The organism is Chitinophaga sp. W2I13, assembly GCF_050434005.1.
GTDB lineage: Bacteria > Bacteroidota > Bacteroidia > Chitinophagales > Chitinophagaceae > Chitinophaga.
The window spans coordinates 5,749,361-5,864,703 of sequence record NZ_JBNPWD010000001.1; the positions used below are offsets into that span (position 1 = coordinate 5,749,361).

Below are 115,343 nucleotides of genomic sequence, written 5' to 3' on the forward strand. Positions count from 1 at the left end.
ACGGGGCCATTTGTATTGAACCCGGTGCTGTTGCCATAGTAAATGGTGTGATCATCGCTGAGATGTGCCGAGAGTTCACTGAAGCCTGGCAGGAGGCGGTCGTCGCTGCCCAGAAAATATAACCAGTTTCCGCCTGCCATCCGGATGCCCTTATTGAGTGCATCATAGATGCCCTTATCCGGTTCACTCACCCATTTCAACATTTCCAGGCCGGATTCTTTTACGATAGTCAGGGTATCATCTGTGCTGCCTCCGTCTACAATCACCACCTCGATTCCTTTCGCAGTCTGTTCCTTCACAGATTGCAGGCATTCTCTGAGGTGCTGACCGGCATTATATGTCGCTATAATTATGCTGATCAATACATCACCGGGTCGTTCATTCATTCGATATACTAGTTGATTACCGGGGCTAAAATTAGGGCTATTTGTTTGTTTTTTTATTTGGTTATTTGGATATTTTGTTGTGATAGCCCGGCATGATGTAACGCCATATCCAAATAACCAAATATTTAAAACAGGGGAATGTTTACTGGTTTACCCTGAACTTTTCAGTAGCCCCGATAGTAGTACGATTGCAGGTCATAGGCTGTGTGCCGCCTTCGCTGGAAACATACTTACCATTGCTGCCTTTCAGGGAAATGGTGCCATCGCTGTTGCTGATCCAATCGAACTGCTCCCAGGGACCAATAGCGGTACGGTTGCAGTTCATGGCCTGGGTTCCATTCTCTGAGCATACATAGAAGCCACTGTTTACCAGGGCCACTTTGCCGCTGCCGGCGCTTACCACGGAGAAATGTTCCCATCCCTGCGCCGTGGTGCGGTTGGCGTTCATGGGCTGGGCGCCGTTTTCACTGCACACGTACAGGTTATTGGCGCTTTTGAGGGTAATGGTTTGTCCGACCGGCGCGCCGCCGCCTCCGCCCACTACCGGCGCAGTAGGGCGGGTGGCAGTCAGGCCGATTTGGCCTTTCAGCATTTTACCCCCGTCGCCGGTCAAACGCAGGTAGTAATCGGCGGAGCAAACCACGCCATCTTCATCCAGGGTTACGAAGTTGGAACCTGCGGGAATGAAGGAGGTGTTTTCCGCTGTTTTGGCGATCTGGTTGCCTTCATTGTATTCGTCGAACATAGAAATGTAAATACCCTGGGCGCCTACCCGTACCATGTTGTAAAACTGGCGCCACATGAAGTCGCCATGTGCACGCTGGTGTTCCTGCAAATCGCCCGGCAGTACGCAGGGCTGATAGTCGATACCATTGTTGTTGCAATAAGCCTGGTCGGGCGTGTTTACATTGGTATAAAAATTATCTACATCAGCGATATTGCCGATCCTGCCTACCATCCATGGTGAAATCATATTCAGCGCGCTGTAGGTGGCGAGGAAGCCAGGTCTGGAATCGCTGGTTTCGGTACGCCAATGCGTAGGTACACCGCCGATTACATAGCAGCCCTGGTTTTTGAACCAGTTGATCACATCCAGGCATACTGCGGCAGACCAGGGGTGATTGGAATCGTTGAAGCCAAAGCCCCAGATACACACCACCGGTTTGCCGTTTTGCTTAGCGTAAGCGGAGGAGGAGGTGTAGGCCGACATTTTAGTAGTCCAGTCGGTTTTAATTTCCGACTGCATGTTAGTCCAGCCGCTCACATCATACATGATGTAGAACTTGCGGCCATAGTTTTCCGCGGCAGTTTTCACTTTTGCGGTAATGGCGTCGCGTACGGGTCCTTCGCTGCCATTAGGGTTAAAACGTTGCAGTGCGGCGGCGTCGATACCGTTTTGCTGCATCCACAGAAAGTGGGTGTTTACGGTTTGGTCGTTGAAAGAAGAGAACAGTTTCGCGGGTTGACCATTTCCCAGGTTGGCCCAGGCGGTTTGATAGGTGCTGCTGTAATCCCTTACATCGGGCCAGGACTTAATGCCATTATTCGTGGAAGAAGGCGATGCGCCCCAGTTCTGCGTCCAATGCCACCAGGCATTGATAGGGGAGCCATCGCCATTGGCGGCAAACCAGCCCTGGTAGCCTACCGTAATTTTGCCGACTACGTCGCCTACAGGAGAGCCCAGCGCGTTGACGCCTGATTTTTTGCCATTGAGCGACTGGAGTGAATTGACGGCCTCTTTTTTGGAGCAGCCAACAGACAATGCAACAAGGGTTGCGAAGAGAAGATGCAACTTGTTTTTCATGTGTGGAACAATTGATGATGATTAGGAATTACTATCGGATTTGCTACCGTGGTTTTCTTAGAATAATGCCGGGCTACAGATAATGAAACGTGGAAGTTTCCTGGTGCAATTAAGGGGAGAGGCACTAATCAGTGCATTAATAAAGGGCTAATAAATCAATTAGGGCTGATTTTTTTTACCCGGAGCCGTAATGCGGTCTCCGGGTAGCGGATATAAATCGAGATCTACTGGCGCTGATCAGGGAAACCCGGCGTGTAATTCGTTAACGGTGTTAAAAATGTAATCCGGTAATGCAGCTTGTAATTCCTGCGTACTGCCGTAACCGTAGCCCACTGCAATGGCAGGTAAACGGTTTTTCTGTGCGCCTATAATATCGTGTTTACGGTCGCCCACCATAATGGTGTTGCCGGCGCTCAGTTGTTGTTCGGACATTACATAGCGGATCAGTTCCGCCTTATCTGACCGGGTACCATCCAGTTCGCTGCCATACACTGCCGTAAAATAAGGCTCCAGGTTAAAGTGCCGGATCACGATATCCGCAAATACCTGTGGCTTGGAAGTGGCAACAAAGAGCCGCCGCCCCTGTGACCGCAGCGCAGTGAGTAATTCCGGGATACCTGCATATTGTTCATTTTCATAAATACCGGTTTCTTTGAAATATTCCCGGTAAGCGCCCACGGCCTCCCAGGCCTGTGATTCGCTAAAGCCATAATAATCGATGAACGATTGCTGCAGCGGGGGACCAATAAACGGCACGAGCTTTTGCAGGTCCGGTTCGAAGATGCCTGCCTTTGCCAACGCATACTGAACAGATTTCGTTATACCGGTTTTAGGATCTGTCAACGTACCATCGAGGTCAAATAAAATATTGCTATATTTCATACAACCGCAATATAATTAAAAAGAGGACGTTGAATAAGTTGGCGTTATTTCTTAGCTTACAACTGAATACAACTGTCACATGAATGATTTCTTCCGGAACTCCCTGTCCGCTATTACCGTTATTTTCTTACTGGCAGGATGCACCAAAAGTGAATCCCAAACCATTATTGCCACCGGTTACAGTGATGTGGACCAGGTGCTGAGCGATTCTGTGCCTGTGGCTTTCGCCGGTAAGTGTTATGCAGTGATTCATGAAAATGGGAAAACGGTATATGCCAAAGGATTTGGAGGTTATACCGGAAGTACCAGGCAGCTTATCGCCTCCTGTTCCAAATGGTTATCTGCGGCGGTGATCATGAGCCTGGTGGACGAAGGAAAAATAAAGCTCACTGACAGTGTGGGAAAATACCTGCCCGTTTTTACTACTTATCATAAGGGAGATATCACCATTGCGCAACTCTTCTCCCATACATCCGGTTTCCCCGGAAATTCTTCCCAGGGATATGAATCCAATGTATTGATTACGCTTACACAGGCGGCAGATGGGATAGCGCGGAATGTAGCGCTGTTGAATCCGCCGGGTACTACCTTTTATTATGGCGGCGTAAGTATGCAGGTAGCCGGCCGTATCTGTGAAGTGGCATCCGGTAAAAGCTGGAAGGACCTCGCTGCCGATAAAATATTTACGCCCTGCGGCATGACCAATACTGATTTTGGTCTTACTGCCAATCCGCAGATAGGCGGCGGCGCCCGGAGCACACCGGACGACTATATCCGCTTTCTCGACATGATCATGAACAAAGGCGTGGCTGCAAACGGCGCCCGTGTGCTCAGCGAAGCAGCGGTAACAGCGATGGAGGAAAGTCAGACTGCCCATGTTACCGTTACCTATTCCCCTTATCCTGCGGTACTGCTAAATACAAAAGATTTCTATGGCACCGGCAACTGGCGGGATGTAACCGGTCCGGGTGGTGCATTGATCGAAAACAGCAGCCCCGGCGCCTTTGGGAGCCATCCCTGGGTAAACCGCGATAAAAAGCGCACGGGTTTCATCTTCACTTTTATTGCCGCCAATGGCTACCTTTCCACCATGCCCACCTGTTTAAAGATCCGCGCGCTGGTGAGGAATAAATAACGCACTCATTTTACCCGTCTGAAAGTATGTAAATACTATATTAAGTCAATATAGTGTCTGTTTTAGTCAATTTTCAGGGAGCACGGTTACCCCGTTGCCGTTAATTTTGATGGCATACAAATTCCACGGAAGAATCATATACCTATGATCTGCCGCAGTCGGAGATTATTAATAGCAAGCGGGGACACAGCCTGCTACATCAAAAACGTTATCCGAAAAACATGAGTCAGCAACTTTTTTCTTTCAGGCGTATTGTAATTGCCGGCATCGTGTTGATGGCCGGTTTTCGGCCATCAACCGCTGAAGCGCAGCAGCGGCCTTTACGGCTCTGGTATAACAAGCCGGCAAAGGTTTGGGAGGAAACGGTACCACTTGGGAATGGACGCCTGGGTATGATGCCGGACGGCGGTATCGCCCGGGAGAAGATCGTTTTAAATGATATCACACTCTGGTCCGGCGCGCCCCAGGACGCCAACAATTACGAGGCGTACAAACAACTGCCTGCTATCCGGCAGCTGCTGGCTGAGGGTAAGAATAACGAGGCGCAGGCGCTGATGGATAAATCATTTGTGTGTACCGGCAAAGGCTCCGGGGATGTGCCTTTCGGATGTTTCCAGATGCTGGGCGAGTTATCGCTGCAGTTCAGTTATCCTACAGCGGATACCCCTGCCCGTTATGAAAGGGCTTTATCATTGAATGAGGCCATTGCCACTACAGCTTATACTATTAACGGGGTCGCCTATACGCGCGAATATTTTACAGACTTTAACGGCGATGTAGGCGTGATCCGCCTAACAGCTGGTAAAGGCGGACAGCTGAATATGCGGGTAGCTATCAGTCGCCCGGAAAGAGCCACCATCGGCACAGAAGGGCAGGAGCTGCAAATGTCCGGCGAATTAAAAAGCGGTACTGCCAACCCTGGTATGAAATACCTGACCAGGGTACGGGCAAAGCTAAAAGATGGCCGGCTGCTAACGGACAGGGATACACTGGTTATAAAAGATGCCACAGAAGTGATCCTGTATGTATCCACCGCGACCGATTTCAGAAATGCCGGTTACCGGGAACAAACCAAACAATTGCTCGCTGCGGCCATGCATAAAGGTTATGGGCAGCAGAAGCAACAGCATATCGCTGCTTTTCAGCGTTTATTCAACCGCGTTAGCATGGAATTGGGCGGCGCCAGTGCGGAGCAGGTGCCTACCGATCAGCGGCTCATCAATTTTCACAAAGCGCCGGCGGCGGACAACGGGTTGCCTGTATTGTTTTACCAATATGGCCGTTACCTGAGCATCAGCAGTACCCGCGTAGGTTTGCTGCCACCTAATTTACAGGGGCTGTGGGCCAACCAGATCCAGACGCCCTGGAATGGTGACTACCACCTCGATGTAAATGTGCAGATGAACCACTGGCCGGTGGAAGTGAGCAACCTGCCGGAGCTGAACCTGCCACTGGCGGAGCTGGTACACGGATTGGTGAAACCCGGCGAAAGAACTGCCAAAGCCTATTATAATGCAGAAGGATGGGTGGCGCATGTGATCACCAATATATGGGGCTTCACGGAACCGGGAGAAAGCGCTTCCTGGGGTGTTACCAAATCCGGGTCGGGGTGGTTGTGTAATAATCTTTGGGAGCATTATGCTTTTACCAATGATAAAAAATACCTGGAAGATATATACCCGGTGTTGAAGGGCTCTGCGGAATTTTACAGCAGCATGCTGATAAAAGATGATAAAACAGGATGGCTTGTTACTTCGCCCTCTTCTTCTCCTGAAAATTCTTTTTATCTGCCCAACGGCCAAACTGCCAGTATCTGCAACGGTCCTACTATTGATAACCAGATTATCCGCGAGCTGTTCATGAATGTGATCACCGCTGCCCGGAAACTCGGGAAAGATGCGGCCCTTGCCAACACGCTGACAGAGAAATTAAAACAGCTGCCGCCTGCGGGCAGGGTGGGGAAAGACGGACGATTAATGGAGTGGCTGGAAGAGTACAAGGAGACAGAACCCACGCACCGTCACATTTCACATTTGTATGGATTGTACCCGGCTTCGCTGATTACACCGGAAGCCACGCCGGAACTGGCCGAAGCCTGCAAAAAAACGCTGGAAGTGAGGGGCGACGACGGCCCCAGCTGGTCCATTGCCTATAAGTTATTATTTTGGGCAAGACTGCACGATGGCAACCGCGCGTTTAAATTGTTTGCAGGACTGATCAAACCCACTTATAATACAGACATTAACTATGGCGCGGGTGGCGGCATTTATGCCAACCTGTTTTCCGCAGGTCCTCCATTTCAGATTGATGGTAACTTCGGCGGTGCAGCAGGACTGGCTGAAATGCTGCTGCAAAGTCATGCCGGCTTTATAGACCTGTTGCCAGCTTTACCCGATGCGTGGAAGGCTTCCGGTACGGTAAAGGGACTGAAAGCACGCGGTAATTATACGGTAGATATGACCTGGAAAAACGGCCTGGTTACCAATTACAAGATCCGCGGCGCCGCCACGCATAAAGTAAAAGTAAAGATCAACGGGGTCATAAAAGAGATACAACCAACGAAAATATGATCAGGAAAATAGCAGGATTTATATTAAGTATAGTCGTTACCGTTAGTATACAGGCGCAGGATAAATTTATCACACGTTACGGTCGCCTTGACAACGTAAGGTATCACATCAAAACAGATAAAAGAGCTACCGTTACTTTCCTGGGCGGTTCTATCACCAATATGGAAGGCTGGCGTACGAAGGTGTGCGATTACCTTACGGCGGCGTATCCGGCAACTGATTTCCGTTTCATCAATGCAGGTATTCCATCGCTGGGCAGCTTGCCGCATGCATTCCGGTTTGAACAAGATGTGCTGGGCAAGGGGAAGACCGACCTGCTATTCCTGGAAGCGGCGGTAAACGACCGGGTGAATGGTACCAATGAAGTAACGCAGCGCCGTGCTATGGAAGGGATCATCCGTCATGCGCTGAAAGCGAATCCGCAGGTGAATATTGTACTGATGGCTTTTGTTGATGAGGATAAGATGGCCGACTATCACGCCGGTAAAGTGCCGGTAGAAGTGCAGGTGCATGAAGATCTTGCCAAAAAATACCACCTGCCGTTTATCAATCTTGCCAAAGAAATTACGACCCGCATTGATGCCCGTGAGTTTACCTGGAAAGATGATTTTAAAGACCTGCATCCTGCTCCTTTTGGTCAGCAGTTATATTTTAACGCTATAAAACGTTTGCTGGAAGAAGATTTCAGCGCACCGGCGCCGGAACGTTTATTATCCGTGAAACTGCCCCGCGCTGCGGATCCGCTCAATTATGAAAACAGCGCCTATGGCGATATTCATGACGCCGTTCATCAGAATGGTTTTCGCATTATTGCTTCCTGGGAGCCATCTGATAACGTAGGTACCCGCCCGGGATTTGTGAAAGTGCCAATGCTTGTGTCGGACACGGCGCGCGCCAGTGTTGACTATCCTTTCACCGGGAGGACTATTGGCATCAGCATTGTTTCCGGTCCGGATGCAGGTGTAATCAGCTATCGTATCGATGGCGGTGCTGTTCAGCAAAAGGATCTGCGCACGCAGTGGAGTAAAAGCCTGTACCTGCCGTGGTACCTTATATTGGGCGATGACCTGAAGCCGGGCAGGCATATACTTAGTTTGCAAAAAGAAGGGGATGCTACTGTTTGCCGGGTAGTGTATTTCCTGGTGAACAAATAAGTTAATCCAGCGAAGTAACTTCTCTCTTGTATTCTCTCGGGGTTTTTCCTTTAATTTTTTTGAAGAAGCGGTTAAAGTGCGTGGTATTCCTGTACCCGCACTTATTGGACAATTCCACCATCGACATTTCTTTTTCCTGCAGCAGTCTGCAGGCGTAGCCGATTCTTAGTTCATTTACAAAATGGGTAAATGATTTCTGTGTGCGGCTTTTAAAGAAGCGGCAGAAGGAGTGCACATTGATGCCAGCTACAGCCGCTATTTCCGATAGCGGGATATCTCTTTTGAAGTGACGGAAAATATATTTGAAGATATCATCCATCCTCGACTGGTCTTTATCGTTGTACAGGTTTACATAGTTGGTGCCGGCCAGGAGTTTATATTCTTTGGTGGCCATCATCTTTTGCATCAGGGTCATAAAGGAGATGGTTTGCAGCAAATCCTGCTGTTCCAACATCTGCCGCATTAATGCCAGTATTTCCGCTTTAGCTTTGCCATGAAACTGGATGCCCCGCTGCGCCTTTTTTAGCCAGGTTTTAACGGTGCTGGTATTGGCAAAGGGACTAAGATGCTCTACCAGCAGGTCCGGTGAAATATACAATGCCAGCGACCTTGCCTGTAGTTTATCTTTTCCTTCAAAATACTTCTGTTCATTATGCCATACGTGAGGGGTACCGGAGCCTACGAATATCAGTTCCCCGCTTTCAAAGTAGCTGATGTTGTCGCCAATGATACGGCGGCCGGCGCTTTCCACTACATATACCAGCTGGCATTCGTGATGGAAATGAAACTCCGTGGAAAAATACGGTTGCGTAATTTCCTTGATCAGGTATACCTTTTGTTCGAGGGCTTTATCGCCCGGTATGGCAAAAAGAGGCTTCATATTATCCATCTAAAATAGGTAAATTCAGTAAATAAGTCAAAATAGTGTTGATTTAAGTCAATTTCACCGGGATGACCTACCTTATCCCTGCTTACTTTTGAATTATCCACGGAAAATGAAAAATGATGATACTGCAAGATAAAATAGTGCTGATTACCGGCGGCGCATCGGGCATTGGTGAGGCTTGTGCGCAGGTTTATGCAAAACAGGGCGCGACTGTAGCGGTGATTGATAAAGACGCAGCAGCATTGCAGCGTTTGAAGGAGCTGATGGGGGCGCCGCATATTTTCATCCGGGCAGATCTTAACAGCGGTGCTGCTATAGAGCTGGCCATTCACAACCTATTACAAACGTTCGGCGTACTGCATGCCATTCACAATAATGCGGGTATTGCCAGTCCCTCGAAACCTTTGCATGATACCACCGACGAAGAATGGGAACAGGTAATGAATGTAAACGTGCGGGGTATCTACTACACCACGCGGTATGGCATTGCTGCGCTGAAAGCGTCCCGTGGCTGCATCCTTAACACCAGCAGTATGGTAGGGGACATCGGCCAGGAAAACCACGCAGCCTATGCGGGCAGTAAAGGAGCGGTGAATGCCCTTACCAAAGCAATGGCGCTCGACTATGCCGCAGATGGCATCCGGGTAAATGCAGTGGCCCCGGCAGGCGTATGGACGCCAATGTTGCGCCGGTGGCGCAGCGAACAGCCGGAGCCGGCGCGTATAGAGCAGTATCTTGATGGCATCCACGCGTTGGGATATTGCCCTGAAGCAGATGAGATCGCCGACGTGTGTGCGTTCCTGTTATCTGAGCAGGCGCGGTTTATTACCGGCTGCATAATGCCGGTAAGCGGCGGGGCAGAACTTGGATATAAGCATACCTTATAAAATAAAGTGAACAATGAAAAAATTAGCTACTTTCTGTTTGTTGTTGCTGGCATTCCAGGGCAAAGCCCAGACAAATGCACAGCTGGATCCCAAGATACTGACCAGCAAAAAAGTTATGGACCAGTTTATGGACCTGCGCTTTGGCCTGTTTATCCACTGGGGGCCTGTAACCCTGCGGGGTACGGAAATAGGCTGGTCGCGCCATAGCAAGGTACCGGCTGCAGACTATGACACCTTATACCGCCAGTTTAATCCCGTGAAATTTAATGCAGAGGAATGGGTAAAAACGGCCAGCGAGGCAGGTATGAAATACCTGACCATTACTGCCAAGCATCATGATGGCTTCTGTTTATGGCCATCTGCCTATACCGACTATAATATTACCGCTACCCCGTTTAAGAAAGATGTAGTAGGGCTGCTGGCAAAAACATGCAAGAAGTATAATATAAAGTTCTGTATTTATTACTCGGTGATCGACTGGCACCATCCGGAATACCCGATAGACAACCCCGATGATACAACGGGGAAGGGTATACGTAAAAACGCACGCATGGATCAGTATGTGGTGTATATGAAGCACCAGCTGAAAGAACTGGTAGAGGGCTACGATCCTTATATGCTGTGGTTTGATGGTCCCTGGGAAAGTGTGTGGACGCCGGAGATGGCGCTGGATGTATATGCTTATCTCAAAACGCTGAAGAAAGATCTTATCATTAATAATCGCCTTGGGAAAGCATTTTCCGGCACCGGTGCATCGGGTACTGCTACCTTCCTGGGTGATTTTGATACGCCGGAGCAGCGCATCGGCGACCTGGACATGAACACGCCCTGGGAAACCTGTATGACCATTTGTGAGCAATGGGCCTGGAAGCCGGATGATAAAATGAAGTCGCTGCAAACCTGTATTCAAACACTGGCGAAAGTAGCCGGTGGTAACGGTAACTTATTATTTAATGTGGGTCCCCGCTCCGATGGCGCCATAGAACCTGCACAGGTAGCACGTTTGAAGGAAATGGGCGATTGGCTCCGTAAGTATGGCGCTGCTATTTATAATACGCATGGCGGTCCTTACAATCCCAACAGTAAGTATGCGGCTACGCGGAGTGGCAATAAAGTATACCTGCATGTTTTTGATGCGGCACAGCAAACCATTGAAGTTCCGGCTATGCCGGGTGTGAAAATTACTAAAGCATACCTGCTGAAAGGCGTTGCAGTGAAGCTGACTACAGCTGCCGATCAGTTCACGATAACACTGCCCGCTGTATTACCCGATGCCAATGACAACGTGGTGGTATTGGAAACGGATAAGTCGGCGCTGAGTGTTGCACCCATAAAATGAAAAAAATAAAATGATCAGTAAGATAGTTGTAAAAGATGCCCGGTTCCCTTTAACAGGTGGCGCCGGCAGTGATGCCATACATCAGAATCCCGTATACTCGTACACGGTAGCTTGTTTATACGACGATAAAGGTAATTGTGGTACAGGCCTGGCTTTCACCCTGGGAGCGGGTAACGAGCTGGTATGCGCTGCTGCGCGGTTCTACGGCGAAAAACTCGTAGGAAAAGAACTGCCGGAAGTGATGGCTTCGTTCGGCGATTGGTTTAAACAACGTTCCGATGAGCAGCAATTCCGCTGGCTGGGCCCTCACAAAGGAGTGGTGCACCTGGCGCTCGCTGCGGTAACCAATGCGTGCTACGACCTGTGGGCCAAACAGCAGCAGGTACCGTTATGGAAATTGTTGCTGGATCTTACGCCGGAACAGCTGGTGAACACGCTGGACCTGTCCTACCTGGAAGATGTATTGTCCCGCGAAGAAGCGATCCGGATGTTAACGGAGATGCAGGCTTCCAGGGGCGCGCGGGAAGGCGTGCTGCGCACGGGTTATCCCGCCTACGATACCTCTGCCGGGTGGTTTAATTATCCGGATGATCAGCTGGAAGCGAATTGCAAACGTGCGTTGGACAATGGCTTCCGGGCATTGAAATTAAAGGTAGGGGCAAAAGACCCGGAAACGGATATACGAAGAGCGCATATTGTAAGAAATGCCGTTGGCGATGAGATCAAAGTGATGGTGGATGCCAATCAGCAATGGAATCTGCCGCAGGCAATTGCTATTGGTAAAAGACTAACCGCTATTAATCCTTACTGGATAGAGGAGCCCACGCACCCGGATGATATCCTTGCGCATAAAACGCTGGCGGATGCATTGAACCCCGTGAAACTGGCGTTAGGAGAACATGTACCCAATAAAGTGATCTTCAAAAATTATCTGCAAACAGGCAGTGCCGGGTTTATACAGGTAGATGCAGTAAGGGTAGGGGGTGTGAGTGAATTTATTACGGTAAGCCTGTTGTGTAAAAAGTTTGGGGTGCCGGTGGTGCCGCACGTGGGTGATATGGGACAGCTACATCAGCATCTTGTATTGTTCAATCATATCGGGATGGGACATGAGGCGTTATTCCTGGAGCATATACCGCACCTGCGTAAGCACTTTGTTCACCCGGCACTTATTACAGACGGCTTTTACCAGACGCCTGAAACACCGGGCAGCAGTTGTGATCTGCTTTCCCTTAATACATTTCCCGGATGATCGCTACTACCGATATTATCATCAGCATCTGCTATGTGGCCTTTATTGTAGGACTGGGCTTCTGGGCCGGGTTATCCGGCAAGAAGAATGATTCCGCGGCGGGAGAATATTTCCTGGCAGGAAAATCATTGCGCTGGCCTATGATAGGCATGGCCTTGTTTGCTACCAATATTTCCTGCCTGCACCTGGTAAGTCTTGCTCAAAGTGGCTTTGATACGGGGTTGCTGGCGGGTAACTTTGAATGGATGGCCGCCTTTACGTTGATATTGCTGGCTCTTTTCTTTATTCCGTTTTACATCCGTTCAGGGGTGGCTACATTGCCGGATTTCCTGGAGCGGCGTTACAACAGGGCGTGTCGCGACTGGCTGGCGATTGTTTCTGTAGTGTCGGCGATTGTGATTCATATTGCGTTTTCGTTCCTGGCCGGAGGTATTGTGCTGGAAACGTTGTTTGGCATAAACATGTTTACCAGCATTATTCTCATTGCGCTGGTAACAGGCGCGTACACGATCGTAGGCGGGCTCCGGGCCGTGGTGGTAACTGAGTCCGTGCAAACGGTGGTGTTACTGGCGGGCGCAGTGATCATCACGGTATTGTCGTGGTGGAAGGTAGGCGGCTGGCAGCCGGTGGTGCAGGTATTGCAGGAAGGCCACCAGATGGATAAATTGTCGATGTTGCACCCGGCGGGCGATCCGAATGGATTACCCTGGTATGCGGTATTCCTGGGTTACCCGGTTATTGGCATCTGGTACTGGTGTGCCGATCAAACGATTGTGCAGCGGGTACTGGGTGCGAAGGACGAGCATCATGCACGCACTGGCGCGTTGTTTTGTGGCTTTATAAAAGTGTTACCTGTTTTCATTTTCATTCTCCCCGGGTTGCTGGCGTATGTGCTGTTCAAACAGGGGCACCTGGACCTGGAAGTATTGCGGCAGGCGGATGGGCAGCTGCATACGAAAGGCATTTATTCCGTTATGATTACGCGGCTGGTGCCTACCGGGCTGGTAGGCGTGCTGGTAGCGGCATTGCTGTCCGGCCTGATGAGCCAGATTTCCGGTGCGCTGAATTCTATTGCCACGCTGGTGAGTTATGATCTGTACAAGCGGAACCGTCCGCAGGCAACCGACCGGCAGCTCGTGAAAACAGGCCGTATTGCGGCGGTTTTAGCCCTGTTTCTATCCATCGGGCTACTACCACTATTGAACAGGTATGAGAGCCTTTTTAACGGCATTAACGACGTTATATCGCATATTGCGCCGCCTATCACCTGCGTGTTCCTGTTGGGGGTGTTCTGGAAAAAAGCCTCTTCCCTTTCGGCGCAATATACTTTGTGGATAGGATCGGCATTGGGAGCGGGGGTATATCTTGCAGGTAAACTTTATCCTATTAACATACCGCCGCTGATGGTGGCTTTTTACCTGTTCGTGGTTTGTGTGGTACTGCAGGTGGTATTGTCATTTGTATTCCCTGTGCAGCATACCGCTGAAAGCAATCGCCTTTACTGGGAAAGCCCGTTGGCGCCCTTGCGGGTAAAAGGGTGGCCGGGTCTTGCCAATTACAAAGTATTATCCACGGTGTTGCTGCTGCTGATGGCAGTGCTGTACTGGTTTTTCAGGTAGTATTTAATGCCCGAATTGTTTTTGCAGATCCATTTGCAGGAACCATAGTTCCTCCGCCGGCACGGCTTTTTTACTCGCGTTGTCCATGTCTTTTCCTTCTTTTGTAAACAGGAATGGCACAAAGCTGAATGCCTGGTTGCCGTTCAGGGCTGCCAGGTCTTCACGCCAGCCTTTCCAGCGGAAGGCTTCATAGAAACCATTAATGTCGCCGGAGCAGCAGAAGGAAATAAAATCGCTGTAACTGATCTCCATATTTTCCCATTCCAATGTATCGGGGGCAAAGTAAAACACGCTGCCAATACCTTCCTGTGCGGCAATGCCACCGGCATTGATGGCGAAGAAGCCTCCTACCACATCATCTGCTATTAATAAAAAGCCCGGTTGCTCACCTGAATGCGTATACGATTTTCCATCATTCCAGGCAGGCAATGTACGATCCAGTTTATCATGACCGGAGCCGAGTACCCGTATCCATCCATGATCTACGAGTAGTCCGCCGGTTTCATAGATGATGGCGCCCATCGGGGAGCGGGTGGTTACCTGGGTTTGATATAAAGCCTGCTCTGCGCGGGCGTTATCTTTAGGGAGAATTTCTATATGGTTGTTGCCATCTTTGATCCATTCCTTTACCAGGTCCCAGCCTGGTTCTTTTGTATTTATCAGTTCATTAACAGGTTTCATTTGCGCAAATTAAATAAAAAAACCGGGTGCAATGCTGCACCCGGTTTTCAAAAAATATCAAACCTGTTTATATCTCTCCCTTCTTCAGTTGCTGCACGGCATAATCCACTGCTCTCGCGGTGAGCGCCATGTAGGTGAGCGACGGGTTCTGCGTGGAAGTGGAGGTCATGCATGCGCCATCGGTTACAAACACGTTGTTACATGCGTGCATCTGGTTCCATTTATTCAGCATGGATGTTTTCGGATCGTTGCCCATACGTACGCCGCCCATTTCGTGAATATCCAGTCCGGGCGCCTGTTTGGAGTCGCCGGTATGTATATTGGTAAAACCTGCTTTGGTAAACATTTCGGTCATCTGTTCAAAGAAGTCCTTCAGCATTTTTTCATCATTATCGTCGTAGCCTACGTTGATATTGATTTGCGGGATGCCCCATTCATCTTTCTTTTGGGTGTCCAGCGTAACGGTGCTGATTTCTTTGGGGATGGTTTCGCCCATCATGTGGGAGCCAACGTACCAGGGGCCTGTTTCGCTGTTAAAGAGCTGGTCTTTCAGTGTTTTACCAAAGCCGTTGGTATTGGTATGCGAGCCTCTGCCGGTGGAGAAGCCTGCTGCATATCCACGCAGGAAATCTGTTTCCTGTTTGTGTACATTACGGAAGCGGGGTAGGTACGCGCTGGTAGGGCTGCGGCCATCGGTGGTAGAGTCTTTGAATCCGTCATATTGTCCGCTGATATGACCGCGGTAATTATGAAAGGCGAAATATTTTCCCAGCACGCCGCTATCGTTGCCGAGGCCATTCGGGAAGCGGTGGGAGGTGGAGTTCAGCAGCACCGCGTTGGTATTTACGGCGGCGGCGTTTACGAAAATTACTTTTGCGTAATACTCCATCATTTCTTTGGTGTTGGTATCCACTACCCGTACGCCGGTGGCTTTTCCTTTTTGTTCGTCATATATGATGGAATGCACTACAGAAAAAGGGCGGAGTGTAAGGTTACCGGTTTTTTCTGCCCAGGGAATAGTGGAGGAGTTGCTGCTGAAATAGCCGCCAAACGGGCATCCACGCTGGCAAAGATCCCTTTTCTGGCATTGTCCCCTGCCCTGGTCCAGGTGGATCTGCTGTGGTTGCGTTAAATGGGCGCAACGGGCGTATATCACGTGCCTGTCTTTATAATTATCTTTTACAAAGTCCTTAAAATAATTCTCTACGCAGGAAAGCTCCAGTGGTGGAAGGAATTCTCCATCGGGGAGGTGGGGAAGGCCATCTTTGTTTCCGGAGATGCCTACAAATTTTTCCACGTAGCTATACCAGGGGGCAATGTCTTTGTAGCGGATAGGCCAATCGGTGGCGAAGCCGTCGCGGGCGGGGCCTTCAAAGTCAAAGTCGCTCCAGCGTTGTGTTTGCCGGGCCCACATCAGTGATTTACCGCCTACCTGGTATCCCCTGATCCAGTCGAACGGTTTGGGTTGACCATAAGGATGGTCGGTATCCTTCACAAAGAAGTGCATGGCATCTTCTTTATAGGCGTAGCAGCGGCTGATTACGGGGTTGGCAGCCTGAATGGCTTCCGGTACCTGGCCGCGGTGGGGAAATTCCCAGGGGAACTGGCTGGTAGTGGGATAGTCTTTTAAGTGTTTCACATCACGGCCTCTTTCCAGCACCAGTGTTTTTAAACCTTTTTCTGTGAATTCTTTTGCTGCCCATCCGCCGCTGATGCCGGAGCCAATAACAATGGCATCGAACGTACGGTTTTGCAGGCTGGTATTATCTTTACTCATACAGTTAATAGTTAGGCAAGCTTCCGGGTAATGGGTTTCAGCGGTACGCAACCGTGGTATCGTGCGGGTACCAGTTCGTAGATATCTACTTTGGTAAGGAAATATTTAGAGCTGGTGTATGCCTCAATGGTAAGACGTTTGGTAGCGCGGTAAAAAAAAGCGGCATCGTCCTTATCATCTTTAGCGGCCTCAAAGGCACTAAGGAGGGACTCGCGTTGTGTTGGCGTGCTTTCCAGGAAGGTATGCCCATTTAATTTCCTGGAGGCCTGTTCAAATGCTTTCATGCCGCTGAGCCATTTTTGCTGGTCTTCCTTTTTATAGCAGTCGTCCATCATAATGAGGGTAAAGAGATGGGCGGACAGTTCTTTGGCGCCTGGCGTGGTGGTGGCGGGAATGATTGTTTCCACGAGTTCGGCCAGCATTTTTTCCTGGTCGCCGTCTACCGAAATGTTCTTTAATGTTAATGATGTTCTGCTGGTATGTTGTAAACAGGCAGGCAATATGGCCATACCGGCTGAAACATACAGCAGCTGCTTGAGCGCAGCTCTTCTTGTCACTGCCATTGATTGGAATTTATTGTAATAAAACGGGAATTGGTCTGCATTATTTTAAATCTTACACGCTGCAAAATCCTTATTTCCGGCGGCTTGGGCTGGAAATAAGGACTCAATATAAAGGAATCCAGGAGTTTTTACAAGGTTTTGTGGCAACCGGTGCGGCTAGTTTCTTTTTTTTATGGCGTCGATGACGGCGCCCACGATCACAAAGGCAAAGCTGCTGAACGGAACGGTTACCAAAGCGGCCATCAGGTATTGCGCATCTTTGGAGTTCCATGCTTTCGCATAGGAAAAGATATAGAAGACAAGGGGATGTACAATCATGTACAGGAGCACCATCAGGAGGATGATTTTCCCGCTGACAATAGCCTCGTTGGGAGGGGTGGATGAACGGATGAGTATTAAAGCGGGTATTAATATTAAAAGAAAGATGACCGCCAGTACCAGGATGGTGAGCAATTGAACGTGATGATCTGATAGGCCGCCTGCGATACGGGCCACCATTTTTTCCACCGGGTAGCCGGGAAGCACTGCCAGGGCAGGCGCTATTACGGTGGCGACCAGCATCAGTGAGATGGCGGTAAACAAGGCCCCGATCACGAGGCCCTTTCTATTCGGATTTATCTTCATAAATACAGGTTACTGATTTTTATTTCACCCCTTTTTCAGGATTCCAGTTGCCACGCAATTTACGGATATAAATAATCTGGCCAATATGATAGGCGTTGTGTGTGTTGATATTGGCGATGGTAGCGTATTGTGATGCGAGTTTTTTTTCATCGGCCTGCTCAATAGCCGTTTCCCAGGCGGTGAGCACACTGTCGATCCGCTTCACGGAAGCTTCCCATTGCGCCGGTGTTGCGGGGGAAAAGGTTTCGTCGTTATTACCGTTGAAAGCTGACTTTTCTTTCCCTTTGAATTTCTCCAGCAGTTCCAGGTCCCAGAAAATGAGATGGTTTACCAGTTGTGCAATGGAGTGGTTGCCGGAGCTGTCTTTCCAATTGGCCTGTTCGGAGCTGAGTCCTTCTACTGCGGTGTTGGCTGTTACAAACCATTGCGTGTGCGCTTTGTCGTGGGTAGTACGCAGCTGGTCCAGCAGGATGGATTTAATGGTAGCCGTTTGACCGTAGCTGAAAAATGAAATTAACAGGAACGGGAGTACGAAAATAATTCTCATAGCGGGTATATTTGGGTGTTAGATATTTGGTGATGTATCAAATATAATGACTTTGTAATGGAAATGCGGAAACGGAAAAAATAACCGGATGAAGCAAAATATTATCTTTATTCATCCATCTAAAATGCAAACGCCTATGCAGCTAATTGCACTTGACCCTGGTCATTTCCACGCTTCGCTGGTACATCAGCAGATGTACCCGGAAATAGATGACGTGATCCGGGTATTTGCACCGGACGGACCGGAAGTAAAACAATACCTGCAGCGGGTAGCTGCCTTTAATGAGCAGAACAGCCCGGCGGTGCGCTGGAGCGCGGAGGTGTACGCCGGTAGCGACTATCTGCAGAAGATGCTGCTGTGTGATCCGGGGAGTATTGTGGTGCTGGCAGGTAATAACCGTTTGAAGCCTGCCTATATCAGCCATGCCGTGCACGCCGGTATGCATGTGCTGGCCGACAAACCTATGGCGATTGATGCGGAGGGTTTCGATTCCCTGCAATCATCTTTTGCGATGGCTGCTGCGAACAAGGTGCAGTTGTATGATATCATGACAGAGCGCTACGACATCCATAACCTGTTACAAAGGGAGCTGTTGCAATTACCGGAACTGTTTGGAACACTGCAGGAGGGCAGCTTCGGGGACCCTGCTGTGATCAAAAAAAGCGTACATCACTTTAAGAAGACGGTAGCCGGGAAAACACTGATCCGGCCATCCTGGTATATGGATGTAAAGCAGCAGGGAGAAGGAATTACAGATGTGACCACGCACCTGGTAGACCTGTTGCAGTGGACCTGTTTTCCCGGGCAGGTACTGGATTATAAAAAAGATATTCATATAGATACCGCTATTACGTGGTCCACCGGGATGAGCCTGCCACAGTACAGCGCCATTACAGGAGAGCAGCAGTTTACGCCTGACCTGGAGGAAATTGCCGATGCCGGCGGCCTGCTGGAGGTGTATGCTAACGGGGCCTTTGATTATACGATACGTGGGGTGCATGCGCGTATTTCCGTTCAGTGGGATTATGAAGCGCCTGCAGGTACCGGCGATACCCATTATTCACTGCTGCGTGGCAGCAAGGCCGAGCTGATGATACTGCAGGACAAGGAACAACAGTACAAACCGGTGTTATATATCCATCCGTTATCAGCAGATACCGTGCAAATGAAAACGGCATTCCGCACGCTGGAACAAAAGTATCCCGGCATCGGGTTAAAGGAAAGCGCGTATGGCTGGGAAGTGGTGATACCGGAGGAATTGGTAAAGGGGCATGAACGGTTATTTGCAAAAGTGATGCAGCAATTCCTGGTATACGTGAAATCCGGGCAGATGCCGGCCTGGGAAGTGGCGGGGATGCTGGCGAAATATTATACCACCACACAGGCGCTGTTGGTGGCCAGGCGTTTGCGCGCTTCGACCGGATAAAAAATTGTATACTTGAGGGTTATAAGGGGCGATACGGCGGCGTATCCGCACCTGACTGATGATTTTGTAAAAACGTTCCTGGCGCAGGAGCGCAATAAAAACTACTGTTACATGCTTAAAGAGAGAATCCGGCAATTAGCCAGCGGACTGCTGGAGGAGGCAACGGCCAACCGTCGCCACCTTCATACGAATCCAGAACTTTCCTACCGGGAATACCAGACGGCGCTTTTTATTGAGGAGAAGCTCCGTGCCCTGGATATTCCATTTGAAAGGATGGCCGATACCGGGATTGTTGCTTTACTGCAGGGAGGGGGAGGGCCGTCGGACAAGGTGGTGGCCTTGCGGGCGGATATAGACGCCCTGCCCATCATTGAGCTGAATAATGTGCCTTACCGTTCGCAGAACGAGGGGGTGATGCACGCCTGCGGGCATGATGTGCATACGTCTTCCCTGTTGGGCGTGGCGGGTATCCTGAGCCAGATGAAGGACGAGTTTTCCGGTACGGTGAAGTTTATATTCCAGCCGGCGGAAGAGGTAATCCCCGGTGGGGCCAGTTTGATGATCAAAGCAGGGGTGCTGGAAAACCCCCGGCCGCATCATATCCTGGGGCAGCATGTGATGCCGGAGCTGCCAGTGGGTAAGGTGGGCTTCCGTTCCGGGCGCTATATGGCCAGCAATGATGAAATTTCCATTACGGTGAAGGGGAAGGGCGGTCATGGTGCGATGCCGCACCTGGGTATTGACCCGGTGGTGATTGCCTGTCATATGGTGATAGCGCTGCAGCAGATTGTGAGCCGCCGTGCCAACCCGTTGCTGCCATCGGTATTATCTTTTGGTAAAATGCACGCCAACGGGGCCAGTAATGTGATCCCGGATGAAGTGAAGCTGGAGGGTACTTTCCGGTCGCTGGACGAAACCTGGCGTAGTGCGGCCCATGATAAGATTAAAAAGATGGCCATCTCCATAGCAGAAAGTATGGAAGGCTCCTGTGATATTAAAATAGAAAGAGGATATCCTGTGCTGATCAACGAAGATAAACTGACGGCTGCCAGCAAGGCATACGCCGTTGACTACCTGGGTGAAGCGCAGGTAGAGGACCTGGACATCTGGATGGCGGCAGAAGACTTTGCTTCCTATTCACAGGTGGCGGATGCCTGTTTTTACAGGTTGGGGGTACGCAATGAAAACAGGGGTATTATATCCGGTTTGCATACGGCCACCTTTGATGCCGATGAAAAAGCGCTGGAAACCGGTGCTGGTCTGATGTCTTACCTCGCGCTGAAAACTTTGGGCAACTAATGGAAGCGTTGGGAACACCTTTATTATTTTGTTAACTGCCGGTTAACAACGGCTGATTTGTTGCATTCACGGGCAATAATTATGCGTTCACGAAATAAGGTGGGCAACTAACGACCATGAATATATCTTTGCATCAGGTTTTTCATAGGATATGGTTAAAATATTAAAGGGGAGGTAGTCTTGCCACCCCTTTTTTTTATGCATACAGCGGATGTTGTCTTTCTCAGGATTAGTGTGATTAAGCTGATTGCCGGGATTTTATTTTTTTTGTTTGGGAGATAAATTGACTTCGTTTAGCCCTATACGTTATCAGCATAGTAACCTGCGTATTTATAATAACACCTTCAGCGTAAGAATAATGGGCTGCAAATATATATTTCATTTGCATTATGAAAGCAAATAAAATGTTATTTATCTTCGCGCCCTATGGCAGCGGTTCCTGATTCTATTGATATTATCATTCCAACTTTCCGGCTGGATGAGCAATATTTACTTCCCCTCATCCATTTGCCCAAACCAGGCGGATGGCAATTTAACTACTACATCATTGCGGATAACCCGGGGATACAGCCTGGTGCCGAATTGCAGCGGCTGGCAGAAGAAGGCGTAATACATCTTTTTATTAATTCCGAAAATAAAGGACCGGGTGAAACCCGTAACAGGGGCATTGAGGCGGGAAACGGCAGCTGGATCTTATTCCTGGATGATGATATTGTGGCGGATAACGACTTGTTGCTACAATATGTAAAAGCGGTTAAAGAAAATGCATCGGCGATTGGTTTTATTGGCTTAACAGATTTTCCTGCACCGGTAAATGCATTTACGCGCGCGCTGGATGCAGCGGGACTTACCAGTATTTTCACTATCGCGAAAAAGAAGGAGCAATTCATGTGGGGCGTAACAGCGAACATTATGTTTAAGCGGAGCGCGTTGCAGGATTTGCGGTTTTCCCCAGAGTTGTCGGCTATTGGCGGGGGAGAGGACATTGACCTCGGGGCGAGGATGAGTATGTTGCATGGTACACAGTTCATGTGTGTTAAAGCCGCGCGTGTTACGCATCCGTGGTGGAACCATGCGCAACCGCATTTTGACCGTTTTACGCGTTATGGCGCGGGAATGGCATTATTGCTGCCCAGATTCAGGGCTTTTAACTGGTATGCGTTTCCTAATCCCATAGAAGGACTGGTGCTGGCATTCCTTTGTGCGCCTTTGTTTTTTATATTTCTCAGCTGGCAGAAATGGCTGATCTTTTTGGCAGCTATTCCTTTAATTGATATGGCTGTTAATTATGTGCGGGCCGCCGGCATGGGATATCGTGAATTAAAAGTAGCTTATTATATGACGTTGCTGCGATGCAGTACGGAATGGGGGATGTTTAAAACCCTGATAGGGCAGGGCCGTCCGGATTATTTGATGAAGCGTATCAATGTTGATTTTACGCGTCCGCGGCATTTCCGTACCAACCGGTGGCGGATCGCCAAGCTGGTCATCTATCTTATATTACTATCGTTATTGATCTTTATAAAATAATTTGTTCCCATCAGCATTTACTTACGGGATTGTTCGTACCAACGAACCATTTTGCCGAGGATATCATTGATCACTTCCATCGGAAGATCTTCTGAGGGGTTGAGCGGAAGGATCTTCATGCGGGCGCGTTTATCCTGTTGCAGCTGGGGATGCGGGATATTTTTACCTTCCACGATGCCGAGGTAGGGGTGTTTGTTTTCTTTTTGGATCCAGAGATAACAGCACATTTTACCATTGTAACAAAAGAAGGGCATGCGGTACTTCCAGGCTTCTGTAATATGGGGGTTGTATTGCCGGATATAAGCGCGTAGCGCGAGCAGGCAGCCCTTGGCCGGTTCCGGTTGAGATTCAAACCAAATGTCGATATCGCGGATCATAATACCTTGAAAATAGGCAATTGCTAACAGCAGAATGCTTTTTTTGTTATCTTTCTTTTCAAGTTACTGCCTGCACAATAAACATTTTTGAATGAAGAAGGTACTGGTGCCACTACCCGATTATGGTTTCGATCCTACGGAAGCGGCAATACCCTGGTTGTTGCTGACGGCAAAGGGATACGACGTGCAATTTGCCACGCCGGGTGGTTACAGCGGGATGGCGGATCTCCGGGTACTGAGAGGAGAACAGCTGGGTATATGGAAATGGTTGCTGCAGGCGCGTGAGGATGCGGTGATGGCCTATCACCGCATGTCAAACAGTGAATCTTTTTGTACGCCCTTAAAGTATACGCAAATCCGTGCGGAACATTATGACGCCCTTTTGCTGCCCGGTGGGCATGACAAGAAGATGAAGGCGTATCTTGAATCTTCCCTGTTACAGGAAGTGGTAGCTCATTTTTTTACGGCGCAGAAGCCGGTAGGGGCTATTTGCCATGGTGTAGTGCTGGCTGCACGAAGCAAAGATCCGCGAACAGGGTTATCCGTTTTACAGTCCTATAAAACCACGGCCTTGCTGGCCAGCCAGGAGCGTATGGCGTATCATCTTACCCGGTGGTGGTTAAAAGACTATTATCTCACCTATCCCGTTACCGTACAGGCGGAAGTGACAGCGGCGCTGGGTGATCCGGCGCAGTTCCTTTCCGGTCCCCTGCCTTTGAGCCGGGATGATGCACGACATCCGGAACGGGGGTTTACGGTAAAGGACCGCCATTACCTGTCGGCCCGCTGGCCGGGTGATGCATACCGCTTTTCAGCCGAATTTATCCATATGCTGGAGCATGCTTAACGGTGAGAAGTGCTTACCTAAAGTATATCGCCCCGTTTCCGTGGGCCGCAATGCTGTAAATTTGTACCCATGAATAAGCATGGATTAAGACGGCCGTTGTCGGTTTTGGACCTGGCACCGGTAACAGAAGGAAGTACGCCTGCAGATGCATTCCGGAATAGCCTGCGGCTGGCACAACACGTAGAAAAGTTGGGATATAAGCGTTTCTGGATGGCTGAGCACCACAATATGGTGAGTGTGGCCAGTTCGGCTACGGCTGTATTGCTGGGATATATAGCCGGCGGCACTCATACGATCCGGGTGGGTTCAGGTGGTATTATGCTGCCTAATCATGCGCCGCTGGTAGTGGCCGAGCAGTTTGGCACCCTGGCCTCCCTGTATCCCGACCGGATAGACCTGGGGCTTGGAAGGGCGCCGGGCACCGACCAGGTAACGGCGCGGGCATTGCGCCGCGACAGGCTTGGGGCAGGTCACGATTTCCCTGAGCAGGTACAGGAATTACAACAATATTTATCGTTCGACAACCATACCAGTGCCGTGAGGGCGATACCTGGCGAGGGCCTTGATATCCCGATCTGGATACTGGGTTCCAGCACCGACAGCGCTTACCTGGCTGCTGCAATGGGTTTGCCCTATGCGTTTGCCAGTCATTTTGCACCTGCACAGCTGCATGCAGCATTAAAAATATACCGGCAGCAATTTAAGCCTTCTGAATTTTTATCGGCTCCTTATACGATGGCGTGTGTGAATGTGATAGCCGCGGATACGGATGCAGAAGCCAACCGGCTGGCCACTTCGTTTTACCAGTTGTTCCTGGGAATTATCCGTGGTAAGCTGCGGAGGCTTGGACCGCCAATAGACAGTATGGAAGGGGTGTGGACGGAATATGAGGCGGCGCATGCACAGCAGATGCTGAGTTGTTCTTTTATTGGCAGTGCTGCTACTGTGCAAACAGGCCTGCAGCGTTTTCTTGAAGAGACGGAGGTAGATGAGCTGATGGCTACCGCTCACATTTACGACCAGGACACACGGCTTCGGTCGTACGAATTATTGAAAGGAATAGCTGATAATTTATAAGTTAAGTAATGAACAAAAATAATAATGGCGCTGTTTTTGACAGCGCCATTTGTGTTTACAGGCTGGTGAAGGCCGGAAGGGTGTATGCAGGGCAGCTTTTTATTGTATCTTTATGTAATGGGTTGTCAGGTGGCAACTTAAAAAACGATCTATGGTTCAAACAATGCGAACAGTTATAACCGGTACTGGTAGCTTTATTCCTGCCAACAAAAAACTAAATAACGATTTTTTGCAACAGGAATTCTACAGTGACCGGCAGGAGAGAATCCCTTCTGAGGCGGCAGACATTATCCGCAAATTTGAGGAGGTTACGGGGATTTCTGAACGCAGGTATGCAGATGTAGATATGAACGCCACGGAGATGGCGGTAGCAGCGGCAACAGCGGCTATTAAAGATGCGGGAGTGGACCCGGAAACGCTGGATCAGATTATCCTGGCGCATAATTTCGGAAACGTTTTAACAGGCACTATTCAGTCGGATGCAGTGCCATCACTGGCTTCCAGGGTGAAGCAGGCATTGGGGATCCGTAATCCTTCCTGTATACCTTACGATATTTTGTTTGGTTGTCCGGGCTGGATCCAGGGTTTAATCCAGGCGGATGCATTCTTTAAAGCGGGGCTGGCGAAGAGGTGCCTGGTGATAGGTACTGAAACCCTGAGCAGGGTGATTGACCGCTACGACCGTGACAGCATGATTTTCAGCGATGGTGCGGGAGCGGTGATTGTAGAAGCTTTCAAAGATACGGAGGGCACGGCGGGGATTATTAGTGCGAGTGCACAGTCGTACGCGATGGACGAGCTCAATTATATTTATATGGGCAAGTCGTACGCACCGGAAGCGGATAACAGTGTCCGTTATATCAAGATGCTGGGCCGCAAAGTATATGAGTTTGCGCTGAAGCATGTACCGGAAGCGATGAAGGCCTGTTTGGATGCGGGTGGCGTAAACATTGCAGATGTAAAAAAGATCTTTATACACCAGGCCAATGAGAAGATGGATATTGCCATTATCAAAGCTTTCTACTTATTATATGGTATTAAAGACATACCGGTGGACATTATGCCTATGAATATCCACGAGTTGGGCAACAGTTCTGTGGCCACGGTTCCTACTTTATTTGACATGGTACGTAAGGGGCATATTGCCAACCAGGCGGTACATGCCGGCGAGGTGATCCTGTTTGCTTCTGTGGGAGCGGGCATGAACATCAATGCGATTTGTTACCGGGTGTAGTTATCGTATAAGCGTTACCGTACCTTTTCTGCTGAAACGGCGGCCGGTGTAATCCACGCCCTGCACCATCCATATATAAGTGGCTGCGGGGGCGGGGCGCCCCTGCCAGTTGCCGTCCCATCCGCCCGGCAGATCGGCGCTGCGGAATATCTCCTGGCCCCAGCGGTTCCATATACAGAAGAAATCCAGTTTGGGTATGCCCGCGGCGATGACGCGGAAAATATCGTTGCGCCCGTCGTTGTTGGGCGTAAATGCGTTAGGTACATAGAATTCCGGTCCTTCATAAACTTTTACATTCACTTCATCCTGATCCGTGCATCCTTCCGGGGAGGTGAGGGTGAGGCGGTAGGTCTGATCTTTTTGCAGTATGGCAACGGGATTGGGTATATAGGGGTCATTGAGGCCGGTGGTGGGCGACCAGGCGTAGCGGATACGCGGATTGAGCCATTCTGCCTGTAGTTGCAGGGGCTGGCCGCTGGCTACGATGGTATCTTTCCCCGCCTGTGCGAATACGGAAGTAACCCTGACAGGCACTTCCACTTCAGGAGAGACGCAGCCATCCCTGCTGATGGCGTATAGCCGTAAGGGATAGTAGCCCGTATCTGCAAAGCGGAAGGTGCCTTGTTGTTGTTGCAGGGTGTTACCATTGCCGAGATCCCAGTGCCACTGGCTGATAGGTGTAGCCGGCGTAAGGTTAACGCCTTCAAGACTGGTGGGAACACCGAGGCATACGTCTTCGCCTCTGCCGCTTACCTGCGGGGTGTTGCTGACGAGGATAGATTTGGTAGCGCTGCTGCCGCAGCCCAGCGCCGAGGTGACCGAGAGTTGTATCTGGCGGGTACCGGGCGTCGTGTAGGGAGCCGTTGGCTGCTGACCGGCGGAGGTAGTGCCATCGCCCCAGTTCCATTCCCATTTTTGGAGTGTTCCTACGGTAATGGTCGTACGATCTTCCATCTGCATTTTGGCATTGAGGCAAAGAGGATCGGGGCCGAAGTCCACTACCGGGTACGCACCTACGGTGAAGGGGGCTTTTAAAGTATCAGACCGGCAGCCGCTGTTATCTTCAATCACCAGTTTTACTTCATAGTGGCCTGCCGCAGGATAAACGTGAGCAGGTGGCAGAGGCGCGGTCGAAAGGGTTCCATCTCCCAAATCCCACCACCAACGGGTGACGGACCCGAAAGAACTGGAATTATCCCTGAACTGGATGGGAGTGCCATCGCAGAAGATCTGTTGGGGATTGAAATTAAATTCTGGGCGGAGGGCGGCGCAAAATTCCTGTTTATTGCTGCTGCCGCCGGTAGATCCGGCAAAGCCCCAGAACACGCTGGGATCTCCGCTGAAAATATCATTTACAATGTCTTTGTTGAGTGTAAGGCGCAGCTCATTATCCACGCTTATTTCCATGTGTTGTGCCACCGCGTCCCACCGGATGCGGAAAAGGTGCCAGTTACAATCTTCAATATTATCGCTGTTAGCCAGCACGGTTACCGGTGCGGTAAGATTGCCGGTGGGATCGTTGTGATCTGTGATGCCGTTCATTTGTATGGCAATATGATCGTAAGGAGGGTCATTTTCATCCGTGTTCTGCCAGGTATCAATGATGATCCCAAGTGAGGGTGAAATGCCTTTAAAACCAATGCCCTGGCCGGTAGCGCCGAGATTAGTGCCTTTGGTTTGCAGGATGAAGCCAATGCCATCTGCACCGGTTGCATCTTTACAACCCAGGTTTACATCAAATACATAATTAAACGACTGATTCAGGTTGATCTTATTTTTATTCCATACGGTGCCGCTGGTGGCTTGCTGGTCCGGTGTGAGCACATAGCAGTTGCAGGTGCGCTGGGTAGCTGCGCCATTGAGTATGTATGGCAATGGCGTTTGACCCGTGACCAGGGAACTTTTAAGAAGCAGGAAACCGGTGATCAGGCATAGTATTCTTTTCATGTCAGGAAGCCGGGCAGCGGGACAGATTGCCGGTAACAAGTTACATTCTTAGCGATTAACATCAAAGCAGAATTATTACTTTTACTGGCGGGGAATACCTGTATCCAGGACCCGACGATATTGTCGCAGTTAAGCATGAACGAGCCAGATGAATATCATTACAGATTATAAAAACAGACAGCTGTTCCTTTCCCGCGACGACGATGAAGGAACAGCTCCGCAGTGGTACGACACGATCAACGAAAGGATACAATTGTGGGAGCAGTATCCAGGTTATAGTGTAGTGGCGTGGCATCCCGGCAACAGGTTACTGGTATTGAATTCCCCGCTGATCATAGGATCGCGCAAGCTGGTAAGCCGGCTGGTGGTGATGAACATTGACACGCAAAAAGAACTCTACAGCACCAGCAGGCACCTGTATTATAACGCCTTTTTTAATGGCGCCGGCACGCATATCTTGCTGGAGGCCTATAGCCAAAAGCCTTCCTGGGTGGACATTGCCACAGGTGAAATCGTGGCGGTAGTACCTTTCGGACTACGATTGGCCGATGGCACCTACGATCCCTTTCAGGATGTCTTTTATTTCCCGATGGAGAAGCAAAAGGCGTATATCCGCGTGGATGGCGCTGATTTTACATGTACTAAAGTAAAGACGTTTTACCCGGACCTGGTGAGTAAGATCACCTGGTGGAACGGGCAATACCTGATACTCACGCAGGGCAATATCCTGTTTTGCTGCGATCAGCAGTTTCAGCCACTGTGGCAGCGCAGCTTTTCCGACCTGGGCGGCGACAGTGGGCAGGTGCATGGTACGGATATACTGGTAACGGAAGACGATGAGCTGATATGCCTGAGCGCCAGCGCGTCCGAAACCAACGGATGGGGCGTGGCATATGTACTGGACCGGAAAACCGGGGCTGTCCGTAACATCATCCAGGGTGAACGTGGTCGCGGACGTATTACCGGCGCGTATTTCCATCACCAGGTATTTTTATATACCATGAAACTGCTGGACCTGAACACCGGCGCCGTGCACGACTTTTTGCCCGGTTTTAAGTAATTTGCGCCTGATATGGATATAAGCGTTAACAAATACATCAGTGAAACGGGCTTTTGCAGTCGCCGCGAAGCTGATAAATATATTGAACAAGGGCGTGTGACGATCAATGACAACATCGCCTCCAAAGGCAATCGCGTTAAGGACGGCGACGTGGTAGAAGTAGACGGAGAGCCGCTCAAAAAGAAGAAGGCCACCGTGTACATTGCCCTCAACAAGCCCAAAGGGATTACCTGTACCACTGACCTCAAGGATAAAACCAATATCATCGACTACGTGAACTTCCCCTCCCGCATATTCCCGATCGGGCGGCTGGATAAACGTTCTGAAGGACTGATATTCCTCACCAACGACGGCGATATCGTAAATAAAATCCTGAGAGCCGGCAACCAGCATGAGAAAGAATATATCGTTACCGTTGACAAACCCATAGACATTGAGTTCCTCAAAAATATGCGTAACGGCGTGCGCATCCTTGGTGTGATGACGCAGAAATGCTTTGTGCAACAGGAAGGCGCCAACCGTTTCCGGATCATTTTAACGCAAGGGCTTAACCGGCAGATACGCCGCATGTGCGAAGCATTGGGATATGATGTAGTGGCGCTGAAGCGGACGCGGATTATGAATATGACGCTGAAAGACCTGGCACAGGGCAGCTGGCGGTATTTTACAAAGGAGGAAGTGAATAACCTGAATGCACTGGTAGCAAATAGTAAGAAGACCGCAGGGAATGATGCAGATGGGATGGATGAGTGATGCTATTGTTCTCACCTATTGTGTAACATCACAAAATCAGCATGCGAAGGCGTGCCATTTGACTATCAGGCTGACCTGTAAAAACAATTGAAGCATGGAGTTGACGTTATCAAACAGGGATTTTTGTATTTATCTGCTTACACAATTTCCATTTGCTGTTGATGAGGAAAAGGAAATGATGTTGTCTGATTATATAATGGAACATCCCGGAATGCCGTCAGAGGATTGGATAGAAGAGTTAAGCGGCAAGACAGGCAAAGACGGACAGGAAACCGAACCCTGGAATGGTTCTACGTACGTACATCAGATCAATCCCCAGGTGACCTTCTATGCAGAAGTTCATCTGTAGGCATGTGGTTTTTAAAGAAGAAGATAAGAATATATTGACGCACAGGGAGGGAATCGGATTGGTAACTAACCGGAACCATTCGGAAAGAAATCATCAGCATACAGATGAAGAACTGGTAAGTATAAACGAAATTATCAGATTGGCAACAGGTAAAAATTAATCGAAATAATACATGATTATTGTTTGTGTACTCCTCTTTTTTTTTGGACTAACCGGTATCACCATATTTACTTTGAAAAGGATCAAACCGGCCATTACTGTTCCGGAGGTCATCCTGGCGAACGTTTATGTCTTTTCCCTGATATCGCTGTTCATCGGTTTCCTGATCCACAGTAACGAATATTATACCGCCATAGACCCGGTTGATGATCAATGTTATATTCCGCTGGGCGGGAAGCACATCATCACTCTGACCTTTTACTTTATTGCCTTCAATATTTCTCTGTTGCTGTTGTGGTTGAAGGGCTATAAATTGCCACCACTGGCCAAAGTGCTGTCGCTGGGTTTCCTGGTAACAGGTATTGTGATCAATTTGCTGATTTTATGGCAGGTATCGGAACATAATACGGCCAGCATCGATATGTATGACAAATCCGGACATGTTTATCTTTTTGTATTTGCACCGGCAGTGGCGATATTGATTGCCGTCCTGCTTATACTCCATGTGGTGAGGACGCACATGGTTACGGCCAATGAACGTGTCTATTCCAATAAGTTCCTGAACAAATTGAATATTTTTCTTGGGAAAAGAAGCAATTTAACGTTGTGGTCTATTATCCTGATACTTCCGTTACTGCTGGTTATTACAGCGGTGCTTACTTTGTTTGGCCAGGACCCCGATTCATTGATCAAAGCTTTCACAGAAACCACCACCTGGCGGCTTTCTCAGCAGATGCATCCGCCGGTGTTGGACCATAAGGGGCACTATCTGTGTACAGTTGCAGTATCCGGAGATCCAAAAATCGTGAAGCCCCTCCGGTTGGGTAACAGGAATGGAAGAACGATTATCGTGAACCGGCAGTTGCTGATCGCAAATGCCTTTGAGGAAATGGTGCAGGATTTTTCTCCGGGGTTACATCGGGTGATACGGCGTAACTATGATAAGTACGGATATAATTTATCCAGGAAAATCAATAACGAGCAGATGGCCAATTTAACTTACCGGCTAATGAAACCTTTGGAATGGATCTTTCTGATTTGTTTATATCTTTTATGTCAGCAACCAGAACAACGGATTAACAGGCAGTACAATGGTTCAGTATCGCCAGGAAATTGAAAAACAAAAAACAGGAAGATGAAACCAGCGGAGAAATACCAGAAGAATAGGAATATCATTATAGCGATCATCCTCTTTTTAATGAACTTAAGTTGTCAATCTCAGAACAGCCCAACATACTGGAAAATGACTAAGATCTACCGGGAGGACAAAACTCCTTTTACAGGGATGACGGTTGAAGGTATGCAGGAAGTGCTTGATTATAATTTCCACTTCATCAGGAAAGGTGATAGCCTGTATTTTGAGCTGCCTTCCACATTTAAGATAGACATCCGGAGTTTTAAACAGCTTTCGCAACTCCATATCGCTGACAGGGAGTATTATGAAATGTATGATCATGCTTTCAGCGATGATGTTTTCCAGATTAAATTCAGGGATAATGCGACTACCTCCAACTCCAAAAACACCATCATGGAATTTTCCCGGATATCGAAAGAAGAATTTGAAGAGGATATCAATAAGGAGATTGCCCGACAAAAAGAAGTGAGGGCGAAAATCAATACGCTGAAAAATCAATTAAGCACAGCCCCACAGATTATATTGCATCAGGTTGAAAAATTACCGGTTAAAAACCAGGTTATACAGGACGACAAAGGAAATCCTATCACTTTAGAGATCCCGCGCGGGATTGAACTCAAAGTATCCGGACATGTTAAAACCCAGCAGTTCGGGCCTATCAAAATCGGCACATTTACGACAAACGCTAAAATATACGACCTGGTACATCCCCAAAAGAATTATGGACTAAATCAACTCACTATCTGGCTCTCTACAGACCCTGCAGATTTCGACCTGGCGGGCTATAAACTGGAAAGCCCCGACAGGGTTATATTCAAAGAAGATGCAAACAGTGTAACCGGGTATGAGCTTGACTATGATCCTAAAGACGGGAAAGCTATCATCCGCTCTGTTTTCTGTCTCAAATACAAAAAAGTGGGCCAGACCCATGTTTTTATTTATGCGGATGTATACCGGTCGCAATTCAGCGGTAATTTCGACCGTATGGCGGAGATGAACGAAATATTGAATTTTAATTACCAGCTTTCCGAGAACATCACCATTAAATAGCTTTATTCCCCCGAAAATCTTCCAAAAAATAGTCGTAACTTCTTTTCACGGACCCGGATCGCGAAGAGATACTGAGGGTCCAAAACCTATAAAAACTCATCGGGCTATTTATGAAAATCAAAGCATATGGAATTAAAGGGAAAGGTGGAAAACCGGAACCATTTTTTTATGAAAGAAATGTTGGTGACAATGAGGTAAGCGTCAAAATTATTTATTGTGCTATTGCAAGAGGAGATATCCAGTTCATAAGTGATGATTGGGGCGATACGAAATTCCCACTTGTTCCTGGGCACGAAATTGTGGGAATTGTAGCAGCAACCGGGGCAAATGTAGCCACATTGAAAGTTGGAGATCGCGTTGGGATCGGTTATCAGCAGGAAGCTTGTTTTGACTGTGAGTATTGCAAAGCAGGGAACGAACAATTTTGTGAGCGGCAAAAAGTAATTGGTGTGCATTGCTATGGTGGTTTGGCGGAGCATATTGTTGTTGATAACAGGTTCGCATATAAACTTCCGCCGGCACTTCACTCGGTGAATTCAGTTCCATTGCTATCATCTGGCCTTGCTGTATATACAGGAATTATAAGAGCGCAGTTGCCAGCCAATTCTACCGTTGGTGTATTGGGCGCTGGTGGTCTTGGTTACCTGGCTATCCAGTTTTTAAATAAAATGGGACACCAGGTGTATGTATTTTCTCATTCTCCTGAAAAAAAGGAGATGATTAATCAGTTGGGAGCGGAGTTTGTGCTAAGCTCAAACGCCAATAATCTTACAACGATCGGGAAGAAATTTGATTTTATTATCTCGACACTAAATGTACAATATGATCTGAATGATTTTTTGAAGATCCTTACGCCACAGGGGAAGTTTTGCGTGGTAGCCGCGCCGTTGGAAAAGCAACCCGTTAACCTTGGCTTGCTATACGATTATGCTCAGCGAACTATTTTTGGAAATTATGTAGGTAGTTGCAAGGACATGACAGACATGTTTGATTTCGCAATAAAGCATAACATTGAGAGCGCTGTGGAGGTTATGCCGTTCTCTGAAATGAACGAAGCGATAGAAAAGGTTAGAGCAGGAAAAGGCAACATTCAGTTAGTATTGAAAAACGACGAATAAGATGAATTCACAGGAAAAAGTACTGCACTGTTACGACCAGGTAGCCGGCGACTATGCGGCGCAGCGCTGGGACGAACTGACCCACAAGCATTTTGACCGGTTGTTATTGAAGGAATTTGCAGCTGTTAACAAAGATAAAGGACCCTGTGCCGACTTTGGCTGTGGACCTGGGCAAACAACAAAATTTTTGTACGACAATGGGATGCACGATATCACCGGCATTGACTTGTCGCCGGCGATGATTAGTACTGCCCGGGAGCTTTCTCCCCATATTAAATATGAAACAGGAGACTTATTGGATATCGCTTATCCCTCAGGATTTCTGGCAAGTGCCATTGCATTTTATGCGATAGTACATTTTAATAATGACCAGGTAAGGAAGTGTTTCGACGAAATAAACAGGGTATTGAAAACGGGAGGAGACTTTTTGTTTTCCTTTCACGCAGGAGAGGAGATTGTCCATTTTGACAAAGCGCATGATAAAGAAATTGATGTTGATTTGTTCTTCTTTAAATCAGATGATATCATTGCATTACTTCATGAGACGGGTTTTAATATCATTGATGCCATAGAGAGGCGCCCGTATGATGAGGTGGAATATGCAAGCAGGCGGGCTTATATCTGGGCGCAGAAAAAATAATGTTAGAAAGTATTTTGGAACAGTGGTCGTGCTTATTTCGAATAATTCCTGATCTAATTAAAGTATCAACATGTCTTCAAGACGAATTGAATTAGCTATTACTTCCTCTCATTCTGGCGGAAAGTCCGCCATTTGCTTTGAAAACTGACCCGATAGTTCCCCTCCCTGGCTAACAGCCCATTCTGCCATTGCATAGAGCACCGGTCTTAATGCCCTGCCCGACTCCGACAGTTCGTAGGTAACATAAGGCGGCACAACGGGTCTTGGCTCCCGCAAGATTAACCCGTCATTTTCCAATTGTTTAAGGTGCTGTATCAGCACCTTTTCTGTAACTGCCGGTATTGATCTTTTCAGCTCGCTGTAGCGCTTTTTTCCCGGCAGAAGACTGAACAGGATGATGGGCTTCCAATATCCGCCAATCTTTTCCATTACAAAGGTTACCGGGCAAGCGACAAACGCATTGCTCTTGTTTTCCTGGATGACCGATGTTTCTTTTATTGCTGTCATATTATTTGATACTTACCATTGGGTAAGTACTTGTATAAAGGTAAGTACAAGTTTAGTTTTGTACAAGAATTTTAAAACAAATAAAAAATGAAAGCAACAGTAACAGGTTCCCTGGGAAATATCAGTCGTGTTCTCATAGAAAGATTGGTGGCAAGTGGTCACGAAATAAAAGTGATAAGCTCAGATTCCGGGAAGGCAAAGGAAATAGAAAAGCTGGGCGCCGTATCATTGACCGGCTCTTTAACGGATGCGGAATTTGTTTCCCGGTCGTTCGAAGACGCGGATGCGGTATATACCATGGTGCCCCCTGATTTTTCCGTCCCGGACTATTATGAATTTGCGGACCAGATACACCAGAATTATGTCCGGGCTATTGAACAGCACAATATCCGGTATGCGGTTAACCTGAGCAGCATTGGTGTTGCGGTGGCGGGCATTGCTCCGTTATCAAGGTACTATAACCTGGAACAACGGCTTAATGGCATTCCCGGGCTGAATGTTGTTCATTTACGCCCCGCCATGTTCTATACCAATTTTTACGGTGGTTTAGGGCCCGCAAAACACCAGGGCATTATCGGGCACAATGTGGGCGGAATGGTTGATCTGCTCATGACACATCCGGCAGATATTGCAGATGCAGCCTTCACTTTCTTACATTCGCTTTCTTTTTCCGGTCAGCAGATCGAATATGTTATCAGCGATATAAGAAATGGCAACGGCATAGCTGAAATGTTAGGCAGCGCGATTGACAAGCCGTTAAATTGGGTGGAGTTTCCCGATGATGCCTTGTTGGCGGGCCTGCTTCAGAACGGGTTTTCACAGGATGCTGCTGAAAATCTTATCGTGAACGCGGGAAAGGCCATCAGGGAAGGGTTGTTCGACGAATTTAAGAAAGATCAGTACGGAGTATCGGGAAGCCGGAAATTTCCCGGTTTTGCTAAAGAGTTTGCAATGGCGTATCAGTTTGCCGGTTAAAGTTTACAAGTGGAAAGGTCTTGATAGACCTTTCCACTTTACCGGCCAGTTGAGTTTTGTTTATTGACATAACAAGTAATTGTCCTCCTGCAAAAATAACATTTGTAATGGTCAAATTAAGCGTTGTACATGGCAAGGGATAGTAAGATCTTTAGGTAGACTAGAGATGTCATCAACCGAACAATGAATTGCTATTCCACAAATTTGTCACCTGTACAATTTTTTTTATGAACCAAACCAAGTCGTTACTATGGGCGATTGCGTTGCTGTGCCTGATACTGCAATCCACGCATATTTATTCCCAAAGCAAGATTAGCGTTAAAGGCGTTGTCACTGACTCTACGGGCACGCCGCTCCCCGGCGCAACTATCAGCCAGGAAGGGAACCTGAGGAACGGAACAGTGTCCGGTCCGGAGGGTCGCTTTGAAATAAACACACCTCCCGGCAGCCGTCTGAAAGTTACGATGACGGGATTTCGTACTGTCTTTGCAGTTACCGGTACTTCCCAGTTGAACATCATACTACAGCCCGTTGCCACGGAACTGACAGATGTAGTGGTGGTAGGGTATGGCACACAGAAACGTGCTAAAATGACTTCTGCTGTTTCCTCCATAAGCGCGAAGGATATACAGCTCATTCCTGCAACCAATTTATCAAATGTATTGGCAGGACGTATGTCGGGTACCTTTATCAGTTCACCCACGGGTACACCTGGTATTGGCTCCAATGTTAAAGTGAGGGCCCGCTCTTCCTTTAGTAACAGTGCCGTTGAACCGTTATATGTAATTGATGGTGTGGTGCGGGATAAAACCAGTTTCGATGCGCTGGATCCCAATGAAGTGGCGGATATCACCATTTTGAAAGATGCTTCTTCTGCAGCTATTTACGGTTCCCGCTCTTCTAACGGCGCTATCCTGGTAACAACAAAAACAGGAAAGAGTGGTACGGCAGTTATAAATTTCAACGCCACCTATAACACGCAACGGGTAGGTAAATTGCCGGAATATATGCCGGTTAAAGATGGATTGAATTTAAGCAAAGCCGTGAACGGAGGTTTAAGCGATGAGGAAATTAACTGGGTGCTTCAAAATAACCCTAACGGCGATAACTATTACAAAGCCGCTTATACCAATCCTTCCAGCCAACGTTATGCATTAAGTGTTTCAGGCGGTAATGAAAAGCTGAGAGCCTACATTGGAGGTTCTTATATTAAAGAAGATGGATTCCTGCCACAGGTATCCTACAAGAAATACAATCTCCGTGGAAACGTGCAGGCCAACCTCGTAAAAAATCTTACACTCGGTTTAAACCTGGGAACAAGTTATGGTACCCGCAACCGTTTCAACTTTACCTATGATTATGGTTCCGATGACCTGAATAATCTTTGGGGCAAGCTGCTGTACTGGGATGTATTTGCAACGCCTTATATAGATGGTAAACCAAATAACCCCGGTTGGCTGGGAAATCCTATAGAGATGATGAGAAACGGGGGCTACTGGCGTAACAACAACCAGCAAATAGATGCGTTGGTGACTGCCGAGTACAAAATACCCACGGTAGAAGGACTGAGCATAAAAGGTACCTACAGCAAAAACTTCGACAACAGCTATATAAAAACCTTTGCCAAAAAACAAACACTGTACAATTTTAAGAAAACAGGTCCCAATGGTTTGATTTATACGAATGAATTGGTGGGTACTACTTTAAGTGGCGATCCCGGCACCCAGTATTTAGGCAATGAATATAATAAATCCAATACTTACCAGCTAAATGCACAGGTTAATTACGACGGTACATTTGGAAAACATACGATTGGCGCACTGGCTGTTTACGAGCAATACGAGGGCTACTCGAATTATTTCAGCATGTACCGGTATAATTTTCCGCTCGTTGCCACAGATCAGTTTTTATATACCAGCGCCAACAACGCCGATTGGTCAACAAGTGGTAACGAAGGTCAGATTGGAAGGCTATCCTATATCGGAAGGATTAATTACGACTATGATGCCAAATACCTTTTCAGCGCATCTGTACGGAGAGACGGTTCTACCAACTTTGCACCGGATAAGCGCTGGGGATGGTTTCCATCGGTGTCCGGAGGTTGGGTGATTTCAAAGGAAGGATTTTTCCAGTCATCAACACTTGGCCATGCAGTTGATTTCTTAAAGTTGAGAGCATCCTACGCTACCACCGGTAATGATATCCTGGATAAGGATGATCCAAACAGCAGATGGAGATGGATGGAGCAATATATTATACAAGGAGGCACCTATTTCCTTGGCGCTTCCGGTACCCCGGCATCACGCCTGGCATATGGCGGATTACCTAACAGCAACTTAACCTGGGAAAAATCAAATTCCGCAGGCTTCGGTGTAGATGCAACGGTATTCAGAAATGTACGCTTCAGCTTCGATTACTGGAAACGTCAATCCTATGATATATTAGGCAGCCGGATCCTGGCTATTCCTTACGAGTTTGGCGCATCATTGCCTCCTGAGAATTATGGAAAAGTTAGTTCCCATGGTATTGAAGTAGAGCTTGGCTACAGCAATAACATCGGCAAAAACTTCAGCTACAATGTAAAAGGGGTGTTCACCTATGCTACCAACAAGGCTATAAAAAGAGATGTGGCAGCCAATACGCAGGACTATGCTAACCCCATCGGGAAAACGCTGGCGTATAGCTATGGTTACAAGGCATTGGGTGTAATACGCACACAGGAGGATTTGAATAAGCTGCCAAGCGGTTATACCATTAATGGAGTAGCCCCAGCCTTGGGAGATATGCTGCTGGCCGATTTGAGTGGCCCGGATGGAAAACCGGATAATAAGGTAGATAGCTACGACCAAATGGTGCTGGGCAATTATTTTGGAGCCGACAATGCCCCCATGGCCTACGGATTGAATCTTTCACTGTCGTATAAAGGATTTACGGTAGAAGCATTATTTTCCGGCCTCACAGGATATAAAATAAGTTACAATGACGCCTGGGGCAGGAATTTCGGCGGTGGCGGAAAAGTGCCACAATACCACGCTGATTCCTGGAGCACCGAAAATCCTAATGGTTCTACTCCCAAAATGTACCCATGGGGAGATCCTCATTCTGCCGGTTATACATGGACCTCCACATTCAACGTATATAATGGCGGCTTTTTACGGATGAAATACCTGAACATCAACTATAAATTGCCTGATATCGTATTGAATAAATTAGCGATTAAAGATACCAGGATTTTCCTGGCAGGATCAAACCTGTTTAATGTCAGCAAATTTAAATTGTATGATCCTGAAGTGTCTCAATTCATGAGTTATCCAACTATGAGAACTTTTACCGCAGGAATTGATATAAGGTTATAGAAAAGCATGTTCAAATTAAAAAACAAGAAAATGAAGCATAAGTTAAATATAGCAGTACTCCTTTTTTTCGTTCCTTTTTTATTTGTGAGCTGCAATAAAGTACTTGACAAAACGAATCTCTCTGCAGTTGGTCCGGACCAGGTATGGTCGGATGTAAATATTGCCACCGCCTATTTAAATCAGATCTATTCAGCGCTGATGCCAGGCAATCCTTACGGCAGCGGCAACAACACCGACGAAGGCGTACCTTATCAGAAACAGACAAATGAATGGTTCAGGGGCACCGCTACCTTCGACTCACAAAACAGTTTTAGTACTTATAATAATATTCGAACTATCAATATTTTGTTGGGTAATATCGATAAAGCTACCTTCAGCCAGGCGGATAAGGATAAAATTAAAGGACAGGCGTTATTCTGGAGGGCCTGGGCTTATCAGAACCTCGTGAGCACATACGGCGGCGTACCGCTGATATTGGAAGCACAGCTGCCTACTTCTGATTTAACTACACTGCAGAAACCCCGTAATAAAACTTCAGAATGTGTAACACAGATTTTAAAAGATATAGATGACGCCCTCGCATTACTGCCCGACGCTTTTACTGATGATGATATGGGCCGGATAGATAAAGGAGTGGCCCTCGCCTTTAAAGGAAGAGTATTGTTGTTTTATGCCAGCCCGTTGTTTAATGGTTTGGCAGGCGTTGCCACCTGGCAAAAAGCATTCGATGCTAATAAAGCGGCCAAAGAATTCCTGGATGCACGTGGTAAAGGGTTATATAGTCCTTACAGTAAAATATGGGATGATGAGCTAAACAAAGAAGTGGTAATGGTCCACCGGTTCAACTACCCGCAGGCCACTTATTTCCAGGGCGGTTTAATTCCCCTGGATTGGTCTAAGGATGATGTAGGTTACGACAGGCCTTCCCTGGAACTGGTGAATGCCTTTCCCATGAAGGATGGCTCGGCCTGGGAATCACAATCGAGAAGCTACGATACACTGTTTTTTAACAGGGATGACCGGTTTTATGCCAATATTTATTACAACGGAGCTCCTAATCAATATTTAAAGGGAATGCGTGACAGTAAAACCTACCTGTGGACGTATTTTACCTCAATAACGAATTATAACGGTGGTACCGGGCTGGAAGGCGTTCATAATGCAATAACACTGGATCCTTTATGGTCTAACTCCAGTTTTTACCGTATAAAAGCGGTTGATAAAACCCTTGACAAAGGCACTGTTTACAATGCAGGCGTCGACTGGGTTGAAATCCGTTATGCTGAAGTATTAATGAATTACGGAGAATGCGCTAATGAAACAGGTAATACTGCTGCAGCACTCGACGTGTTAAAACAGATCAGGACCCGTGCAGGCGTGCTGCCAGGCATCGCCGGTAATTATGGTATTACAGCCGTGTTGCAGCCCGACATACGCAAGGCATATCAAAAAGAACGGTTTGTTGAGTTTTGTTTTGAAGGTAAACGTTTGAATGACCTGCGCCGCTGGAAGATGTTTGGTTACCTGAGAAGCCTTACTCAACGTCATGGAATCGCCGTATTGCTGAAAACAGGACAATCGGATGTAAGCCCGATGTCGGATATAAACACAGTGTGGAATAAATTTACTTCTACTGTTATTCCAACAGATGCTGTTGATATAGCTATTAAAGATCAGTACTATATTTATGGCATTCCTAAAGCAGTGTTGGATAGAAACCCATTGTTAAAACAAAACAATAACTGGGGTGGCGACTTTGATCCCCTGCAATAGCAATTGAATGAAAGAAAATAAGCGTAACAGGAAGTATTTAACGGCCGGGATAATAATTTGTACATTATTGGGTTTTAACAGGCATGCAGGCGCACAGCACATAGCGTTTACAACCAGGTATTCGTCTGTTAGCATCAATAAAAGCGGATTTATTACCAGTATCAGGGATAAACAAACAAGCAGGGAATACAATCCCCGGGGACTAAGCTCACCATTACTGGCGCTGGAGAAAGAAGGAAAGAATATTTATCCGGTCAGTGCAAAACTACAGGGGAAACAGTTAAAGCTGACTTATCCCAACGGTACAATTGCTACGTTAAAGATCGACCAGAAAAACGACTACCTGCGTTTTGAACTGTTGTCGTTGTTACCACGAAATGGCGTTGACAATGTGATATGGGGACCTTATAAAACCAATATCTCCAAAACCATCGGCGAAATACTGTCAGTAGTAAGAAGTGAAAATTTTGCCATTGGCATACTGGCGCTTAACGACAATACTACCAGCGGTCCGCCCTGTAATGGCGATATGTATCAGTCCTGTTATATCATTCATTCGCCTGACCCGGTGAAGTACCCGCTGCCGGCAAATCTACAGGAAGGTCAACGGTTCCGTATCGGTGGAGATGGCATTAATGATGTGGCATTTTATTCTCACCCGGAAGAGTATTACCGGTATATGAATGGTAATGGCGCCAGCCTGGAGCCGGACTTCGGATCGTCTATCGTATTACACTCGCGCGACCGGAAGAAGCCATACACCATTTTTTATCCGCATTTTAATGATTTCCCCGGGGTTAAATCGCCCCGGCATATGGAGCTGACGCCGGTTGATGTAGACTATATCGGTTCTGCCATCGCCTTTTATGCCTGCCCTGATTCACTTGGATTGCGGACAATTGAACAGATTGTAAAAAATGAAGGCTTGCCCTATATTACCCGGAATGGAAAGTGGGTAAAAGATCCGTCCAATTATCAAACGGATATCGCCTGGTGGGGGCCGCACGACAGCCTGGTTTCCTATGCCGGGCAGCTGGGGCTGAAAGCTGTTCAGGATGAGGGTTTGGGAGAATATTATACGAATCCGGCCAACCGGTGGGCCGATAAAAAAGTGACGCTCAACCAGCAAAAAAGGCCTATCAGTGACTTAACCGCCTTAACCAACAAAGAAGGTGTTGCCTATGGATTGCATACGCTCACGGAATTTATTCAGCCATTTAGCAGCGATGTGCATCCGGTGCCTAACGATGGCTTGTGTACCGTGTTAAAAACCCATATCACCAAAAGGATTAGTGCAAATGATACATTGATACAGGTGGCGGACACCAGTTATCTGAACGAATTTGGCGGTTGGGACGACAACAAGGTGAATGTGTTAAAGATCGGGAAAGAGCTGATCCGGTATAAAGGCGTTACCACCACCAAACCCTATACACTTACCGGTGTAGAACGCGGCGCCCTTAAAACCAATGCCGCCGCGCATAACGCCGGGGATCAACTGGCCAAACTCCAGGTAAACTGTTATGGTGGATTTATCCCCGATATTACGCTGCAGGATGATTATGCGGCCTATTACGCCCGCCTGCTGCACGACGGAGGGATGAACTATATCGACTTTGACGGCTTCGAAAGTTTTACTTACCAGGGACATGGACAATACTCTTTCAAACGTTTTATGAGAGGCATGTTTGACCACCTTAAAGAAATGAATGTGCCGTACGTGAGAGTGATGGGATCCTGCGTTTTTGAAGGAAACTGGCACTACATGAGCGTATGCAATGTAGGGGGTGGTAATAATATGTTTGATCCGGTAAATAATAAATGGGGAATTGAAGGGAAAGACATACGTTATTCTTTCAACGGCAGTTATTTTCCCGCTACTTTTGGGATACAGAATCTGCAGCGTGACTGGACGATACAGGTAGTAGAGAATCTCCAGTGTAAATCCATTGCCTGGGAGGCTACCTATATGCTGGGGTTAAGCCAGGATGCTGTAGAGAAAAGAACCGACAAGCAGGCGATATTCAAAGCTTTCCGGACCTGGGAAAACGCAAAGAATGCCGGTGCATTTGGAGACGCATTGAAAAAAGAAATGCAGGAAGAAAAAAATGTTTATCACCTGGAACAATTGGATGATAATACCTGGAAACTTTACAAGGTAGCGCCAGATGGTGTTTTGGGCAGCCCGGAAATATTGAAGCGCAGCAAAGCAGGTTGATAACAGTTTATTTTACTTATTTGTTTATGGTCAGCGAACGTTTGGTGCTTGGTACTGCCGGATTAGGCGGTGTTTGGGGAAAGGTTGATCCACATCAATCTGTATTAACAATTTTATCCGCACTCGAATCGGGTATAATCGCTATTGATACCGCTCCGGCTTATGGAGATGCGGAGTGCTATCTTGGTCAGGCATTACAGCAATGGGATGGGAAAATACCTGTGATCAGTTCCAAAGTGGGGCGACTCAAATCTTACGCCGCCGACGAAGCCTGTTACGATTATTCAGACAGGACAATGGCGGAAAGCCTGGAGAACAGTCTCCGTACTATCGGTATCTCTTCTCTCGATATCCTGTTTTTACATGATCCTCATGCGATTCCCGAAATGGACGCGAAGCGGATCATTAACAGGCTGATAGCGTTCAGGGAACAGGGATTGGCAAAACGGTTAGGCGTAGGAGGTAATTGGCCTTCCTGGCTGAAAGCATACCTGGATGCCGGCGTTTTTGATGTGGTGATGGAGTTTAACCGTCTTAATGCCTCAAATGTAACCTCACTTGGGGATTCACTGCCTTACTGCCTATCCCGTAACATACAATATTATGCTGCCAGTCCGCTGAACATGGGACTGCTGGGGCGATGTATAGGGTCGTTTAAACAAATGCGCCCCGAATGGCTGCCCGAAGAGGCACTGAAGATGGCCATAGAACTGGAACAAATAGCGGAAAAACACCGTCTTTCCCTATCAGCTATGGCGCATAGGTTCCTCCTGTCTTTACCCTATGATTTTAATATTGTATTGGGACCATCCAATACAGGAGAACTGGTGGCCAGTATTGAAAATTTTAACCAGGGTAAACTACCGGACGCCATCCGGACAGAAATTTTGAATTGCAGTAACGGTAAAAGAAGTTAAGATGTGTAATATCGATCACGAGATCTTTAATATCCGGAGTATACAAATAAGGGAATTAGCCCCGGTGCAGGTGGTTACTCCATTGCAGGACGCCACTATGGGACCGTTTCATGCTTTTGGAATGTCCATGATCACCATTGAAGATGAAAATCACAATATTGGTGAAGCACCGGTGTACAGCAGTTATACCAATATCCTGGAAGCATGCCTCGTGCCTCATTTGCTGTATTCCAATAACCTTTCCTACAGCCAGTTATATTCCAGGTTATACTGGTCTATCCGCAACGAGGGCTTCAGAGGCCCTGCATCTGCGCTGTTGGGACAGGTGGATATGGCATTGCACGACCTGGCTACCCGCCGGCTCGGCGTCCCATTGCATAAATATATGGGCGCCGGCCGGAATGAGGTAAAGGTATATGGCAGCGGAGGAGGCACCAACTATAGTTATGAGCAACTGGAAAAAGAGGTTACCTATTTTACCACAGCAGGGGTAGATTGTTATAAGATGAAGGTGGGTAAGGATTTTGGCATGAACATGAAGGAAGATGTAAAGCGTGTGAAGTTTGTACGTAATCTCCTGGGAAAAAATGTCAGGCTCGCCGTGGACGCCAACCAGATCTGGAGTTGTGATCAGGCGCTCCGGTTTATAGATCAGACAGCCGGGGAAAACCTGGCCTGGTTTGAAGAACCTACGCATTCAGCATCTTTTGACCAGATTGAAGCGCTGTGTAAACAAACGCCTTTGAAAATAGCTTTTGGAGAATCGGAACGGACGGCAAGAGTATTTCCTACGTTGGTAAACATCGGCGTAAGCCATTTGCAGCCGGTACCCGGTCATTTAGCCGGCGTGAAAGAATGGATGGCGGTGAGAGACCTGGCAGCCAAACATAAGATTGATTTTTCTTCCGGCGGATATTCATTGTTTACAGCTTCCCTGATGGCTACTGCGTCTGAACCATGTGAAGTGGAGTACATGTATTCAATTATGTCGGGACTGGAAACGTATTTCGATGTAAAACCGGCATGGAGCAACGGGAAGTTTTTCCTGCCGGAGATGCCTGGTTTGCCTGTCAGGATAAATTGGGGCCACTGTGAAAGCACCGGTCAACTGACCAGGACAAGGATATGGGATAAAAAGAACGTCGGTGAATACAAGCCGATCGTATCTTTGTGATCCTTAAGCATTTTCTGTGAAGATAATATTAACTGGAATTGATTATCTCGTCCTTGTCGTCTATGTAATCGCTTTATTCGCCTTTGGTTTTTACCTTAAATCTTCCCGGTCACAATCGGGTGGAGATATTTTTTTAGGCAGGCGTTCTTTGAAATGGTGGCAGATCGGCTTTTCCATGTTCAGTGCCAACGTAGGCCCGATGATGTTGATAGGCTTATCCAGCCTGGGTTTTTCGCAGGGGGTGGTGGGAGGCAATTTTGAGTGGCTGGCATGGATATTTCTGATGTTGTTGTCTGTATTTTTTATTCCACGTTATATTTCGTCAGGGATCAGCACTATTCCGCAATTCCTGCTTTTACGTTATGGCCGCAGGTCCTATAATTTCCTGGTAGTTTACAGCCTGGTGTCTATATTGTTTGTATGGCTTGGCAGTGCACTGTATGCGGGTGGCCTGGTTATCTCTGAAATTTTCCAATGTTCCCTGCTGGAAGCAGTAGTGTTGACAACCCTCATTTCCACCAGCTATACTGCTATCGGGGGGCTAAAGGCAGTGGTAAGGACCGGCGTTTTCCAGTCGGTGATCATTATTGTTTCTTCCCTGATACTAACGGTATTGGCTATAGGGAAAATTGGTCATGTGGAAGATGCGGCCAAAGCAATCCCTCCCGACTATTGGAAGTTGTTTCATGCCAGGTCCGATCCCGAATATTCCTGGCTCGCTATTGTGGCAGGGTATCCTGTAGTAGCCGTTTACTACTGGTGTGCAGATCAGACGATCGTGCAAAAGGTGTTGGCGGCTAAGACTGTCAAAGAGGGACAACGCGGCATTCTTTTCCTGGCGGCGCTCAAAGTGATTACGCCATTTATTTTTGTATTGCCTGGTATTATTTGTTTTTTATTATACAGAGATATTACCACGCCGGATAAATCTTACATTACGCTCGTCAAAAACCTGATGCCCGCCGGGCTTCGCGGACTCTGTATAGCGGCCCTTATTGCTTCCCTGATCGATACCGTTTCTTCAGGGCTGAATTCTTTCAGTACTGTTTTTACATTGGATGTGGTTACGCAGTTTGTAACATTGAAAGAAAAGGATAAAACAAGGGTGGGGAGATGGATGACCGCCGCTGGCGCTTTTTTGGGAGGAGGTATCGCTGTATTATTTTCTTACTCTGATAAAAGCCTGTTTGAATTAACACAGGGACTTGTGTCTATACTGGCGCCACCACTATCGGTTGTTTTTTTAGCCGGCATATTCTGGAAACGTACCCACCGGGTGGGAGCAGAAACAGTATTGTTTGGCGGCGGATTTCTTTGCCTGGTAATGGGCGTTTGTTACGTATTGAACTATCCGTATAAAGGATTCTGGCCGCATTTCCTGCTACTGTCTGTCTATATCTTTATTTTCCTGGTGATTTTAATGGGGGTGATAACGATGGTTTTTAAGTCGCCCGAAAAAAATCACGTATCATTTACCTTTCCGGATAACGCCGGCTCGGGCATGGATAAATGGCTATGGGCAGGCTGGGGAGCACTGGCTTTAATAATGATCACGATCTATATAGTATTAAACTAACGAATCATGAATAAAATATTACCCGCTGTTTTGTGCAGGATATTACTGTTGACTGCCGTAGTTATATTTACAGCCTGTAATGCATCCCCAAAAGAAGCGGAGCTGCAGGAGCATGTATTTGTGGTGAATATTGTACATGATCCGCAGAAGCTGAAAGCCTATCTCGACTATCATCAGCATATATGGCCGGAAGTGGAAGCAGGCTTTAAGAAAGCAGGCTACCGGAAAATAACGCTTTACCGGTACGACTATCTGTTGGTAATGACCATCAGTGTGCCTGCCGGAGCAGATCTCGGGCAAATGGGAAAAACGGCTGAATCTTATGATAAGCGTTGCGCGGAATGGAACCGGTTAATGGATGGTTATCAGACCGGCGTTGCCGGCGCCGGGCAGCATGAAAAATGGGTGGAGGTATTACCTTTTTACCGGTTCACAAAAGAGTGATTAAAGGTTTTGGGCGCTAATGCCATTTTTTCTCTTTGTCTTCGTATTGCCTGACGAAGTCCCTGGGTGACAATCCTTTGATTTCCTTAAAGTGTTTATTAAAATTTGAGATGTTATTATAGCCACTATTATAACAGGCTTCTGCTACGTTGTGATGTCCTTCCAGTAAAAGTTTGGCGGAATGCCCGATGCGTACTTCCTTTACAAAGTCGATCAGCGTACGGTTGGTGTTGCGTTTAAAAAAGCGGCAGAAAGCTGCCGACGACATGGGAATAAGATCAGCTACGTCCTGTAGTACGATGTCGTCTTTGAAATTTTGAAAGATGTAATCGAATACTTTGTTGATTTTTTTTGCTTCTCCGGAGCTTTCAACGGTGTTGTAGTAAGGAGATGATAATACTACTGATGATTCGGATTGTGCGAGCACGTCCAGCAGGCGGATCATCAGTGCCACCCTGCTTAAGCCCGACACATAGAGCATCTGGTGCATGATCATTTTGGCATCGCGGAGGGTGTTGCCTGTAAATAGTACGCCTTTTGCCGCCTTGGCGAAAAGCAGGTTCAATTGTTTTGCTTCCGGCTTTTCAAGCAGCTCCTTTCCGAGGAAATCAGGAAAGAAATGAATAACCACCGCCTGGGTGGGGATAAGCGGATCTGCCGCCTTGTAATATTGCCAGCAATGTGGCAGGTAACTGCCCAGCAATACCAGCTCCGGCCCGTCGAAATCCTGAATATGATCGCCGATAAACCGTTTGCCACTACAGTTTTCCAGCAGCGCAATCTCAAAATTAACATGCGATTTTAAGGCAGTATATTTTTTTATTTCAAGAATCTCTGACCTTACCGTAAATGACTGGTCCGGCGGAAATGTAAAATTCTCGTATATGTATTGCATCGGATTGTAGGTCTGGTTGTGTGTTACAGGCAATCCAAAGATAATAAAATACGCGGGAAGTTAAAGGCGGCAAAAATAGTAGCCGTAATTGCCAAATTAAAGGTTGGGTTCATATAAAGGGAATCAGACCTTTAGCTGCATTAAACAGCAAATATGTATCGCATTAAAATAAAGTATTTCCTATTGTTCCTGGTGGCCGTTGTCACATCAAACAGCACTTTTTCGCAGTTCCGGGATCCGCAGGTCAACAGGATGCTGCAACAGGTATATGGATCGGTTGCTTTTTTGCAAAGACAATATAATGGCACCAACCTGATAGCGGAAAACGTTTTTCGTTTGAAAGAGGCGCCGGATAACTGGCAACTGGCGCTGAAAGTGAGCCCGGTGAAGGAATACAGCGATGCAATTGATGTGGTGGCAACTTTCAGGCTGACAGCCGGACAGGTAAACGCTGCAACCGTAGCGATGAAATTTGACTTCAGCAACTGGAGCCCCGCCAATTATGTACTGGTGCCGGCTTCGCTTTATAACGGCAACCGCTATCGCGCTATAGGGAATGGTTATAATCCCGACTATCCGCGTGATATGTATTATAACCCGCAGGTGCCGCTAACGATTTCAAATAATCCCCGTTTGTCGATAGAAAATGATCAGGCTTCCCTGGTAGAATTGCAAACAGGTAGTATGGCCACTCCCGCCGTTTGTTTTTTTTCTCCGGCTGAACAAATGGGCTTTATCCTATTAACAACGCAACAAACAAAATGGGGAAACAACGGGGTTACCATCACCGAGAGTGCTCATAAAGACCATTTTTCTTTTGACCTATCAGCACCCGCCATGCGTAAGCTGGCTGCCGGCTTCGGCGACTTTCACCTGAGCGGTGATAAGGCGCCGGACTGGAAGGCCGGCGACGAAGTATCGCTGCGTTTCCGGTTGTATGTGTTTAAGGCGCCAGATATCCCGGCTTTGCTCACTAAATTTTTTAAAGTAAGAAAAGATATCCCGGACCATGCTGCTCCCCGGAACCTGGTACCGATGAGCAAGTTACTGGAACTGGGAACAGGCATATGCAGCAGTAATTTTACGCAGCAGCAGGCCGGCAATTATTATAAACCGGAGAACAGCAACGATTTTCAGCTGGGATGGGTGAGCGGCATGATCAACACCTATCCGATGCTATCGCTGAACGACGAAAAGGAACGCAAAAGAGTCTGTGAGGAACTTGATTTTGTAGTTCACAGATTGCAGGGTAAAAGCGGTTATTTTTACGGCGGCATAAAAGCAAACGGAGAAATCACAGGAGAGAAGATGTCACGGGATTTCCCGGAAGTGCAGGCACTGGTGCGGAAGAACGGGGATGCCTTGTTTTGGTTGATGAAGCATTTGTTGTTGTTCAGGGAAAGCGGGCATGCTGCCATGATAAACAAAGATTGGGAAGAGGCAGCAAAAAGACTGGCTGGCGCATTTGTAAAAACCTGGCAGAAGCATGGTCAGTTTGGCCAGTATATAGCGCCTGAAACAGGAGAGGTGGCAGTATTTAATTCTACTGCGGGCGCCATCGTCCCGGCTGGCATGGCCCTGGCAGCGAACTATTTTAACAGGGCCGACTGGCTGCAAACAGCAGCAGCATCTGCGGATTATTATTACCGCCGCGATGTAGCAGGGCAGGGGCTTACAGGTGGCGATTGCGGGGATATTTCGCAGGATGCCAATTCAGAATCGGCTTTTGGATTCCTGGAGTCTTTAATGGCATTATATAAATATACCGGAGATCACAAGTGGCTGTCGATGGCCGAAGTACAGGCAGCCCTCTGCTCCAGCTGGACCCTGTCTTATGCACCGGTTTTTCCTCCGTCGAGTACCATCGGGAAATTACAGGCCAATATGACGGGGGCTGTTTGGGCCAGCATTCAAAATAAACATGCCGCACCGGGCATCTGTACTTCCTCCGGCGACTATCTTTTTAAATTGTTCCGGGCTACCGGAAAATCATTGTATGCAGATTTGATCAGGGATATCCAGCACGCACACACGGAGGCGGTTAATATGCCAGGCCATATTACCAGCAATTACCTGGTGGGATCCTCTATGGAGCGCATTCAGCCAGGAGATGCAGAAGGGAAGGAGAGCACCGGGAATTTTATATACACCCGCAATTCCTGGACAGAAACCAACGGAATGCTGATGGCACTTGAACTACCAGGTATTTATGTGATCAGCGACAAATCAAAATGCTATGTTTTTGACCACGTGGAGACGACAATTATTAAGAAAGATAATAAAGGACTGGTGATCCTGTTGCATAATCCAACGGCTTATGATGCCAGTGTGACCGTTATGTCGGAAACCAGCCTGGAAGCAAAGCAACCTATGGGTTATACGGCCTTCCTCCGTTGGCCAAAAGTACTGGTGAAGGCTGGTGGCAAAGCGAGGGTGTCTATTTCAGGAAAAGAGGTAAGATGCCTGTAAAGCATACGATACCAAATAGCTACTAACCTGAACAAAAGCCACGTGATAAGAGTTAGTATATTTTAAATAAATAAAAACGTTATGGAGCCCAATATTAAAAACCATCCCGTGGTTTCGGAAGAAGAATGGCTGAAAGCCCGGATCGAACTGCTAAAGGCCGAAAAGGAGCTTACGAGGCATAGTGATGAGGTAGCGCGGCGCCGTCAGGAGTTGCCGTGGGTGAAGGTAGACAAAGCATATAGCTTTGATACAGATAATGGGAAAGCCTCGCTCGCTGATCTCTTTTGCGGGCGGTCACAACTGCTTATTTATCATTTCATGTTTGGGCCGGAGTATGAGGCCGGGTGCCCGTCGTGCTCGTCGATTGCAGACGATTTTAATGGTTTCGCAGTTCACCTGGCTAACCACGACGTGATGCTCATTGCCGTGTCGCGGGCTCCGCTGGCAAAGTTGCAGGCGTACAAGCAGCGGATGGGCTGGCATTTTCCCTGGGCCTCGTCCCTGGAAAGTGATTTCAACTACGATTTCAAGGTGTCATTCACCGCGGAGCAGCAACGTTCGGGCGCCGTAGCGTACAACTATCGCACAGGGAACGTGACCTCCCGTGCCAATGAAATTGAAGCATTTCAGGAAGCGCCGGAAGCCGGAAAGCGGATTGCTGCGACCGTAGGCACAGATTGGGCTACGTATACCCGTGAGGCGCCCGGTATGAGCGCCTTTGTGTTGAGGGATGGGGTGGTTTACCACACGTACTCAACATATGAGCGCGGACTGGACGGGCTTTGGGGCATGTACCAATGGCTGGACCGGGCGCCGCTGGGCCGCAATGAAACCGGGAATACCATGTGGTTCCGCCGTCATGATGAGTACGGGGATAAGGAGAAAGGAGGCAGCTGCTGTTCTTAAATTAATTTGCTCATTTTAGTTTTCTAAAGATCTCCGGTATTGTTTCTTTATCAATGCTCTCCATATCCACCAATTTTAGTGATTTTACCATCTTAAGCGTACTGGTTTTGTAATGCTGGAAGTGGGGTGTTTGTAAATGAGACCGGTAGGCCGCTTTGTTGGCATATATCTCTATAATCCTGAGTTGTGTTGGATTTAACTGCTGGAACATGGGGAAGATAGCAATTACGCCCGGTTCTATTTTTACCGATGCCGCTGCTTCCGTTTTCAGAATGGAGGTATATTCTTCCAGGTATTCCGGCACAATTTCAATTTCTGAAATCCGCACCATCATATCCGGTTCAATTACCGGAATAGCTGGCTCCGACAAGAGCTTTCGCAACGAATTTGCCTGGTTCCTCCCTACGCTTTTTTCTATCAGGCCGGCTACTTGTGCTAATTGTCCGGTTGTGATACCGGTGTTCATTCCCATCTTTATATGCGACTGCAACTGCGGCCCCACTCCCTGCATTGCCGCCAGGGCAGCAATGGTGACCAGTTCCCTTTGCTGGTAGGTCAGCACATCACTGTCGAAAACATCCGCAAAAAGATGCTCTTTCAAAAATGCGTCGATGCGTGGCGCAAACTCACCAAACCCTGGCGCCGGCCTTGCTTGCGGCATTTGGGTCAGCGTTTCCAGCACTTTCCGGCCCTGTTCATATTTGTTGCTGCTATCGCTGGTTAAAACAATTTCCTTTCCTTGTTTGTCACTAATGCCCTTCGTTTTTCTATCTTCCAGCACAGTCATGAACGTGGTTATGCCGTTCAAACTCCGGGGAAATCCGCAATAGGCGTAAAGCTGTACCAAAGCCTCCTTGATTTCGTTAATCGTTAGCCCGGCATCTAATCCGGCGTTCAGCTGCTCTTTTAATCCGTTTAAATCACCGGTGGCAGTTAAAGCGGAAACAGCTACCAGGCTTTGCTGCTGAACCGTTAATTCCTGACCGGTTAAATTGCGTTGTTGCGCGTTCATGTTCGTTGTACTTAGTATGAAAACAAAAAGAATTATTATTTGTAGAAAGATGCCGGTGTTACAGCGTCTTTCTGAAATATCTATATAATTCATAATCAGTATATTAATTTCAGCTTGTTCTGTTAACTGCTAAAGTCATTCACATTACAAATGTCGTTACCAGCCATTGAATTGCTTTATATAAAATACCGTTTTATTTACCAGTTTTACCGATTTACTTTCAGCTGGATGGTGGAAGGAAGGGGTTTTGTTAAATTTCAGGGGATATATGGGGTATACGCAGTTTTTCTGAAAAATATCAAATGTGGTGATATGAGATATGGCTGGTAATTGAAGAAGCCAATGGCCGGCTGTTTGATGCGAACAACGCAATTAACGATATATCCCTTCAGTTAGGATTTAAGTATCAGCAGCATTTTACGCGGTTATTTAAGCAAAAAACCGGTATAAAACCAAACGAGTTCAGGAATCTGAATTGACAAGACAGCCGGCCGGATCTGCCACACTATTTTTTCTCCTCAATACGATACAACCCTGCACCGTGACTGGCAATAACCGGTGAAAAAGTACCGGAAAAAGTGCCTGCTTTTTTATCGGACCAAAGGTCGGTAATCTTGCAGGAGCCGGTAATTCCGAGTGTACTCAGATCAACAGTAACAGGCATGGCCTGCGTTGAAGGATGGTCCGCGGTATTAAATACGGCGAGGTATTTGGCGCCAGTTGCCGGATCTTCGGCCATCCAGGCAGCTTTATCTTCTTCCGTAAAAAGCGGACGGTTGTTGGTACTGGTATTTAATACTTTCAGTACGTTTTTATTGGTGAGCAGGGACAAGGTAAAAGGATCATTGTCTGGCAGATTACCACCAAACATTAGCGGCGATTTAAAAATCGTCCATAACGTTATCAGGGTGTATTGCTCATCTTTTGTAAACCCGCTCATACGCGGATGTCCACGTTCCGCACGTATCCCGATGCGGCCGAGTGGGAGCATGTCGCCATCGGGATAAGCGCCGGGCGCTCTCCATTTATTCCAGCGCTCAAATACTTTAAAGTGTTCCTTTAATTGTTTCCAGTTGTCCCAGAAGTCGCCTACTGTGCGCCACATATTGGCGTATTGCTGAACATGCGCTGCGTGTTCAATTGGCGTTTCGCCGGGGGATGTGCTCAACACTATTTTCCGTCCGGTGCGGTCTATTGCTTTCCGGATCATTTCTATTTCACCCGCAAAATAAATAGGGGAAGACAGGTCATCTACTTTTACAAAGTCCAGTCCCCAATCAGCATACATTTCAAAAAGGGAATTGTAATACGCCTGTGCGCCTTCTTTTTCAGGGACAACGGTATACATATCGTGCAGCCAGAGGCACTGCCCCTCTTTTGAGTGGATATCAGCTGCTTTTACTGTGGTACCTTTCACGGGCGTATTTTCCATTACCGCTTTCACTGGTATTCCCCTCATAATATGAATACCAAACTTTAATCCTTTGCTGTGAATATAGTCGGCCAGCGGCTTAAATCCCTGGCCGTTTTTGGCAGATGGAAAGCGGTTTACTGCCGGAACAAATCTTCCGTATTGATCCATATTATATTCAGGATCTGTTTCATTATAGCCATGCGATTTATCGTTGCTGACATACCACCTGATGTCCACTATAATATATTCCCAACCAGATGATTTTAAGTATTTGGCCATGTAGTCGGTGTTGGCTTTTACCTCCGCCTCCGTTACCGTGGGGCCATAGCAATCCCAGCTGTTCCAGCCCATTGGCGGGCCGGGCGCCCATTTATGAAAGTCCTGGCTTTGTGCATGCTGCCTGAATAATATCGTGGCAAGGATGATAACCGCTGTTAATCGCATCATGTTAAATCTCTACGTGGTGATGACTAATGTGGAAGATGACTACCGAAGGGTGAAAATAAGAAAATTATAATTATAATTGTCAATTTAACACTTTATTTTTCAGTGCCAGGAACAACGGTCTCCGGAGGTAGATTATACACTTCAGCTGCATGCCGGTTAACAGATAAAATCACGCCGTGTCATCCGCAGTATATTGCTTTAAAATATCCATTGACGGGGCAAAGAAGAGGCTTCCGGTATGGGCAGTACTGAAATCAAGGATCCTGTCGTAGTTGCCGGCCGGCACCCCGATAAACATCCGTTCCAGCATTTTAAAGGTGGTGCTGAACGTATTTGCATAAGCAATGAAATAGGTGCCGACCTCATTTTTGCCGGGATTTCCAAAGGCCATATTATCCCTTACTATTTTCAGTTCATTACCATTGTCATCATCCAGGTTCGCTAATGCGCTATGGGAATTATCGGGTTTTATGTCGTCAGGCATCTCAATGTCACTGATCTTATAACGGCCAATTACTTTTTCCTGTTCTTCGGTAGTGAGCTTTGTCCAGCCGCCCATATTGTGCAGGTACTTCTGAACAAAAAGGTAGCTGCCTCCTTTATAAACAGGGTCTTCATCGCCCACCAGGGCGAAATACTGCCGGTCGTTACCCACCGGGTTTTCCGTGCCATCCACGAAGCCAAGAATAGAACGGCCATCCCAATACCTGAAACCATGTACTTCTTCCAAGCAATCTGCCACGGGTGATAATACGGCTGTTATGGCAATGAGCATATCAAAGCAGATGGACATGTCGGTTGACCGTAAGTGAAAATGCAGATCTCCGGGGGTGGCAACAGCGGTATGTTTTGCGCCCACCAGCGGTTCAAAATTTCTTAATTCCTTCGGAACAGGTTGGGGTAAAGATAGCTTCAGCCATGCCTCGTAACCAATACCCATTACGCAGGTGGCGCGGCCACCGGGCGCCCGTATGATGAAGGTGTGATTGAGATTAGCTACCAGGGCACAGAGCTTTTCGAAAGCAGGTTTAATTTCCATTCCCTCCTTAAACTTCCAGACCGCGAATATGGTGTTATTGTTGGGGTAGTCGGTGACGTTCTGTGATTCATGCGGTTTTGCACTGCTCATATTAAAAATGGCTTTTCGTTAATTTAAACGGAGGCCCGCTTTACAGGGGCCGTTAATAATTTACCAGTGACTTCAAAAATAAACATTGGCAACGAGATGCGCGTGTCAAATTCAGGAGATGCTAAAAAGAAAAAGCCCCGGAAATTATTCCGGGGCTTTTTCTTTTTATGTGATGGCTTTAATACCCGTCGTTTTGAATCAGTTCCGGCGCATTCCGGTCTATTTCCGTTTGCGGAATAGGCCAGAAGTCATAATTGGCCTTGTATTTAGTTTTGATAGTTGGTTGCAAAGGATTAGGTACAAAACCATCCAGTTTTTGCACCGCAATGCCCCAGCGTCTCAGGTCGAAATACCGGATGCCTTCCAGCGCAAATTCCACCCGTCTTTCATGACGGATCCGGTCGCGCATGGCTGCCTGGGATAACCCGGCTGGCAGGTCTGGCATATTGCTGCGGTTTCTGACTAGCTTGATGGCGGTATACACGGAGGCGTCCGGCCCGGTGGCTTCATTCTGCGCTTCTGCATACATGAGCAGAATATCGGCATAACGGAGCAGTACAAAGTCGTTGTCGTCTATAGTGCCGTAGTCGGGGTCAGTGAGACTGGGGTCCAGCCATTTTTTTACAGCATAGTAACCGGCCGTCCAGCTGTCTTTTCCGGGCGTGGCAATTGCCAGGGCGCCGGTGAAGGGCCATCCCTGTGCTTTGGTGTCGCCGGGGAAGAAGAACGTCAGGCGCATGCGCGGATCGCGGTTTTCAAACGGTTTTCCTTTCACGTATACGGCCGAGGAGGCGGTGTCTTTACCATCTGCTGCTTCGTATTCATTGATCAGGTCCTGCGTGCCCTGTTCTCCTTTCCAGCGCTGGAGATTTACAGAAATAGCCACATCCTGGTGCAGGATGTTGGGACGCTGGTATTTTACGGAGAACATAATTTCTTTGCTGTTGTTCTGATCGGGCTTATAAAAGTTGCCGGCATAGCTGGCAAGGAGACTGAACTTGTTGCCCGTCATAATTTCCTTGGCCAGTGCGGCCGCTTCTGCATAACGCTTCTGAAAAAGGAGCACTCTTACTTTGTATCCCTGGGCAGTAGCTTTTACGGCGTGTCCATTGGTATAACCGGCATCTGGCAGCGAGGCGATAGCCAGATCCAGGTCGGCCAGCACCAATTTTAATACTTCTGCCCGGTCGGATTTAGCCCTGGTGGATTTATAGTCTTCCTTGAAAGGATCATCTGTAAAGATGATGGTGTTGCCATAGAGCTGCGCCAGCCAGAAGTAGTTAAATGCCCGCAGGAAATAGGCTTCTGCTTTATATTTTGTTAGCTGGTCGCCGCTGAGCACTTTATCTACGTTCGCCAGGAAAGAATTGGCTGCCGCTATTGCCTGGTAGCAGTTACTGTAATAAGAGTACACAAAATCGCCGGATTGAGGAGTAATGCCGGAAGTAAGGGCGTTTAAACCTCCTCCGTAATTATATTGGCCATAGGAATCGTCGGTGAAATTATCCCAGGCGAAAACGGTAAACTGTGAGGTAGCATAGCCTCCGCTGTTGGCGTAGAGGTAGTTGTACAGGCCGGTGAGCGCCTTATCCGCATCCTCAGGTGTTTTCCAGAAAAAAGCTGATGCCAGTTTATCCGGAGGCGTTACATCCAGCAGATCCTTGTTACATCCGCTGCACAATATAAAGGCCGTAGTGGTGATTGTTACTATTAATTGCTGAAACTTTTTCATAACTGAATCTTTTAACAGAGAAATTAAAACTGAACCATGGCGCCAAACGTGTATGTTTTGGTTTGCGGATAAGTAACATAGTTACCGTCTCCTACACGCTCGGGATCAAGCCCCGGAAATTTGCTGATCGTAAATACATTTTCAGCGGTGAAAAACACCCGCAGCGATTTCATGCCTATCCTGGCGATGGTGGCAGCGGGCAGGTTGTAGCCCAACTGTACATTTCTGAGTCTGAGGAAAGAAGCATCCTTCAGGAAATAAGTGGAGGCATAGTTCTGAACAGGAGCATATCCGTCGGCAACATATATTTTAGGCATGGTGGTGCTGGGGTTGTCCGGCGTCCAGCGGTTCCGCCAGTCTGTTGTAGGTACAGAACCCTGCCGGAATGGTTCTATTCCCCATCCGTTGACATAAATCTTTTGTCCCTGCGAAGCATAGAATTGTGCGCTCAGATCAAAGTTTTTCCACGAAGCGCCAAGATTGAATGCATACTGGAAACTAGGATATTTCCCGTTTGTATAAGTGCGGTCTTTATCATCAATCACACCGTCGCCATTCACATCTTTAATTTTGAGGTCGCCGGGGGTGGCGTCTACAGGTTGTTTGGGCGATTTGGCAATTTCATCTGTGCTCTGGAAGATACCATCCCACTGGTAAAGGTAGTATTCATCCAAAGGATGTCCTTCTTCCCGGATGGTAGTACCACTGATCTCGCGTTTGCCAAATTCTTCCAATACATTTTTATAACGTTGGAAATTAGCGCCGATATACCAAGTAAAGTTTTTGCCGATCTTATCGTTGTATTGCACGTTGAATTCAAATCCTTTGTTTCTCACCGCTCCGTTATTGATAATAGGTGCGGCTAATCCCAGCCACAGGGGCACCTGGGAGCTGCGGAGGATATCAAAGGTGTATTTATTGAACCAGTCGCCGGTAAAGGTAAGCCGGTTATCGAACGCGGTGAGATTAAGACCAATATCCAGCACGCGGGTAGTTTCCCAGGTAAGGGTGGGATCTATAATCTGGCTGCCGGTAAACCCGGTGGAAACGTTGGAGCCGAAAGCATAGGGTCTGTTATCGAGTGTGGACTGATAAGGATAGGTACCGATGTTCTGGTTGCCCAGCTGTCCCCAGGAAGCGCGTATCTTCAAATCGTTTATCCAGGAAATATTTTTCATAAAAGATTCTTCCGAAGCGCGCCATGCACCGGAAAATGAATAGAACAATCCCCAGCGGGTATCTGAAGGCAGCCGGGAAGTACCATCGTATCTGACGCTGGCGCCGAAGAGGTATTTATCTTTATAATCATAATTCGCATTACCATAAAAAGAGCGGATCGCCCAGGTGCCGGAGGTACCGTTATTGGCCTGGCCTTCTGTAGGCCCTGCATTCAGTTCTCTCAAAAAATTGGTGGGAAACTGCGTGCGGCTGGCGTTGAGGGTATCGGCTTTGTTTTGCTCTTGCTGATAACCTGCCAGTGCGGAGAGGTTATGGTCGCCGAATTTATTTTTGTAGGTCAGCTGGCTGTAATAAACGGTGTAGATATTGCCGGTATTACCCACTGTCAGCCCCGGAGTGCCATCATCAAGTAATCCGGCGGGGCTCATGTCGCTGAAATAATAGGTAGGTATAACGGGTCTGAAATCACTGTATTTGTAGTTGCCGTAATTCATGCCTGCCCTGTTTTCCCATTTTAGTCCATCTACGATATCCACATCGAGGGAGAGATTTCCCTGTGCGTAGTAGTCGTTTGTCTTCACCCGGATATCTTCATCTACAATGGCTACAGGGTTTTTATTACCCAGTTCATTGGAGTAGGCTTTTTTAATCCATTTTCCATCGCTGGAGGCAGGGTAGAGGGGCGACTGTGCCAGTGCAGACAGAAACATGTCGCCTGCACCGTTTTCAGGATATTTCCTGTCGGCGTACCGCATCTGCACATTGGTACCGATGGTCACCCTTTTATTAATGCGGGAGCTGAGGCCCAGGTCCAACGTATATTTTTTGTAGTCGAAGCCGATCAGTACACCTGGCTGGGTGCTGATACCCAAACCAAGACTGTAAGTAGTACTTTCTTTCCCCCCGCTCATGTTCAGGTAATGGTTCTGGGTATATGCGGTGCGAAAGATATCATCCAGCCAGTTGTGATTAGGATATTTCACACGGTCGGTGGCCTGTTGGTATAAATCAATCTGTTGCTGGGTATAGAGCGGCGCCAGACCGGAATTAGTGCGGGCTTCGTTGGACAGTTGCATGTATTCTGCCGAGTTGGAAATCGTCTCCGGCAGTTTGGTTGCCTTCGAAACACCGAGGTTATACCCGTAAGTCAGCGAAAAACCGCTGCGTCCTTTTTTTGTTTTCACCACAATTACACCGTTGGCGCCGCGGGAGCCATAAATGGCGGCGGAGGCGGCATCTTTCAACACAGAGATAGATTCGATGTCGTTAGGATTTAAAGCGCTCAGGCTTCCCGGTAAACCATCTATCACAACGAGCGGGTCGTTACCTGCGCCGCTGAAGGTACTGATGCCGCGAATGCGTAATTGGATATTTTCATTTCCCGGTTCGCCTGAGCCCTGGGTTACCTGCAATCCGGGTAATTGTCCCTGTAACAGCGATGCCGGGTTGGTGGCTACCCGTTTGTTCAGCTCTGCGCCGGAAATGGTGGCCACCGCACTGGTGAGTTTATGTTTTTCCTGTGTGCCGTAACCTACTACCACCACTTCATTTAATCCCGATACATCTTCTTTCAGGATAATATTGAAGGAAGACTGACCGGCAACAGGTACTTCCTGCCTGAGAAAACCGATGGCAGATACCACCAGGATCGCGTTTTCCGGTACCTGGAGCGTAAATAACCCTTCCGGCGTTGTTAATGTACCGATGGTGGTTCCTTTTACCTGCACGGTCATGTTGGGCAGCGGACGGCCTTTTTCATCCACTACCTTTCCGCTGATCTTTTTGGTTTGTATCCGCTCGCCGGCGTTTTTGAATACCACCATGCTGTTATCCAGGATGGTATAATGAAGACCGGTTTTGAGCGCTACCGCATCGAGTACGTCGCGGATATCCACTTTTTCCATGGTGAGACTGAGCCTGGGTGTTTTCTCTGTTTCGTTGTTGCTGTAATAAAACGTGTAGGTCGTTTTTTTCTCGAGATAGCGGAATACTTTCTCAATATCTGCGTTAACGAAGGAAACGGATATCGTATTCTGCGAAAACCCTGCTGCAGTGGCCTGGAAAAACAGCAGGAACAATACACCGGTAAATTTGATCATTAGAAATAATTTTCGTCCATTGCAATGTAAGGCGAACGTGGTTTGTTTTATTGCTATTTTCATAACCTGGAAGTGAGCTTATAAATCAATAAATCTGGATTCTGTGGAGGTCCGTAACGGAAGTTCCGGGCATAGCGGGTCCGCTAGGGAGGTCGCTCCCCAATTATGATACTATTTTTCATAACTTCTGGTTTACTTGATTGTCACTATATCATCCTGAATGGAATAATTGAATGGTTGAATATTCTGGAGTACCTCCAGCAGCTTTTCAATAGAAATATTATCTGCCCGTCCGGAAAATCTTAATGTGGCCAGTTGTTCATTCTCGATGATAATTTTGACACCATACCAGCGTTCCAGTCGTTGTGAAAGCGCCTGCAGCGACTCGTTACGGAATATGAGTTGATTATTCATCCAGGCAGTTTCCATCACATGAATAGTATCTGTTGATGAAAGAACAGATAGTGGCTGACGTTCAATTTTTGTTAGTTTATTATTACCTGGTCCGGTGGTGCTGCTATTTTTTTCTGCAGGATCGTTGATTGTTTTCCGGAGAATTACTTTTTGGTTGGGCGTAACCTTCAGCACTTTATTTTCATCCGCCACGGTTACTTCTACGGCCCCTGAAATCACCGATGTTTCTTCAAAATCCTCTTCTTTATAGGACCTGACGTTAAATGCGGTACCCAGTACCCTGATATCCATTTTCTGCGCGTGGATGATAAACGGGCGGTTAGGCGCCTGCTTTATATCAAAATATGCTTCCCCGCTGAGGTATACTTCCCTTTTGGCTTTATCCAGTTTTTCCGGGTACTTTAAAGTGCTGCCGGCGTTGAGCCAGATAATGCTGCCATCAGATAACCGGATCTTTGTTTTCATACCGGCATCGGTAGACACGATCTTATACCCGGGATGTTGCTGATACAGGTAAATAAAGGTGAGCATGGCGGTTATGCCCAGCATGGCTACGGCTACTGACAACTGGTATTTATAGGCCTGCAGGAACTTTTTGCGGGAGCTTTTCCCGGTTAAAGCCGGTTCGGCAGTGATAGTTCCCATCACCTTATCTATCAGCGCGTCCGTATGCGCATCTTCGTCAGTGGCCGGTATTGTTTTAAAAGACAGCTGGTCCAGCTGTCCCGCCCGGAGCCAATCTCCCGGATGCTCCAGCAGGAGCTTGTCCAGTTCCGTTTTTTCTTCGGAGGAAATCTCACCGCTCCAATGCAGTGCCAGTAATTCCCATAATCGTTTGGTCATTTACAGAAAGTATGATTTCAGTTGATTCCCTATTAAGACAACGCAAAAAAGGAAAACAATTAAACCGGGTAGAAAAAAAATCAGGAATAAGAATATTGGATGGAGGAACCCAGTGCTGCCCATATTTTTTTCAGGGCGATGGTCATCTGTACATTTACGGTAGCCTTGGAGAGATCCAGTAGGGTGGCCACCTGTTCATAGGAGAGTCCTTCTTCTTTTACGAGAATGAATATCTGGCGGCAGCGGAGGGGTAAGGAACTGATGGCGGCATTGATATACGACAGCTGTTCTTTACTGATCATAATGTCTTCGGGATTTTTGGAGGTTACCCGGTTCACCTGGATTTCCCAGGCGGTATGGTGCGTCGTGCGGCGGCCATTGCTTTTCAGATAATTGAGCGCCGTATTTTTGACGGCCTTAAAAAGATAATACCGGATGTCGTCAGGGGCAGTTGCCAGCAGTCTTTGTTGCCATATTTTGATAAATACATCTGCCACAATTTCTTCTGCTTCTGCCTCATTACCAACAATATTACCCGCAAAATGTTTCAGGGAAGGAGTGAATGCCTTCATCATTTGTTTAAACGATGAAAGATCCCCTGTTACCCAAAAAGAAGTATAATCGTGGTTTTGACTGCTCATAATAATGACCAAACCAAGTTACCCCTTCTTTAGATAAGTACACTATGCAGGATTACCTAATTTTGATATTATATTATCATAAGTGATGATTCCGGCCTTTTAGTATTATCCTGGTGTTCAAAAGCGGACATTTTCTGTCCCAAAAATGAACAAACCGGTATTTATGACGCAGCCACATCGTTGTAAATCAAGCAAATAGGTATCCGGCATTGTCTTGGGGTAACATTCCCGCAAATCCTGTACGTTGCAGTCCGGGAATCATCAATGCATTATGATCAGAAATTTCTTCAAAGTCGTTTGCCGGAACCTGTTGCGTAACAAAGGTTTTTCAGCCATCAATATTACGGGCCTTGCTGTGGGCATGGCTGCTGCAATCCTTATTCTCCTGTGGATACAGGATGAAAGGAGTTACGATGGGTTTCACGCCAACAAAGACAGGATATACGAAGTATGGAATCGCGTGCCCATTGATGGAAAGGTCTCTTACTGGAATACAGTATCTGCATTAACAGCCCGTGCGGTGGAAAAAGATCTGCCCGAAGTAGAGCGTGCGGTGAGGGTAGGTTCCAATAATGCGTATCTTCTTTCCGTAGGGGATAAAAAAATAATAAAGTCCGGCATCCTGGTGGATACCGGTTTTTTTCAGATGTTCAGCTTCCCCATGCTGAAAGGTGATCCTGCTACTGCGCTGAATGATGTGCATTCGGTAGTGCTTACCGAAAAAACGGCAAAAAGTTTATTTGGCAGTGAAGATGCCATGGGGAAGATCATTAAAATTGAGAATAAAGATAACTTCACTGTTACCGGTATTTTAAAAGATCTGCCTGGCAATACCAGATTCGATTTTGAATACCTCTTACCATGGTCATATTTAAAATACAGGGAAGGCACGGATTTAGGCTGGAGCGATAACAGTACGCCTACTTATGTACTACTGAAGCCCAATGTAAGTTATGCTGCTGCAGCAGCTAAAATAAAAGATTTAAAGCAGCATTACAGTGATGAGGCAAAAACAATGAAATGGGAGATGTTTATTTACCCGCTTGAAAGGTGGCGATTGTATTCGAGCTTCAGCGATGGCGGGGAAGATAATGGGGGCCGCAGCACATTCGTGAAAATATTCAGTATTATCGCGGTGTTGATATTGTTAATTGCCTGTATCAATTTTATGAACCTGAGCACTGCCAGAAGTGAAAAGCGGGCGAAGGAGGTAGGCATACGAAAAGTAGTGGGGGCACAGAAGAGTTCCCTTATCAGCCAGTTTATCGGGGAATCTGTTTTTATCTCATTTCTGGCCGGAATAGTGGCGATCCTTATTGTTCAGATAAGCCTGCCCTTTTATAGCCAGCTTACGGATAAAAAACTGTTTATAGATTTCGGCAACATCTATACCTGGATAGGGTTTATTGGGTTTATTCTCTTTACGGGTTTGCTGGCCGGCAGTTATCCCGCGTTCTTCCTTTCCTCTTTCCAGCCTGTTAAAGTATTAAAGGGCACGTTTAAAAAAGCGAATGCGCTGGTAACGCCACGGAAAATACTGGTGGTATTACAGTTCACATTCGCCACCGTTCTTATCATCTGCACTATTATTGTAAAGCAGCAAATCGACTATGCCCGTGACCGGGAAACAGGTTATAATAAAGATAACCTGGTGTATCATTTCATGACGGGTGATATATCCAAAAACTATGCACTGATAAAAAATGAATTGCTGGAATCAGGTGTTGCGAAGTCGGTTACCAGAACAAATTCCCCCCTTACGGAACGGTGGAGCAATGGGTGGGGCCAGAACTGGCAAGGAAAGGACCCGAATGATAAAACATCTTTCGACCGGTATTTAGCGGATGAGGGATTGGGCGCCACCGCGGGGTTACAGTTTATTGAAGGCCGTGATTTCGACCTGAAAAAATTCCCCACCGATTCAACCGGGCTGATTGTAAATGAGTCGTCGCTGAAAGTATTGAAGTTCAAAGATCCGATTGGAAAAGTAGTAAATGATCTTGGCATCGACTGGCACATTGTAGGGGTTATTAAAGATTTTATTCTTACCAGTCCTTATGAGCCAACAAGACCGATATTGATCTGCGGCGCCAAAAGTGCTTTTATGAATTTCCAGGTGGTGCAGATGAAGTTAAACGGGGATCATTCTACTGCTCAAAATCTTAAAAAGGTGGAGGCTATTTTCAGCAAGTATAACCCCGATTATCCGTTTGAGTATAAATTTGTAGACGAAGCTTATGCGAAGAAATTTGATAATGAACAACGCCAGGGAACTTTAGCTGCTTTATTTGCGGGGCTGACCATTTTTATATCCTGCCTTGGTTTATTTGGTCTTGCTACCTATATGGCGGAAAGCAGGATCAAGGAAGTGGGGGTGCGGAAGGTACTAGGTGCTTCTGTCACCGGCATCACTACTTTATTAGCGAAAGATTTTGTAAAGCTGGTGATTATTTCATTTGTGATAGCAGCGCCATTATCCTATTGGAGTATGTATAAATGGCTGCAGTACTATGAATACCGCGTGGCCATTCACTGGTGGGTATTCGCACTTGCGTGCATTTTATCAGTAGCAATTGCCATAGTAACGGTCAGCTACCAGGCGATCAAAGCGGCTTTGATGAACCCGGTGATAAGCCTGAGAAAGGAATAAAGGAAAGAGCGTTTGTCAGGCTGTGGATGAACATCGCTCTTACCACTTCATTTCCCCGGTGTTTACTTTCGCGCCTATCTGCAGGGCGGTTTCAAAAGTAAGTTCAGGATATTTGGCTTTTAACGCCGCTATCAATGCCTCCGAAATTTTATTGCTTTTCAGCGCTTCTCCGTAAAACTGTATATAGTTTTTGGTGTGCGTTACAGCAGCCATGCTGAAGGGAGTTCCTGCTTTGGCATGGGCAGGCACCACGATGGCCGGATGAAGTGCCGCTATTTTGTCTAACACTGCCAGCCATTCTTTGCGGGCATCTTCACTGGCTGAATCTGCCATCCAGAGATGAAAGCTGGTGCCAAATACATTTATTCCGCCAACAACGGCCTTAATAGATGGTATCCATACAAAAGTCCGCGATGGAAATTCCTCCAGTCCGGTAACTACTAATTTTTGTCCTTCCAGCTCAATGCTGTTCCCTTCGACCACCTGCGGAATGATAACGCTGGAAGTAATGCTGTTCCCCAATCTTTCACCCCATACTGCCAGCTTTTTTTGTGCCGTGGCTTTGATATGTGCTACCGTTGCGGGGGAAGCATAAGCATTTACAGATGGAAAGTATTTTTTGAATACTTCCAGGCCAAAGTAAAAATCAGGATCGCCATGGGAAACATAAATAGTGGTTAAATTTTTACCGGATGCCTTTATTTCCTGTGCTACTTTTTCAGCATCAGCCAATGTAAACTGTGCATCTATCAAAACAGCATCTGTTTTTCCTGATACGATAACAGATGCCACGCCAAAGCTGTTCTCGGAAGCGTTGTATACCTGCAGCTTTAAACCATTAGCTTCAATAGTAGTGAAGCTTTGCGCCTGTATGTCCATTTTGAAAAAATTTAAAGTGGTCAATAATGCTATAGAAATGATTCGTTTCATTTTTTTGTTTTTGGGATGATATGCCAATATCCGTTCCTCCTGAAACAAAAAATTGAACAAGTTCAATAATAATGGGAAGCCCTATTATTTCTGACCAGCTATCTTCCTCCTGATTTTACTCAAAAATTCATGACTTACGCCCAAATAAGCTGCAATCTGCAGGTTGGAGAGGCGTTGGTAAAGCTGGGGGTATTTTTCTATGAAGTCGATGTAACGCTGATCAGCCGTTTTACTCAGGCTGTCGATCATCCTGCGTTGTAAAGCCACATGCGTTTTTTGGGTCATTACCCGGAATAGCTTTTCTATTTTGGGCAGGTTGATATAAGCGGACTGCGCTGCTTACGCAAGGTAATTAATTCCCGCAGATAATAGAGTAGGGGGGCTTTTCAAGAAATTGTAACAGGTATGTAATAACGCAAAGAGCCCGGGGCATGGCCCCAGGCTCTTTATCAAACAATCAATACCTACTGCACCAATAGCTTGAAGCTGCTCACTAGTCCTTCTCCTTTCAGGGTCAGAATGTACAGTCCTTTTGCAGGCTTCTTTGCATTATGCAACCGGTAAAGCGTTGTGCCTTTCTGCGTTATAATCACCTCGTGATGTATAACCCTGCCGGCCATATCGGTCAGCGTAGCCGCGATCCGGCTGCCATTGTAATTGGTCAGGCGGATGTTGATATCACTTTGTACAGGATTGGGATAAGCGCTTACGGTAATGCCGTTTTTAGTGGCGGATGCATCATGGCCGGTTTGCATGAGATTGGTGGTGCGTAACATGCCTCCGCCGGCCGGTTTCACGGTTAGGCAGAAATCATCCAGGTACAGGATGCCCGCTGCGCCGGATTTTGATGACCAGATGTTGAAGTTGGCAGTACCCGCCGGAACCACTACGCTTTGCGTATACTCCGTATAAGCGGTAGCGGTAACAGTTGATTGTGCGGTGGCCAGTTTCACATAGGAAGCATTCTGGAAATCGAGGCTGAAGCCTGCCCATGCGGGTCCGCCGGATACTTTGGCCCATGCGGTAAACACGATGGTATCGCCGGCGGCGAAACTGAATACAGGTACGCGTCCTACGCCACCCTGACCGGTAACGGCTACTGCTTTTAAACCACTGTGGGCATCTGTAGTGATGGTAGCAGCGTTGTTGATATTACTCCATCCTACGAGGCTGCTTTCAAAGCCGTTGTTGGAAATTTGTCCGCATTGTCCCTGGCTGATCACCGTTACGATGCTGCTGTCTTTGTAACTTCCTTCCTGCGTTCCCCCCCTGATCACGGCGGTACCAATGGCTACTGCTTTCACCGCGCCGGTGGTGGCGTTTACGGTGGCGATGGCCGGGTTGGAGCTGGTCCATGCCATGTTCTGGTTGCTGGCGTTGGCTGGAGTGGTGGTGGCCGTTAGCGTATATGAATCGGCTACGCCAATAGTAACGCTATCCGGCGTAACATTCACGCCGGTAACTGCTACCGGCGGCGTTACGGTAACGGTGGTGGTAGCTGTTTTCCCGCCCTCTGTGCTGGTAGCGGTAATGGTGGCGGTGCCCAATGCCACGCCGGTAACTACGCCTGATGCGTTAACCGTCGCAATAGCCGTGTTGGAAGAGGTCCAGGTAACTGTTTTAATGGTAGCATTTGCAGGCAGTATGGTCGCGGTTAATGCTTTGGTATAACCCATGGCCACAGATGCCGGATCAGGTGCAATGGACAGGCTGGTAACATCTACCACATCAGCTACGGTCACACAGAAATCATCGAGATAAAGTTTCCCGGCACTGCTGGCTTTGTAGGTCCAGATGTTCACCCTCGCTGTGTTGGGAGGCGTAGCCCTTACTACGCTGAACAGTTTGTAAGAAGAAGTATCAGTTACGCTGAACTGATCCGCGGTGATTTTATGATTGGCGGAATCTATATAGTCGATCCCAAAACCTGCCCATGCGGGAAGATCAAGGATCTTTGCCCATGCAGAAAAGGTGACGGCCTTTCTGCCGGCCACCGGCATCAGTACGGTAGTGCTAACACCGCCTTCTCCGGAAATCACGGCTGCTTTGGTGCCGCTATGCGCCTTGTTGGCCACAATGGCGGCAGGTGGGAGCCCGTTGATAATATCCCCTACAATCATCCAGTTATTAAGGCCGCCTTCAAAGCCATTGTTAGGCAATATACCACATACGCCTGCACTCACTACGGTAATAACTTTAGTAGCGGTGATGCCTTTGGTACCGGTAATACCACCTTTTGCTGTTGTGGCAGTAATGGTAACGGTACCAGGTGCAACGGCCGTCACCAGGCCACTGTTGTTTACTTTGGCAATAGTGGTATCGGAAGAACTCCAGGTCAATACTTTATTACTGGTATTCAGCGGCGTGAATACCGCGCTTAGCATTACGGTATCGCCTGCGCCTACAGATGCTGTGCCGGTAATGTTGAGCGCTGTGGGCGCTACGTTATAAACAATCATAGTGGCAGTGGAGGTGTAGCCGCTATCCTGCGCCGTAGCAGTGATCACCGCAGTACCATGCGAGATGCCGGTAACCAGCGGCGTATCTATGGCCACTTTTGCAATAGTGGTATCGGAAGAAGTCCAGCGCAGTGTTTTGTTACTGGCATTGGCGGGCGTAATCACGGTTACCAGCGGCACGGTGCTACCCACGCCTATTGAATCGGGATTAGGCGTGATAACGATGCCGGAAACGGCAACAGGTGTAGTGACAGTTACACTTGCCGAAGCTGTTTTACTGCCATCCTGGGAGGTTGCGGTAACCAGTACAGGCGTTGCCGTTACAGCAACTCCTGTGATAACGCCCGTGCTATCGTTTACTTTTACTTTAGTGGTATCTCCCGAACTCCAGGTTACTTTTTTATTACCGGCCCATGCAGGTGCCACGTAAGCGGTTAATGTAGCACGATTGCCCACTGCTACCGACACGGTAGCGGGACTCACCGTAATGCCGGTTACAGGACCGGCTACGGTTTCTCCTGTATATATGCCGTTACCGGCGCTGCCCATAAATACTCTTCCGTAAATACGGCGGTCAGCCGCTAAATTCCGTGGCACACTGATAGCCGGATTAGCTACCACTGTCCAGGTAGCGCCGTTGTTATCGGAACGGAAAATGCTGTTGGGAATGCTATCCACGGTGCCCACCACATAAATAGCCGGATCATTTACTGCGGCCTTTCCAATGGCCATCAGTTTGGCGGATTGCACTTTGGTGATCTTTGTGAAGTCGGCGCCCGAATTGGTGGAGTGATACAGGCCGTTGCCTTCTATCGACACCCATATGTCGCCTTCCTTGCCGGGAGTGGTTTCTACTTTTACAAACGCTACATTTTGCACGTTTGGAAGGTTAGCGTATTTCTGAACGAATGTTAATCCACCATCTTCACTCACCATCATCTTACCAAAAAAATACAGGTAGAATTTATTACCATTTACTTTATCAGCCGCCAGGGGATTCATATCCGGTGGTACGGTGAAAATGGAGCCGGTCACGCCAAAAGTGCCGACGGCGCTGGTAGTAATGGAATTTATTTTCGCCCAGTTATTCCCCCTGTCCACCGAACGATAAGTATATCCGCCCTGCGTGGTCCAGATAATGGTTTCGCTGGTGGCCGATACGGCTACCCTGCCGCCGGTCATGCCACCGGGGCAAACCCATTGTGTATAATGCAGTCCTCCATCAGTGGAGTAGCCGCCTAAACCGGTGCCTGACCAGCCTCTGCGGCCCACTCTCACAATGAAGTTGGGATTGGTTTCCTGGATGGCGGCGCCAGTCATATGCACTCCCTGGGAATTAAAATATTGAAAATCGTCGGAGATAGCTTTCGCCGGGGGATTGGTGAGGGATTTGTGATCAAAGCCCGCCACATCGGCGGTAACCGTTAGCAGCAAATTGTTGCCGGAAGGCGGACAAATCAATGGCCCTGTTACCACTACTTCCTCATGTCCTGCGGCGCGTACTTTCCACACCGAAGCATCCGACCAGATGTTAGTGCCCTGGTAGGCATTTAACAGGTCGGCCATCCATACCTGTGTGGAATCAAACGGATCCCAGGCTAAATCGATGATAGTGTTTCCTATGGTATTGCCGCCATGAAAAGGCACTTCGCTGAAATCGCGCGTGCCTTTTACAGGTGTCCAGCTGGAACCGCCGTTGTTGCTTTTATACATTGCACCGGTAAATGCATCGATATTGGTGATGATCTGGTTGCTGTTATTCGGATTTACTTCCACGCTGGTAAAACTGCCGCTATAAGGTGGGGTAATCGTACTCCAGGCAGTGCCATTCCATTTGTATACTTTGCTATTGCCGGCGGCATATAAAATACCACCGCCGCGCAGCACGCCTCTCCTCAAACCAGCGGGACTGCCGGGCATCAACGAAAACGAAGCGCCGGCATCATTACTTACATATACACCATTCAGATTGGCGATGTATAATCTTTTTGTAAGTCCGCCAAGTGTTCCGCCGCTGGTATCAAATACAATAAAGCGGCCATGCAGCGTATCGATTTTTGTAAATAAGCTGCCGCCGTTCACACTCCTGTAGGTACCATTGGTGGTTTCATTGGCACTGGCCGGAAAGCGGGTAGTAACATATACCACGTTGCTGTTGTTCGGATCTACTACCAGCCGCGCCCCGTTTCTTTTTTCCTCCACGTTGTTGGGATCCAGCCAGATGGGCATATTCAGATCCGTCCAGGTAGTACCCCGGTTGGTGGACTTCATAATAGTACCGGCGCTGCCGGTACCTTTGGGCATGGAAACGTAAAGAATATTGCCCGTGGCATCATTAGGCACGAAGGCCAGGTTGCCGGCCGATGATGGCCAGTACACCGCCGGAAGGCCGTTCAACAGACCTTCCCAGCGTTGTGTGCTTTCATTCCAGCGATAAGGGTTTCCAACATCAGTGGTAATAAAACGGAGGCTGGGTACTAACGGGTGCGCCTGTACGCTGGAAACCAGTCCGCCGCCCCCAATGCGGACGGCGGACCAGTTATAGGTTTGGGCAATGGATAGTAGGTTACAGCCAAGGGTTAACAACCCTGACAGAAATAGTGGTTTGCTCCATTTCATGGTAGTAATTTTTACATAAGTGGAATTGAAGGATAGTAACGGCTAACGAGCTATAAAATATTTCCTGCCGGTGGTTGTGCCCTGCTGTTTTTATAGATTAATTCCAGCCATTGCTGATAGCTTTGGCTACATTCGGATTGTAATTTTTTTCTACATCGGGAATAGGCAGCAGGAGGTGTTTATCCTGGAATGGCTGTGTGCCGGTGCCAGGTTCTGCGGCCTTTTCCGCGTTGATAGTTTGTTTGATAATACCCCAGCGCAACAGATCGAAATAGCGGGCTTGTTCACCGCATAATTCCAGCTGCCGTTCGCGCATCAGTATCTTCATCGCGTTTGCTTTATCGCCCAGCGTGGTATATAAAAATGCGTGCGAGCGGGAACGTATGCTGTCGATCAGCGCCAGTGGTGCACTGCCTGTATTCCCTTGCTGGATCTGCGCTTCAGCCAGCATCAGCATTACGTCTGCGAAGCGGATCACCTGCCCGTTGATAGGGCTTTTAGGATCGCCATATTTTTCCATAAGATTGTAGTACTCATATTTCTTCCAGCGATAATCGCCCTGCGGATCGTTGGTGTCAAACGGATACGCCTTTGCACCGGTAGCGCACTGCTGGCAGTATTCGGTTTCTCCTCCGGAGGCAGCGGTGCCGTAGAAGGTGGATTTGGCACGGGGATCTGTATACGGCAGGCCGTTTGCAGGATTCGTGTAAGTAAATGCTTTTACAGCGGCGTTGCTGATGTATACATTCTTCCAATCATTCCAGCCATATTCCATGGCACGGCCTGAATGTGTTTGTTTACCTACCTGTTCAGCGCCATTGCCAAACATATAGTAAGGAGAACCAATGCCCCAATCGGTCCACTGTTGGTTCATGATCTGGAAGATGTTTTCCGTTGAGTTCTGGTTGGTAGTGCTGAAAAGATTATCAAAAGAAGGATCGAGCTGGTAGGTGTACGGTGCACCCATCAGTTTTTGAAGTTCTGTTTGTGCAGGCACCCATTTTTTCTGGTAGAGGTATACTTTGCCAAGTAAGGCGGTGACAGCGCCTTTGGTGGCCCGGCCCAATTCTGCGTTAGGATATACAGTGGGCAATTCGGCAGTGGCCTGCGCTTCTGTGAGGTCTTTTTCTATTTGTTTCCACACATCCGCAGCAGGGCTTCGGGATAAATAGTTGTTGTTAACGGTAGACTGATAGTCGACGTACAGTGGTACATCTCCCCATAATGTTACGAGGTGAAAATATGCATATGCCCGCAGGAACTTTACCTCTGCGAGGTACTGATTTAATTTTGCGCGATCGTTGGTAGCGGTGGGATTCCAGGCTGCGGCGCGGTCAATCACCAGGTTGGTTCTGAAGATCATCCGGTACAGGGAGCCCCATAAAGAGCTGAGATCTGCATTGCTGGTACCAAAGCTATAGTCGCCCAGTTCCTGTTCTGCGCCCTGCAAAAAGCTGGCACGTTTGGCATCATGTCCCAGCAGGTCGAAAATAAAGTAGTACTCCCGCGCCCATAATCCCGGATGGAGTAATGTGGCGTAACTGGCCACGGTAGCTTGGTTGAGCGCACTGATGTTGGTAAAATAAGTATCGTATGCGTAGGCGCTTTGATCCACCAGTTCGAGGCGTGACTTTTTGCATCCCTGTGCAACGGTGACCAGTGCGGCGGTTAGTAGCAAATGATATATATACTTCTTCATAAAATACTTTTTAAAAATTAAAACCCTAATTGAATACCTGCCAGGAAAGTCTTTGGTTGAGGTACCTGTCCCTGGTCAATACCACGTGCAAACAGGTAGTCGCCCGATATTTCCGGATCGTAGCCGGTGTAATTCGTGATGGTGATCAGGTTTTGCGCTGCCACATAAATGCGGAGTGATTTAACAGTGCCTTTAGTCATAGTACTTAACATGGCCAATGGTGCGTTGTAACCAATGGTAATGTTTCTCAGACGCAGGTAGCTGCCATCTTCCAGCCACCAGTCGGACGGACGGAGATTGCCATTGCCGGTAGCATTTTGTCCGATTCTTGGCAAAGCCGCTACATCACCGGGTTTACGCCATCTGTCGAGTATGTCGGTAGAAGCGTTGTGACCCGTGGCCATAATGCTGGTATTTAATTTTAAGCCGTTCAGGAGTTTTAATCCGCTGATACCGGAGAGTACCAGGTTCAGGTCGAAGTTTTTATAAGCTACGCCGGCGTTGATACCATAAATGTATTTCGGAATGGCATTGCCAAGTATTTCCTGGTCTTTCGCGTTAACGACACCATCGCCGTTGATATCTTTATAGATAAAATCTCCGGGTAACAATCCATCCTGGTACTTAGCGTTTGCCTGGCCTGTTTTTTTAGCCGCTTCCTGGTCCAGTGCGGTGATTTCCGCGGCATCCCTGGCCACATGATCCATCCGGTAGCCATAAAAGGAACCGATAGCATAACCGGCAGCAGTATACGTGGTAGCTGGCACTGGTGTAAAGGCGCCGGCCTGGATAGGTGCGGAGAACTGATCGCCCAATGACAATACTTTGTTGCTGTTGATAGACCCGTTTACGCTTACATTATAGCTGAAATTATTATTGATCTTGTCCTTATACCCGATGGTAAGTTCAAAGCCTTTATTTTGCGCATCGGCTGCATTCACCGTTTTCTTTGGCTGGGTGCCGGTAGGGCTTACGCCAATACTGGCCGGCAGGAGGGTGGTAACCAGCAGGCCGGTACTTTTACGGTTGTACCAATCAGCTTCAATGGTCAGGCGGTTATTTAAAAATGCCAGGTCGATGCCGATATCAGTTTGGGCCGTTTGTTCCCATTTCAGATCGGGGTTATTTAACGTGGTAAGCGTGGTGCCGGAAACAAATGTTTCGTTACTGCCAAAGGAATATACCAGTGAGCCTCCGGGAGTACCCTGGTAAGTTTTCGACGTATTCAGGAAGTTGGGAATGCTGTTGTTACCGGTTTGTCCCCAGCTGGCGCTGAGTTTACCATCCGATAACACGGGGAATGCCTTCTTCATAAATCCTTCCTCTGAAAAGCGCCATGACACGCCCGCTGCGGCGAAGTTACCATAACGGTTGTTGGCACCGAAGTTGGAGGCACCATCCCTGCGATAGCTGGTGGTGAGGATATACTTATCATCAAAAGTATAGTTCAACCGGCCGTAATAAGAGATCACCGAAGGGCGGGCATAATTGGAATAGGAGTTGGTAACCGATTGGGAAGAAGCTACGCCCACGTTGGTAATATTATCGTTAGGCTGACCAGTACCTCTGATAGTAGAGCCATTGGTGATTCCCGGATCGATATAACTTTGTCCTGCTATTAAAAAGAGCTGGTGTTTACCGTGTACTTTATCGTACGACAGGTAGTTTTCCAGCATATAATAAGAGTTCTCTGTAAAGCCCAGCATCGACTGGCGGGCCTGGTTCAGGAAGTTGGACGACTGGTACTGTTGCTGGTAACTGTTGTTCCGGTTGGTGTTCACTTCTGCTGCAAACTGCGAGCGGAATTTCAGTCCGTCGATGATGCGTACCTCACCGGACAGCTGCGGAAAGAAGGCCAGTGATTTGCTCGTTTGACTTTTCATGGCAATATCCTGCAGGGGGTTGCTGGCGTTGCTGTAGTCGTCGATGTTGGACAGGATAGAGTAGCCACCCTGTATATTTGGGTCCAGTATGGGTTTATAGGGCGCGTACTGGATGGCGTTGATGATGCTGGCATAATTGCCGTTGCCCACATACTGCCTGAATATCAGGTTCTGTGTAAACCGGAAGCGTCCCAGTATTTCTTCCAGTCCTACGCGGGCCTGAAATCTTTTGTTGGTAGCGTTGGTGATGATAGCCTGCTGATTGATATAGGTGGCAGATACAGAGTAGTTCACTTTTTCCCCGCCGCCGCTGATATTGAGATCGTGTTCAGATACAAGTGCATTGCGGAAAGTTTCGTCCTGCCAGTCGGTGCTGTCCTGTAATACCGCCGCTGTATTGAACTTCGCCGGGAGTACGGCGTTTTTGGTAGCGGCGAGGTCTTTCAGCGCATCTACATATTGCGCGGCATTGAGGAGGTCCAGTTTTTTCCATGCTTTGGCTACACCCCATTGGGAAGTAAAGCTAACGCGGGGAGGTCCGGGCTTTCCTTTTTTGGTAGTGATGATCACTACGCCGTTGGCAGCTGCAGAACCGTAGATAGCGGTTGAAGACGCATCTTTCAGGATGGTGATGCTTTCTATATCCTGGGGATTGAGTGTATTAAACAGGTTTTTTGTTCCCTGGATACCATCAACTACATACAGGGGATTGATGTCGGTGAAACTGCCTGTACCGCGAATGATGATCTGGGCATCTGCACCGGCGGCGCCGCTGTTTTGTACCACCTGTACGCCGGCTGCTTTGCCGATGAGCAGCTGGGAAGGGTTGGTGGCATTTACTGCACCGGCTTCTTTTACGGTCACCACGTTAAAGGCGCCTACCACATCTTTTTTCCGGGCGGTACCATAGCCGATAACGATGAAATCGCTCAGGGCTGCTACCGTTTTCACGAGGCGTACCGAAAAAGTTAATGTGGCGCCTGGCTTGAGACTGACATTATTGAGTTGTTGTGTTTCAAAACCCATGTAAGAAACGCTGAGTAAATATTTGCCTTCCGGTGGTAATCCCGAGAAACGGAATACGCCGTTGCTGTCGGTGATTACGCCGGCCGAATACTTTGTTTTTTCATTCAGCGCTACAACGGAGGCATTGGGGAGGAGTTCGCCCTGATCGGTGCGCACCGTTCCGGTTACCTGCAGGCGGCCCTGGGCCTGAGAAGACATCGATACACCTCCTAACAGCATGCATAGCAGCAGGAGTAAACGCCATTTTGGTCGATAAAACATTTTCATAACTGGGACGTGTTTTTTTTGAATCCGGGGCATAGCAAGCCCCGGGCGCCTTTGCGCCTTTTGTGGAATAGAACTGTAATTTGTTGAATTATTTCTTCTTAATAATAAATCCGCTATCGTTCCGGATAAGCTTCAGATTATTGGGAAGCGTTAAATCGGTCAGTATCTTCACCAGTGAGTCCGTCTTTTCAAACTTACCATCGAAATAAATTTCCGTCACATCCGACGGATAATAATAGATGGCTACGCCGTAATAGTTGCTCAGCTGATCGAGGACCTGTGCCATTGGTTGATTATTGAATTTATACCAGTCCGGCTTTGCACTGCTCGTGCCGTTGTTTCCTGCTTTTACTAATATATCCGTGCCCGTAGTATTGAAGTCTGCTACGATGGATTTTCCTGTTTTGCGGTAATACCGGAGCTCTTTGCCGGGTGTAAGTACTACCTTTTTATTATTGGCGGCACCCTGTATCAATACTTTACCGGTATTGAGCCTTACGGTGATTATATCTTCCGCCGGGATTGCTTTCACATGAAAAAAGGTGCCCAGAACGGTGGTATTCAGTTCGCTGCTATACACAACGAAGGGATGTAATTTATCAGCTACTACGGTAAAATCTGCTTCTCCTGAGAGATATATGTTCCTGTTTTCCCTGAACTGTTTATCATATACTATGCTGGCCGCCGGGAACAGCTGTATCACGGATCCGTCCGGCAGTACGGTGGTGATGGTTTTGCCGCTGTTGTTTTCCGCACGTTCCTGTTGTTCCCGCGGAATAGATGGCATTGCTGCGGAAGCAACGGTTGTTTCCTTTTGATGGTCACGGTTTACCAGTAACAAGCTTGCGCCTATCAGCACGCCGGCAGTTATTGCTGCGACGGCCACTCGTTTCGCCCATTTCACACGGCTATTGGCAGATGCACTTTGGCGGTGGATATTTTTCAGCCACTGCTGGGAAACAGTTTCCGGAAAATTACCATCGTCCTGTATTTGCAGGAATTCTTCTTCCGGCAGATATTTCTCCAGTACTTCCGGATGCTCCCGGAGATACGTGGCTATCTCACGGGCTTCTGCCGGTGTGCATTGATTGCTAAAGAACCGCGCCAGTAATTCGTCATTTATCATGTTATGTACGGCTGATAGATAAGTAATACGTTCGTGAAAGGCCAACTACTTAGTCGGAATGGAAAAATATTTTCAAAACGGGAAAAAGCAGGCTACAAGGGATAGCAGCAGCCCGAGATAATGTTTTATTTGCCTGATGGCCTGGAAGATGTGTGACTCTACTGTTCTGGACGACAAGGAAAGTTCATGCGCTATTTGCTGGTAGCTCATACCTTTAAAACGGCTCATTTCAAATACTTTACGGCGCATAGGCGGCATTTCCTCCAATGCGTGGGCCAGTTTATGCTGCAGTTCCTTTTCGGCCAGCTTGCCCCAGAGCTCATCCGCCGGCAGGGTATACCGCTCAATTACATGGATCACCTTTTCCTTGTACACGGTTTCCTTCCGGAGAAAGTCGATCAGGGTAGTGCGGGCAATCCGGAACAGCTGGAGCTGCACGTCGAGGTCGTCTGCCAGGCTTTCCCGGTAGTTCCAGAATTTGATGAATGTAAGCTGTACTACCTCCTCTGCGATGAAAGAAGACTTTGTTTTCCGGAGAATAAAATAGTAGATCCTTTTGTGGCAGGAATAATATACTTCATTAAATACCAAAAGGTTACCTTGTTTCAAAGCAGCTATAGTATTCACAACGTGGCGTTTTACTATGGCAATTTAAATAAATAAAAGCGGGATTTCCTATAAAAGGATGATAATGAAGGAATCGAAGGTAATGGAGCAGCTCCCGGAAAGTCTTGCCCGATACAACGGCAGCGCGTTGAAAAATCCCTGTAAACCAGTAGCATAAAATCCCTGATTACCAGTAGTCCAACAAGCCGGAAAAGCGTTTACTTTTGACGAGGAATTACATACACAAAGTATCTTGCAGATTACAAGAAATCACAACCGGTTACCTATATTTTGGACAAAGCACATTGAACAAGCATGATCAGTTTTAAGCATTCCCGGGTACGGGGCATTTTTTTTACGCTGCAGCTCCTCATTACAGCAGGTTTCTGTAAAGCACAAGTTGCGTTAACACCAGGGAACATCCCTTTTGATACAAAATTCCTCAAAACCGGGAAGTATGAAATGGGCTGTTTTATTGTAGATGGCGCCATGGAAAGGGAGATCAGTTCATTTATCATTGATATTAATGCGAATAAAGAGACCTTGTCTATTTATACCACATTATACCAGGCCGGTTCTGATGATCCACGGGTTGATACCATTATTTCTGACGGGAAGACCTTTACCCCTCTTTACCGTTCCTCTTTTAACAGCAACTATGAATTGCAGCTGAAGTATGGGAAGGAAGTTACAGGTTATCATTACGACAAACAAAGCCGCAAAAAGCGTGTCATTAAGGAACCGGTAACAGAAGCATTTTTTGATGGTTATTGTTATCCCTATCTACTTGGATTACTTCCGCTTACTTCCGGGTACAGTGCAAATATGCCGGTGTACGATTACCGGCCCGAGAATACGAATAATTTAAAGAAGGCGCTTATTGAGGAAGTAACCAGCGGTATGTACACCAGCAGCCTTACCGGTGCACATAAAGTTTGGCTGGTGACCGTATTTGAGGAGGCCACCAAAGACAAGTACGTGTATCACATCGACAAAGAAACCCGCCGGTTGTGGAAGGTGGATATCCATTCCAATGCCGGTCAGCATATTCTGATGGTGGACAGGGAGACAGATTTTAATCCCTTTAAGAACACTTTTGATAAAGTGGCTACCATGAAACTGATCAAGTCGGGCAGCGCGGTAATTAGCGGGCAGGCCTTTGCAAAAGATAACGAGAATGAAGGAATGCTGAAAGGTATTGCCGTACTCAATATCAATAAAAAGCAATTCGCACCGACAGGTACCTCCATCGTTTTGATTCCCTATACCGATTTCTTTAAAGAGTGGGTGAAATTAAATGAATCATCCAGGAAAAAAGGAAGAGCTGTTCCACTTCCTAAAGAGGCGGCAGAGTGTATCAAGACGGCAACGGTATATGACGACAAGGGACATTTTGAATTTGTAAACCTGATGCCCGGCGACTACCTGATCTTTGCGGAATTTGGTTACGTTCATACCTCCAGGAGAACCGAAGTAGTGGGTTATACTGATACTTATGTAAATGGCTTGTACCAGGGCACCCGAGAGAACACCACCGTCAGGAGTTATGCTGGTAATGCTGGCGCCAGTGTTAAAAAGGTAGTGACGATAGAAAAGGAAGGAGAGAAAGTAGATATAAAACTGAAGAAGACTTTATAATTACTTAGGCGGATACTCAATGCCGGCTTCCTGGATCAGCTCATATCCATACTTCATAATATGTTCAATCACCGGTATTGCTTTCAATCCTTTTGAAGTAATCGCATATTCAACTTTAGGCGGCACAACCGGGTAAACGGTCCGCCTGATCAATCCCTTTTCCTCCAGTTCCTTCAGTTGGCTTGCCAGCATTTTATGAGTGATATGCGGAATGTCTTTTTTTAATTCTCCATACCGGAGCACATTGGACTGAAGACGCCAGAGTATCGGCATTTTCCAGGTGCCGCCAATATGCTTCAGTGCAAATTCCATTGGGGTATAGTAGAGCGTCTTATCATGAAAAAATTCAGGCATGAGTAAAAATTTGAATATCAACACACTTTCCTTTTTGTAAGTATATCACATAAAAGTGCATATCGTCTATTGAAGTGATGGTATTTTAATTTGCGCCAAAATTATAGATAATATGGATTACATAAAAATTTCAAAAGAAGCGGTTGGCTATTTATATAAATCTCATGAAACGTTGAGACAGTCGGAGATAGATGTTAAATTAATCGCCCTTGCAGAACTACGGGTATCTCAAATAAATGGTTGTGCCTATTGCTGCAGTTTTCATGCTAATGAGCTCCGTGAGTTTGGATATGACCAGCGTTTACTGGACAAATTACCCGGATGGAAACTTTCTTCCTCATTTGATGCCAGGCAGAAATCAGTATTACAATGGGCTGAAGCCATCACACAGTTGCACGGTGATTTAACCGGCTACCAGCGGGATCTTGAAAATCATTTCTCCACAAAAGAAATAGTAGATTTGACCACCAGCATTTCGCTTATGAATGCTTTAAACCGGCTTCGTATATCATTGGGAGATCATTAACTAATATGCACTTGATAAGATATTTCCGCAACAACGCTCACTTAAAAGGAAGTTCCCAATTGCGTAAAAACTATTCCGGATACGCGTGGGTTGCCGCTGCATATTTGTCCATTTTTGCGGACAAAAAATAACAATGATCTCCAAAATATTTGCCTTTGCTATCTTTTCACTGACATTATTTATAAATGGCATTTCAGCGCAAAGCATTAACCCTGGCGCTTTAAAGGGCACGGTGTATACATCCGACAAGAAAGCGGCTGCCTATGTAACTATTGTGATGAAAGAAGCCAGGCGCAGCGTGTTAACAGATGAAACAGGGAGTTTCCAGATAAACCGGATCCTGCCCGGCAGCTATGAGTTGGTGATTTCTCTCATGGGCTATGAAACATTGCAACGGAGTATTACCATTCGCCCGGGCAGTACGGAAACTATTTCCCTGCAATTACAGGTATCAGAAAAGCAACTCGCCGAGGTAAACGTTACTTCCGGCAGGAACCGGTTTATTAAAACACAAAGCGTCTTCGCGGCTAAGATGCCATTGAACAACCTCGAAAACCCACAGGTGTATACAACGGTAACACAGGCATTATTACAGGACCAGCTGAATGTTGTTTATGCAGATGCACTGAAAAACGTTCCTGGTGTAATCATGCAACTGGAGAATAACAGTGCAGGCGGTACGGTTACTTCCCGTGGCTTTGCCACACAGTCATTTCTCCGGAACGGCGTGCCGGGTATTATTGGCGGCGGTACACTGGACCCCGCCAATATTGAAAGCATTGAAGCGATAAAAGGGCCCTCCGGCGCCCTGTTTGGTTCCAGCCTGGTATCGTTTGGCGGCTTGTTTAACCGCGTCACAAAAAAACCGCTCGACACCTTTCAAACCCGTATAGGCTTCACCGGTGGAGGATTTGGGCTCAGCCGGTTTGAGGCAGATGTGAATGTACCCGTTGATAAGGCACACCGGGTATTGGCAAGAGTAAATGCCGCCCAGTATGCAGAAGGCAGTTTTCAGGATGCAGGCTTTAAAAATTATTTTTTCGTGGCCCCGGTGGTTACGTATCAGCTGTCAGAAAAAACAAAGCTGACAGTGGAAGTGGAGTACAAGAAGGAGAAGGCAAACAGCTTTTACCGGCTTTTCGCTGATGGAAGCTATAATAGCGGCGTGCGGAGTCCCGAAGCGCTGAACATGGATTTTAAAAGGCGGTTCAGCAACGACGACCTTTTTGTAACCACCACCAATACCAACTTCTTTGCAGAGCTGCAGCACCGTTTTTCAGACGTATGGCAAGCCCGCGCCACCTATACCTATCTCACTTCGCAGGCCGGCGGGGTAACTGGCTATTTAAGTACGAAAGCCGGGAATGATTCGCTCAGCCGCAACGTGACCTATACGGAATATACGAATAGCTATGCCACCGACTTTCAATATAATCTGACAGGCGATTTTAAAATAGGCCGCCTGCGAAACCGCCTGCTGGTTGGAACGGATATCTATTCGGCAACTACCAGGTCCAGTTCTCCCGGAACAGTTGTCTTTGATGTGGTAAGCGTAACCAAGCCAGGGGCAGCGTATTCCGCCCTGAACCGGCTGGCGTTACAGGACAGGATAAAGGGCCTCGCATATACCCGCACCAAAGCTGTGCAAAATATGTATAGTGTATATGTGCAGGATGTACTCAATATTACGGAGCAGCTTATAGCCATGGCCAGTGTCCGCGTGGACTATTTCGACAATCCCGGCACAAAGAATCTGACGAGGGACACCACCACGGGCAAGTATAACCAAACGGCAGTATCGCCAAAATTCGGACTTGTTTACCAGATCATAGCAGACCAGCTTTCCCTGTTTGGCAACTACAGCAATGGATTTCAAAATATAGCACCTGTGCAGCAGCCCGATGGCACCACCAGCAATTTCAAGCCGAGCCAGGCCAATCAATGGGAGGGAGGTGTTAAAGCCGGGTTGGCGAATGGTAAATTAGCAGGAAGCCTGAGTTATTACTCCATCCGCGTGTCGGATGTTACCCGTCCGGATGCTCCGGAACGGCCTGCATTTACTGTTCAAAATGGTATACAGTACAGCAAAGGAATTGAGGGGGAAATTACAGCCATGCCTTTCCGCGGATTACATATCGTGGCAGGGTATGCGTATAACGACAGCAAGCTTAAGAAAAGCAGTCCGGCCCTGGAAGGCTTCCGGCCAGGCAGTGCCGGCCCCCGCAACCTGGCCAACTTCTGGCTGAGCTACCGCGTGCCCGCCGGGCAGCTAAAAGGACTGGGGATAGGCTTCGGAGGTAATTATGCCGACGATAACATTGTAGACGTAAGCACCACTTCGCTTTATACCCTGCCCGCTTTTACCACGCTGAATGCTTCCCTTAGCTATGAACAACCGCGTTACCGTGTTATTGTAAAGGCTGATAACCTGAATAATGAAAAATATTGGGTAGGATGGGCAACTACAATTCCGCAAATGCCGTTCCGTTTAAGCGCTGCCGGATATCTCAAATTTTAAATGCTGAATGATGCAATGGGAACATTTTCGAATAGCGAAAGTCTTCCCATTGCCTGGGAATTTGTTTTCCAAAACAGTACTATGGATGCGGCGGCATTGGCGTATGCGTACCAATTGGCCTGATGGTCCACCAAACGGTATACAGCCGGCTGTTCATGGCCCATTTGTTAAAGGCCGTTTTTTGCATGAACAGGAATCTTTTCTTAATCCGCGCTCTGAGGCTCTCGCTGGCAGAGGCATTGTTATATCTATCCGATAACAGGTTCAATCTGCGTACGAAATCCACTTCTTCATCGTAGATGATCATGGCTAACTGGTGGTCCGGGTTTAATGCCGCTTCATTTTCACCATGCCCATCATCTTCTTCTACTTCTACTTCCTTCTCTTTTCTCGTTTTCTTCTTTCTCTCGTTTCTGACCTGGTTCAGCTGTTCCCGGACTGATACTGCTTTTACAAAGGGAAAGCATCTTTCCGGAATAACAATTTCCCCACCTCCGGACATGATATAATAGCATAATTCGTTGCCATATTCCTTATCGAGAATATCTACATGATTACTCTCCCCGTTAGGTGATTTTCTCGCCGCAATGCCTGACTTGATATATATGGCAACAAAGCTGTCGCCATATACGACGCCGCTCACAACGGTCGCAAGCTTTTTTTTCCCTACATGTGATACGTAAAACCCAGGTCCTTTGCCTATATGATTGGCTGAATCTATTTTTTCCACTGCGGGGCCGTTCGCCACGAGGCTCTCCACGTTTGCATGTTCGGTTTCGTGGATGCCGAGCTTTTTCAGTCCCCGGAAAGTCTCGGGGAAATTTTCCCATCCAAACTCCTCAGGCGTCTGACGGCGTTGCCGTTGCTGGGATACCTGCGGCACCTGGACAAATGAAAAGCTTTGGGCGCCCGGGAAATCTTCAGGTCCAAATCCTTCATCCTCTCCTAATTCTTCTTCATTTCCTCCATCCTTTTTCTCTTTTTCTTCTTCTTCATCTGCTGATGATTCTCCCTCCAGGTCTTCAATTATATTACCAACGTGAATGTCATCGCTGTTAAGTAACCGGATTAGTCTTATCAGTTCTGTCTTTTCGTTTTCTTTCAGTGGCTTGGTTACCCCAAAATGGGGATGCCAGCCCATGGCAAGCTTCAGGTCATCTAGTTTTGACGACCCTGTAACGTCCACACCGTTGATCAGCATCAGTTGGGCGGTGGGAACAGTTAAAGGAGGCGCCTGTTTTTTGAAATCTTTATAGGGTCCGGCTGCGGGATCTTTTGCAAGCTGTACGGCCTTATGGCCCATTTCGTCAGCTTCTTTTTCCAGGCCAGCATCATCATTGATGTTTACCTTGCCTTTCAACTGCGTAGTTGGACTTACTCTTCCCTGCTTTTGCTGCACAACATGCCAGGCTTCATGTGGCAGATGCTTTTCCTGACCAGGCGCCAGATGTATGTCCGTTCCCCGGGCAAAAGCGTGCGCCTGTAGTTGTGAAGGCTGATGGGAATTGTAATGTACGTTTACATCATCCATTGCATAACCCGACAAATTTTCAATACCTGATTTAAGGCTATCGGGCAAACCGGTGTTATTTGATTTTAATTGAAACGGCTTTATATCTGCCAGCCTGTTTTCATCATTTCCAGTTCTCCCCCGGAATAGCTGAACGGCTGTTGAGTTCATTTGCAGAGGAACCTCTTCCTCCTCATCTTTTTTTGAAGATTTTTTTTGAAGCGGCTGAACGGCTGGCCTTGATATTCCTGAAATGCTGTGATGGTGTGCGGCGGCTGAGGGAGAGGAGTGTATCGCTCCGGTATTAAGGTTTTCATGTGACATAATGTGAGGGATTGGATTATATCATAGCTTGTAATTTACATTATTTGATTTATAAAATGATGCAAATTGGTTTGAAATCCTGACAAGGGTTTTACCGCAGCGCTGCCTGCAGTTTAGATGGGTATAGTCTTTGCGCCGGATGTAAAGGTTAACCTAAAAAAGAAGATTATGCAGCTGATGTCTCATATACCGGCGCCGGCCGAAGTATTCAAATTTCAGGGTCAGGAAATACGATTTGGGGTGCTGGGAACAGGTGCACCACTTGTACTGCTTCACGGAACCCCTTTTTCTTCCGTTGTATGGAGGCGTATTGGTTCCTGGCTGGCAGAACACAGGCAGGTATTTTACTATGATCTTCCCGGTTACGGATATTCGGAAAAAAAGGAGGGGCAGAATGTATCGCTTGGTATTCAAAATAAAGTTTTCGCTGCATTGCTGCAACATTGGGGACTGGACCGGCCTGATATCGTGGCGCATGACTTTGGCGGCACCACCGCATTGCGGACGCACTTGCTCGACGGCCGGGATTACCGCTCGCTGACCCTGATTGATCCGGTGGCAATAGGACCGTCGGGCTCTCCATTTGTGCAGGCCGCAAAAAATCATCCGGAAGTTTTTACAGGGCTTCCCGCTTATATTCATGAAGCGATCCTTCGCGCATATATTAGTGGCGCTGCATTTCATCCGCTGCCTGAAGATGTAATGCAGCTGTACCTGCAACCCTGGTTGGGAGAAACAGGTCAGGCGGCCTTCTACCGGCAGATCGCACAGATGAGCGATCAATATACCGACGAAATAGAAAACCGTTTTTCTGAAATCCGTTGCCCGGTAACAATTTTATGGGGTGAAAATGACCAGTGGATACATTTGGAGCGCGGAAAGGAACTGAGCAGGCGTATCGGAAACGCCCGCCTTCATGTGGTGCCCCAGGCAAAACACCTTGTCCAGGAAGACGCGCCTGAGGCTATTATTGCAACGGTTCTCGGTTTTTTATCAACGGCCGGATGAAGATAGCTATCTGATCACTAACCCGGTTATTCCGCCGATGATGTCATTCAAACCCGCCGGCTTTTCATTTTTCCAATAGGTGGCTTTGCCATCAAGATAGCCGGCTACATAAACATCGTTTCCTGCAACCGCAATTACATTTACACCGGCGCCGGCTTCTTCTTTTCCATCGGTCAGCCTCACTGCTTTCCCGTTCTTCCAGCAAACAATGATATTTGCGCCGGCCTCATTTCTGTCGATCCCCGCCACGTATACTTCATTACCGGATACCGTAATGGCATTTGCCCTGCAGCCACCCGGAAGCATCACCGGCTCACCGTTTTTCCAATACATGGCCACTTCCTTTCCGGCTTCATCAATTTTAAAACCCGCCACGTAAATATCGTTGCCGGATATGGCAATGGCATGTGCTTCCGCGCTCGTTTTTCCGTCCGACAGCGCTACCGCATTTCCATTTTTCCAGCAGGTGGCAACATATTCACCCTGGTCATTTGCCTGGTAGCCGGCGATATACACATCGCCGCCGCCCAGCACAATGCCGTGCAGTTTTGTGTCTTTACCCAGTGAGGCGGCTACGCCATTTTTCCAGTACACCGCATCGCTGCCATTGTTTCCAATCACATGCACATCCGGACCGGATACACTGATACCAACAGCTTTCGAATATGTTTCCCCGTTAGCGAGCGTTACAGCTTTACCATTTTTCCAATAAGTGGCAACGGGCTCCCCGGCAGTGTTATATTCATGACCGGCTACATACTCGTCATTACCTGATACCGCAATGGCGGCGGCTCCCGCCTGTGTTTTGCCATCCGTTAGCCGGATCGTTTTTCCATTGTTCCAGTAAGTGAGACCAGGGTCTTTACCGGAATAATCATCATATACCATTAACATAGCAGGGGAGGATTGGGCATTAACAGTAGAGGTAGCGGTTAACAGCAATAGCAGCGCGCCAGCCAGCGGGTTAATTTTTTTGATCATGTTTTACTTTTTGCAATGTTCCGTTTAATGTTCCTGAAGATGGGGTATCATCAGGATGCTAAATACCGGCTTAAGATACGATTTTTTATATACAAAGAAGAGGGGATTGTATCAAAAGCATTTTGATACAATCCCCTCTTTCCCAGGTATTACTGCAAGTCTTATCTGAAAAGATGAACCACCAGGTTTACCTCAAATGTTCCATTGGTATAATTACGTAAGCCTGCCGTCTGCGAGTTGTAGATTAGCTGGAATCCGGCTATGGACCTGTAATTTACGCCCACACCTGCACTAAAGCTTTTCGAGGAGTGGTACAGGGCGAATGCATTCAGTTGTTGTTGCAGGAAGATGAAATTAGCGCCGGCATCAATAATATTATCATATCCTTTCACGCCGCGCATACATATCTTCGGTTCTATTGAATTGAGCTGCCCCGCCATTTCAAATTTATAACCGGCTGCAACGAAGTACAGCGCGCGGTCTATTCCATCATCCTCGGCTTTGTTTTTAACAAAGCTCACCAGGTTGGGTACAGATCCCTGCAGGGTAAGTCCTTTACGGGTATAGGCCATACCGAAGTCTCCTTCAAAATAATTATCTCTTCTGTTGAATGCATTGATATAGGTGTCGGTTACATCGCCGTTGATCCCTTTGGTATCCAGCCGGCGGTTTACAAATGCGGCCGACAAACCAAAATGCAATACACTCACACCGCTCAAACTCAGTGGCAGGTGGTATGCATAAGTGAATGCCACTTTTGTACTGTTGATTAAACCAGCTTTGTCGTTAAAGATATTCATACCAATGCCTACACGTTTTCCCAGCATATAGTCGGCCGTAAGGGCTTTGGCCACCGGTGCGCCAGGTATATCTGACGACTGGCGCTGATAAGCCATGTATACATGTAACCCGGTGTCAATCCCTGCCATCGCGGCATTGGCCATGTACTGATCCAGGAAGTATTGCGCCGCCAGTGGCTCATACATCATGGTTGGATTGCCTGCAGTTTGTGCGCCTGCATATTGACTGCCGAGAGCGAAAGCTCCCAGCAGTGCGATATATCTCACATACTTTTTCATAGTCGTTTGCTTAGTAATTTGCATTGACAATAGTGATAAACCCTTTAAACTTCGGCACGTTATTGCCGAGATCAATGATATAATAGTAGGTGCCTTCTGCCAGTCGCTGGCCATTTACCGTACCATTCCAGTTGTTGGTATAGCCACGCTGATGGAATATCATGCGCCCTGAACGGTCAAATATCCTGACTTCATTTTGCGGATACATATCGATATTCTTTACCACCCACAGGTCGTTTTTGCCGTCGCCGTTCGGAGTAAGGATATTAGTCGCTTCCAGTTTATAATCTTCTTTAACGGTAATCGTAATATCCTTTGTAACGCTGCAACCACCGGTACCGGTGATGGTTACCTGGTAGTTGGTGGTAACCGCCGGACGGGCTATGGGGGATGCGATATTGGCATCATTCAGTCCTGTGGCGGGCGACCATGCGTAGGCATTGCCGCCGGAAGCAGTGAGGCTGATCGTTTCTCCCTTGCTGATTGTAGTGTTGCCATTTGCGTGTACTTCACCCGCCGGCAATGGATTTACGGTTACGGATACTGCTGCGGAGAGCACACCGATGTTGTTGTCGTATATCGCTTTCGCGGTGTAGCTGCCGCTTTCATCTACTGTCAGCGACCGGCCCGTTGCGCCAGGTATCAGGATACCATTGCGGTACCATTCATGGGTGGTAGTGCTGCTGGATTGTAACGTCACGGTATTGGGTGCGCAGAAAGTAGTACTGCCCTGCGCGGTGATTACCGGTGCGGTCCATGCGGTAACGATAATGGTTTGTGTTATCGTTTGGGCAGGTTCGTAGTTATTGTTGCCCGGTTGAGAGGCGCTGATGTTGGCGGTGCCGGCTGTTCCCACATGCGCCGTATTACCATTGATACTAATGGCAGCGCTGTTGTCGCTGCTAAGCGTAACCGGCAGTCCGGCGCTGGCAGTAGCAGTGAGAATAAAATCAGGATCTCCCTGGTTCTTATTACCTGTTGCAAGGAAGGTAATTTGCTGCTGCGCCTTCGCAATTGTCAGCTGACCATTGGTAAAGGTGATGTTATAGTTGCTGGCCGTTAAACCTGAAGGCGTAATGATATAAGTGCCTGCATTAATGGCTCCTTGCGATGTGCCTGTGTAAACCAGCGTACCGGTTAAACTGGTTGTGCCGTCGCCATTCACCAATCCCGTATAGTCTACCCCGTTACCACCTGTATAGCTGCTGCCGGTATAGGTCCGTACTTCGTCCCTGGCTTTAATGGTCAGCGCAGCTTTGGCAACGTTGAATGTTTGTGTTGCCTGCGTGGCCGGCGAGTAGTTGCCGTTGCCTGCCTGATCTGCCGCAATGGTAACACTGCCGGCGCCGGTAATGGTAACAGTGTTGCCGCTGATGGAAGCCGGACCGCTTACCACGCTGTAGCTCACCGCTAACGCACTGCTGCTGTTGGCGCCGAGTGTAAAGGCGGCGTCGCCATATGTTTTGTTAGCGATAGCGGGGAAGGTGATGGTTTGCGAGGTGAGCCCAACAGTTAAGGTACCATTCACCGGTGTGAAGATGTAATTGGCCGCTGTCAGCGGAGTTACATTCACGGTAATAGGATAGGTACCCGGTGCGCTGCTGTTATTCGCACTGGTGCTGAGTCCTGGTGTGCCATTCACCACGCTGCTGTTTTCATTATTTACAAATCCGGTAATGGTGTAAGTGAGCGGCGGATTATTAGCGCCGTATGCTTTTTGCTTATCATCCGCGGTTACGGTCAGCGTGGCCGGCGCTACCTGGAACGACTGGCTCACTGCTGCTGCCGCCGTGTAATTGGCGTCACCCGCCTGTGTAGCGCTTATGGTTACATTGCCCACGCCGGTGATGGTAACGGTATTGCCGCTCACCGTAGCCGGACCGGCGGTTACGGTGTAAGCTACTGTTAATCCTGCATCGCTGGCAGCGCTGAGCGCAAAGGCTGCATTGCCGTATGTTTTACCGGTGATAGCCGGGAAGGTGATAGTTTGCGCCGCCTTTGTAATAGTGAGCGATCCACCTGCAAAGTTAAAGTCGTAGTTAGCGGCTGTTAACGTGCCGGCAGTCACCGTAATCGGATAAATACCCGGTGCGCTATTGATATCGGCAGTATGAGTAATGGCGGCATTTCCACTTACTACACTGCTGTTTTCGTTGTTTACAAAACCGGTGATGGTATAATCCGGTGTTGGATTAGTTTGTTTGTATGCTCTGTTTTTATCATTAGCCGTTACCGTTAGTATGGCTTTAGCAACGTTGAATGTTTGCGTTGCCTGTGTCGCCGGTGAGTAGTTGCTGTTGCCTGCCTGGTCAGCCGCAATGGTAACACTGCCTGCGTCGGTAATAGTAACAGTGTTGCCGCTGATGGTAGCTGGACCGCTTACCACGCTGTAGCTCACCGCTAACATACTGCTGCTGGTGGCGCTGAGCGTAAAGGCGGCGTCGCCATATGTTTTGTTAGCGATAGCGGGGAAGGTGATGGTTTGCGAGGTGAACCCAACAGTTAAGGTACCATTCACCGGTGTGAAGATGTAATTGGCCGCTGTCAGCGGAGTTACATTCACGGTAATAGGATAGGCACCCGGTGCGCTGCTGTTATTCGCACTGGTGCTGAGTCCTGGTGTGCCATTCACCACGCTGCTGTTTTCATTATTTACAAATCCGGTAATGGTGTAAGTGAGCGGCGGATTATTAGCGCCGTATGCTTTTTGCTTATCATCCGCAGTTACGGTCAGCGTGGCCGGCGCTACCTGGAACGACTGGCTCACTGCCGCTGCCGCCGTGTAATTGGCGTCACCCGCCTGTGTAGCGCTTATGGTTACATTGCCAGCACCGGTGATGGTAACGGTATTACCACTCACCGTAGCCGGACCGGCGGTTACGGTGTAAGTTACTGTCAACCCTACATCGCTGGTAGCGCTGAGCGCAAAGGCTGCATTGCCGTATGTTTTACCGGTGATAGCCGGGAAGGTGATGGTTTGCGCCGCCTTTGTAATAGTGAGCGATCCACCTGCAAAGTTAAAGTCGTAGTTAGCGGCTGTTAACGTGCCGGCAGTCACCGTAATCGGATAAACACCCGGTGCGCTGTTGATATCGGCAGTATGAGTAATGGCGGCATTTCCACTTACTACACTGCTGTTTTCGTTGTTTACAAAACCGGTGATGGTATAATCCGGTGTTGGATTAATTTGTTTGTATGCCCTGTTTTTATCATTAGCCGTTACCGTTAGGGTGGCTTTGGCAACGTTGAAAGTTTGTGTAACCTGCGTGGCTGGCGAGTAGTTGCCGTTGCCAGCCTGATCGGCCGCAATGGTAACACTGCCTGCGCCGGTAATAGTAACAGTGTTGCCGCTGATGGAAGCCGGACCGCTTACCACGCTGTAGCTCACCGCTAACGTACTGCTGCTGTTGGCGCCGAGTGTAAAGGCGGCGTCACCATATGTTTTATCAGTGATAGCGGGGAAGGTGATGGTTTGTGGCGCCAGTCCAACCGTTAAGCTGCCATTTACAGCAGAGAAGGTATAATTGGTCGCTGTCAATGGAGTTATATCCACGGTAATAGGATATGCACCCGGAGCGCTGCTGTTATCAGCACTGGTACTGAGTCCCGGTGTACCATTCACCACACTGCTGTTTTCACTGTTTACAAATCCGGCGATGGTATAAGTGAGCGGCGGATTATTAGTGCCGTATGCTTTTTGCTTATCATCCGCAGTTACGGTCAGCGTGGCCGGCGCTACCTGGAACGACTGGCTCACTGCCGCTGCCGCCGTGTAATTGGCGTCACCCGCCTGCGTAGCGCTTATAGTTACATTGCCAGTACCGGTGATGGTAACGGTATTGCCGCTCACCGTAGCCGGACCTGCAGTTACAGTGTAAGCTACAGGCAATCCTGCATCGCTGGCAGCGTTGAGCGTAAAGGCCGCATCGCCATATGTTTTGTTAGAGATAGCCGGGAAGGCGATGGTTTGAGATGCCTTTGTAATAGTAAGCGATCCATCGGCAAAGCTGAAGTCATAGTTAGCAGCTGTTAATGTACCAGCGGTTACCGTAATCGGATAAACACCCGGCGCGCTGTTGATATCGGCAGTATGAGTAATGGTGGCATCACCACTTACTACACTGCTGTTTTCGCCGTTTACAAAACCGGTAACAGTATAATCCGGTGTTGGATTAGTTTGTTTGTATACCCTGTTTTTATCATTAGCCGTTACCGTTAGTGTGGCTTTAGCAACGTTGAATGTTTGCGTTGCCTGTGTCGCCGGTGAGTAGTTGCTGTTGCCTGCCTGGTCAGCCGCAATGGTAACACTGCCTGCGCCGGTAATGGTAACAGTGTTGCCGCTGATGGAAGCCGGACCGCTTACCACGCTGTAGCTCACCGCTAACGTACTGCTGCTGTTGGCGCCGAGTGTAAAGGCGGCGTCGCCATATGTTTTGTTAGCGATAGCGGGGAAGGTGATGGTTTGCGAGGTGAGCCCAACAGTTAAGGTACCATTCACCGGTGTGAAGATGTAATTGGCCGCTGTCAGCGGAGTTACATTCACGGTGATAGGATAGGTACCCGGAGCGCTGCTGTTATCAGCACTGGTACTGAGTCCCGGTGTACCATTCACCACGCTGCTGTTTTCATTGTTTACAAATCCGGCGACGGTGTAAGTGAGCGGCGGATTATTAGCGCCGTATGTTTTTTGCTTATCATCCGCAGTTACGGTCAGCGTGGCCGGCGCTACCTGGAACGACTGGCTCACTGCCGCTGCCGCCGTGTAATTGGCGTCACCTGTCTGTATGGCGCTTATGGTTACATTGCCCACGCCGGTGATGGTAACGGTATTGCCGTTCACCGTAGCCGGACCTACAGTTACAGCGTAAGCTACAGGCAACCCTGCATCGCTGTTGGCGCTGAGCGCAAAGGCCGCATCGCCATATGTTTTGTTAGAGATAGCCGGGAAGGTGATGGTTTGAGATGCCTTTGTAATAGTAAGCGATCCACCTGCAAAGTTAAAGTCGTAGTTAGCGGCTGTTAATGTACCCGCAGTGACCGTAATCGGATAAACACCAGGCGCACTGTTGATATCGGCAGTGTGGGTAATGGTGGCATCACCACTTACTACACTGCTGTTTTCGCCGTTTACAAAACCGGTGATGGTATAATCCGGTGTTGGATTAGTTTGTTTGTATACCCTGTTTTTATCATTAGCCGTTACCGTTAGTGTGGCTTTGGCAATGCTGAATGTTTGTGATACCTGCGTCGCCGGCGAGTAATTGCCATTACCTGCCTGATCAGCAGTGATAGTTACATCGCCCGCGCCGGTGAATGTGATGACATTACCACTGAGTGTTGCCGGCCCGCTTACTACGTTATAAGTGATAGGCAAACCTGCATCGCTGTTGGTGTTAAGCGTAACCGGCGCACTGCCGTAGGTTTTATTGCCTATTGCCGGGAAGGTAATGGTTTGAGGCGCCGTTGTTACCGTCAGCAGTCCGTTTACAGGAATGATGCTATAGTTGACAGCGCTCAGCGAGGCGGCGTTGGTCACCTGGATCGGGTAACCACCCGGCGCACTGCTGGCATCTGCCGTGGTACTAAGCAGCGGAGTGCCTGTTACTACGCTGTTATCATCTCCATTCACCAGCCCATTGTAGGTATAGGTTAACGCAGGATTATTTTCTCCATATAACCGCTGTTTGTTATCTGCATTTACAAATAATGATTTTTTCAAAACGATAAACCCGCCTGTGACAATGGTTGCCGGATCGTAATCTGTGTCGCCGCTTTGTGTAGCCGTCACCGTTACATTTCCTGTGCCCGTAATGGTAAGGATGTTACCGCTGATAGTAGCCGGACCGGCAACACTGAAGGCCACTGTGAGACCGGAGGTACTGGTGGCATTCAGGGCAAAAGGAGCGTCGCCATATGTTTTATCCGTTAAGGCACTAAGGGTAATTACCTGCGGTGCTTTGGTAACTGTAAGCGTACCTGGTTTGAAGCTGAACTGGTAATTGGTGGCAGTAGCGGTGCCGGCGCTTATGGTGATGGGGTAGTCGCCGGTATGACTGTCAATATCCGCTGTAGTGCTGATGCTCGCATCACCGTTTATCACGCTGCTGTTGTCGCCGTTCACGAAGCCGGTAATGGTATAATCCAATACAGGATTAGCCTGCTTATACGGCCTGTTCTTATCATTTGCTGTTATCGTGAGAATGGCTCTGGCTACGTTAAATGTTTGTGTTACCTGTAGTGCTGCGGTGTAATTGGTATTTCCCGGTTGATCGGCGGTAACGGTTACATTTCCTCCGCCGGTAATGGTGAGCGTGTTACCGCTCACGGTAGCCGGACCAGACACCACATTGTAAATGATAGGCAAACCTGCATCCGTATTAAGTGGCAGGGTAATCGGCGCCGCACCATAAACCACACCGGATGGTGCAGGGAAGGTGATGGTTTGCTGCTGTTGCGTAATGGTTAATATACCACCTGCTCCCGACAAGGTGTAATTATCAGCAGTGGCGCTGCTCAGATCCGTTGTAATAGCATAGTTGCCCACGTTGCTGTTTATATCAGCTGCCCAGATGGCATCTACCGTACCGTTGATCGCACTCGCATCATCTGTGTAGGCAAACCCGGTGTAGGTAAACGTAGGGGTGGGGTTCGCCGTTTTATACGGCCGGCTGGCATCATCTGCTTTTATGGTCAGCGCTTTTTTCGCGACGGTAACAGGTCTTGTTACAGGTGTTGCAGGCAGATAAATATTGGTAGCAGCTGCGTGAGCGGTGATCACCGCCGTACCTGCACCGGTAGTTTTTATTTTCCCGTTCAGGGTGTCTGCTACGGCCGTATTGCCGGAAGTATAAGTAATGATACCATCTCCGGTAGTAGTTGCCTTCGGATCAATATCTATATCACCGTAGGTAATAACCGGAGTAGCAGGGAAGGCCGGGAAAGTGATCGTTTGTGGTATTGCCTGAATTTCATATGCGCCCAGGTCAATAACAGTATTGCTGATACGTGTTTTCCTGTCAAGATCCAATGTATCTGCCTGTGCGGGATAGCCTGCATCGTTGGTTTGCGGATCGCCTTTGTTGATACCATAGTTGACGGGCGTTAACCGCAGGTCCCCGGTGCTAAGGTTGTTGAACACCACATCAGGAGTAGCCTGAGAAGTACCTGCGCTGGCATAATACAGGTTACCAAAAATGCTGTAACGGATGTTTGGAGTGGGACCGGAATAATCGCCCCCGCTACCGGAAGAAGTATTTTTAGCTACTACACTGTTATACGAAGTGAAGGTGCCGCTGCTGGATATAGCGGACCCTCCGGAGGTATTGCCTCCCACGGTAACATTGGTAAGAGTGGTATTGCCGGAGCTTCTTATAGCGGCTCCGTCAAGCACGGCATTGTTGCCAAAGAATACGCAGTTGATCAGTTGCAGTAAGCCGCCGGATTGGTTAACAGCGCCGCCATATTGGGCGCTGTAGTTCCCGTAAAATTGACAATTCTTTATTGTCAGTGTGGCATTTGTGGCGTCTATACCACCACCGGCATTACTGGCCTGGCCTCCGGTAATGATGAGGCCATCCAGTATGCTTTCTGCGCTGAGAAAGCCCACCGTTATCACGCGACGGCTGTTGGCGCCCCGGATATTCGCTGTACTCAGGACAACGTTATTGGTAAGCCGGTCATTTCCATCCACATCCCCGCTCAGGATTACCGGGTTGACCGGAATATTCCGGTCGGCCAATTTAGTTTCATTACCTATAAAACCACCGTAAACGGCTACGCCGGAAGGTATAGTAAATGTAGCCAGGGTGTTCCCCGAGTAATCAGGTTTATAAGTACCTGCGGCTACCCATATTTTTGTAATACCATTCAGCGGCTCTGCGGCGGCTTTGAGTGCAGTCGACAATTCAACCACCGGCCTGGCCCAGCTGCTGCCGTCGCCGTTTATGGGAAATATTTTGTTTACATATACAATGCCGTTGACATCGGGGTTCACTACCGTCAGGGAACACGTTGGTGTGACGGCAAGGTTTAATGCGGCAGGCGCTGGCGCTGATAAGGTATAGTCCTTCGTCCAGTTGGTGGTGTCCTGTACAAGGGCTCGCAGGCGGGCCGAAGTACCGATGGTTACCGAACAATTATACCGCGCGTTCACTGCGTTTACGCTGGGAAAATTGAGAAGGCTGGTAGTAGCTGGTTGGGTTGATTTGGAAGAAGTGAATTCATCCGCAGCAAGAGATGCTTCCCAGGTGTTGCGGTTCACATTGATACCGGCAATGATATTCGGATTACCTGAACTACCGGTGAAAGCAAACAACTGATCACCTGCAATACCAAGACTGATATATTCTTTATTGGTCAGTGCGGCGCTGTTGGCGGTAGGGGTGGAGCTGGTCAGGTTAAGTACGCCGGAAGAGGCAGTGGGACTATATTTACAGTAAATAGTTACCCGTGTTCCTACCGCCATTTTGCTGGTGCCTGGCGACCATTGGAGAATACCATCTGTTTTGGAGCCGGTGGAAATGTCGGTGGAAATAGACTGAAAGCCGGCACCTGTCCACCCCAGATCTGTAAAATAAATGATCGTATTAGCCGGGCACTCACGGAGCAATACAAATGAAAACGCATCATTCTGTACGCTGCCGTTATTGTCGTCGTCATAAATATTCACGCCGGTAAAAACGAGATCGCCGGGGCCAAAGGCCTGCGCCTGCGCGCAGGTAGCAATGCCTGTGAGTAATAATAGGGATATCAGGGTTCTGCGTAAAATTAACTTCATAAAAAGGCGAGCCTTAGGTATAAGAAATATATAGACATGCACCCTGTTGTTCAGGATGTTAAATTGCTTGAAAGTACCTCACCTGATCTTTATCAGGCGCAGAGGTAAGTGTTGATCCAGCCGGAAGACACACCGGGTATCTCCGTATTCACAATTTCCTGCCAGATCTGCGCGGTGTTATCTGTTCCGCCAATTATTTCCGGCTCAAACGCCTCATTTGTTTTCACCAGCCATGCAGGTGCCACCATGTGGTGAGTGGCTGCATCCATATGCAGGGGGCCGCGCGGACTATCCAGTGTTACGTCGTGGAGTGTCAACAGTATCTCCCGCGCACGGAATCGATGTGTATCTGCCGTATTATAAATATGCTCAAGGATAATAGCGGTGCTCCAGCCGTGCATACCAGGTAAATTAGCTTCACGGCCGGTATAAGCAGTAAACTGTGTTTTCAGTAATTCGTTCGCGTTATTTTTGAGAGATGAAATCCACGGAACATACCCGCTCACCTGGAACGGTATTTCCAGGTGACCATGCACTGCTGACAGGGTTTCATCCAGCAACATGGGGCTGGCGAATACCTGCAGGCCCTCCGTTACATCCGATGCCCGCAACTGCTGAAGAAAACAATGCGCCAGGTCCCCGTTATAAACCGCCAGCAACGTTTGTACGTGTGCGTTAGTACGCAGGAAGTGATGCATTGGCGTGGAATCAAATTCCTTCACTTTATACTGGCTTACGAAGTTGTAGGCAACACTGCCGCCGTTATCGGCGAACGATTGTACCAGCGCATGATTATGAGAATAGCCGCCGTCATAAAACGAAGTACATACCGCGGCATCCTTTGCGAGGGTGGCAGCGTAGATCCCGGTCAGCCGGCATTGAATGGTGTTGTTAAGTGTGTGCGACAGTACTGTTGGATGAGGTTCCCATTCATGCATATATTTTGCGCCGTTGTGTACCAGCAATACGAGGCGGTTCAATGATTTCGCGAGTGCGGCTATATTGCTTACTGCAGGCTGATCTGCATATAACACCAGTACATCGGCATGGTGTTCCAGCATCATTTTTTCTGCCTGTTCCATTACCATTTCAGCGTTGGTGCCAAACCCGATATTGGCGGTAAACCATGTAACAGGTACGCCCCGGTATTGCAGATAAGCCTCCATACCCTGGAGGAAGTCGTGCTGCAGCAGCGGATGAAAGGTAGATCTGGGTAGGAGTGCTCCTATTTTCATATGGCTGGTTCTTAAGGTGTAGGAAATACGCCAAACAGGGAAATAATAAAATTCACCACCAGGTATGATTGCATATTGTCGGTGGGGGCTGTACCGCCGGTTGGCTGTACCGTCATTATTAACGAATCACCGGCTGGCGACATGCCTGTATGTGCAACCTGTAAAGGCGCCAACCTTTTGGTAGTGCTTTTAACAGTACTGTAAATTTTTTCTGATGGGGTGATGGCAAACGAACGATTCTGTGGGTTGATGCCATTGGCGTGGTTTTCTCCCAGGGCAGGTAAAAATACCGGTCCGGAAATAAAATGCATATGCGGCGGGAGATTATCGGAAGCCAAGGTGACAGTTTCTTCTCCTCCCTTTTCGCCAATTTGATAAGTTAAGCCGCTGGAAGAATCGCTACCCATATGCAGCGGCACCCTGCCGCGCAGATCCGGCAACGCAAAAACAGACTGACCATCCCCACCATAGGTAGTACCAATAAGTTGAAACAGTACATCGTTTTCTGAAATGGGAAGTAATTGCCCATCGCAAAAGGCCCATCCAAGTGGTGCAAAATTTCCGGCAAATATTCTTATTTCTCCTACAAAAGGCATTCGTATCAGTGTTTGAGTGTGATCATTTATTATTGACGGGGAGGGAATACTCCTGCCATCGATATAGCAAACATAATAGTGAGGGTTGGTTGACAATTATTCACTGGTGTATTGCCGCCTGCTCCTGCTGCCCGCATCCTTGACCTCAGATCTGCCATTGTTCCGGTGCCGGCTGTTTTACCATAGGGAAGTCCCGAAGGCGCTATGCCAGGATAATTGTTGATAGGATTGTTGGTATTATTATTTTCGCCTGCCGGTAAAGATAACGGTCGCCGCTTGATCAGATGCGTATGCACCGGCATTTGATTGATGGTGAGCTGGTTTTCATTGGCGCCCCCCATTTCGCCAAGCTCCCGCTGTGTCAGATCAGGTCCCTGGCCGGCCCCGATGGGAACTCTTCCCTGCATGTCCGGCAGGGCAAAAGTGCTCTTGCCATCCCCTCCGTAGTAAGTGCCCAGGATGGAGAAAAGCGAGATATTCTGAGAAATAGGGAGCAGTTGTCCGTCACAAAACGCGAAATTTTTTGGCGCAAAATTGAAAGGGACCATAATGATTTCACCAACGAATGGATCGAGTGCCGACATATATTTAAAAATCAGGTGGTTGAAGGAAATATGCCTGTCAGGGCTATGATATAATTCATGGTGAGGTAAGGCATCATGTTGTTAACAGGTGTATTCGGAGAGGGATTGATCTCCGTAGCTAACGCACCATTCGCCGTGTCTGCTGCAAGGTCGCTGCCCTGTACCGTGGCCATTTGTTCATCCGCGGTGTCGCTGTACCTGGCGTTGGCGGCAACGGGTGCAGGATAGGCATTGGCAGAAGAATCAGTATTTGCCGCAGCTCCCACAGGCAGTTTAAGTACGGCCGTAACGCCGTGTTCATGTACCGGAAGATTGGCAACGGTGACGGTAGTAGTAACCTTGCCGGTTACTGTTCCCAGCATATGGGCCGCGTCCTGGTGCATTGGTATGCGCCCTCTCAGGTTGGGTAATGCAAAATTAACCCGGCCATCGCCGCCGAACGCAGTACCCAACAGGGAAAATAAAGCCTGATTCCGGTTAATGGGAAGTAATTGCCCATTACATAACGCGTAGTCTCTCGGCGCAAAATTAAAAGCCACTAAAAAAATCTCTGACAGGTAGGGAGTAGAGTCATTCATAATCGTTGTATCTGGTATTGCAAGGGATATTAGTCGTGTTATCTATGAAAAACTGATATAAAAGTATATTTTATTTTTTTTTCAAAGTAATATTTATTTGCTTTAACAAGAAATCAACGGAAGTGTTTATCTTCACATCACTTTTTTCCAGATCCCTATATTATGAATAAAGAACGCCGTTCCTTTCTACGGAATACATCTCTTGTAACAGGTTTATTGCTGTTGCAGAATCCTCTCAGAGCGCTGACTTCCACTTCAGAAAACGCGACTTATCTTCCCGGCGATAACCGGGAACTCCTGATCTGGCATACCAACGACCTGCATGGCCAGCTGGCCGGTCACCGCCCGGCAGGAGATCAGGGCGTGTTCCTGGATGCAGGTGATTTTACCAGTGGAACGGATAACGTGAACGCCTGTATGGAAATGATACAGGCCATGAATAAAGCCGGTTATCATGCAGCCACCATTGGTAACCGCGAACTGGCAAACGGCCAGGCTGCACTGGCCGCACTGATCCCGCATATGCAATTTGCCCTTGTAAATTGCAACTACCGTTTTACCGATCCATCACTCGCACGCCAGGTGGTACGTCATAAAATCGTATATGCGGGCTCGTTAAAAATAGGTATCACCGGTGTGGGACCGCAACTGCCGGATGTTCCCGGTGTCACCTTCCTGCCGCCGGTAGCAACCGCCGATGAAGTGGCCGCTAAACTTAAAAAAGAGCATGGCTGCCACGTAGTGATCTGCCTTTCCCACCTCGGCTTTAAGCAACCCGGCGAAACAGCAGATAACGCTGATATGGCTACCAGGTCTACGCATATTGATTTTGTAATAGGTGGTCATCAGCAGAAGATGATCACGACTACTTCCGTGTTCAGGAACATGGCAGGCAATGAGGTATACCTCAGCCAGGCCGGATGGAACGGGATGATGACCGGAAAAATGAAAATGTTTTTTAATGAGGACCGCCAGGGCTGCGGTATTCAACCCGGCAGCGGGGTGTCCTGATAAAGTTATTTCACAGCGCTTCTTTCCACACTTTTTATATCTTCCTGCTGGTCCTTTTTAAAATCGAACTGGTTAAACACCGGGTGCTGCCGGCTGTCTTCTTTTTTGTAATTTCGGTTATGTTATATGAACAGCGGATGAAAGTAGAATTGGAGATCTGGCAGCATAAAATGCAGGGCCGGCCTTCTCTGGCAGACCGGTTATCCCGGTCGGTGCAGTCACGCATCAACCGCATAATCCCGCAAAAAGTGCATGATGCTATTACTGTAACCATTAAACAAATGGTGCGGGGAGTACTGTTCGGTTCTATGTACACCGTACCCAACCAGCCTGTTTTTGCTTCGTTGTATGATTTGGAAGAAGCGGTGCTTCGCCGGGTGGACTTTTACCGGAAAACGGCTGCCGCTGAAGGCGGGCTTACCGGCGCCGGCGGGTTTTTATGGGGCCTTGCTGATTTCCCGATACTGCTCGGGATGAAATTGAAACTGCTTTTTGACATCGCCACCTTTTATGGCTTTGATGTAAAAGATTATAAGGAACGGTTGTATATCCTTTATATTTTCCAGCTGGCCTTCAGCAGCCAGGAACACCGGCAAAACGTGTATGAGTGTATTGTGGACTGGAAAGAGAAAAGCAGCCGGTTACCGGAAGACATTCACAGCTTCGATTGGCAGCAATTCCAGATCGAATACCGTGATCATATTGATCTGGCTAAAATGGGACAGTTGCTGCCCGTAGTGGGTGCGGCTGTGGGCGTAGTGGTAAATTACCGCCTTGTCACAAAGCTCGGCACTACGGCTATGAATGCCTACCGGATGCGGATACTGGACTAGCAGCAGCTTAATAGAAGAATTGCTCCGATATAATCTGCCCGTCTTTTACTTCGTATAACATGATCTCATCGATCTGTATTCTTCCAAATCCTTCTACCGTAACATCCATATTCCGGCCTACAGAAAAATAATTACCCGCCACAACAGGCTCGGTGGTATGAGCGCCGTGAACGTCCCGGATTTTTGAAACAAAGTCTTTACCTTTTTTGCGGACATCCGCTATGCCCTCCGCATAGCCAAAGTAGAGAGAATGGGGTGGGTCTATGCTTTTTACATGATCTGCAAAAAACTCATCCTGGATTTCAAACCACAATTCCTGTTGAGCCAGTTCGTTGAATCGTGCGGCCACTTCCTGGGTCGTCATGATGGTATTAGTTACTGTTGACATAAAATTCAGATTTGTTGAGTGATGTATATCCGGCCATTGCCAGTTACTTTTAACACCATAAAAGTAGCCCTCCTCCCGGAATGAAATAAGTGGCAGTAATGACAAAAAAGAAGGCGATATTGCCATATCTTTGGACGTAAAAGAACTGCCTTGCGTATTGCTATTCTGGATTATAAAGATGCGGTTCCAACGTGCGTGACAGGCCCTGCTGACATATGGGGTGGCCTCAGCAGGATGTATCCGTTGGCAACCGGTATACCCTTAAAGGAGAACATTGAGATCGATTTTATTGCCGAAGCGGATGGCCAGCTTACCAGGCGTCCACAAGGAAGCAATAAGGCCGAAAAGCTCAATCCCCGTGACCGGTACCGGTTAATTATCATTCCCGCCATGCGCTATGATAAGATCGACGAGGTGATTGCCCGGGAAGGCAGGCTGGTAACATGGCTGAAACAACAACGCCAGAAAGGCGCCGACCTGGCCAGCATCTGCGTGGGTGCTTTCCTGCTTGCCGAAACAGGCTTGCTGAACGGCAAAAAGGCTACCACCAATTGGCTGTTTGCCGGCCGGTTCCAGCAGCGCTATCCGGCTATCGGTGTGCAGGACGATAAGATCATCGTGGACGAAGGACCGGTATGCTCCTGTGGAGGCGCGTTTAGCTTCACCTCCTTTATGATCTACCTGATAGAAAAATTAATAGGGCACGAAGAAGCCGTGATGGCGTCAAAAATACTAATGATCAACACACACGGGGACTCACAGCTGGCTTTCTCCGTATTCCGCTTCCAGCATGATCATGCGGATGATCCGGTTAAGAAAATACAACACTTCATCGAAGCAAACTACGGGGAAGCCATCATCCTGGAAAAACTGGCCAGCGACCATCATATGAGCGTGAGGAACTTCATCCGCCGCTTCAGACAGGCAACCGGCAATACCCCCATGGAATACCTGCAGCGCGTGCGTATTGAAGCCGCGAAAAAACTGCTGGAAAATACCCGGGAAAGCGTTGAGAGCGTAGCATTGCAATGCGGTTATGAAGATATCAGCTTCTTCCGGAAGGTTTTCCGCCGCCAGGTAGACATGAGCCCGAAAGAATATCACCTTAAATACGGCAAGCTTTCAGAGCGGCAGGTATTAAAAGCGTAAACATGTTACAAAGTTCGCCTAAACGAGCAAAACAGGAAATGTTGCGTTGTATTGAAAGGCGTTACATGGTTTTCTGTGATACATTTTACTTTCTTGAAACCGTTGCTTAACTGATCCGTCAGCGTACCCTCGTTATATTGTTTTATAGGGAGACCACTACATTTTTCCGGACCGTTGGTAGAAAAAGTACCTATAACAGCATAGCCACCGGCATTGATACTTTGACGGGCAATATTTAAATACCGGTCAACCTGTTCTGCTGCCGTCAGGAAATGAAAAGTAGCCCTGTCATGCCACACCTCGTAGGAGGCATCCGGCTGAAAAGTAGTAATATCCTGCACTATCCATTTCACCAGGTCAGCTTTTTCACCGAGGCGCTGTCGCGCCCTCTCCAATGCCCTGGCCGAAATATCCAGTACGGTAATATTGGTGAAACCTGCATCCAGCAGGAAGCCGGCCAGTTTACTGTCGCCGCCGCCGATATCAATAATGCCTGCCGTTTTTGGAATATTACAGGAAAGAATGAAATCGAGGGATGTTTGCGGTACATCTTGTGTCCAGCTTACCTCCGAAGGTTTTTTTGTATGGTAAACATTCTCCCAGTGCGCTTTATTTTCTTCCATTCCCGGTAAATTTAAAATACAAATGTAGGAATTAAGGAACAAGACAAGATATCCATATTTAAACCAGTCCGCGTATACGAAACTCAACCGGTTGGACGTATATTGTTGGATACCTGCAACAGCTATGCAGGAGACAACAAAAAACTGAACCAAATGAAAAGACACTGTGCTTTGATATCCTGCCTGTTGATATTAATTTCCAATCATTCCTTTTCGCAGCACCTGGGAAAAAAGCAACTGCTGGAAGACTTAATGTACTACCGCGATACCCTTCCGGTAAAGCACAAAAATCTCTTTAATAAAATCAGCAAACAGGAATTTGAAAATAAAGTTGGCGGTGTAGCGGGGAAAATTGACACCCTGAATGATGAAACCTTCATGGTGGAACTTTTCAGGTTAAACGTATTGATCGGCGATGAACATACCAGGATTGAGCCGCAGTTCAAAACTGTTTTGCCTGTAAAGTTTACCGTGTTCGACGACGGCATTTTTGTTACTGGTATTGCTCCGCAGCAATCAACTGCGCTTTTATCTAAACTAACAGCGATTAACGGGCATTCCATCGATGAAATCAACAGGAAATTTAAAGAAGTAATTAAGGCGGATAATCAATCCTATTTTGAAGTCTATGAACAACAATTGCTGAATAATCCCTCTTTTCTTAAAGGACTGGGCATTCTAAGCTCGGATGAAAGCGCGGCATTCACGCTGCAAAGCCGCGATGGAGAAGTGTACCAGGTAACAGTTCCAGCCGTTCATAAAGACAGCCTGAACATAGCCCTGTCCGCCCAATACGGCGCCATGTTACCTTACAGGGAGCAAAATAAAGACTATTGGTATGAATATGACTCCGCCAGAAAAACAATCTATTTCAATTTCATTCGGTGCAACGATGATGAACAACACCCATTCGCGCAGTTTAATGAGGAACTGTTTTCAAAAATAAACAGCTTACATCCCGGTAAAATTATTGTTGACCTCCGGTTTAACAGCGGAGGAAATTCCGGCGTACTGAGACCTTTTATCGACAGTATTAAACACAGTTATTTAAATAAGAAAGCGCATTTTTATGTACTTATCGGGAAGCAAACTTTTTCTTCTGCCCTGATGAATGCCGTTGAACTTAAAAGATATACCAATGCCATTTTGGTGGGACAAATGACCAGCGGCAACATAAACCACTATGGAGAAGTACGCGGATTCCGGCTTCCGAACACGAAGATCGTGATCGGCTATTCAACCAGGTATTGGGAAAACTGGAAAGGTAAAAATGGAGCATTAATGCCCGATAAAGCAATTACCTACCGTTCCCTGAATTTTATTAATAACAAAGATGAAGCACTGGAGTATATCTATAAACAGTAAATTATAATTATATAAATATTCCCCTGAATTTTATAATTCCCCTGCCGGTGGAATAGCTGAACTTTGCATAGCTCAAATACTGTTTATATGCTAAGTAACTATAAGATATTTATTAAGGGAATGGTTTGCGACAGGTGTATCCTTGCGGTGAAAGAGGCGCTGCACGAGCTGCGGATACCGGTAACCGGTATTGCGCTGGGGCAGGTAACCACCATAACGGCATTATCAGAACCGGATATGGATACTCTCCGGGAGAAATTAGCGCTGCTGGGATTCACCCTGCTGGAAGATAAAAAGACGAAGCTGGTAAGAGAGGTGAAGAACCTGATCGACCAGGTGTATTCGGGATCCTATGATTTCCCGGATAACTTCAGGTTTTCAGAGGTAGTATCCAGCGCGCTGAATAAAGATTATAGTATGATCAGCAATATATTTTCAGAAGCAGAAGGCGTTACCCTGGAGAAATATATCAAAGAATACCGTGTAGAGAAAGTAAAGGAATTACTGGTTTATACCGATGAAACCCTTTCAGACATTGCCTTTAAACTGGGTTATAGCAGCGGCGCCCATCTGTCCCGGCAGTTTAAAGATCAAACCGGCCTCAATACCTCTCACTTTAAAGAAATCAGGAAATCAAAGCAGGCCCTGACCCATCACCCTGACAACCGGTCTTAAAATTATATACAATTCCCCCTGAATAGTGTAACGTACGTGCCCCGGCAGCAGCGTAGTTTTGTAGAAAATCAGCAATATATGTCATCAGCTATATCATTACAGGAACCAACCACCAACAGGAAGCACGCTGCCGGTACCACAAAAGAAACCTTTCCCGTGTTGGAAATGACCTGCGCGGCATGCGCCGTTAGCGTGGAGTCCATGTTGAAATCGGTGCCAGGTGTACAGGACGCCGGCGTTAACTTCGCCAATCAAACCGCCTGGGTACAATACGATCATGCCGCCGTTACCCCTGAAATGCTGCAAAGCAGCGTCCGTTCAGTGGGGTACGACCTGGTGATAGACAAAGAAAACCAGGATGAAGTAAAGGAAGAAGCACAGCAGCGTCACTATCGCGAGGTAAAACAACGTACTATCTGGGCATCGGTATTATCGCTTCCCATTGTTATCATCGGGATGTTCTTTATGAATATGCCATACGGCAACTGGATCATGATGGCGCTTGCCACACCAGTGGTGTTCTTCCTGGGCCGCAACTTCTTCATCAATGCCTGGAAGCAGGCCAGGCACAGGAAAGCCAACATGGATACACTGGTGGCGCTGAGTACCGGTATCGCCTGGTTGTTCAGTGCCTTCAATACAATATATCCCGGGTTCTGGCACCAGCGCGGATTACATGCACATGTGTATTTTGAAGCGGCCGCTGTGGTCATTGCATTTATATCACTCGGTAAACTCCTGGAAGAAAAAGCCAAATCCAATACCTCATCTGCCATAAAAAAACTTATCGGTCTGCAACCCAAAACGGTATTGCTGGTAGATGAATCCGGCGAAACCCGCGAAATTCCTGTCTCCGCTGTAAAAGTCCAGGACCTGCTGCTGGTAAAGCCGGGAGAAAAGATCCCGGTAGACGGAAAGCTGGCAGACGGAACTTCCTACGTGGATGAAAGTATGATCACCGGCGAACCGGTGCCGGTGGCTAAACATGCCGGTGATACAGTATTTGCCGGTACCATCAACCAGAAAGGCAGTTTCCGTTTCCGTGCAGAAAAAGTAGGCGCAGATACACTCCTGGCCCAGATTATCAAAATGGTGCAGGAAGCACAGGGCAGTAAAGCGCCTGTTCAGAAGCTGGTAGACAGGATTGCAGGGATCTTTGTACCGGTGGTAATAGGTATTGCTATCCTTACATTCGTTTCCTGGATGGTGTTTGGTGGCGATAATGCTTTCACCCATGCACTGCTTACCTCGGTAACGGTATTGGTGATCGCTTGTCCGTGTGCATTAGGACTGGCAACACCCACCGCCATCATGGTAGGAGTAGGGAAGGGCGCTGAAAATAATATCCTTATTAAAGATGCCGAAAGCCTGGAGCTGGCGCATAAAGTGAATGCCATTATCCTCGACAAAACCGGTACCATTACGGAAGGTAAACCGGTGGTAACTGACCTGGTTTGGCATGCACCTGCTCATACCCACTCCGCAGCCCAATCAGTATTGTATGCACTTGAACAACAGTCGGAACACCCGCTGGCGGAGGCCGTAGTATCTTACCTGAAAGACAACGGCGCAGCATTCGCTAAGTTGTCTGCCTTTGAAAGCCTTACCGGTAAGGGGATACAAGGCACTTTTGAACAAACTGTTTACCTGGTGGGTAACCGCAAACTGATGGAGGAGAACAATGTCACCATCGATCCGCAACAGGCAACACAAGCCGCTGCCTTGCAGGAAGATGCCAAAACAGTGATCTATTTTGCCGCAGGCAAACAACTGCTGGCGGTCATCGCCATCGCCGATAAAATAAAGGAAACCTCCAGGGAAGCGATTGCATCCTTGCAAAAACAAGGCATTGAGGTATATATGCTTACCGGTGATAACACCCACACCGCCGCAGCGGTAGCCAGGAAAGTGGGATTGAAGCACTATAAAGCAGAAGTACTCCCTTCCCATAAAGCTGTATTTGTAAAAGAATTGCAGCAATCCGGGAAAGTGGTGGCGATGGTGGGCGATGGTATCAACGACTCACAGGCACTGGCCCAGGCGGATGTAAGTATAGCCATGGGCAAAGGATCGGATATTGCCATGGACGTGGCCAAAATGACATTGATTACCTCTGATCTCAATAGCATCCCGAAAGCACTGAAGCTGTCGCGGAAAACGGTTAGCACCATTAAACAGAACCTCTTCTGGGCATTCATCTACAACATTATTGGTATTCCCATTGCCGCCGGTGTTTTATTCCCTGTCAACGGATTTTTATTAGATCCTATGATTGCCGGCGCTGCGATGGCCCTCAGCTCAGTAAGTGTGGTCAGCAATAGTTTGCGTTTAAAAGCCGCCCGTCTTTAAAATAAATCATCAGAAAGCATGAACAATGTACAGATCTGGCGCACCGCGGGTATCATCCGGGAAACTGCCTCCACAGTCACCATAAAGTTTGATACCGGCGGCCAGCCTTTTATATATCAACCCGGCCAGTTTATCAATCTAACATTAACGATCAACGGCGTCACTGTTACCAGGTCTTATTCTTTAAGCACAGTCTGTAGCAGGGATAAACAACCAGCCATTACCGTAAAAAGAGTAGCCGGTGGCATCATGAGCAACTATATTGCCGATAAGGCCTCCGCCATTGAGCATTGGACAGTATCCGGTCCCTATGGCTCATTTACACCGGTACCCGGTAGCTATCAGGCAAAGCACGTTGTGCTGCTGGCCGGCGGAAGCGGGATCACACCTTTGTATGCCATTGCCAGGTCAGTGATCGATACCGCTCCGGACACACATGTTACACTCGTCTACGCCAGTCGTACACCGGATGAAATTATATTCAGAGATGACATTGCACAGTGGAAGGAGCACTACCGGGAACGGATCAACGTTTATCACGCGATATCAGTTTATGAAGAAGCAGCTGCCCCGGAATTTATTAGCGGCAGACTGGGCAAACTGGTTACCCGTAAGCTTATTCAACAGGCAGTGACCGATCCCGGTGAGGGGGTTCACTATTTTCTCTGCGGTCCATCAGGCTTGATGAAAATGCAGCAGGAAGTGCTGGAAGCGCTGCAAGTGCCGACAGATCGTATTTTCATGGAATGGTTTTCCCCGGATAGTAGCAAAGAAGAGGAAGTATTGCCCGGTGCCGCGCAGGAAGTATTGCTCCACTTTTACGAACAGAGCAACCTGCTGGACGTGGCCGCCGGCAAAACGATTCTCGAAGCGGCGCTGGAAGACAGGATACCATTGCCATATTCCTGCAAAGGAGGCACCTGCGGTATTTGTGCGGCGAAACTCACTGCCGGGAAAGTAAAAATGCGCGGTAATTATGCGCTCAGGCAACAGGAGCTGGATGAAGGAATGGTGCTGCTTTGCCAGAGCTTTCCACTTACGGATGATGTGACGGTAGAGATAGGCTAAAGTGGCATAATACTCGCGGGATCTGGCAAAGCTGGAAGGGACAGCCACTGGTCGACCGCCAGCATCCGCATGACCTGTTTTCTGAATTATCCGTCAGTTACAGTTATGCTTTTTCAAAAAAAGTAGACGCCTTTGCTTACTTCGGCTATCCGGGTGAACCGGCATTGGGATCCGTTGCCTTTATGCATCGCCCGTCTGCGTTAGCAAACCCGGATGCGCCTGTCAGTCATCACTGGAACGACGGAACGCATATCACTTTCGGAGTGGCCACCCTCGGTGTGCGCGTGGATAAGTTTAAATTGGAAGGGTCACTCTTTACAGGAAGGGAGCCCGACGAGAACAGGTACAACTTCGATAAAATGCGATTTGATTCCTGGAGTGGCAGGCTTTCCTTTAACCCTTCCCGCAACTGGGCATTCCAGGTGTCACACGGATACGTTAAAAGCCCCGAAGCGCTTCATCCCGGTGAAGATGTTAACCGGACTACCGCTTCCGCCATATTCAGCCTGCCAATGCGCAACGATAACTGGATGAATGTAACAACGCTGTGGGGCCTGAATAAAACGCCCGGTCATGAAGGAGAGAACGCGTGCCTGCTGGAAGGAGCATGGCAGATGAAGAAAGCAGTGGTTTATACCCGCTACGAATGGGTACAGAAATCAGTGGAAGAATTGGATCTTGATCCTGCGAAGTACGGTGATGCCCTGTTTCCGGTTAACGCACTTACCGCAGGGGTAAGTTACGACCTGCTGAATATTGCAAAAACGCGGCTTGCATTGGGTGGGCAGCTGAGTGTTTTCTTTGATGATAAATCCCTGCATGATTTGTATGGCAAAAATCCGCTGGCGCTCCAGGTATATTTAAGGATCTACCCCGGGCTTATGAAAATGTAATTACATTTGACTTACATTGCAGCAATAATAATTTTACTGGAGTGCAGTTAAATGGAAAAGATACCTGTCAGACATATTACTACAGCGGAAAAAGGTACGGATGCTGCTGAAGGCTTCGGCATCCGGGATCTTCAGACTTTACTGGATGGGGAGGACATGGTGCAGGAGTATCACCGGCACGACTTCTTTTATATGCTTGTTTTGGAGAAGGGAAGCGGTAGTCATGATATTGACTTCACCCGCTACGTGATCGGCGACCATACTGTTTTTTTTCTTCGCCCGGGCCAGGTACACCGGTTGGTATTGAAAGCAGGCAGCACAGGGTACATGATGCATTTCAATGACGGATTCTGTTTCTCTCATCACAAAGTATCCAGCCAGTTGTTACGCAGGGCAGGAAATATCAACCACTATCAGCTTAATGCTGCCGGGTTTCAACAATTGCAGGCGATATTAACTGATATCTTCCGGGAATATACCGGCAAACAGGAAAACTACCGGCATGTTATTAAAGCCCACCTGGATGTGTTGTTTATTCAGCTGATAAGACAGTCCGGTAATGATGCTCACCGCAACGCAAACATTTACAGGCAGGAGCAACTGGATGCGTTGTTCAGTCTTTTGGAGACGCATGTTTTAAACTGTAAGGAGGTATCCCAATATGCCGGGATGCTGAATCTTTCCAGCTATCAGCTGAATGCCATCACCAAGGCAACGATAGGTAAAACCTGTTCAGCACTTATTAATGAATATATTATACTGGAAGCCAAAAGACAGCTACTGGCAACATCCGGGCAGGTAAACCAGATAGCAGATCATCTTGGCTACGAAGATGTTTCCTATTTCATCAGGTTTTTCAAAAAACATACAGGCTATTCACCCGAAACGTTCAGACGCGATTACAGATAAATCCTATACTACTACATTTTTGTCCTACTCCTCTGTGTGCCGCTCCCATTACCTTTGCGGAAACCCTCTCATTTTTTAATTATAAATCAACGTATATGAATCAATCCTGGGATGAACAATACAAAAATATGTGGGACGACCGGTATAAAAACAATGAGTACGCCTATGGGAAAGCCCCGAATGATTTTTTCAGCGAATGGCTGCCGCAATTTAAGCCGGGCGCCATACTGATGCCGGCAGACGGAGAAGGTCGCAATGGTGTATTCGCTGCACAGCTTGGATGGAAGGTAACTTCATTTGATCTGAGTGCAGCAGGGAAATCGAAGGCACTGCAACTGGCCGCAACAAACCATGTTAACCTGGAATATATTGTCGGCGACCTGGAGCAGCTAACGTTTGAAAAGGAATCATTTGATGCTATCGGGCTGGTGTATGCGCACTTCGCCGCCGCTAAAAAATCTATATTTCACCAACAATTAAGCAGCTACCTTAAACCTGGCGGGATCATTATTTTAGAGGCCTTCAGTAAAAAGCATGTAGAGCTGAAGAAGCTCAATCCTGCTGTAGGTGGGCCAACAGATATGGATATGCTGCTTTCCAAAACAGAGATAGCAGCAGACTTTGAGAACTATGATATACTGACACTGGAGGAAGAAGAAATCCTTTTAAGTGAAGGGCAATGTCATATTGGAAAAGGCGCTGTAGTAAGATTTACGGGAAGAAAGCGGGGCCGGTAATTAAATATAAGGCATAACAGTGTTGATAATCAATTTTTTAGTTGCTGGTATAAGCGGTTAACTTCCCTGTAGATTAATTTTAGAAAAAGTTAGCGCCATTTTTATTAGCTTGTATGCTGCCAAAATCGTTTGAAATTATACACTAATCGTTTGATCTCTTCAACAATGAGCACATTAACAGCATTGCCAGTGGAAACCGGGATCCCGGCAGCAATAAACCGTGACAATGAAAAAAAAGGCCGGCTTTACTCATTAGATGCCCTCCGGGGATTTGATATGTTCTGGATTATGGGCGGCGGCTCCATCTTTCATGAAATAGCAAAGGCAACAGGATCTCCTTTCTGGGACGCCATCGCCGTACAGCTTGAACATCCTGCGTGGAACGGATTTCATTTCTATGATCTGATATTCCCGCTTTTCCTGTTCATGGCCGGTGTTTCCACGCCGTATTCGGTAGGCAGGGAACTGGAAAAAGGTAAAAGCCGCACTCAGCTGCTGTTGCGTGTAATAAAAAGAGGACTGGTACTGGTGTTGCTGGGTGTTATTTATAATAACGGCCTGCAATTGCAGCCGGTATCGCAGATAAGATTTTGCAGCGTTTTAGGTCGTATCGGCCTGGCTTATATGTTTGCCAACATCATTTACCTGTACACAAAGGAACGGGCGCAAATGATCTGGTTCGTAGGTATCCTGGTCGCGTACTGGCTGCTGCTGAAGTTTACAGCGGCGCCCGGATTTTCGCCCGGTGATCTTACCATGGAAGGGAATTTCGCATCGTACGTGGACCGTCTCATTGTTCCTGGTAAATTGTATCTCGGTATCCATGATCCGGAAGGATTTACCTCCACCTTCCCGGCTATCAGCACCGCGATGTTGGGGATTCTCACCGGTAATTTATTACGGAACAGCACGATGGCCCCGGTAAAGAAAGTAGGCGTAATGGCCCTTACAGGACTCGTTTTTTTAGTGCTGGCACAGTTGTGGAACCTTGATTTTCCCATTAATAAAAATCTGTGGACCAGTTCATTTGTGTTGCAGGTAGGCGGTATCAGCCTGTTGTTGCTCGCGCTTTTCTATTATGTTATTGATATTGCAGGGTATAAAAAATGGGCTTTCTTTTTCCGCGTGATTGGAATGAACTCTATTCTCATCTATATTTCGGGCCACTTTATCGACTGGAACTATAGCAATGAGGTGTTTTTTAAATGGCTTGGGCAGTTGGTAGGAGACCCGTTCGGCGCGGTGGCCCTCAGCATCTCCCTGGTATTTCTAAAATGGTTATTCCTGTATTTTATGTATAAACAGAAGGTGTTCCTGAAAGTTTAGTTTAACAACGATATGATAAAAGCATGGTATCATCCGGAAGGAAGATGCCATGCTTTTTTTATGTAATATTTCTTATCTTAGAGCAGATTAGTACTTCGTAGCCCCCGACAATTATTCCTTATCCCTAATAGTTACACATGAAAAAGTTCCTTTCATTATTATTCCTGTTACCTATAGCAGACCTGTACGCCCAGTCGCCGGATACCATCCTGATCGACTACCAGCATTTACCCAAATCAAGGATAAAGCACCGCGTAAAGCATGGAAACCTGGTGGTACTGGAAATCATTAATATCAATAAAAGCCGCTACAACATCCAGGTAAATAATACCAGTACCAATTTCTTCGTGCAACAACCGGCTATCCTCTCAAAACTCGACGGATCAACCGTTGATCTTGGTACCGCAGATGATCCTAAACCCGCAGGTGGCGCCGCATTTTCATTTAACGATGGTGTGTTGAAATTGAAAACCTTGTACCAGGCGGAGTTAACGCCGTTTAAAGCAAGCTATAAAAAGTTAAATGATAAACTGGATAATTACTGGGAGAGCCTGGAGAAATTTAAAAAAGCAGTAGCAGTACTGCAACATAGCCTCTATTATAAAAATGAACTGATAGCCATAAAAGAAGCCTGTGATGGCGCCTACCCGCAGGCGGAGACAAACCTCCTGGCAGCCACCACCGCTTTTGTCAACAATAATAAAATCGGAACGGAAACAGCAGCGGCCTCAAAAGAACTGTTGCTCGCCCAGGTGATTAATATCCTCGATCACTATACGCAGGTGGCTACCACTGAAAAGGCAACGCTGGAGCAATTGGAGAAGGACATTAATGAGGCCGCAAAACCTTTTAAAGAAGATGCTGACAAGCTGATGGCAAAGTTGGTAACCGTAAAGAAGACAGCTAAAGCAGAAGAGTTTGCCAACGATAACCTTATCCTCGATAAGGCCATCAGGGTTACCAATGAAAGAGTGGAAACGAAACAATCCAATGAGGCGGCCGTTAAAAGAGGGATTGAAATCATTGATAATTATAAACTGCTTGATCAGAAGAATTTGATAGTGAATAGCTATAAGGTGATCAACCCCATAAATTATATCATCAGGCAGGCAGCTATTGCAGATAAAGATGAACTGAAATTTGACATCAAAATAGAACCAAAAGATAACACCACTTGTGCAGATCCTGGCTTACAGGCCCCGATTATCGTCAGAACGTATGGCGGGTTTAAACTCGACTTCAGCACCGGCTTCTTTATGAATTTTGGAAGCGACAATTTCTTTGACCAGTCTTACCGGCTGGATAGCATCAGCGGCGATCCGGATAATGTGAAAATAGGGAGAAATGATAACCGCAATAAAGTAGTACCCTCTCTCGGCGCACTGATGCACGCCTACTACAGAACAGGGTGGGACTTTCAGCCAGCGTTGGCTGTAGGGGTGAGCTTGTCCACCGGGTCTACCACAAAGTTCAATTATCACCTGGGCGTTTCTGCGGCCTTAGGCCGTGAACAGCGGTTTATCGCTAGCTTTGGATGGACACTCACCCAGGCAACATTGCTTTCTTCGAAATACCAGGAAGGCCAGATCGTACCAAAAGCAACGATTGGAACAACGGTGGAAACGGAGTCTTTTTACAAATGGGGACATTTCCTGGCGATCACCTATAACCTCACCAGATAATGGCAAAGTATATCGTATGTATGCTGCTATGCGCAGCCGTTATGCTGCTGCCGGGGCAATACCGGGCATACAGCCAGACCGCCCCGGTTTTACAGCCGCTTAGCGATACCATCCCGGAAGATAGTAATTTCCTTTTTTCCTGCGGGTTTGTAAGTAGTCAGCTGGAAGATGATTGTATCCCGGATATGCAGCCATCATTAAGTGCAGATGGTTTTACCCCGGCCATGGTAATTCTCAAGATTCAGCAGTTATTAGGCATGGAAACTGACAACCAGGTGGCGGCAAATTTCATCCTGTATGAATGCGCCTTTCCGGGGCCTGTGTTTAAAGCCGTAATGACCCGTGGCGACAGTACCCGGTATATTTTATACAACCGTCAATACCTCAATAAATTAGTAGCCCAGAATACAGACTGGGTGGCCTTTGCCATCTTTGCGCATGAAGTAGGGCACCATTTTCTGGGGCATTCCTTCCGGAACCAGGCGTTAACATACGCCCTTTCCAGGCAAAGGGAGTTAGAAGCAGATTTTTTCTCCGGGTATATTATTAAGAAGCTGAAGGGAACGTTAAGGAATGCAGAGTCGGGCATTCAGGCGGTGGATAAACATCCGCCCCCTGAACTCGAAGCAGGATGCAGTCACCCTACCAAAGCCAAACGGCTCCTGGCAATAGCAAAAGGCTATAATTTCGTCAATCAGCAGGATGCTTCCCTGAACAGCTTTTTAAACATCGATAGCCTGGTGAAAGCACAAGGAATAGAACAGTTGCTTAACCGGACTAACCAGCTGTATCAGCAGCAGAAATTCCAGGAGGCGCTGGATCAGATCGACAAGTTGTTTGATAGGGTCAGCAGCAACCAGCTACCGATGATGTTTAATAATAGGGGACTGATAAAACTGAAGTTAAACCAACAGATGTCTGCTTTGGAAGATTTCAATGAGGCAATAAAGATTAATAATAACCGGGCTGAATTTTTTGAGAACAGGGGACACCTCAAAACGCAGCTGGGCAATGAGATCAATATTAAAGAGGCACAGAAAGACATCAACAGGGCTAAGCTGCTGAAGCAACAGCAGCGGGTGCAATGATAAAGCGAACCATCCCGTTCAGGGATGGTTTTTTATTTTCCGTATCTT

At 47.7% G+C, this 115,343-nt stretch carries 87 protein-coding genes (1 of these 87 cut by a window edge); 49 read left to right on the plus strand and 38 right to left on the minus strand.

Annotation, left to right across the window (positions count from 1 at the left end; genetic code table 11):
• The 3 genes from QFZ48_RS23755 to QFZ48_RS23765 form a co-directional block, all read right to left on the minus strand.
• Positions 1–386 carry the 5' portion of a glycosyltransferase family 2 protein gene (locus tag QFZ48_RS23755; protein WP_429048956.1) on the minus strand. It extends 370 nt beyond the left edge of the window, so the window shows 386 of its 756 coding nt (coding positions 1–386); its start codon is at positions 384–386; its stop codon lies off the left edge, out of view.
• Positions 387–528: 142 nt separating this feature from the next.
• Positions 529–2,190, minus strand: a complete 1,662-nt coding sequence (locus QFZ48_RS23760) for a lectin (RefSeq protein WP_429048953.1) — start codon at positions 2,188–2,190, stop codon at positions 529–531.
• 237 nt (positions 2,191–2,427) lie between these two features.
• Positions 2,428–3,072 carry an HAD family hydrolase gene (locus QFZ48_RS23765; RefSeq protein WP_429048951.1) on the minus strand — a complete coding sequence of 215 codons (645 nt, stop codon included), beginning with the start codon at positions 3,070–3,072 and terminating at the stop codon, positions 2,428–2,430.
• Positions 3,073–3,151: 79 nt separating this feature from the next.
• On the opposite strand from QFZ48_RS23765, the gene QFZ48_RS23770 reads away from it, so the two are divergent.
• From QFZ48_RS23770 to QFZ48_RS23780, 3 genes are all read left to right on the plus strand, one after another.
• On the plus strand, positions 3,152–4,207 hold the full coding sequence (locus QFZ48_RS23770; RefSeq protein WP_429063952.1) for a serine hydrolase domain-containing protein: 1,056 nt from the start codon (positions 3,152–3,154) through the stop codon (positions 4,205–4,207).
• Positions 4,208–4,428: 221 nt separating this feature from the next.
• Positions 4,429–6,777 carry a glycoside hydrolase family 95 protein gene (locus QFZ48_RS23775; protein ID WP_429063953.1) on the plus strand — a complete coding sequence of 783 codons (2,349 nt, stop codon included), beginning with the start codon at positions 4,429–4,431 and terminating at the stop codon, positions 6,775–6,777.
• On the plus strand, positions 6,774–7,931 hold the full coding sequence (locus QFZ48_RS23780) for an SGNH/GDSL hydrolase family protein (protein WP_429048945.1): 1,158 nt from the start codon (positions 6,774–6,776) through the stop codon (positions 7,929–7,931). The genes QFZ48_RS23775 and QFZ48_RS23780 overlap by 4 nt, the downstream gene beginning before the upstream one ends.
• 1 nt (position 7,932) lies before the next feature.
• Here the strand turns inward: QFZ48_RS23780 and QFZ48_RS23785 are convergent, their stop codons facing one another.
• Positions 7,933–8,811 (minus strand): AraC family transcriptional regulator, encoded by an 879-nt coding sequence (locus tag QFZ48_RS23785; RefSeq protein WP_429048943.1) that lies wholly within the window; start codon positions 8,809–8,811, stop codon positions 7,933–7,935.
• Positions 8,812–8,933: 122 nt separating this feature from the next.
• Here QFZ48_RS23785 and QFZ48_RS23790 point away from each other — a divergent pair, with 122 nt between their 5' ends.
• From QFZ48_RS23790 to QFZ48_RS23805, 4 genes are read left to right on the plus strand one after another with little or no spacing between them, the layout of a single operon-like run.
• The gene (locus QFZ48_RS23790; protein ID WP_429063955.1) at positions 8,934–9,704 is read left to right on the plus strand and encodes an SDR family NAD(P)-dependent oxidoreductase; all 771 of its coding nucleotides are present in this window, start codon (positions 8,934–8,936) and stop codon (positions 9,702–9,704) included.
• Positions 9,705–9,717: 13 nt separating this feature from the next.
• Entirely contained in the window at positions 9,718–11,043 is a 1,326-nt protein-coding gene (locus tag QFZ48_RS23795) for an alpha-L-fucosidase (protein WP_429063956.1), read from the plus strand.
• A 10-nt stretch (positions 11,044–11,053) separates the two neighbouring features.
• Entirely contained in the window at positions 11,054–12,295 is a 1,242-nt protein-coding gene (locus QFZ48_RS23800; protein ID WP_429063957.1) for an enolase C-terminal domain-like protein, read from the plus strand.
• Positions 12,292–13,914, plus strand: coding sequence for a sodium:solute symporter (locus QFZ48_RS23805; RefSeq protein ID WP_429048933.1), 1,623 nt, complete (start codon positions 12,292–12,294; stop codon positions 13,912–13,914). The genes QFZ48_RS23800 and QFZ48_RS23805 overlap by 4 nt, the downstream gene beginning before the upstream one ends.
• 3 nt (positions 13,915–13,917) lie before the next feature.
• Here QFZ48_RS23805 and QFZ48_RS23810 read toward each other — a convergent pair whose 3' ends face one another.
• The 5 genes from QFZ48_RS23810 to QFZ48_RS23830 all read right to left on the minus strand — a co-directional run bounded on the left by QFZ48_RS23810 (position 13,918) and on the right by QFZ48_RS23830 (position 18,106).
• Positions 13,918–14,595 (minus strand): DUF2625 domain-containing protein, encoded by a 678-nt coding sequence (locus QFZ48_RS23810; RefSeq protein WP_429063959.1) that lies wholly within the window; start codon positions 14,593–14,595, stop codon positions 13,918–13,920.
• Between the two features lie 67 nt (positions 14,596–14,662).
• Positions 14,663–16,372: a GMC oxidoreductase gene (locus QFZ48_RS23815; protein ID WP_429048930.1), complete on the minus strand. Its 1,710-nt coding sequence runs from the start codon at positions 16,370–16,372 to the stop codon at positions 14,663–14,665.
• An 11-nt stretch (positions 16,373–16,383) separates the two neighbouring features.
• Positions 16,384–16,935 (minus strand): gluconate 2-dehydrogenase subunit 3 family protein, encoded by a 552-nt coding sequence (locus QFZ48_RS23820; protein WP_429048928.1) that lies wholly within the window; start codon positions 16,933–16,935, stop codon positions 16,384–16,386.
• Positions 16,936–17,091: 156 nt separating this feature from the next.
• Positions 17,092–17,559 carry a hypothetical protein gene (locus QFZ48_RS23825; RefSeq protein ID WP_429048926.1) on the minus strand — a complete coding sequence of 156 codons (468 nt, stop codon included), beginning with the start codon at positions 17,557–17,559 and terminating at the stop codon, positions 17,092–17,094.
• A 19-nt stretch (positions 17,560–17,578) separates the two neighbouring features.
• Entirely contained in the window at positions 17,579–18,106 is a 528-nt protein-coding gene (locus QFZ48_RS23830; RefSeq protein WP_429048924.1) for a DinB family protein, read from the minus strand.
• A gap of 88 nt (positions 18,107–18,194) precedes the next feature.
• Between QFZ48_RS23830 and QFZ48_RS23835 the strand changes: the two genes are divergently transcribed.
• The 3 genes from QFZ48_RS23835 to QFZ48_RS23845 all read left to right on the plus strand — a co-directional run bounded on the left by QFZ48_RS23835 (position 18,195) and on the right by QFZ48_RS23845 (position 22,361).
• On the plus strand, positions 18,195–19,532 hold the full coding sequence (locus QFZ48_RS23835) for a putative oxidoreductase C-terminal domain-containing protein (RefSeq protein WP_429063961.1): 1,338 nt from the start codon (positions 18,195–18,197) through the stop codon (positions 19,530–19,532).
• A gap of 12 nt (positions 19,533–19,544) precedes the next feature.
• Positions 19,545–20,831, plus strand: a complete 1,287-nt coding sequence (locus tag QFZ48_RS23840) for a M20 metallopeptidase family protein (protein WP_429048920.1) — start codon at positions 19,545–19,547, stop codon at positions 20,829–20,831.
• A 426-nt stretch (positions 20,832–21,257) separates the two neighbouring features.
• Entirely contained in the window at positions 21,258–22,361 is a 1,104-nt protein-coding gene (locus QFZ48_RS23845; RefSeq protein ID WP_429063963.1) for a glycosyltransferase, read from the plus strand.
• 17 nt (positions 22,362–22,378) lie between these two features.
• On the opposite strand, the gene QFZ48_RS23850 is transcribed toward QFZ48_RS23845, so the two are convergent.
• Complete coding sequence (locus QFZ48_RS23850) at positions 22,379–22,738, minus strand: DUF1801 domain-containing protein (protein ID WP_429048916.1); 360 nt, start codon at positions 22,736–22,738, stop codon at positions 22,379–22,381.
• Between the two features lie 91 nt (positions 22,739–22,829).
• On the opposite strand from QFZ48_RS23850, the gene QFZ48_RS23855 reads away from it, so the two are divergent.
• From QFZ48_RS23855 to QFZ48_RS23865, 3 genes are all read left to right on the plus strand, one after another.
• Positions 22,830–23,585 carry a type 1 glutamine amidotransferase domain-containing protein gene (locus QFZ48_RS23855; protein WP_429063964.1) on the plus strand — a complete coding sequence of 252 codons (756 nt, stop codon included), beginning with the start codon at positions 22,830–22,832 and terminating at the stop codon, positions 23,583–23,585.
• 69 nt (positions 23,586–23,654) lie between these two features.
• On the plus strand, positions 23,655–24,662 hold the full coding sequence (locus QFZ48_RS23860) for an LLM class flavin-dependent oxidoreductase (protein WP_429048911.1): 1,008 nt from the start codon (positions 23,655–23,657) through the stop codon (positions 24,660–24,662).
• A 163-nt stretch (positions 24,663–24,825) separates the two neighbouring features.
• Complete coding sequence (locus tag QFZ48_RS23865) at positions 24,826–25,896, plus strand: 3-oxoacyl-ACP synthase III family protein (protein WP_429063966.1); 1,071 nt, start codon at positions 24,826–24,828, stop codon at positions 25,894–25,896.
• Here QFZ48_RS23865 and QFZ48_RS23870 read toward each other — a convergent pair whose 3' ends face one another.
• Positions 25,897–27,843, minus strand: coding sequence for a lectin-like domain-containing protein (locus tag QFZ48_RS23870; RefSeq protein WP_429048906.1), 1,947 nt, complete (start codon positions 27,841–27,843; stop codon positions 25,897–25,899).
• A 148-nt stretch (positions 27,844–27,991) separates the two neighbouring features.
• Here QFZ48_RS23870 and QFZ48_RS23875 point away from each other — a divergent pair, with 148 nt between their 5' ends.
• The 7 genes from QFZ48_RS23875 to QFZ48_RS23905 all read left to right on the plus strand — a co-directional run bounded on the left by QFZ48_RS23875 (position 27,992) and on the right by QFZ48_RS23905 (position 34,107).
• Positions 27,992–28,903, plus strand: a complete 912-nt coding sequence (locus QFZ48_RS23875) for a hypothetical protein (protein ID WP_429063967.1) — start codon at positions 27,992–27,994, stop codon at positions 28,901–28,903.
• Between the two features lie 12 nt (positions 28,904–28,915).
• On the plus strand, positions 28,916–29,656 hold the full coding sequence (rluF, locus tag QFZ48_RS23880) for a 23S rRNA pseudouridine(2604) synthase RluF (RefSeq protein ID WP_370912116.1): 741 nt from the start codon (positions 28,916–28,918) through the stop codon (positions 29,654–29,656).
• Between the two features lie 94 nt (positions 29,657–29,750).
• Positions 29,751–30,005, plus strand: a complete 255-nt coding sequence (locus QFZ48_RS23885; RefSeq protein ID WP_429063969.1) for a hypothetical protein — start codon at positions 29,751–29,753, stop codon at positions 30,003–30,005.
• Between the two features lie 172 nt (positions 30,006–30,177).
• Positions 30,178–31,281 (plus strand): DUF6688 domain-containing protein, encoded by a 1,104-nt coding sequence (locus QFZ48_RS23890; protein ID WP_429063971.1) that lies wholly within the window; start codon positions 30,178–30,180, stop codon positions 31,279–31,281.
• 126 nt (positions 31,282–31,407) lie between these two features.
• A complete protein-coding gene (locus QFZ48_RS23895; protein ID WP_429063973.1) occupies positions 31,408–32,349 on the plus strand; it encodes a hypothetical protein in 942 nt (313 codons plus the stop codon).
• A 110-nt stretch (positions 32,350–32,459) separates the two neighbouring features.
• Positions 32,460–33,467, plus strand: a complete 1,008-nt coding sequence (locus QFZ48_RS23900) for an NAD(P)-dependent alcohol dehydrogenase (RefSeq protein WP_429048895.1) — start codon at positions 32,460–32,462, stop codon at positions 33,465–33,467.
• A 1-nt stretch (position 33,468) separates the two neighbouring features.
• Positions 33,469–34,107 (plus strand): class I SAM-dependent methyltransferase, encoded by a 639-nt coding sequence (locus tag QFZ48_RS23905; RefSeq protein WP_429048893.1) that lies wholly within the window; start codon positions 33,469–33,471, stop codon positions 34,105–34,107.
• A gap of 108 nt (positions 34,108–34,215) precedes the next feature.
• On the opposite strand, the gene QFZ48_RS23910 is transcribed toward QFZ48_RS23905, so the two are convergent.
• The gene (locus QFZ48_RS23910) at positions 34,216–34,614 is read right to left on the minus strand and encodes a winged helix-turn-helix transcriptional regulator (protein WP_429048891.1); all 399 of its coding nucleotides are present in this window, start codon (positions 34,612–34,614) and stop codon (positions 34,216–34,218) included.
• Between the two features lie 87 nt (positions 34,615–34,701).
• On the opposite strand from QFZ48_RS23910, the gene QFZ48_RS23915 reads away from it, so the two are divergent.
• The 8 genes from QFZ48_RS23915 to QFZ48_RS23950 all read left to right on the plus strand — a co-directional run bounded on the left by QFZ48_RS23915 (position 34,702) and on the right by QFZ48_RS23950 (position 47,047).
• Positions 34,702–35,589 carry an NAD(P)H-binding protein gene (locus QFZ48_RS23915; RefSeq protein WP_429048888.1) on the plus strand — a complete coding sequence of 296 codons (888 nt, stop codon included), beginning with the start codon at positions 34,702–34,704 and terminating at the stop codon, positions 35,587–35,589.
• Positions 35,590–35,816: 227 nt separating this feature from the next.
• Positions 35,817–38,945: a SusC/RagA family TonB-linked outer membrane protein gene (locus tag QFZ48_RS23920; RefSeq protein WP_429063975.1), complete on the plus strand. Its 3,129-nt coding sequence runs from the start codon at positions 35,817–35,819 to the stop codon at positions 38,943–38,945.
• A gap of 30 nt (positions 38,946–38,975) precedes the next feature.
• On the plus strand, positions 38,976–40,718 hold the full coding sequence (locus QFZ48_RS23925) for a RagB/SusD family nutrient uptake outer membrane protein (RefSeq protein WP_429063977.1): 1,743 nt from the start codon (positions 38,976–38,978) through the stop codon (positions 40,716–40,718).
• Between the two features lie 67 nt (positions 40,719–40,785).
• On the plus strand, positions 40,786–42,936 hold the full coding sequence (locus QFZ48_RS23930; protein WP_429063978.1) for a hypothetical protein: 2,151 nt from the start codon (positions 40,786–40,788) through the stop codon (positions 42,934–42,936).
• Between the two features lie 26 nt (positions 42,937–42,962).
• Positions 42,963–43,853 (plus strand): aldo/keto reductase, encoded by an 891-nt coding sequence (locus QFZ48_RS23935; protein ID WP_429063980.1) that lies wholly within the window; start codon positions 42,963–42,965, stop codon positions 43,851–43,853.
• A 1-nt stretch (position 43,854) separates the two neighbouring features.
• Positions 43,855–45,027, plus strand: a complete 1,173-nt coding sequence (locus QFZ48_RS23940) for an enolase C-terminal domain-like protein (protein ID WP_429063982.1) — start codon at positions 43,855–43,857, stop codon at positions 45,025–45,027.
• 16 nt (positions 45,028–45,043) lie between these two features.
• A complete protein-coding gene (locus QFZ48_RS23945; protein ID WP_429048874.1) occupies positions 45,044–46,603 on the plus strand; it encodes a sodium:solute symporter family transporter in 1,560 nt (519 codons plus the stop codon).
• 6 nt (positions 46,604–46,609) lie between these two features.
• Complete coding sequence (locus QFZ48_RS23950; RefSeq protein WP_429063983.1) at positions 46,610–47,047, plus strand: L-rhamnose mutarotase; 438 nt, start codon at positions 46,610–46,612, stop codon at positions 47,045–47,047.
• Positions 47,048–47,063: 16 nt separating this feature from the next.
• Here QFZ48_RS23950 and QFZ48_RS23955 read toward each other — a convergent pair whose 3' ends face one another.
• The gene (locus tag QFZ48_RS23955; RefSeq protein WP_429063985.1) at positions 47,064–47,942 is read right to left on the minus strand and encodes an AraC family transcriptional regulator; all 879 of its coding nucleotides are present in this window, start codon (positions 47,940–47,942) and stop codon (positions 47,064–47,066) included.
• Positions 47,943–48,095: 153 nt separating this feature from the next.
• Here QFZ48_RS23955 and QFZ48_RS23960 point away from each other — a divergent pair, with 153 nt between their 5' ends.
• Positions 48,096–50,411 carry a hypothetical protein gene (locus tag QFZ48_RS23960; RefSeq protein WP_429048868.1) on the plus strand — a complete coding sequence of 772 codons (2,316 nt, stop codon included), beginning with the start codon at positions 48,096–48,098 and terminating at the stop codon, positions 50,409–50,411.
• A gap of 81 nt (positions 50,412–50,492) precedes the next feature.
• Positions 50,493–51,317, plus strand: coding sequence for a DUF899 domain-containing protein (locus tag QFZ48_RS23965; RefSeq protein ID WP_429048866.1), 825 nt, complete (start codon positions 50,493–50,495; stop codon positions 51,315–51,317).
• A 10-nt stretch (positions 51,318–51,327) separates the two neighbouring features.
• Here QFZ48_RS23965 and QFZ48_RS23970 read toward each other — a convergent pair whose 3' ends face one another.
• A complete protein-coding gene (locus QFZ48_RS23970; RefSeq protein WP_429063987.1) occupies positions 51,328–52,329 on the minus strand; it encodes a carboxymuconolactone decarboxylase family protein in 1,002 nt (333 codons plus the stop codon).
• A 329-nt stretch (positions 52,330–52,658) separates the two neighbouring features.
• On the opposite strand from QFZ48_RS23970, the gene QFZ48_RS23975 reads away from it, so the two are divergent.
• The gene (locus tag QFZ48_RS23975) at positions 52,659–52,808 is read left to right on the plus strand and encodes a helix-turn-helix domain-containing protein (protein WP_429065552.1); all 150 of its coding nucleotides are present in this window, start codon (positions 52,659–52,661) and stop codon (positions 52,806–52,808) included.
• A 26-nt stretch (positions 52,809–52,834) separates the two neighbouring features.
• On the opposite strand, the gene QFZ48_RS23980 is transcribed toward QFZ48_RS23975, so the two are convergent.
• From QFZ48_RS23980 to QFZ48_RS24005, 6 genes are all read right to left on the minus strand, one after another.
• Positions 52,835–54,190, minus strand: coding sequence for a glycoside hydrolase family 27 protein (locus QFZ48_RS23980; protein ID WP_429048863.1), 1,356 nt, complete (start codon positions 54,188–54,190; stop codon positions 52,835–52,837).
• Between the two features lie 169 nt (positions 54,191–54,359).
• Positions 54,360–55,319, minus strand: coding sequence for a Dyp-type peroxidase (locus tag QFZ48_RS23985; RefSeq protein WP_429063989.1), 960 nt, complete (start codon positions 55,317–55,319; stop codon positions 54,360–54,362).
• A gap of 178 nt (positions 55,320–55,497) precedes the next feature.
• Positions 55,498–57,051 carry a RagB/SusD family nutrient uptake outer membrane protein gene (locus QFZ48_RS23990; protein WP_429048861.1) on the minus strand — a complete coding sequence of 518 codons (1,554 nt, stop codon included), beginning with the start codon at positions 57,049–57,051 and terminating at the stop codon, positions 55,498–55,500.
• Between the two features lie 23 nt (positions 57,052–57,074).
• Positions 57,075–60,329: a SusC/RagA family TonB-linked outer membrane protein gene (locus QFZ48_RS23995; protein WP_429063991.1), complete on the minus strand. Its 3,255-nt coding sequence runs from the start codon at positions 60,327–60,329 to the stop codon at positions 57,075–57,077.
• Positions 60,330–60,521: 192 nt separating this feature from the next.
• On the minus strand, positions 60,522–61,586 hold the full coding sequence (locus QFZ48_RS24000; protein ID WP_429063992.1) for a FecR family protein: 1,065 nt from the start codon (positions 61,584–61,586) through the stop codon (positions 60,522–60,524).
• An 80-nt stretch (positions 61,587–61,666) separates the two neighbouring features.
• Positions 61,667–62,227 (minus strand): RNA polymerase sigma-70 factor, encoded by a 561-nt coding sequence (locus QFZ48_RS24005; RefSeq protein WP_429063994.1) that lies wholly within the window; start codon positions 62,225–62,227, stop codon positions 61,667–61,669.
• Positions 62,228–62,498: 271 nt separating this feature from the next.
• Between QFZ48_RS24005 and QFZ48_RS24010 the strand changes: the two genes are divergently transcribed.
• Positions 62,499–64,877 (plus strand): ABC transporter permease, encoded by a 2,379-nt coding sequence (locus QFZ48_RS24010; RefSeq protein ID WP_429063996.1) that lies wholly within the window; start codon positions 62,499–62,501, stop codon positions 64,875–64,877.
• A 39-nt stretch (positions 64,878–64,916) separates the two neighbouring features.
• Here QFZ48_RS24010 and QFZ48_RS24015 read toward each other — a convergent pair whose 3' ends face one another.
• The 7 genes from QFZ48_RS24015 to QFZ48_RS24045 form a co-directional block, all read right to left on the minus strand.
• A complete protein-coding gene (locus QFZ48_RS24015; RefSeq protein WP_429048853.1) occupies positions 64,917–65,807 on the minus strand; it encodes an MBL fold metallo-hydrolase in 891 nt (296 codons plus the stop codon).
• A gap of 84 nt (positions 65,808–65,891) precedes the next feature.
• Positions 65,892–66,092 carry a hypothetical protein gene (locus QFZ48_RS24020; RefSeq protein ID WP_429048851.1) on the minus strand — a complete coding sequence of 67 codons (201 nt, stop codon included), beginning with the start codon at positions 66,090–66,092 and terminating at the stop codon, positions 65,892–65,894.
• Between the two features lie 179 nt (positions 66,093–66,271).
• On the minus strand, positions 66,272–70,885 hold the full coding sequence (locus tag QFZ48_RS24025) for an Ig-like domain-containing protein (protein ID WP_429063997.1): 4,614 nt from the start codon (positions 70,883–70,885) through the stop codon (positions 66,272–66,274).
• 97 nt (positions 70,886–70,982) lie between these two features.
• On the minus strand, positions 70,983–72,584 hold the full coding sequence (locus QFZ48_RS24030; RefSeq protein ID WP_429063998.1) for a RagB/SusD family nutrient uptake outer membrane protein: 1,602 nt from the start codon (positions 72,582–72,584) through the stop codon (positions 70,983–70,985).
• A gap of 17 nt (positions 72,585–72,601) precedes the next feature.
• On the minus strand, positions 72,602–75,760 hold the full coding sequence (locus tag QFZ48_RS24035) for a SusC/RagA family TonB-linked outer membrane protein (RefSeq protein WP_429064000.1): 3,159 nt from the start codon (positions 75,758–75,760) through the stop codon (positions 72,602–72,604).
• Between the two features lie 88 nt (positions 75,761–75,848).
• On the minus strand, positions 75,849–76,886 hold the full coding sequence (locus QFZ48_RS24040; protein ID WP_429064002.1) for a FecR family protein: 1,038 nt from the start codon (positions 76,884–76,886) through the stop codon (positions 75,849–75,851).
• 72 nt (positions 76,887–76,958) lie between these two features.
• Positions 76,959–77,513, minus strand: coding sequence for a sigma-70 family RNA polymerase sigma factor (locus QFZ48_RS24045; RefSeq protein ID WP_429048843.1), 555 nt, complete (start codon positions 77,511–77,513; stop codon positions 76,959–76,961).
• Positions 77,514–77,807: 294 nt separating this feature from the next.
• On the opposite strand from QFZ48_RS24045, the gene QFZ48_RS24050 reads away from it, so the two are divergent.
• Positions 77,808–79,130 carry a hypothetical protein gene (locus tag QFZ48_RS24050; RefSeq protein WP_429064004.1) on the plus strand — a complete coding sequence of 441 codons (1,323 nt, stop codon included), beginning with the start codon at positions 77,808–77,810 and terminating at the stop codon, positions 79,128–79,130.
• On the opposite strand, the gene QFZ48_RS24055 is transcribed toward QFZ48_RS24050, so the two are convergent.
• The gene (locus QFZ48_RS24055; protein ID WP_429048840.1) at positions 79,131–79,484 is read right to left on the minus strand and encodes a winged helix-turn-helix transcriptional regulator; all 354 of its coding nucleotides are present in this window, start codon (positions 79,482–79,484) and stop codon (positions 79,131–79,133) included. It abuts the gene before it with no gap.
• A 112-nt stretch (positions 79,485–79,596) separates the two neighbouring features.
• Here QFZ48_RS24055 and QFZ48_RS24060 point away from each other — a divergent pair, with 112 nt between their 5' ends.
• Both QFZ48_RS24060 and QFZ48_RS24065 read left to right on the plus strand, forming a co-directional pair.
• The gene (locus tag QFZ48_RS24060; RefSeq protein ID WP_429064005.1) at positions 79,597–80,010 is read left to right on the plus strand and encodes a carboxymuconolactone decarboxylase family protein; all 414 of its coding nucleotides are present in this window, start codon (positions 79,597–79,599) and stop codon (positions 80,008–80,010) included.
• Between the two features lie 133 nt (positions 80,011–80,143).
• Complete coding sequence (locus tag QFZ48_RS24065) at positions 80,144–82,528, plus strand: TonB-dependent siderophore receptor (RefSeq protein ID WP_429064007.1); 2,385 nt, start codon at positions 80,144–80,146, stop codon at positions 82,526–82,528.
• A gap of 79 nt (positions 82,529–82,607) precedes the next feature.
• Here QFZ48_RS24065 and QFZ48_RS24070 read toward each other — a convergent pair whose 3' ends face one another.
• Entirely contained in the window at positions 82,608–84,362 is a 1,755-nt protein-coding gene (locus QFZ48_RS24070) for a DUF4157 domain-containing protein (protein ID WP_429064009.1), read from the minus strand.
• 168 nt (positions 84,363–84,530) lie between these two features.
• On the opposite strand from QFZ48_RS24070, the gene QFZ48_RS24075 reads away from it, so the two are divergent.
• Positions 84,531–85,370 carry an alpha/beta fold hydrolase gene (locus QFZ48_RS24075; protein WP_429064010.1) on the plus strand — a complete coding sequence of 280 codons (840 nt, stop codon included), beginning with the start codon at positions 84,531–84,533 and terminating at the stop codon, positions 85,368–85,370.
• Positions 85,371–85,376: 6 nt separating this feature from the next.
• Here QFZ48_RS24075 and QFZ48_RS24080 read toward each other — a convergent pair whose 3' ends face one another.
• The 7 genes from QFZ48_RS24080 to QFZ48_RS24110 form a co-directional block, all read right to left on the minus strand.
• Complete coding sequence (locus QFZ48_RS24080) at positions 85,377–86,351, minus strand: hypothetical protein (protein ID WP_429064012.1); 975 nt, start codon at positions 86,349–86,351, stop codon at positions 85,377–85,379.
• Between the two features lie 161 nt (positions 86,352–86,512).
• Positions 86,513–87,430, minus strand: a complete 918-nt coding sequence (locus QFZ48_RS24085; RefSeq protein ID WP_429064014.1) for a PorP/SprF family type IX secretion system membrane protein — start codon at positions 87,428–87,430, stop codon at positions 86,513–86,515.
• Positions 87,431–87,440: 10 nt separating this feature from the next.
• On the minus strand, positions 87,441–96,206 hold the full coding sequence (locus tag QFZ48_RS24090; RefSeq protein ID WP_429064016.1) for an MBG domain-containing protein: 8,766 nt from the start codon (positions 96,204–96,206) through the stop codon (positions 87,441–87,443).
• A 92-nt stretch (positions 96,207–96,298) separates the two neighbouring features.
• Positions 96,299–97,441: an ABC transporter substrate-binding protein gene (locus tag QFZ48_RS24095; RefSeq protein ID WP_429048829.1), complete on the minus strand. Its 1,143-nt coding sequence runs from the start codon at positions 97,439–97,441 to the stop codon at positions 96,299–96,301.
• 11 nt (positions 97,442–97,452) lie between these two features.
• Positions 97,453–98,037 (minus strand): phage tail protein, encoded by a 585-nt coding sequence (locus QFZ48_RS24100; RefSeq protein WP_429048828.1) that lies wholly within the window; start codon positions 98,035–98,037, stop codon positions 97,453–97,455.
• Positions 98,038–98,066: 29 nt separating this feature from the next.
• Positions 98,067–98,621, minus strand: coding sequence for a phage tail protein (locus QFZ48_RS24105; RefSeq protein ID WP_429048826.1), 555 nt, complete (start codon positions 98,619–98,621; stop codon positions 98,067–98,069).
• A gap of 11 nt (positions 98,622–98,632) precedes the next feature.
• The gene (locus QFZ48_RS24110; protein ID WP_429048824.1) at positions 98,633–99,199 is read right to left on the minus strand and encodes a phage tail protein; all 567 of its coding nucleotides are present in this window, start codon (positions 99,197–99,199) and stop codon (positions 98,633–98,635) included.
• Positions 99,200–99,361: 162 nt separating this feature from the next.
• On the opposite strand from QFZ48_RS24110, the gene QFZ48_RS24115 reads away from it, so the two are divergent.
• Positions 99,362–100,210 carry a metallophosphoesterase gene (locus QFZ48_RS24115; protein ID WP_429064019.1) on the plus strand — a complete coding sequence of 283 codons (849 nt, stop codon included), beginning with the start codon at positions 99,362–99,364 and terminating at the stop codon, positions 100,208–100,210.
• 137 nt (positions 100,211–100,347) lie between these two features.
• Entirely contained in the window at positions 100,348–101,043 is a 696-nt protein-coding gene (locus QFZ48_RS24120; RefSeq protein ID WP_429048822.1) for an EcsC family protein, read from the plus strand.
• Between the two features lie 7 nt (positions 101,044–101,050).
• Here QFZ48_RS24120 and QFZ48_RS24125 read toward each other — a convergent pair whose 3' ends face one another.
• Positions 101,051–101,431 (minus strand): SnoaL-like domain-containing protein, encoded by a 381-nt coding sequence (locus QFZ48_RS24125; RefSeq protein ID WP_429048821.1) that lies wholly within the window; start codon positions 101,429–101,431, stop codon positions 101,051–101,053.
• Between the two features lie 150 nt (positions 101,432–101,581).
• Between QFZ48_RS24125 and QFZ48_RS24130 the strand changes: the two genes are divergently transcribed.
• On the plus strand, positions 101,582–102,580 hold the full coding sequence (locus QFZ48_RS24130; RefSeq protein ID WP_429048819.1) for a GlxA family transcriptional regulator: 999 nt from the start codon (positions 101,582–101,584) through the stop codon (positions 102,578–102,580).
• 5 nt (positions 102,581–102,585) lie between these two features.
• On the opposite strand, the gene QFZ48_RS24135 is transcribed toward QFZ48_RS24130, so the two are convergent.
• Positions 102,586–103,203 (minus strand): class I SAM-dependent methyltransferase, encoded by a 618-nt coding sequence (locus tag QFZ48_RS24135; protein WP_429064021.1) that lies wholly within the window; start codon positions 103,201–103,203, stop codon positions 102,586–102,588.
• Between the two features lie 153 nt (positions 103,204–103,356).
• On the opposite strand from QFZ48_RS24135, the gene QFZ48_RS24140 reads away from it, so the two are divergent.
• The 10 genes from QFZ48_RS24140 to QFZ48_RS24185 all read left to right on the plus strand — a co-directional run bounded on the left by QFZ48_RS24140 (position 103,357) and on the right by QFZ48_RS24185 (position 115,295).
• The gene (locus QFZ48_RS24140) at positions 103,357–104,568 is read left to right on the plus strand and encodes a hypothetical protein (protein ID WP_429064023.1); all 1,212 of its coding nucleotides are present in this window, start codon (positions 103,357–103,359) and stop codon (positions 104,566–104,568) included.
• Between the two features lie 87 nt (positions 104,569–104,655).
• The gene (locus QFZ48_RS24145) at positions 104,656–105,243 is read left to right on the plus strand and encodes a helix-turn-helix domain-containing protein (RefSeq protein WP_429064025.1); all 588 of its coding nucleotides are present in this window, start codon (positions 104,656–104,658) and stop codon (positions 105,241–105,243) included.
• A gap of 78 nt (positions 105,244–105,321) precedes the next feature.
• On the plus strand, positions 105,322–107,592 hold the full coding sequence (locus tag QFZ48_RS24150) for a heavy metal translocating P-type ATPase (RefSeq protein ID WP_429064026.1): 2,271 nt from the start codon (positions 105,322–105,324) through the stop codon (positions 107,590–107,592).
• A gap of 18 nt (positions 107,593–107,610) precedes the next feature.
• On the plus strand, positions 107,611–108,660 hold the full coding sequence (locus QFZ48_RS24155; protein WP_429064028.1) for a 2Fe-2S iron-sulfur cluster-binding protein: 1,050 nt from the start codon (positions 107,611–107,613) through the stop codon (positions 108,658–108,660).
• 182 nt (positions 108,661–108,842) lie between these two features.
• Entirely contained in the window at positions 108,843–109,553 is a 711-nt protein-coding gene (locus tag QFZ48_RS24160) for a hypothetical protein (protein WP_429064030.1), read from the plus strand.
• Positions 109,554–109,604: 51 nt separating this feature from the next.
• Positions 109,605–110,462: a helix-turn-helix domain-containing protein gene (locus QFZ48_RS24165; protein WP_429048808.1), complete on the plus strand. Its 858-nt coding sequence runs from the start codon at positions 109,605–109,607 to the stop codon at positions 110,460–110,462.
• Between the two features lie 95 nt (positions 110,463–110,557).
• Positions 110,558–111,199: a class I SAM-dependent methyltransferase gene (locus tag QFZ48_RS24170; protein WP_429064032.1), complete on the plus strand. Its 642-nt coding sequence runs from the start codon at positions 110,558–110,560 to the stop codon at positions 111,197–111,199.
• A 165-nt stretch (positions 111,200–111,364) separates the two neighbouring features.
• Positions 111,365–112,525, plus strand: a complete 1,161-nt coding sequence (locus QFZ48_RS24175) for an acyltransferase family protein (protein WP_429064034.1) — start codon at positions 111,365–111,367, stop codon at positions 112,523–112,525.
• A gap of 137 nt (positions 112,526–112,662) precedes the next feature.
• Positions 112,663–114,207 (plus strand): hypothetical protein, encoded by a 1,545-nt coding sequence (locus QFZ48_RS24180; RefSeq protein WP_429048803.1) that lies wholly within the window; start codon positions 112,663–112,665, stop codon positions 114,205–114,207.
• Complete coding sequence (locus QFZ48_RS24185) at positions 114,207–115,295, plus strand: hypothetical protein (protein ID WP_429064035.1); 1,089 nt, start codon at positions 114,207–114,209, stop codon at positions 115,293–115,295. Before QFZ48_RS24180 ends, QFZ48_RS24185 begins: the two co-directional genes overlap by 1 nt.
• Positions 115,296–115,343: the final 48 nt, after the last annotated feature.

What these genes read in the sequence shown, in the direction of transcription:
- QFZ48_RS24020 (WP_429048851.1), bottom strand. Translation starts at nt 66,092, where the DNA reads ATGACCCAAAAAACGCATGTGGCTTTACAACGCAGGATGATCGACAGC.
- QFZ48_RS23910 (WP_429048891.1), bottom strand. Translation starts at nt 34,614, where the DNA reads ATGACAGCAATAAAAGAAACATCGGTCATCCAGGAAAACAAGAGCAAT.
- QFZ48_RS24100 (WP_429048828.1), bottom strand. Translation starts at nt 98,037, where the DNA reads ATGCCTTTTGTAGGAGAAATAAGAATATTTGCCGGAAATTTTGCACCA.
- QFZ48_RS24175 (WP_429064034.1), top strand. Translation starts at nt 111,365, where the DNA reads ATGAGCACATTAACAGCATTGCCAGTGGAAACCGGGATCCCGGCAGCA.
- QFZ48_RS23870 (WP_429048906.1), bottom strand. Translation starts at nt 27,843, where the DNA reads ATGAAAAGAATACTATGCCTGATCACCGGTTTCCTGCTTCTTAAAAGT.
- QFZ48_RS24080 (WP_429064012.1), bottom strand. Translation starts at nt 86,351, where the DNA reads ATGATCAAAAAAATTAACCCGCTGGCTGGCGCGCTGCTATTGCTGTTA.
- QFZ48_RS24140 (WP_429064023.1), top strand. Translation starts at nt 103,357, where the DNA reads ATGAAAAGACACTGTGCTTTGATATCCTGCCTGTTGATATTAATTTCC.
- QFZ48_RS23830 (WP_429048924.1), bottom strand. Translation starts at nt 18,106, where the DNA reads ATGAGAATTATTTTCGTACTCCCGTTCCTGTTAATTTCATTTTTCAGC.
- QFZ48_RS23925 (WP_429063977.1), top strand. Translation starts at nt 38,976, where the DNA reads ATGAAGCATAAGTTAAATATAGCAGTACTCCTTTTTTTCGTTCCTTTT.
- QFZ48_RS23780 (WP_429048945.1), top strand. Translation starts at nt 6,774, where the DNA reads ATGATCAGGAAAATAGCAGGATTTATATTAAGTATAGTCGTTACCGTT.
- QFZ48_RS23800 (WP_429063957.1), top strand. Translation starts at nt 11,054, where the DNA reads ATGATCAGTAAGATAGTTGTAAAAGATGCCCGGTTCCCTTTAACAGGT.
- QFZ48_RS24155 (WP_429064028.1), top strand. Translation starts at nt 107,611, where the DNA reads ATGAACAATGTACAGATCTGGCGCACCGCGGGTATCATCCGGGAAACT.
- QFZ48_RS24125 (WP_429048821.1), bottom strand. Translation starts at nt 101,431, where the DNA reads ATGTCAACAGTAACTAATACCATCATGACGACCCAGGAAGTGGCCGCA.
- QFZ48_RS23770 (WP_429063952.1), top strand. Translation starts at nt 3,152, where the DNA reads ATGAATGATTTCTTCCGGAACTCCCTGTCCGCTATTACCGTTATTTTC.
- QFZ48_RS23795 (WP_429063956.1), top strand. Translation starts at nt 9,718, where the DNA reads ATGAAAAAATTAGCTACTTTCTGTTTGTTGTTGCTGGCATTCCAGGGC.
- QFZ48_RS23970 (WP_429063987.1), bottom strand. Translation starts at nt 52,329, where the DNA reads ATGAACGCGCAACAACGCAATTTAACCGGTCAGGAATTAACGGTTCAG.
- QFZ48_RS24165 (WP_429048808.1), top strand. Translation starts at nt 109,605, where the DNA reads ATGGAAAAGATACCTGTCAGACATATTACTACAGCGGAAAAAGGTACG.
- QFZ48_RS23805 (WP_429048933.1), top strand. Translation starts at nt 12,292, where the DNA reads ATGATCGCTACTACCGATATTATCATCAGCATCTGCTATGTGGCCTTT.
- QFZ48_RS24135 (WP_429064021.1), bottom strand. Translation starts at nt 103,203, where the DNA reads ATGGAAGAAAATAAAGCGCACTGGGAGAATGTTTACCATACAAAAAAA.
- QFZ48_RS23815 (WP_429048930.1), bottom strand. Translation starts at nt 16,372, where the DNA reads ATGAGTAAAGATAATACCAGCCTGCAAAACCGTACGTTCGATGCCATT.
- QFZ48_RS24185 (WP_429064035.1), top strand. Translation starts at nt 114,207, where the DNA reads ATGGCAAAGTATATCGTATGTATGCTGCTATGCGCAGCCGTTATGCTG.
- QFZ48_RS23790 (WP_429063955.1), top strand. Translation starts at nt 8,934, where the DNA reads ATGATGATACTGCAAGATAAAATAGTGCTGATTACCGGCGGCGCATCG.
- QFZ48_RS24070 (WP_429064009.1), bottom strand. Translation starts at nt 84,362, where the DNA reads ATGTCACATGAAAACCTTAATACCGGAGCGATACACTCCTCTCCCTCA.
- QFZ48_RS24090 (WP_429064016.1), bottom strand. Translation starts at nt 96,206, where the DNA reads ATGAAGTTAATTTTACGCAGAACCCTGATATCCCTATTATTACTCACA.
- QFZ48_RS24015 (WP_429048853.1), bottom strand. Translation starts at nt 65,807, where the DNA reads ATGAAACGAATCATTTCTATAGCATTATTGACCACTTTAAATTTTTTC.
- QFZ48_RS24040 (WP_429064002.1), bottom strand. Translation starts at nt 76,886, where the DNA reads ATGATAAATGACGAATTACTGGCGCGGTTCTTTAGCAATCAATGCACA.
- QFZ48_RS23920 (WP_429063975.1), top strand. Translation starts at nt 35,817, where the DNA reads ATGAACCAAACCAAGTCGTTACTATGGGCGATTGCGTTGCTGTGCCTG.
- QFZ48_RS23955 (WP_429063985.1), bottom strand. Translation starts at nt 47,942, where the DNA reads ATGCAATACATATACGAGAATTTTACATTTCCGCCGGACCAGTCATTT.
- QFZ48_RS24010 (WP_429063996.1), top strand. Translation starts at nt 62,499, where the DNA reads ATGATCAGAAATTTCTTCAAAGTCGTTTGCCGGAACCTGTTGCGTAAC.
- QFZ48_RS24065 (WP_429064007.1), top strand. Translation starts at nt 80,144, where the DNA reads ATGATCTCCAAAATATTTGCCTTTGCTATCTTTTCACTGACATTATTT.
- QFZ48_RS23885 (WP_429063969.1), top strand. Translation starts at nt 29,751, where the DNA reads ATGGAGTTGACGTTATCAAACAGGGATTTTTGTATTTATCTGCTTACA.
- QFZ48_RS24095 (WP_429048829.1), bottom strand. Translation starts at nt 97,441, where the DNA reads ATGAAAATAGGAGCACTCCTACCCAGATCTACCTTTCATCCGCTGCTG.
- QFZ48_RS23835 (WP_429063961.1), top strand. Translation starts at nt 18,195, where the DNA reads ATGAAGCAAAATATTATCTTTATTCATCCATCTAAAATGCAAACGCCT.
- QFZ48_RS23990 (WP_429048861.1), bottom strand. Translation starts at nt 57,051, where the DNA reads ATGAAAAAGTTTCAGCAATTAATAGTAACAATCACCACTACGGCCTTT.
- QFZ48_RS24145 (WP_429064025.1), top strand. Translation starts at nt 104,656, where the DNA reads ATGCTAAGTAACTATAAGATATTTATTAAGGGAATGGTTTGCGACAGG.
- QFZ48_RS24050 (WP_429064004.1), top strand. Translation starts at nt 77,808, where the DNA reads ATGATCAGTTTTAAGCATTCCCGGGTACGGGGCATTTTTTTTACGCTG.
- QFZ48_RS23765 (WP_429048951.1), bottom strand. Translation starts at nt 3,072, where the DNA reads ATGAAATATAGCAATATTTTATTTGACCTCGATGGTACGTTGACAGAT.
- QFZ48_RS23775 (WP_429063953.1), top strand. Translation starts at nt 4,429, where the DNA reads ATGAGTCAGCAACTTTTTTCTTTCAGGCGTATTGTAATTGCCGGCATC.
- QFZ48_RS24025 (WP_429063997.1), bottom strand. Translation starts at nt 70,885, where the DNA reads ATGAAATGGAGCAAACCACTATTTCTGTCAGGGTTGTTAACCCTTGGC.
- QFZ48_RS24075 (WP_429064010.1), top strand. Translation starts at nt 84,531, where the DNA reads ATGCAGCTGATGTCTCATATACCGGCGCCGGCCGAAGTATTCAAATTT.
- QFZ48_RS24030 (WP_429063998.1), bottom strand. Translation starts at nt 72,584, where the DNA reads ATGAAGAAGTATATATATCATTTGCTACTAACCGCCGCACTGGTCACC.
- QFZ48_RS24110 (WP_429048824.1), bottom strand. Translation starts at nt 99,199, where the DNA reads ATGAATGACTCTACTCCCTACCTGTCAGAGATTTTTTTAGTGGCTTTT.
- QFZ48_RS23850 (WP_429048916.1), bottom strand. Translation starts at nt 22,738, where the DNA reads ATGATCCGCGATATCGACATTTGGTTTGAATCTCAACCGGAACCGGCC.
- QFZ48_RS23890 (WP_429063971.1), top strand. Translation starts at nt 30,178, where the DNA reads ATGATTATTGTTTGTGTACTCCTCTTTTTTTTTGGACTAACCGGTATC.
- QFZ48_RS24060 (WP_429064005.1), top strand. Translation starts at nt 79,597, where the DNA reads ATGGATTACATAAAAATTTCAAAAGAAGCGGTTGGCTATTTATATAAA.
- QFZ48_RS24160 (WP_429064030.1), top strand. Translation starts at nt 108,843, where the DNA reads ATGCATCGCCCGTCTGCGTTAGCAAACCCGGATGCGCCTGTCAGTCAT.
- QFZ48_RS24170 (WP_429064032.1), top strand. Translation starts at nt 110,558, where the DNA reads ATGAATCAATCCTGGGATGAACAATACAAAAATATGTGGGACGACCGG.
- QFZ48_RS24085 (WP_429064014.1), bottom strand. Translation starts at nt 87,430, where the DNA reads ATGAAAAAGTATGTGAGATATATCGCACTGCTGGGAGCTTTCGCTCTC.
- QFZ48_RS23845 (WP_429063963.1), top strand. Translation starts at nt 21,258, where the DNA reads ATGGCAGCGGTTCCTGATTCTATTGATATTATCATTCCAACTTTCCGG.
- QFZ48_RS23825 (WP_429048926.1), bottom strand. Translation starts at nt 17,559, where the DNA reads ATGAAGATAAATCCGAATAGAAAGGGCCTCGTGATCGGGGCCTTGTTT.
- QFZ48_RS24115 (WP_429064019.1), top strand. Translation starts at nt 99,362, where the DNA reads ATGAATAAAGAACGCCGTTCCTTTCTACGGAATACATCTCTTGTAACA.
- QFZ48_RS23950 (WP_429063983.1), top strand. Translation starts at nt 46,610, where the DNA reads ATGAATAAAATATTACCCGCTGTTTTGTGCAGGATATTACTGTTGACT.
- QFZ48_RS23855 (WP_429063964.1), top strand. Translation starts at nt 22,830, where the DNA reads ATGAAGAAGGTACTGGTGCCACTACCCGATTATGGTTTCGATCCTACG.
- QFZ48_RS24005 (WP_429063994.1), bottom strand. Translation starts at nt 62,227, where the DNA reads ATGAGCAGTCAAAACCACGATTATACTTCTTTTTGGGTAACAGGGGAT.
- QFZ48_RS23905 (WP_429048893.1), top strand. Translation starts at nt 33,469, where the DNA reads ATGAATTCACAGGAAAAAGTACTGCACTGTTACGACCAGGTAGCCGGC.
- QFZ48_RS23995 (WP_429063991.1), bottom strand. Translation starts at nt 60,329, where the DNA reads ATGATCAAATTTACCGGTGTATTGTTCCTGCTGTTTTTCCAGGCCACT.
- QFZ48_RS23860 (WP_429048911.1), top strand. Translation starts at nt 23,655, where the DNA reads ATGAATAAGCATGGATTAAGACGGCCGTTGTCGGTTTTGGACCTGGCA.
- QFZ48_RS23785 (WP_429048943.1), bottom strand. Translation starts at nt 8,811, where the DNA reads ATGAAGCCTCTTTTTGCCATACCGGGCGATAAAGCCCTCGAACAAAAG.
- QFZ48_RS24055 (WP_429048840.1), bottom strand. Translation starts at nt 79,484, where the DNA reads ATGCCTGAATTTTTTCATGATAAGACGCTCTACTATACCCCAATGGAA.
- QFZ48_RS23940 (WP_429063982.1), top strand. Translation starts at nt 43,855, where the DNA reads ATGTGTAATATCGATCACGAGATCTTTAATATCCGGAGTATACAAATA.
- QFZ48_RS23960 (WP_429048868.1), top strand. Translation starts at nt 48,096, where the DNA reads ATGTATCGCATTAAAATAAAGTATTTCCTATTGTTCCTGGTGGCCGTT.
- QFZ48_RS23935 (WP_429063980.1), top strand. Translation starts at nt 42,963, where the DNA reads ATGGTCAGCGAACGTTTGGTGCTTGGTACTGCCGGATTAGGCGGTGTT.
- QFZ48_RS24120 (WP_429048822.1), top strand. Translation starts at nt 100,348, where the DNA reads ATGAAAGTAGAATTGGAGATCTGGCAGCATAAAATGCAGGGCCGGCCT.
- QFZ48_RS24000 (WP_429063992.1), bottom strand. Translation starts at nt 61,586, where the DNA reads ATGACCAAACGATTATGGGAATTACTGGCACTGCATTGGAGCGGTGAG.
- QFZ48_RS23895 (WP_429063973.1), top strand. Translation starts at nt 31,408, where the DNA reads ATGACTAAGATCTACCGGGAGGACAAAACTCCTTTTACAGGGATGACG.
- QFZ48_RS23900 (WP_429048895.1), top strand. Translation starts at nt 32,460, where the DNA reads ATGAAAATCAAAGCATATGGAATTAAAGGGAAAGGTGGAAAACCGGAA.
- QFZ48_RS23980 (WP_429048863.1), bottom strand. Translation starts at nt 54,190, where the DNA reads ATGATGCGATTAACAGCGGTTATCATCCTTGCCACGATATTATTCAGG.
- QFZ48_RS24035 (WP_429064000.1), bottom strand. Translation starts at nt 75,760, where the DNA reads ATGAAAATGTTTTATCGACCAAAATGGCGTTTACTCCTGCTGCTATGC.
- QFZ48_RS24180 (WP_429048803.1), top strand. Translation starts at nt 112,663, where the DNA reads ATGAAAAAGTTCCTTTCATTATTATTCCTGTTACCTATAGCAGACCTG.
- QFZ48_RS23985 (WP_429063989.1), bottom strand. Translation starts at nt 55,319, where the DNA reads ATGAGCAGTGCAAAACCGCATGAATCACAGAACGTCACCGACTACCCC.
- rluF (WP_370912116.1), top strand. Translation starts at nt 28,916, where the DNA reads ATGGATATAAGCGTTAACAAATACATCAGTGAAACGGGCTTTTGCAGT.
- QFZ48_RS23760 (WP_429048953.1), bottom strand. Translation starts at nt 2,190, where the DNA reads ATGAAAAACAAGTTGCATCTTCTCTTCGCAACCCTTGTTGCATTGTCT.
- QFZ48_RS23820 (WP_429048928.1), bottom strand. Translation starts at nt 16,935, where the DNA reads ATGGCAGTGACAAGAAGAGCTGCGCTCAAGCAGCTGCTGTATGTTTCA.
- QFZ48_RS24150 (WP_429064026.1), top strand. Translation starts at nt 105,322, where the DNA reads ATGTCATCAGCTATATCATTACAGGAACCAACCACCAACAGGAAGCAC.
- QFZ48_RS23875 (WP_429063967.1), top strand. Translation starts at nt 27,992, where the DNA reads ATGAATATCATTACAGATTATAAAAACAGACAGCTGTTCCTTTCCCGC.
- QFZ48_RS24105 (WP_429048826.1), bottom strand. Translation starts at nt 98,621, where the DNA reads ATGTCGGCACTCGATCCATTCGTTGGTGAAATCATTATGGTCCCTTTC.
- QFZ48_RS23915 (WP_429048888.1), top strand. Translation starts at nt 34,702, where the DNA reads ATGAAAGCAACAGTAACAGGTTCCCTGGGAAATATCAGTCGTGTTCTC.
- QFZ48_RS23810 (WP_429063959.1), bottom strand. Translation starts at nt 14,595, where the DNA reads ATGAAACCTGTTAATGAACTGATAAATACAAAAGAACCAGGCTGGGAC.
- QFZ48_RS23965 (WP_429048866.1), top strand. Translation starts at nt 50,493, where the DNA reads ATGGAGCCCAATATTAAAAACCATCCCGTGGTTTCGGAAGAAGAATGG.
- QFZ48_RS23865 (WP_429063966.1), top strand. Translation starts at nt 24,826, where the DNA reads ATGCGAACAGTTATAACCGGTACTGGTAGCTTTATTCCTGCCAACAAA.